At 65.2% G+C, this 115343-nt stretch carries 101 protein-coding genes and 2 tRNA genes (1 of these 103 running past the window's edge); 59 read left to right on the top strand and 44 right to left on the bottom strand.

Annotated elements, in window-relative coordinates; all coding sequences use genetic code 11:
- The 6 genes in view from BCY78_RS07930 to BCY78_RS07905 are tightly spaced (at most 14 nt apart) and all read left to right on the top strand, a layout consistent with a single transcriptional unit that may run on beyond the window.
- Positions 1-147 carry the 3' end of an FkbM family methyltransferase gene (locus BCY78_RS07930; RefSeq protein WP_068300141.1) on the top strand. The gene continues 672 nt to the left of window position 1, outside the view, so 147 of the gene's 819 nt are visible here — the last part of the coding sequence; its start codon lies beyond the left edge, outside the window; the stop codon is at positions 145-147.
- Between the two features lie 14 nt (positions 148-161).
- Positions 162-932, top strand: coding sequence for a Fe-S cluster assembly ATPase SufC (gene sufC / locus BCY78_RS07925; protein ID WP_068300139.1), 771 nt, complete (start codon positions 162-164; stop codon positions 930-932).
- Positions 929-2242 (top strand): SufD family Fe-S cluster assembly protein, encoded by a 1314-nt coding sequence (locus tag BCY78_RS07920; protein ID WP_068300138.1) that lies wholly within the window; start codon positions 929-931, stop codon positions 2240-2242. Before sufC ends, BCY78_RS07920 begins: the two co-directional genes overlap by 4 nt.
- Before the next feature lie 12 nt (positions 2243-2254).
- Positions 2255-2752, top strand: a complete 498-nt coding sequence (locus BCY78_RS07915) for a hypothetical protein (RefSeq protein WP_068300137.1) — start codon at positions 2255-2257, stop codon at positions 2750-2752.
- Positions 2749-3327, top strand: a complete 579-nt coding sequence (locus BCY78_RS07910) for a YIP1 family protein (RefSeq protein ID WP_068300136.1) — start codon at positions 2749-2751, stop codon at positions 3325-3327. The genes BCY78_RS07915 and BCY78_RS07910 overlap by 4 nt, the downstream gene beginning before the upstream one ends.
- A complete protein-coding gene (locus BCY78_RS07905; RefSeq protein WP_068300134.1) occupies positions 3320-4540 on the top strand; it encodes a cysteine desulfurase in 1221 nt (406 codons plus the stop codon). Before BCY78_RS07910 ends, BCY78_RS07905 begins: the two co-directional genes overlap by 8 nt.
- Positions 4541-5047: 507 nt before the next feature.
- On the opposite strand, the gene BCY78_RS07895 is transcribed toward BCY78_RS07905, so the two are convergent.
- From BCY78_RS07895 to BCY78_RS07870, 6 genes are all read right to left on the bottom strand, one after another.
- A tRNA-Glu gene (locus tag BCY78_RS07895) sits at positions 5048-5122 on the bottom strand.
- A gap of 191 nt (positions 5123-5313) precedes the next feature.
- Positions 5314-5388: transfer RNA gene (locus tag BCY78_RS07890), tRNA-Glu, on the bottom strand.
- Between the two features lie 139 nt (positions 5389-5527).
- Entirely contained in the window at positions 5528-7270 is a 1743-nt protein-coding gene (gene recJ / locus BCY78_RS07885) for a single-stranded-DNA-specific exonuclease RecJ (protein ID WP_068300129.1), read from the bottom strand.
- Positions 7267-8232, bottom strand: coding sequence for a class II fructose-bisphosphatase (glpX, locus tag BCY78_RS07880; RefSeq protein ID WP_068300127.1), 966 nt, complete (start codon positions 8230-8232; stop codon positions 7267-7269). The genes recJ and glpX overlap by 4 nt, the downstream gene beginning before the upstream one ends.
- 252 nt (positions 8233-8484) lie before the next feature.
- Positions 8485-9771, bottom strand: coding sequence for a homoserine dehydrogenase (locus BCY78_RS07875; RefSeq protein WP_068300125.1), 1287 nt, complete (start codon positions 9769-9771; stop codon positions 8485-8487).
- A 106-nt stretch (positions 9772-9877) separates the two neighbouring features.
- Entirely contained in the window at positions 9878-10165 is a 288-nt protein-coding gene (locus tag BCY78_RS07870; RefSeq protein ID WP_068300123.1) for a hypothetical protein, read from the bottom strand.
- A 122-nt stretch (positions 10166-10287) separates the two neighbouring features.
- Between BCY78_RS07870 and BCY78_RS07865 the strand changes: the two genes are divergently transcribed.
- The gene (locus BCY78_RS07865; protein WP_068300120.1) at positions 10288-10881 is read left to right on the top strand and encodes a TetR/AcrR family transcriptional regulator; all 594 of its coding nucleotides are present in this window, start codon (positions 10288-10290) and stop codon (positions 10879-10881) included.
- A 24-nt stretch (positions 10882-10905) separates the two neighbouring features.
- Here BCY78_RS07865 and BCY78_RS07860 read toward each other — a convergent pair whose 3' ends face one another.
- From BCY78_RS07860 to rsmA, 4 genes are all read right to left on the bottom strand, one after another.
- Positions 10906-12747 carry a hypothetical protein gene (locus BCY78_RS07860; protein ID WP_068300119.1) on the bottom strand — a complete coding sequence of 614 codons (1842 nt, stop codon included), beginning with the start codon at positions 12745-12747 and terminating at the stop codon, positions 10906-10908.
- Between the two features lie 8 nt (positions 12748-12755).
- Positions 12756-13292 carry a TadE/TadG family type IV pilus assembly protein gene (locus BCY78_RS07855; RefSeq protein ID WP_083194894.1) on the bottom strand — a complete coding sequence of 179 codons (537 nt, stop codon included), beginning with the start codon at positions 13290-13292 and terminating at the stop codon, positions 12756-12758.
- Positions 13289-14593: a Tad domain-containing protein gene (locus BCY78_RS07850; protein WP_083194893.1), complete on the bottom strand. Its 1305-nt coding sequence runs from the start codon at positions 14591-14593 to the stop codon at positions 13289-13291. Before BCY78_RS07850 ends, BCY78_RS07855 begins: the two co-directional genes overlap by 4 nt.
- A gap of 255 nt (positions 14594-14848) precedes the next feature.
- Positions 14849-15697 carry a 16S rRNA (adenine(1518)-N(6)/adenine(1519)-N(6))-dimethyltransferase RsmA gene (gene rsmA, locus BCY78_RS07845; RefSeq protein ID WP_068300115.1) on the bottom strand — a complete coding sequence of 283 codons (849 nt, stop codon included), beginning with the start codon at positions 15695-15697 and terminating at the stop codon, positions 14849-14851.
- A gap of 91 nt (positions 15698-15788) precedes the next feature.
- Between rsmA and BCY78_RS07840 the strand changes: the two genes are divergently transcribed.
- Positions 15789-16394, top strand: a complete 606-nt coding sequence (locus BCY78_RS07840; RefSeq protein ID WP_068300113.1) for an exonuclease — start codon at positions 15789-15791, stop codon at positions 16392-16394.
- 27 nt (positions 16395-16421) lie between these two features.
- Here the strand turns inward: BCY78_RS07840 and pdxA are convergent, their stop codons facing one another.
- The 5 genes from pdxA to lptF form a co-directional block, all read right to left on the bottom strand.
- A complete protein-coding gene (pdxA, locus tag BCY78_RS07835) occupies positions 16422-17390 on the bottom strand; it encodes a 4-hydroxythreonine-4-phosphate dehydrogenase PdxA (protein WP_068300111.1) in 969 nt (322 codons plus the stop codon).
- Positions 17390-18658 (bottom strand): peptidylprolyl isomerase, encoded by a 1269-nt coding sequence (locus BCY78_RS07830; RefSeq protein ID WP_068300109.1) that lies wholly within the window; start codon positions 18656-18658, stop codon positions 17390-17392. Before BCY78_RS07830 ends, pdxA begins: the two co-directional genes overlap by 1 nt.
- A gap of 90 nt (positions 18659-18748) precedes the next feature.
- Positions 18749-20944, bottom strand: a complete 2196-nt coding sequence (locus tag BCY78_RS07825; protein WP_068300107.1) for an LPS-assembly protein LptD — start codon at positions 20942-20944, stop codon at positions 18749-18751.
- Positions 20944-22044: an LPS export ABC transporter permease LptG gene (gene lptG / locus BCY78_RS07820; RefSeq protein ID WP_068300105.1), complete on the bottom strand. Its 1101-nt coding sequence runs from the start codon at positions 22042-22044 to the stop codon at positions 20944-20946. Before lptG ends, BCY78_RS07825 begins: the two co-directional genes overlap by 1 nt.
- The gene (gene lptF / locus BCY78_RS07815; protein WP_068300325.1) at positions 22041-23144 is read right to left on the bottom strand and encodes an LPS export ABC transporter permease LptF; all 1104 of its coding nucleotides are present in this window, start codon (positions 23142-23144) and stop codon (positions 22041-22043) included. Before lptF ends, lptG begins: the two co-directional genes overlap by 4 nt.
- 166 nt (positions 23145-23310) lie before the next feature.
- Here lptF and BCY78_RS07810 point away from each other — a divergent pair, with 166 nt between their 5' ends.
- From BCY78_RS07810 to BCY78_RS07800, 3 genes are read left to right on the top strand one after another with little or no spacing between them, the layout of a single operon-like run.
- Positions 23311-24762: a leucyl aminopeptidase gene (locus BCY78_RS07810; protein ID WP_068300103.1), complete on the top strand. Its 1452-nt coding sequence runs from the start codon at positions 23311-23313 to the stop codon at positions 24760-24762.
- Positions 24763-24765: 3 nt separating this feature from the next.
- On the top strand, positions 24766-25239 hold the full coding sequence (locus tag BCY78_RS07805; RefSeq protein WP_068300102.1) for a DNA polymerase III subunit chi: 474 nt from the start codon (positions 24766-24768) through the stop codon (positions 25237-25239).
- Positions 25240-25246: 7 nt separating this feature from the next.
- Positions 25247-25819 carry a histidine phosphatase family protein gene (locus BCY78_RS07800; RefSeq protein ID WP_068300100.1) on the top strand — a complete coding sequence of 191 codons (573 nt, stop codon included), beginning with the start codon at positions 25247-25249 and terminating at the stop codon, positions 25817-25819.
- A 146-nt stretch (positions 25820-25965) separates the two neighbouring features.
- On the opposite strand, the gene BCY78_RS07795 is transcribed toward BCY78_RS07800, so the two are convergent.
- Positions 25966-27876: an enoyl-CoA hydratase-related protein gene (locus tag BCY78_RS07795; RefSeq protein WP_068300098.1), complete on the bottom strand. Its 1911-nt coding sequence runs from the start codon at positions 27874-27876 to the stop codon at positions 25966-25968.
- 60 nt (positions 27877-27936) lie between these two features.
- The gene (locus BCY78_RS07790; protein ID WP_068300096.1) at positions 27937-28269 is read right to left on the bottom strand and encodes a TraR/DksA C4-type zinc finger protein; all 333 of its coding nucleotides are present in this window, start codon (positions 28267-28269) and stop codon (positions 27937-27939) included.
- 168 nt (positions 28270-28437) lie between these two features.
- Between BCY78_RS07790 and BCY78_RS07785 the strand changes: the two genes are divergently transcribed.
- From BCY78_RS07785 to BCY78_RS07770, 4 genes are all read left to right on the top strand, one after another.
- Positions 28438-29301 carry an MBL fold metallo-hydrolase gene (locus BCY78_RS07785; RefSeq protein WP_068300095.1) on the top strand — a complete coding sequence of 288 codons (864 nt, stop codon included), beginning with the start codon at positions 28438-28440 and terminating at the stop codon, positions 29299-29301.
- Positions 29302-29434: 133 nt separating this feature from the next.
- The gene (locus tag BCY78_RS07780) at positions 29435-29863 is read left to right on the top strand and encodes a YeeE/YedE family protein (protein ID WP_068300093.1); all 429 of its coding nucleotides are present in this window, start codon (positions 29435-29437) and stop codon (positions 29861-29863) included.
- A gap of 1 nt (position 29864) precedes the next feature.
- On the top strand, positions 29865-30305 hold the full coding sequence (locus BCY78_RS07775) for a DUF6691 family protein (protein WP_068300091.1): 441 nt from the start codon (positions 29865-29867) through the stop codon (positions 30303-30305).
- 24 nt (positions 30306-30329) lie between these two features.
- The gene (locus BCY78_RS07770) at positions 30330-30758 is read left to right on the top strand and encodes a TIGR01244 family sulfur transferase (protein WP_068300089.1); all 429 of its coding nucleotides are present in this window, start codon (positions 30330-30332) and stop codon (positions 30756-30758) included.
- A gap of 891 nt (positions 30759-31649) precedes the next feature.
- Here the strand turns inward: BCY78_RS07770 and BCY78_RS07765 are convergent.
- From BCY78_RS07765 to BCY78_RS07750, 4 genes are read right to left on the bottom strand one after another with little or no spacing between them, the layout of a single operon-like run.
- Positions 31650-33473, bottom strand: a complete 1824-nt coding sequence (locus BCY78_RS07765; protein ID WP_083194891.1) for a TniQ family protein — start codon at positions 33471-33473, stop codon at positions 31650-31652.
- Positions 33473-34450, bottom strand: coding sequence for a TniB family NTP-binding protein (locus BCY78_RS07760; protein WP_068300087.1), 978 nt, complete (start codon positions 34448-34450; stop codon positions 33473-33475). Before BCY78_RS07760 ends, BCY78_RS07765 begins: the two co-directional genes overlap by 1 nt.
- Positions 34447-36666, bottom strand: a complete 2220-nt coding sequence (locus BCY78_RS07755; protein WP_068300085.1) for a Mu transposase C-terminal domain-containing protein — start codon at positions 36664-36666, stop codon at positions 34447-34449. The genes BCY78_RS07760 and BCY78_RS07755 overlap by 4 nt, the downstream gene beginning before the upstream one ends.
- Positions 36663-37334 (bottom strand): hypothetical protein, encoded by a 672-nt coding sequence (locus BCY78_RS07750; RefSeq protein ID WP_139103110.1) that lies wholly within the window; start codon positions 37332-37334, stop codon positions 36663-36665. Before BCY78_RS07750 ends, BCY78_RS07755 begins: the two co-directional genes overlap by 4 nt.
- A 755-nt stretch (positions 37335-38089) precedes the next feature.
- On the opposite strand from BCY78_RS07750, the gene BCY78_RS07745 reads away from it, so the two are divergent.
- The 5 genes from BCY78_RS07745 to BCY78_RS25945 all read left to right on the top strand — a co-directional run bounded on the left by BCY78_RS07745 (position 38090) and on the right by BCY78_RS25945 (position 46280).
- Positions 38090-38920, top strand: a complete 831-nt coding sequence (locus tag BCY78_RS07745; RefSeq protein ID WP_068300080.1) for a DUF3883 domain-containing protein — start codon at positions 38090-38092, stop codon at positions 38918-38920.
- Entirely contained in the window at positions 38917-39786 is an 870-nt protein-coding gene (locus BCY78_RS07740; protein WP_199523128.1) for a hypothetical protein, read from the top strand. The genes BCY78_RS07745 and BCY78_RS07740 overlap by 4 nt, the downstream gene beginning before the upstream one ends.
- A gap of 1210 nt (positions 39787-40996) precedes the next feature.
- Entirely contained in the window at positions 40997-42274 is a 1278-nt protein-coding gene (locus tag BCY78_RS07735; RefSeq protein WP_139103109.1) for a hypothetical protein, read from the top strand.
- Positions 42271-42804, top strand: coding sequence for a gamma-glutamylcyclotransferase family protein (locus BCY78_RS07730; protein WP_068300075.1), 534 nt, complete (start codon positions 42271-42273; stop codon positions 42802-42804). Before BCY78_RS07735 ends, BCY78_RS07730 begins: the two co-directional genes overlap by 4 nt.
- Before the next feature lie 458 nt (positions 42805-43262).
- Entirely contained in the window at positions 43263-46280 is a 3018-nt protein-coding gene (locus BCY78_RS25945; RefSeq protein ID WP_233499366.1) for a TrlF family AAA-like ATPase, read from the top strand.
- A gap of 424 nt (positions 46281-46704) precedes the next feature.
- On the opposite strand, the gene BCY78_RS07720 is transcribed toward BCY78_RS25945, so the two are convergent.
- The gene (locus BCY78_RS07720) at positions 46705-49542 is read right to left on the bottom strand and encodes a UvrD-helicase domain-containing protein (protein WP_083194907.1); all 2838 of its coding nucleotides are present in this window, start codon (positions 49540-49542) and stop codon (positions 46705-46707) included.
- Between the two features lie 408 nt (positions 49543-49950).
- Here BCY78_RS07720 and BCY78_RS07715 point away from each other — a divergent pair, with 408 nt between their 5' ends.
- The gene (locus BCY78_RS07715) at positions 49951-50358 is read left to right on the top strand and encodes a hypothetical protein (RefSeq protein WP_068300073.1); all 408 of its coding nucleotides are present in this window, start codon (positions 49951-49953) and stop codon (positions 50356-50358) included.
- A 314-nt stretch (positions 50359-50672) separates the two neighbouring features.
- Positions 50673-51086, top strand: a complete 414-nt coding sequence (locus BCY78_RS25195; protein WP_139103108.1) for a hypothetical protein — start codon at positions 50673-50675, stop codon at positions 51084-51086.
- Positions 51087-51815: 729 nt separating this feature from the next.
- Here the strand turns inward: BCY78_RS25195 and BCY78_RS07705 are convergent.
- Positions 51816-54086 carry an adenosylcobalamin-dependent ribonucleoside-diphosphate reductase gene (locus BCY78_RS07705; RefSeq protein WP_068300069.1) on the bottom strand — a complete coding sequence of 757 codons (2271 nt, stop codon included), beginning with the start codon at positions 54084-54086 and terminating at the stop codon, positions 51816-51818.
- A 146-nt stretch (positions 54087-54232) separates the two neighbouring features.
- Between BCY78_RS07705 and BCY78_RS07700 the strand changes: the two genes are divergently transcribed.
- Positions 54233-54658 carry a DUF1489 family protein gene (locus BCY78_RS07700; protein ID WP_068300067.1) on the top strand — a complete coding sequence of 142 codons (426 nt, stop codon included), beginning with the start codon at positions 54233-54235 and terminating at the stop codon, positions 54656-54658.
- 47 nt (positions 54659-54705) lie between these two features.
- On the opposite strand, the gene BCY78_RS07695 is transcribed toward BCY78_RS07700, so the two are convergent.
- Positions 54706-54867 (bottom strand): DUF1328 family protein, encoded by a 162-nt coding sequence (locus tag BCY78_RS07695; RefSeq protein ID WP_068300065.1) that lies wholly within the window; start codon positions 54865-54867, stop codon positions 54706-54708.
- A 311-nt stretch (positions 54868-55178) separates the two neighbouring features.
- Between BCY78_RS07695 and BCY78_RS07690 the strand changes: the two genes are divergently transcribed.
- From BCY78_RS07690 to BCY78_RS07680, 3 genes are read left to right on the top strand one after another with little or no spacing between them, the layout of a single operon-like run.
- A complete protein-coding gene (locus BCY78_RS07690) occupies positions 55179-58265 on the top strand; it encodes a response regulator (protein ID WP_068300064.1) in 3087 nt (1028 codons plus the stop codon).
- Positions 58262-59125: a protein-glutamate O-methyltransferase CheR gene (locus tag BCY78_RS07685; protein WP_068300062.1), complete on the top strand. Its 864-nt coding sequence runs from the start codon at positions 58262-58264 to the stop codon at positions 59123-59125. The genes BCY78_RS07690 and BCY78_RS07685 overlap by 4 nt, the downstream gene beginning before the upstream one ends.
- Positions 59115-60938: a response regulator gene (locus BCY78_RS07680; RefSeq protein ID WP_068300060.1), complete on the top strand. Its 1824-nt coding sequence runs from the start codon at positions 59115-59117 to the stop codon at positions 60936-60938. The genes BCY78_RS07685 and BCY78_RS07680 overlap by 11 nt, the downstream gene beginning before the upstream one ends.
- Before the next feature lie 76 nt (positions 60939-61014).
- On the opposite strand, the gene BCY78_RS07675 is transcribed toward BCY78_RS07680, so the two are convergent.
- The 4 genes from BCY78_RS07675 to BCY78_RS07660 form a co-directional block, all read right to left on the bottom strand.
- Positions 61015-61965 (bottom strand): MBL fold metallo-hydrolase, encoded by a 951-nt coding sequence (locus BCY78_RS07675; protein ID WP_068300058.1) that lies wholly within the window; start codon positions 61963-61965, stop codon positions 61015-61017.
- 23 nt (positions 61966-61988) lie between these two features.
- Entirely contained in the window at positions 61989-63323 is a 1335-nt protein-coding gene (locus BCY78_RS07670) for a TRAP transporter large permease subunit (protein WP_068300056.1), read from the bottom strand.
- On the bottom strand, positions 63320-63883 hold the full coding sequence (locus BCY78_RS07665) for a TRAP transporter small permease subunit (RefSeq protein WP_068300054.1): 564 nt from the start codon (positions 63881-63883) through the stop codon (positions 63320-63322). The genes BCY78_RS07670 and BCY78_RS07665 overlap by 4 nt, the downstream gene beginning before the upstream one ends.
- Before the next feature lie 75 nt (positions 63884-63958).
- Positions 63959-65002, bottom strand: coding sequence for a TRAP transporter substrate-binding protein (locus tag BCY78_RS07660; RefSeq protein ID WP_233499365.1), 1044 nt, complete (start codon positions 65000-65002; stop codon positions 63959-63961).
- 184 nt (positions 65003-65186) lie between these two features.
- On the opposite strand from BCY78_RS07660, the gene BCY78_RS07655 reads away from it, so the two are divergent.
- Genes BCY78_RS07655 through BCY78_RS07640 form a run of 4 tightly spaced genes read left to right on the top strand, consistent with a single transcriptional unit; the run spans position 65187 to position 69431 of the window.
- Complete coding sequence (locus BCY78_RS07655; protein ID WP_068300052.1) at positions 65187-65939, top strand: SDR family NAD(P)-dependent oxidoreductase; 753 nt, start codon at positions 65187-65189, stop codon at positions 65937-65939.
- Between the two features lie 27 nt (positions 65940-65966).
- Positions 65967-67676, top strand: a complete 1710-nt coding sequence (locus BCY78_RS07650; protein WP_068300050.1) for an FAD-dependent oxidoreductase — start codon at positions 65967-65969, stop codon at positions 67674-67676.
- A complete protein-coding gene (locus tag BCY78_RS07645; protein WP_068300048.1) occupies positions 67669-68595 on the top strand; it encodes a DMT family transporter in 927 nt (308 codons plus the stop codon). The genes BCY78_RS07650 and BCY78_RS07645 overlap by 8 nt, the downstream gene beginning before the upstream one ends.
- 14 nt (positions 68596-68609) lie before the next feature.
- Positions 68610-69431 (top strand): IclR family transcriptional regulator, encoded by an 822-nt coding sequence (locus tag BCY78_RS07640; protein ID WP_083194889.1) that lies wholly within the window; start codon positions 68610-68612, stop codon positions 69429-69431.
- Here the strand turns inward: BCY78_RS07640 and BCY78_RS07635 are convergent.
- The 5 genes from BCY78_RS07635 to BCY78_RS07615 form a co-directional block, all read right to left on the bottom strand.
- Complete coding sequence (locus tag BCY78_RS07635) at positions 69404-70921, bottom strand: tripartite tricarboxylate transporter permease (RefSeq protein WP_068300045.1); 1518 nt, start codon at positions 70919-70921, stop codon at positions 69404-69406. The two genes, BCY78_RS07640 and BCY78_RS07635, sit on opposite strands and share 28 nt — an antisense overlap.
- A 7-nt stretch (positions 70922-70928) precedes the next feature.
- Positions 70929-71384: a tripartite tricarboxylate transporter TctB family protein gene (locus BCY78_RS07630; RefSeq protein WP_068300044.1), complete on the bottom strand. Its 456-nt coding sequence runs from the start codon at positions 71382-71384 to the stop codon at positions 70929-70931.
- Positions 71377-72309 (bottom strand): alpha/beta hydrolase fold domain-containing protein, encoded by a 933-nt coding sequence (locus BCY78_RS07625; protein ID WP_068300042.1) that lies wholly within the window; start codon positions 72307-72309, stop codon positions 71377-71379. The genes BCY78_RS07630 and BCY78_RS07625 overlap by 8 nt, the downstream gene beginning before the upstream one ends.
- A gap of 2 nt (positions 72310-72311) precedes the next feature.
- A complete protein-coding gene (locus tag BCY78_RS07620) occupies positions 72312-73286 on the bottom strand; it encodes a tripartite tricarboxylate transporter substrate binding protein (RefSeq protein ID WP_068300040.1) in 975 nt (324 codons plus the stop codon).
- 100 nt (positions 73287-73386) lie between these two features.
- Positions 73387-74430, bottom strand: a complete 1044-nt coding sequence (locus BCY78_RS07615) for an AraC family transcriptional regulator (protein ID WP_068300038.1) — start codon at positions 74428-74430, stop codon at positions 73387-73389.
- A 191-nt stretch (positions 74431-74621) separates the two neighbouring features.
- Between BCY78_RS07615 and BCY78_RS07610 the strand changes: the two genes are divergently transcribed.
- Positions 74622-76127, top strand: a complete 1506-nt coding sequence (locus BCY78_RS07610; protein ID WP_068300036.1) for an ABC transporter substrate-binding protein — start codon at positions 74622-74624, stop codon at positions 76125-76127.
- A 64-nt stretch (positions 76128-76191) separates the two neighbouring features.
- Here BCY78_RS07610 and BCY78_RS07605 read toward each other — a convergent pair whose 3' ends face one another.
- On the bottom strand, positions 76192-77118 hold the full coding sequence (locus tag BCY78_RS07605; RefSeq protein WP_068300034.1) for a LysR family transcriptional regulator: 927 nt from the start codon (positions 77116-77118) through the stop codon (positions 76192-76194).
- Positions 77119-77248: 130 nt separating this feature from the next.
- On the opposite strand from BCY78_RS07605, the gene BCY78_RS07600 reads away from it, so the two are divergent.
- The 7 genes from BCY78_RS07600 (at position 77249) to xylA (ending at position 87411) form a co-directional block, all read left to right on the top strand.
- Entirely contained in the window at positions 77249-78190 is a 942-nt protein-coding gene (locus tag BCY78_RS07600) for an ABC transporter permease (RefSeq protein WP_068300033.1), read from the top strand.
- A complete protein-coding gene (locus BCY78_RS07595) occupies positions 78187-79926 on the top strand; it encodes a dipeptide/oligopeptide/nickel ABC transporter permease/ATP-binding protein (protein ID WP_068300031.1) in 1740 nt (579 codons plus the stop codon). The genes BCY78_RS07600 and BCY78_RS07595 overlap by 4 nt, the downstream gene beginning before the upstream one ends.
- The gene (locus BCY78_RS07590; protein WP_068300029.1) at positions 79923-80735 is read left to right on the top strand and encodes an ABC transporter ATP-binding protein; all 813 of its coding nucleotides are present in this window, start codon (positions 79923-79925) and stop codon (positions 80733-80735) included. Before BCY78_RS07595 ends, BCY78_RS07590 begins: the two co-directional genes overlap by 4 nt.
- A 4-nt stretch (positions 80736-80739) precedes the next feature.
- Positions 80740-82518 carry a sulfatase gene (locus tag BCY78_RS07585; protein WP_068300027.1) on the top strand — a complete coding sequence of 593 codons (1779 nt, stop codon included), beginning with the start codon at positions 80740-80742 and terminating at the stop codon, positions 82516-82518.
- Positions 82515-84377, top strand: coding sequence for a sulfatase (locus BCY78_RS07580; RefSeq protein WP_068300025.1), 1863 nt, complete (start codon positions 82515-82517; stop codon positions 84375-84377). Before BCY78_RS07585 ends, BCY78_RS07580 begins: the two co-directional genes overlap by 4 nt.
- Complete coding sequence (locus BCY78_RS07575; protein WP_068300023.1) at positions 84374-86026, top strand: glycoside hydrolase family 3 protein; 1653 nt, start codon at positions 84374-84376, stop codon at positions 86024-86026. Before BCY78_RS07580 ends, BCY78_RS07575 begins: the two co-directional genes overlap by 4 nt.
- A gap of 77 nt (positions 86027-86103) precedes the next feature.
- Entirely contained in the window at positions 86104-87411 is a 1308-nt protein-coding gene (gene xylA, locus BCY78_RS07570; protein WP_068300021.1) for a xylose isomerase, read from the top strand.
- Between the two features lie 78 nt (positions 87412-87489).
- On the opposite strand, the gene BCY78_RS07565 is transcribed toward xylA, so the two are convergent.
- The 6 genes from BCY78_RS07565 to BCY78_RS07540 form a co-directional block, all read right to left on the bottom strand.
- Positions 87490-88179, bottom strand: coding sequence for an ABC transporter ATP-binding protein (locus BCY78_RS07565; protein WP_068300019.1), 690 nt, complete (start codon positions 88177-88179; stop codon positions 87490-87492).
- The gene (locus BCY78_RS07560; RefSeq protein WP_068300018.1) at positions 88176-88925 is read right to left on the bottom strand and encodes an ABC transporter ATP-binding protein; all 750 of its coding nucleotides are present in this window, start codon (positions 88923-88925) and stop codon (positions 88176-88178) included. The genes BCY78_RS07565 and BCY78_RS07560 overlap by 4 nt, the downstream gene beginning before the upstream one ends.
- Complete coding sequence (locus tag BCY78_RS07555; protein ID WP_068300316.1) at positions 88918-89886, bottom strand: branched-chain amino acid ABC transporter permease; 969 nt, start codon at positions 89884-89886, stop codon at positions 88918-88920. The genes BCY78_RS07560 and BCY78_RS07555 overlap by 8 nt, the downstream gene beginning before the upstream one ends.
- A gap of 1 nt (position 89887) precedes the next feature.
- Positions 89888-90805 carry a branched-chain amino acid ABC transporter permease gene (locus BCY78_RS07550; protein ID WP_068300016.1) on the bottom strand — a complete coding sequence of 306 codons (918 nt, stop codon included), beginning with the start codon at positions 90803-90805 and terminating at the stop codon, positions 89888-89890.
- Positions 90806-90872: 67 nt separating this feature from the next.
- The gene (locus BCY78_RS07545; protein ID WP_068300013.1) at positions 90873-92018 is read right to left on the bottom strand and encodes an ABC transporter substrate-binding protein; all 1146 of its coding nucleotides are present in this window, start codon (positions 92016-92018) and stop codon (positions 90873-90875) included.
- Positions 92019-92168: 150 nt separating this feature from the next.
- Positions 92169-92621, bottom strand: a complete 453-nt coding sequence (locus BCY78_RS07540) for a MarR family winged helix-turn-helix transcriptional regulator (RefSeq protein ID WP_068300012.1) — start codon at positions 92619-92621, stop codon at positions 92169-92171.
- A gap of 265 nt (positions 92622-92886) precedes the next feature.
- Here BCY78_RS07540 and BCY78_RS07535 point away from each other — a divergent pair, with 265 nt between their 5' ends.
- From BCY78_RS07535 to BCY78_RS07500, 8 genes are all read left to right on the top strand, one after another.
- Positions 92887-95184 carry a bifunctional salicylyl-CoA 5-hydroxylase/oxidoreductase gene (locus BCY78_RS07535; RefSeq protein WP_068300010.1) on the top strand — a complete coding sequence of 766 codons (2298 nt, stop codon included), beginning with the start codon at positions 92887-92889 and terminating at the stop codon, positions 95182-95184.
- Positions 95181-95900: an SDR family NAD(P)-dependent oxidoreductase gene (locus BCY78_RS07530; protein WP_068300009.1), complete on the top strand. Its 720-nt coding sequence runs from the start codon at positions 95181-95183 to the stop codon at positions 95898-95900. Before BCY78_RS07535 ends, BCY78_RS07530 begins: the two co-directional genes overlap by 4 nt.
- An 8-nt stretch (positions 95901-95908) precedes the next feature.
- Positions 95909-96700: an enoyl-CoA hydratase family protein gene (locus BCY78_RS07525; RefSeq protein WP_068300007.1), complete on the top strand. Its 792-nt coding sequence runs from the start codon at positions 95909-95911 to the stop codon at positions 96698-96700.
- Positions 96701-96750: 50 nt separating this feature from the next.
- Positions 96751-97896 (top strand): acyl-CoA dehydrogenase family protein, encoded by a 1146-nt coding sequence (locus BCY78_RS07520; protein ID WP_068300005.1) that lies wholly within the window; start codon positions 96751-96753, stop codon positions 97894-97896.
- Positions 97897-97941: 45 nt separating this feature from the next.
- Positions 97942-99561, top strand: coding sequence for an AMP-binding protein (locus BCY78_RS07515; RefSeq protein ID WP_068300003.1), 1620 nt, complete (start codon positions 97942-97944; stop codon positions 99559-99561).
- A 39-nt stretch (positions 99562-99600) separates the two neighbouring features.
- Positions 99601-100002, top strand: coding sequence for a RidA family protein (locus tag BCY78_RS07510; protein WP_068300001.1), 402 nt, complete (start codon positions 99601-99603; stop codon positions 100000-100002).
- Between the two features lie 73 nt (positions 100003-100075).
- Positions 100076-100300, top strand: coding sequence for a tautomerase family protein (locus tag BCY78_RS07505; RefSeq protein ID WP_068299999.1), 225 nt, complete (start codon positions 100076-100078; stop codon positions 100298-100300).
- A gap of 94 nt (positions 100301-100394) precedes the next feature.
- Positions 100395-101183 (top strand): hypothetical protein, encoded by a 789-nt coding sequence (locus BCY78_RS07500; protein ID WP_139103107.1) that lies wholly within the window; start codon positions 100395-100397, stop codon positions 101181-101183.
- 3 nt (positions 101184-101186) lie between these two features.
- Here the strand turns inward: BCY78_RS07500 and BCY78_RS07495 are convergent, their stop codons facing one another.
- Positions 101187-102482, bottom strand: a complete 1296-nt coding sequence (locus tag BCY78_RS07495) for a metallophosphoesterase (RefSeq protein WP_139103106.1) — start codon at positions 102480-102482, stop codon at positions 101187-101189.
- A gap of 82 nt (positions 102483-102564) precedes the next feature.
- Between BCY78_RS07495 and BCY78_RS07490 the strand changes: the two genes are divergently transcribed.
- Positions 102565-102960, top strand: coding sequence for a cupin domain-containing protein (locus BCY78_RS07490; RefSeq protein ID WP_068299997.1), 396 nt, complete (start codon positions 102565-102567; stop codon positions 102958-102960).
- A gap of 139 nt (positions 102961-103099) precedes the next feature.
- Positions 103100-103549, top strand: a complete 450-nt coding sequence (locus BCY78_RS07485) for a hypothetical protein (protein ID WP_068299996.1) — start codon at positions 103100-103102, stop codon at positions 103547-103549.
- A gap of 6 nt (positions 103550-103555) precedes the next feature.
- Here BCY78_RS07485 and BCY78_RS07480 read toward each other — a convergent pair whose 3' ends face one another.
- Both BCY78_RS07480 and BCY78_RS07475 read right to left on the bottom strand, forming a co-directional pair.
- Positions 103556-103882, bottom strand: coding sequence for an antibiotic biosynthesis monooxygenase (locus BCY78_RS07480; protein WP_068299994.1), 327 nt, complete (start codon positions 103880-103882; stop codon positions 103556-103558).
- Positions 103879-104193, bottom strand: coding sequence for an NIPSNAP family protein (locus BCY78_RS07475; RefSeq protein WP_068299992.1), 315 nt, complete (start codon positions 104191-104193; stop codon positions 103879-103881). Before BCY78_RS07475 ends, BCY78_RS07480 begins: the two co-directional genes overlap by 4 nt.
- 72 nt (positions 104194-104265) lie before the next feature.
- Here BCY78_RS07475 and BCY78_RS07470 point away from each other — a divergent pair, with 72 nt between their 5' ends.
- Positions 104266-104955 carry a helix-turn-helix transcriptional regulator gene (locus BCY78_RS07470; protein WP_068299990.1) on the top strand — a complete coding sequence of 230 codons (690 nt, stop codon included), beginning with the start codon at positions 104266-104268 and terminating at the stop codon, positions 104953-104955.
- A gap of 107 nt (positions 104956-105062) precedes the next feature.
- On the opposite strand, the gene BCY78_RS07465 is transcribed toward BCY78_RS07470, so the two are convergent.
- Positions 105063-105407: a hypothetical protein gene (locus tag BCY78_RS07465; protein ID WP_225295729.1), complete on the bottom strand. Its 345-nt coding sequence runs from the start codon at positions 105405-105407 to the stop codon at positions 105063-105065.
- Between the two features lie 258 nt (positions 105408-105665).
- Between BCY78_RS07465 and BCY78_RS07460 the strand changes: the two genes are divergently transcribed.
- The 10 genes from BCY78_RS07460 to BCY78_RS07415 all read left to right on the top strand — a co-directional run bounded on the left by BCY78_RS07460 (position 105666) and on the right by BCY78_RS07415 (position 115315).
- Positions 105666-106187 carry a hypothetical protein gene (locus BCY78_RS07460; protein WP_068299988.1) on the top strand — a complete coding sequence of 174 codons (522 nt, stop codon included), beginning with the start codon at positions 105666-105668 and terminating at the stop codon, positions 106185-106187.
- Complete coding sequence (locus BCY78_RS07455; protein WP_068300311.1) at positions 106184-107311, top strand: acetoin utilization protein AcuC; 1128 nt, start codon at positions 106184-106186, stop codon at positions 107309-107311. Before BCY78_RS07460 ends, BCY78_RS07455 begins: the two co-directional genes overlap by 4 nt.
- Before the next feature lie 565 nt (positions 107312-107876).
- The gene (locus BCY78_RS07450; RefSeq protein WP_068299986.1) at positions 107877-108479 is read left to right on the top strand and encodes a hypothetical protein; all 603 of its coding nucleotides are present in this window, start codon (positions 107877-107879) and stop codon (positions 108477-108479) included.
- Between the two features lie 73 nt (positions 108480-108552).
- Positions 108553-109944, top strand: coding sequence for a pyridoxal-dependent decarboxylase (locus BCY78_RS07445; RefSeq protein ID WP_068300310.1), 1392 nt, complete (start codon positions 108553-108555; stop codon positions 109942-109944).
- Between the two features lie 73 nt (positions 109945-110017).
- On the top strand, positions 110018-110782 hold the full coding sequence (locus BCY78_RS07440; protein ID WP_068299984.1) for an aldolase/citrate lyase family protein: 765 nt from the start codon (positions 110018-110020) through the stop codon (positions 110780-110782).
- A 4-nt stretch (positions 110783-110786) separates the two neighbouring features.
- Positions 110787-111686, top strand: a complete 900-nt coding sequence (locus BCY78_RS07435) for an endonuclease/exonuclease/phosphatase family protein (protein ID WP_068299982.1) — start codon at positions 110787-110789, stop codon at positions 111684-111686.
- A gap of 80 nt (positions 111687-111766) precedes the next feature.
- Positions 111767-112837, top strand: coding sequence for a cell wall metabolism sensor histidine kinase WalK (locus BCY78_RS07430; RefSeq protein ID WP_068299980.1), 1071 nt, complete (start codon positions 111767-111769; stop codon positions 112835-112837).
- A 108-nt stretch (positions 112838-112945) separates the two neighbouring features.
- The gene (phoU, locus tag BCY78_RS07425; protein WP_068299977.1) at positions 112946-113656 is read left to right on the top strand and encodes a phosphate signaling complex protein PhoU; all 711 of its coding nucleotides are present in this window, start codon (positions 112946-112948) and stop codon (positions 113654-113656) included.
- A gap of 4 nt (positions 113657-113660) precedes the next feature.
- Positions 113661-114353, top strand: a complete 693-nt coding sequence (gene phoB / locus BCY78_RS07420; RefSeq protein ID WP_068299976.1) for a phosphate regulon transcriptional regulator PhoB — start codon at positions 113661-113663, stop codon at positions 114351-114353.
- 50 nt (positions 114354-114403) lie between these two features.
- Positions 114404-115315, top strand: a complete 912-nt coding sequence (locus BCY78_RS07415; RefSeq protein WP_068299975.1) for an aminotransferase class IV — start codon at positions 114404-114406, stop codon at positions 115313-115315.
- Positions 115316-115343: the final 28 nt, after the last annotated feature.

Below are 115343 nucleotides of genomic sequence, written 5' to 3'. Positions count from 1 at the left end.
ATGATCGAGGTCCGTTCCGACCACGAGACTGAATTCACCCGCTGGGCGGCTGCGCGCGACTACGCGATCACGCCGCTGAGCAATGACCGAAACCACGCCAATTACCTGCTGCTGCCGAGCGCTGCGACCGCGCGGCCCGGCCTTTGAGACACGAGGAAAACATGCTCGAAATCAACAACCTGCACGTCAAGCTTGAAGACGAAGACAAGCAGATCCTGAAAGGGCTCTCGCTGACCGTCGAAGCCGGCAAGGTCCACGCGATCATGGGCCCGAACGGCTCGGGCAAGTCGACTCTGTCCTACGTCCTCGCCGGCCGTGACGGCTACGAGGTCACCGACGGCAGTGCCACGCTGGACGGCGACAGCCTGCTGGACATGGAGCCTGAAGAGCGCGCCGCGCATGGCCTGTTCCTTGCGTTCCAATACCCGGTCGAGATCCCGGGCGTCGGCAACATGACCTTCCTGCGCACCGCCGTGAACGCGCAGCGCAAGGCGCGCGGCGAAGAGGAGCTGTCCTCGGGCGACTTCCTGAAAGTCGTGCGCGCCAAGGCCAAGGAGCTGAAGATCGACGCCGAGATGCTGAAGCGTCCGGTCAATGTCGGCTTCTCGGGCGGTGAGAAGAAGCGTAACGAAATCCTGCAGATGGCGATGCTCGAGCCCCGCATGTGCATCCTCGATGAGACCGACTCGGGCCTCGACGTGGACGCGATGAAGCTGGTGGCCGAGGGTGTGAACGCCCTGCGTTCGGAAGGCCGTGCCTTCCTCGTCATCACCCACTACCAGCGCCTTCTGGACCACATCAAACCGGACGTCGTGCACATCATGGCCAACGGTCGCATCGTGAAGACCGGCGGCCCTGAGCTGGCGCTGGAAGTCGAGAATAACGGCTATGCCGACATCCTCGCTGAGGTGAATGCTGGGGTGAACGCATGACCACCGCACAAGCTCTCAGCCCTCGCGCGGCGCGCCGTGCAGCACGGCAGGAGTCGACGGCGGCCTTCATCGCCACGCTGACCCCGCCGCAGGGCCCGGCCTGGGCTGCGCCCTTGCGCAAGGCCGCGCTGGAGCGTCTGGCCGACCTGACGCTGCCGGATCGTCGCGACGAATACTGGGGTTACACCAACCCCGACCGTCTGATCGCTGCCGATATCCGCCCGGCCGAGGTGTTCAAGATCACCGACGAGCCGCCGATGTATCAAGGCATCGACCGGCTGAAGCTGGTCTTCGTCGATGGTGTCTTCTCGGCCGCTGACAGCGATGCGCTGGAAGGCGATGGGATCGAGATCTCGCGCCTCGCCGATTCCGGCGACATCCATTGGGCCAAGGATCTCTACGGCACGCTGGAGGCGAAGGGCCAGAAGCCTGTTGCCCGCCCGCTGGGCGCCCTGAACTCGGCGCTGGCGACGGATGGCGTGCTGATCCGCGTGACCGGCAAGGTCTCGCGTCCGGTCTCGCTGATCTATCGCCGTGGGTCCGAGGATGCCGCCGTCGTGTTGCACCACGTCATCCGCATGGAGCCGGGCAGCGAGCTGACCCTGCTGGAGAACGGCCCGGTCGCCGCGCGCGCCAATATGTGCCTTGAGGCCGATGTGGCTGATGGCGCGGCGCTGCACCATGTGCGCACCATGGGCCGCGATCACGAGCGCAAGGGCGTGACCCATGTCTTCGCCCGCCTCGGCGCGAAATCGCTGTTCAAGTCCTTCTCGCTGTCGATGAACGGCCGCCTGATGCGCAACGAAGCGCAGGTCTGGCTGGAAGGCGAGGGCGGTGTGGCCCATGTCGCCGGCGCGGCGCTGGGGGATGGCACGTTCCATCACGACGACACGGTGTTCATCACCCATTCGGCGCCGGGCTGCGAAAGCCGTCAGGTGTTCAAGAAGGTGCTGCGTGACGGGGCCGTGGGCGTGTTCCAGGGCAAGATCCTGGTGGAACAGCCCGCCCAGCTGACGGATGGCTACCAGCTGAGCCAGTCGCTGCTGCTCGATGAGAAGTGCCAGTTCCTTGCCAAGCCGGAGCTCGAGATCTATGCCGACGACGTGAAATGCTCGCACGGCTCGACCTCGGGCGAGATCAGTCCGGATCACCTCTTCTACCTGCGCGCCCGCGGCGTGCCCGAGGAAGAGGCGAAACTGCTGCTGGTCCTCGCCTTCCTGGCCGAAACGCTGGACGAGATCGACAGCGAAGACATCGCGAATGACATGCGCCTGCGGCTGCGTCGCTGGCTGGAGCGTCACGCGCACTAACGGGGCCGGGCCATGGCGCTGACTACCGATATCGTCGCCAGCTACCGCCGTCCGCGCGCGGTGTTGCGGCGCCAGCAGGGGGACCGCCGCGAGGCGCGCATCCTCGTGTATCTGATGATCGGCTGCGCGCTGATCTTTGTGGCGCAATGGCCCCGCCTCGCGCGGGAAGCGCATCTGTCGGACGAGATTCCGCTGGATGCGCTTCTGGCCGGCGCGCTGTTCGCCTGGATCTTCATCGCGCCGCTGGTGTTCTACGCGCTGGGGGGCATCCTTGGCCTGATCCTGCGCCTTGCCGGCCCCGTCGATGCCTTCGCGGTGCGGTTGGGCCTGTTCTGGGCCGTGCTCTGCGCCAGCCCGCTGATGCTGTTCCAGGGCCTTGCCGCCGGCATGATCGGCCCCGGCCCGCAAACCACGCTGGCCTTCCTGCCCGCTGCGGCGGCCTTCATCGCGATCCTCATCGCCGGGCTGCGCGTGGCACTGGAGCGTCCGGAACCCGTGGAGGCCGCATGATCACCCTGTCCGATCTTCTGACCATCCTGCGCCTGTCGATCCAGAACCCCGAGGAAGCCGGGCGCCAGCTCATTGCGCTGAACCCGCCGATGCCCTTGCGGTGGATGCTGCTGGGCGCGGCCGTGACGGCCTCGGTCGTGCTGCTGTACCTGCTCCCCGTCGCGATGGGCGAGCATGACGCTCTGCCCAGCCCCTTCGCTTTTGCCGCGACGCAGGGGGGGATGAACCTGGTTGTCGTTGCGCTGGTGACCTTCGTCGGCAGCGCGTTCGGCGGCAAGGGCCGCTTTGCCGATGTGCTCTGGCTGGTCGGCTGGATGCAGGTGGTCACTGCCGCGCTGCTGATCGTGCAGCTGGTGGTCATGCTGTTGCTGCCGATCCTGAACATCCCCGTCGGCGCGGCCGCCGTGGCCATCTCGATCTGGGTGCTGGTGGGCTTCATCTGCGCCGTGCATGGTTTCAAGTCCCGCGTCGCGGTGCTGGTCGCCGGCTTCATGACCTTCATGGTCTTCAGCTTCATCCTGTCGCTGATCTTGCTGTTCCTGGGCTTCGGGCCCGCGGAGATTGCCAATGTTTGACGTTCACGCCATCCGCCGCGACTTCCCGATCCTGTCGCGCACAGTGAACGGCAAGCCGTTGGTCTACCTGGACAATGGCGCCTCGGCCCAGAAGCCGCAGGTGGTCATCGACGCGATCACGCAGGCCTATTCGATGGAATACGCCAACGTCCATCGGGGCCTGCATTTCCTGTCGAACCTCGCCACTGACAAGTATGAGGCCGTGCGCGGCACCGTGCAGCGGTTCCTCAACGCGCGGCACGAGGATGAGATCCTGTTCAACTCAGGCACGACCGAGGGGATCAACCTTGTCTCCTATGGCTGGGCTGCGAACCGGATGCAGGCGGGCGACGAGATCGTCCTCTCGGTCATGGAGCACCACGCCAATATCGTTCCGTGGCACTTCCTGCGCGAACGGTTGGGCGTGAAGCTCGTCTGGGTCGAGACCGAGGCCGATGGCTCCCTCGATCCGGCGCGTGTGCTGGCGGCGATTACGCCGAAGACGAAGCTGGTCGCGGTCACGCATATGTCGAACGTGCTGGGCACGGTTGTCGACATCAAGACCATCGCCGCCGGTTGCCGCGAGAAGGGCGTGCCGATCCTCGCCGATGGCAGCCAAGCCGCGGTCCACATGCCGGTCGACGTGCAGGATCTGGGCGTCGATTTCTACCCGATCACCGGGCACAAGCTCTACGGCCCCTCGGGCTCGGGCGCGATCTACATCACACGCGAGCGGCAGGCCGAGATGCGGCCGTTCCTCGGCGGAGGCGACATGATCAAGGAGGTCACGCGCGACGACGTGATCTACAACGATCCGCCCCACAAGTTCGAGGCCGGCACCCCCGGTATCGTTCAGCAAATCGGGCTGGGCGTGGCACTGGACTACATGATGGGCCTCGGCATGGAGAATATCGCTGCGCATGAGCGCGCGCTGACCTCCTACGGGCGTGAGCGGCTGAAGGGGCTGAACTGGCTCAATGTGCAGGGCGATGCGCCGGGCAAGGGTGGGATCTTCAGCTTCACCATGAACAACGGCGCCCATGCCCATGATATCTCGACGGTTCTGGACAAGAAGGGCGTCGCCGTCCGCGCCGGCCAGCATTGCACCGGCCCGCTGATGGAGCATCTGGGGGTCAACGCCTCGTGCCGCGCCTCCTTCGCTTTGTACAACACCGAAGCGGATGTCGACGCCTTGGTCGAGGCGCTGGAATTCTGCCACGAGCTCTTTGGCTGATCGACAAGGGCGCTTCCGCGGCCTTCGGGTGCGCTGCGGGGGCGAACGATGACGCCTCTCCGCCGCCGAAACCTTGCTTGGCCTCGCTCAATCAGAGCGATGTGGGGCTCGTGCTTCGGCCGTCTCGGCTTCACCGTTACAATGGCTCCCAACATGGGATGCGTGGCGAGGGTATTGGCCGCGACTCTTAGCACGGCGAGCGGCGTAGCCGAGAGCAACATGTCGCGTCGTTCTACGAGGCTCTCACCAGCCTTTATGACGCATCCAGGATTCGCCCATCGACAAATGCAATGTGGCGATTGTCATGGTCTGTTCGGTATCGGCGGTCGAGGGGCAGCCTGTCGATGATGTGACCCGAGCCGAGGCGTCCACCGCCAGTCGACGGCGGCCTTTCAAGGGGGGCGATACCGTTCTCTACCTTAGCGGCACTGTCCCACTTCAGCTCTCGGACGAGAGGAAGGGCGACATCGTGGGTTCCGTGCCTGGCGCTTCTGGGAGAACTGAAAGTGGCAGCCCGTAGGGGAGTCGAACCCCTCTTTCCAGGTTGAAAACCTGGCGTCCTAACCGATAGACGAACGGGCCACCTTTGCGCCTTGGCGAGAGCGTTTCGGCTCGTTGCCCTTGGCGTGAGGCGGTATTTACGACAGGGAAATGACCGGCGCAAGAGGGAGAAACGCGGGATTTTCAATTCCTTCGACAAGTTCCGCGAAGGGCCCCGGAAACGAAAAAAGGCCCCGAAATCGGAGCCTTGGTGTATCTCTGCAGGGATAAAGTGGCAGCCCGTAGGGGAGTCGAACCCCTCTTTCCAGGTTGAAAACCTGGCGTCCTAACCGATAGACGAACGGGCCACCTTTGCGCCTTGGCGAGAGCGTTTCGGCCCGTTGCCCTTGGCGTGAGGCGGTATTTAGACAGGGGTGTGGGCGGGCGCAAGGGGATTTTTTCACCTTCGTGACAAGTTTTTTGCACCCGCCCGGGTGCATCGCCGGATCAGGCCGGCGCGGCGTCGTCCAGTCGCAATTGCGGCTTGGAGCGCCCGCCCCAGGTGTTGATCTCGACCTTGCCGGCAAGATGCCAGCGCCCCGGCGAACGGCTCTCCAGCGCCGGTCCCAGCGGGCCGTCGAAGGCACCGAAGGCCACGGCCTCCAGCGCGGGTCCGGCATGTTCGCCAAAGCGGATGCGCAGATGGTTGGTCCCGATACGGCGCGCGTCGAGAATCGCCATCGACGGGAAGGCGAATCGCGGGGCAGGGGCGGCTTGCCCGTAAGGGCCGGCCTGTTCCAGCGATTCGATCAGCTCGACCGTCGCCGCACCGGGCATAAGCAGCCCGTCGAGCCGCAGATCCCCCGCGCCGCCAGTGCCGGCGCCCTGACGTGCCAGAAGCTCGGCCAGACGCTCCATCGCGGCTTCCAGCTGGTCGCGCGCGACGGTCAGGCCCGCGGCCATGCGGTGGCCGCCGCCCTTCAGCAACAGCCCCTCCGACGCCAGCCGTTGCACCGAGGCGCCCAGATCGACGCCACCGACCGAGCGGCCAGATCCCTTGCCCTCATTGCCATCGAGCGCGATTACCACGGCAGGGCGGTTGGTCGCTTCCTTCAGCCGAGCGGCGACGATGCCGATGACGCCCGGGTGCCACCCCTCGGCGGCCGCCCAGACCAGCGGGCCATCGAGGCCCCGGCGCTCAGCTTGTGCCAAGGCTTCCTCACGCACGGCCTGTTCGATGGCCCGGCGGTCGTCGTTCAACTGGTCGAGCTTTTGCGCCAGCCTTTGTGCCTCGAACGGGTCCTCGGTCGAGAGCAGGCGCGCGCCCAGGTCCGCCGCGCCGATCCGTCCGCCGGCATTGACCCGTGGGCCCAGCACGAAGCCAAGATGGTAAGGCGTCGGTGCGGAATCGATGCGACCGACATCCGACAAGGCGACCAGACCCGGCCGCCCGCGTTGGGCCATGACCTTCAGGCCTTGGCGCACGAAGGCGCGGTTGACGCCGATCAGCGGCGCGACATCGGCCACCGTGGCCAGGGCCACGAGGTCCAGAAACCCCATCAGGTCAGGGCCTTGCACCCCGTCCTTGCGCAGCCGGCGGTTCGCATCCACCAGAAGCAGGAAGACCACGCCCGCAGCGCAGAGGTGGCCAAGATCGCCGCTTTCGTCCTGCCGGTTCGGGTTCACGACTGCCAGCGCGTCGGGTAGCGTCTCACCGCCGAGGTGGTGGTCGACGACGACGACATCCGCGCCCTTCGCCGCCGCGATCGGGCCATGCGATAGGGTGCCACAGTCGACGCAAATGATCAGGTCGTGGTCCGCGGCCAGCATCGCCATCGCGGGCTCGTTGGGGCCATAGCCCTCGTCGATGCGGTCAGGGATGTAGAGCGTCGCGTCATGACCCAACGCCCGCAGCCAGCACAGCAGCAGCGCGGCCGAGGTCCCGCCGTCGACATCGTAATCGGCGAAGACGGCGATCTTTTCGCGCTTTCTCAGGGCGGTGAGCAAGCGCTCGGCCGCCGTCTCCATGTCGCGCAGGCGCAGAGGATCGGGCAGCAGGGAGCGCAGCGAGGGGGCGAGGAAATCTGCAACACCCTCAGCCGGAATTTCGCGCGCGGCGAGGACCGAGCACAGCGCCGGCGGCAGGCGGGTGGCCTGTGCCAGCGCTTCAGCCTGCCGCTCGCGTTCCGTACCGGGGCCGACCCAACGGCGCCCGGTCAGTGAGTGTTCGACACCAAGATAGGCGGTCATTTCACCGGGTTGCGATACTGCATGCGGCGCATCGAGCCGGTTTTCGAGCGCATCAGGATGGTCTCGGTCTCGATCCAGCCGGGCTCGCGCTTGATGCCCTGCACGATGGAGCCATTGGTCACGCCGGTGGCCGAGAAGATGACGTCGGCGGTCACCAGCTCGTCGCGGGTGTAGACGCGGTTGAGGTCGGTGATGCCGGCCTTGGCAGCGCGGCCGCGCTCGTCATCGTTGCGGAACAGAAGGCGGCCGTAGATCTGGCCGCCCATGCACTTCAAAGCCGCCGCGGCCAGGACGCCCTCAGGCGCGCCGCCCGAGCCCATGTACATGTCGATGCCGGTCAGATGCGGCTCGGCGCAGTGGATCACGCCGGCGACGTCGCCATCGGTGATCAGGCGGATCGAAGCGCCGGTCGAGCGGACTTCGCGAATCAGATCCTCATGGCGCGGGCGCTCAAGGATGCAGCAGGTGATGTCGGTGGTCTCGCAGCCCTTGGCGGCGGCCAGCGCGCGGACACGCTCGGCCGGCTCCATGTCCAGCGTCACGGTGTCGGGCGCGAAGCCAGGGCCGATGGCCAGCTTGTCCATGTAGACGTCCGGCGCGTGCAGCAGGGTGCCGCGCGGGGCCATGGCGATCACGGTCAGGGCGTTGGGCATGTCCTTGGCGGTCAGCGTGGTGCCTTCCAGCGGGTCGAGTGCGATGTCCACGGCCGGGCCGTTGCCGGTGCCGACCTTCTCGCCGATGTAGAGCATCGGGGCTTCGTCGCGCTCCCCTTCACCGATCACCACGACGCCTTCGATATCCAGCATGTTCAGCTGGTTGCGCATGGCGTTCACGGCAGCCTGGTCGGCGGCCTTCTCGTCTCCGCGACCGATCCAGGCGGCGCTTTCCAGCGCGGCGGCTTCGGACACACGGGCGAGGCCGAGCGACAGCATGCGATCGTGAAACAGGGGAGAGTCGGACATGATATTTCCTTGGTTGGTACCGGGCGCGTCTGTTGCCTTCTGCATAGCGCGCCGGGTCCGGAGGGACAACGCTGGTGCCGCTAACGCCTGTCAAGGGCGCGCGTTAACCCTTCCTAAAGGGAGTCTTTGTCGTGATCGTGACCCTGAAGTGACGACTTGGGTTTGCTGTGGAGCCGTGGCGCAACGGTGGGGTGAAACCCCACCCTACACACGCGCGCAACCCGTAGGGTGGGGTTTCACCCCACCTGTCGCTCAGACTTCTTCGATGCGCATCGCCACAGGCTCGCCCACCACGACACCGGTCGCGGCGAATTTCTCCAGCGCGAAGGCGATGTCGTCGGACGAGGCCTTGTGCGTCACGATCAGCACCGGCGCATCCGTGCCATCATGCGAATATTGGCGCATGCGGGCGATGGAGATGCCGCTCTCGCCCAACAGCGTGGCGATCTTGGCCAGCGCGCCCGGCTTGTCGAGCAGCGTCATGCGCAGATACCACGGCGCCCCGGCGGAAACCACGGCGGGCGGAGCATCGGTCAGCCCCTCGGCCGGCTGGCCGAAGACCGGCAGGCGGAAGCCGCGCGCGATGTCCAGAACGTCGCCCATCACGGCGCTGGCGGTCGGGCCCTCGCCGGCACCGGCGCCGCGCAGGACGATCTGGCCGACCATGTCGCCCTCGATCACCACCATGTTCGTGCCGCCCTGAAGCTGCCCCAGCGGATGGGTTTCCGGCACAAGGCAAGGGGTCATGCGTTGTTCCAGCCCGCGGCCGGTCATCTGCGAGACGCCCAGCAGCTTGATCGAATAGCCCATGTCGCGAGCCAGCCGGATATCGTCGATCGAGATCGAACCGATGCCCTGCAGCACGACATTGTCGAAATCGACCTCGGTGCCGAAGGCGATGGCGGACAGCAGGCTCAGCTTGTGGCCTGCATCGATGCCGCCGACGTCGAGGTTCGGATCGGCCTCCAGATAGCCCAGCTTGCGGGCCTCTTCGAAGACCTCGTCATAGGGCAGGCCCGCCGATTCCATCCGCGTCAGGATGTAGTTGCAGGTGCCGTTCATCACGCCCATGACGCGCTTGATCTGGTTGCCGGCGAGGCCCTCGGTCAGGGCCTTGATCACCGGGATACCACCCGCGACGGCGGCTTCGAAGCGCAGCGAGCGGCCATTGGCCTCGGCCAGACGGGCCAGTTCCGTGCCGTGACGCGCCAGCAGCGCCTTGTTGGCAGTCACCACGTCCTTGCCGTTCTTCAGCGCGGTCTGCACCAGCGCCTTGGCCGCGCCGTTCTCTCCGCCCATCAGCTCCAGCACGACGTCGATATCGGTGCGCCGGCCCAGCTCGACAGGATCGTCCTCCCAATCGTAGGCCGACACATCTGCGCTGCGTTTCTTCGAGCGCGAGTTGGCGCTGACAGCGACGATCTCGATCGGGCGGCCGCCGCGTTTGGCGATCAGCTCGGCATGGGTCTGGACGATCTTGACCACACCGATGCCGACCGTCCCGAGACCGGCGATACCAAGACGAAGAGGCGAGGTCATAGAAAGCTCCGACATTCCCGGCCCCCGGCCTGTCGGGGGCGTCCGGCTTGGATTAGCTGACCGGTCGCGTCAGTGCAATGCGCGGATGTGTCCGGGGCGCGGCGCGTCAGCCTTGCTGGGCCTGAAGCGCGCGGGCGCGGCGCAGCAATTCCTCGTCCTCGGCCGTCGTCGTGGTGCCGGCCCGGCGCAGTTGGGCCGCGCGCGCGCGCAGGTTTTGGGCGCGCCACGCCAGCTCATCCGCCGCTTGCTGGCCCCGCGCGCTGTCGGCGGCACCGGCGGTGCGGGCCGCGATCTCGGGCCCGCTGAGAAGCGCCGGCGCATCCGAGGCCACCGTGCCACACGCGCTCAGCGCCAGAAGCGCGGCAAGGGTGAGGGGCAGGGCGATGGGGCGCATGGCAGAACTTCCGTTGGATGGCGGCAATTTAGCAAGCGCCCGGCAGGCTGTGAAGCGCGAATGCAAGGCGGGGCCCTGCGCATCCGGGGTTGAATTGAACGCCCGTTCAGTGACAATGCCCCATGGCTCGAAAACCCGGCTCTCGCTCTGACATCACCGGCCCGCGGCTGCGCGAGGCGGCGCTCAGGCTGTTCGCCCGGCAGGGCTATGCCGCGGTGTCGATGCGCCAGATCGCGGCCGAGATCGGGGTGCAGGCCGGGGCGCTGTATCTCTACACCGCGGACAAACAGAGCCTGCTGTGCGATCTGATGACCGATCATCTGGAGGCGTTGCTCATGGCGTGGGAGGCCGAGGCCCTGGCCGGCGACGCCCCGTCGCGGCTGGAGCAGTTTGCGCGGTTCCACATGCGCTTTCATGCCGAGCGGGCGGATGAAATCTTCATCGCCTACAACGAGTTGCGCAACCTCACGCCCGAGAATTTCGCCCGCGTCGAGGCCCTGCGCAAACGCTACGAGACCGCGTTGGAGACCATCCTGCGCGAGGGACGCGAAGCCGGCGCTCTGCAGCTGGAAGACCCGAAGCTGGCAGCCATGGCGATCATTGCCATGCTGACCGGCGTCAACACCTGGTTCCGCGAAGGCGGGCGCCTGTCGCGGGAGCGGGTCGAGGATCTTTATGCCGGGATGGTGCTCAGGACCGCCGGCGCGCGGGAATAAACCACGCGCCGGGTCCGATTAGCGTCAACGCTGGAACTGGTTGATGGTCAGGGTCGAGTCGCAGGTACCGTTGTTATAGGTGCCAAGGAACACCACCCACTGGCCCGTGGGCGCATTGGTGATCTGCAGGCCCGCGTTCCAGCCGGTGTAGTCGTCGTTGAAGTACCACTGGCCGTTGGGATCCCGCACCACCAGCACCGAGTCGCAGCTGTAGCCGTTGTTGCCGTCGTCCATGCGGAACTGCAGGCCCGAGGTCGTCGAACTGATGCTCTGGCTGTCGTAGTTCAGCACCATATGCGGCGCCGCGTTGAAGAAGCCCCAGCCACCGCCGCAGTTCCCGAGGTAGGTCGTGCCGCCGATCTGACGGCGCATGGTGACGCCGGTGGACAGGTCGCCGCGCGTCATCGTCATCCACGGCGCCGGGTTGCGGTATTCCGGGCAGCCCAGATAGCGCGGGAAGCGCGTTTGCGGATAGGTGCCGTTACGGGTCGCCGCGTTCGGGGTGAAAGGCGCGGCGGTGCCGCTGCCCGAGGCCGTCACGGTCAGGTTGTCGACGCCCCAGCTTTCATTCGTGAGAGATTCGTTCAGCGAGGCGGAGAGACCCAGCGTGAAGTTCTGCGGCGCATTGTTCAGCGTGACCACGACATGCCAGATCTGGTCGTTGTACCAGTCGCCCATGATGTTGCTGTCCGACTGCACCAGCGAGGTGGTCACACGGTATGTGCCGCCCTGATAATAGCCCGCCGCGACGCGGTTGTTGCCGAAGGGCGCGCGTTTCCAGACCTCGAAGGTCTCATGCGTGATTGGCGTGCCGCTCAACTGGATCTGGAAGCTGTCGCCCGGTTGCGCGGCCCAGCTGGCATCGTAGCCGTCCCAGCTGTCGATGACCAAGAGGTCGAAGGCGATGGTGACGTTCATGTTCGCCGCCGACAGGCTGACCGGAAGGGTAACCGGCGTGGCCCAGGTCTCGCCGCCGAACGGCCCGAGGTACGAGCCCGAGGGGCCACCGCTGGTCACGGTCGTCCGCGACAGGCCAGTCGTCACGCCGTCGTCGAAGGTGAAGGCACTGACCTGGCCCGAGGGCGTGGGGTCGGGGTCGGGTTCGGTGATGTCGGGCAGGGTGTCGTTGCCGGATCCGGTCCAGGCGACCTCGTAATCGGTTTCCGGGAAGACGGTCTCGATGCCATCGAAGTTGATCCAGGGGGCGAAGCGCGGGCGCACGACGACTACCGGGGCAAAGCGCAGCTGGCCGATGCCGACCGCGGCGAAAGGTTCCCAAAGCGAGAAGGCCTCGACGACCAGCAGCGCCTCGCCCGGCAGGACGGGCGGGATACGGTCGGCGAGGTCATCGACGGGCGCCTGCGCGGCGGCAGAGGCGAAGGAGAAGCTCTCATCCTCGCCGAACTCGGCCAACAGGCCTTCGTAATCGCCGTCGGCGAGGTATTGGAAGGTGGCCTCGGGCAGCTCGGTCAGGTTCCGTGTGCCGTAGGACCATTGCAGGCGGTTCCGCTCGTTGGTGGAATCCCAGATCACCGAGGAGACGCGCAGCCGGGTGTCGTAGTTCGAATCCGCGAGGAAATCGAAGACGTCGTTCAGCCCTTCCACGTAATTCGCGGTGAACAGGTTGGTTTCGCGCGACATGATGTCGGCGACGGTCTGCGCGGCCATCTGGGCGTGATAGCGCGCCTGATAGCCCTCATAGAAGATGACCGTGGCGACCAGCGCCCACAGCAGCAGCGGCAGGACCAGCACCAGCTCCAGCGAGACCGACCCCCGGCCATCGCGGCTGAAGTGACGGCCCAGAGCCCCCGCCGTGTGACGGGCGTGGGCGAGGCGGGTCTGCAGTTCGTCGCGGAGCGTTGCCATGGCGGGCCTCATGCGGGTTCGTTGGCGAAGGCGGCGCGGGAGACGAGGAAGAACCCGCCCGAGCCGTCGTCCGGCATGCCCAGCACGAGGCCGGTCATGGAAATGAAGGGATCGACCACCGCGCAGACGCGGATCAGCATCAGCTCCTGCGCGACGCCGCCGGGAACGAAGGCGGTCACGGGCGCGATGTCGGCCGAGCGGTTGACGCATTGCGCCGGGTCGTCGAGGCCGGACCAGGTGATCGTGTCGACGGGCCGCAGCTCGACGGCCATGGCATTCACGCAATCGGCGATCAGGAAGGTGTTGTCGCAGATCATCTGGCGGAAGGCGTCGTATTGCGTGGCATTCACGTTGCCCAGACGGACCTGCCGCACGGCGATGTCGACCGCCCGGTCGAGGAACACCTTTCGGATCATCACCATGCCGTAGTCGGCAGCCGAGAACAGGAAGGCCAGCACCAACGGAACGCAGATGACGAACTCGACCGTGACCGAGCCCGCCTGCGACTGCCGGAAGCGATGAAGGGCGCGCCGGATCAGGGTCATAGCGTCAGCCTCAGCGCCTGGGTCTGGATCGAGGCGGTGATGCCTTCGAAGACCGAGATGATCTCATCGGCCGAGGTGTTGTAAAAATGGTTGGCCGAGGAGGCGCAGCCCTGCATCAGCGCCGCACTGGCCGTCGGGGCCTGATAGGCGATGGCATAGATCAACACGCCCTGATCCTTCAGCGCCTGACAGACCGCGAGGGTGTTGGCGTCCTGGATCAGCGTGCCGAAACGCTCGCCGCAGCAATTGGTGCCGTCGGTCAGCAGGATCAGCGCGCGGACAACGTTGGGCTCGGTCCAGTCGTAGGGACGGCCTTCGAACGCGGGGTCGATGTCGCCATTGGCGATCAGCTGGCTGATGGCCGGTCGGATCGTCGGGTCGAAGAACAGCGCGCCATAGCGGATGCCAAGGTCGATCGAGGTCGTGCCGGCCGCGCGCAGGTCGTTGATATAGGTCTCGGCCAGAGTGGCGTCGCTGACGTAGGGGCGTACGGTCCGCCAGGTTGCGGTGTCGCAGTTGCGCCGGTTGGTCAGCAGGTTGAGCGAACTGGTGATCTGGGTCCACAGCAGCCAGTCGTTGCAGGCGCCATTGCCGGCCGCGTTGGAGAAGAAGTTCAGGAAGCCGGGAGGCGGCAGGACATAGGTGTCATAGGGCACCAGCGTGATGCCGACATCGCCGATCTCATCGGCGTCGTTCAGGAGCGTGCTGGTCAGGTTCACCGCCGCTGTCTGCATCGCACCGAGCTTCTGCTGACCGTTCATCGAGCCTGAGACGTCGAGCACCATCACCAGCTCCACATCCGGGCCGCCTTCGATGGTCTCGGCCGCTTGGGCGGGGGTGGTCATGGCGAAGCTGTCGATGCCCAGAAGCTGCATGAACAGCGAGGGCACGGTGGCCGCCGGATAGACGGTGATCACGCGCCCGTTCTCGTCGTCTTCCTCGATCCGGTAGTGGTCGCCCAGTTGGTCCGACAATCCCTCGGCCGCGAAATAGGCCTGCAGGATCTGCTCGGGCGTGGCGGAGCCTTCGTTGTCGCGCAGCATGGTCGCCGCCAGCACCGCGCGGTCGGCGGCGCTTTGCATGCGGATGCGCTCGTTCTCGTAGCGGATCATGTCGACGGCGAGGCCGCCGAACATCAGCATGGCCAGGAAGATGAACAGGCTGAACACGACCAGAGTGCCGTCCTCGTCCCGCGCGAAGCGGTGCAGATAGCGACGCCCGGCCCGTTTGGCCACGCCACTATCTACCGGCAGGCGCGGCATCTGGACGGTCTTGGTACGGGGCCGGAATGAGGGCAGCATCGGGTCACCTGTCAGCAGAGCCCGGACAAGAGGACTCGATTGTCAGGCTAATGCCACGGGGTGTCCTAAATGCGGCGCGAGTCCGGAGGAATGTGGCGCAGACAGGGCAAGAGGCGCAGTGTTTACACGTTATGCGCGATCGAAACCGCTCATCCCGCAACAATCGGGGAAGGTCGTTCAGGAAACGTTAAGAATTCCTTGCCATGGGCCAGTCATGTCAAGGATCAGAATCACGGGCTTACGGGCCTGTCGCCGTCAGGGGCGGTTCTGCTGCAGGTCGCGCGCCAGCGCGCAGAAGTCTTCCAGCCCGATTTCCTCGGCCCGTGCGGTCGGCGCGATGCCGAGGCGCTCCAGCCGCGCCTCGATGTTCTTGTCGAGGCCCTTCAGGGCCGCGCGCAGCATCTTGCGCCGTTGGTTGAAGGCGGCGGCGACCACGCGCTCCAGCTGCTTGGCAGGGGCGGGGAAGCGGGGTTCGGGCAGGGCCTTCAGATGCACCACGGCCGAGTCGATCTTCGGCGGCGGGGTGAAGGCGCCGGGCGGCAGGGTCAGCACGATCTTCGCCTCGCAGCGCCATTGTGCCAGCAGCGCGAGGCGTCCATAGGCCTTGGAGCCGGGCTTGGCGACGATGCGCTCGGCCACTTCTTTCTGGAACATCAGCGTCAGCGTGGACCAGACCGGCGGCCAGACCTCGGGCGTGAGCCAGCGCACCAGAAGCTCGGTGCCGACGTTGTAGGGCAGGTTGGCCACCACCTTGATCGGCGGCGTCAGGTGATCGAGCGGGTTGATCTCCAACGCGTCGGCATTGATGACCTCCAGCTTGCCGGGATAGGCGGCGGCGATCTCGGCCAAGGCGGGCAGGCAGCGCGCATCCTTCTCGATCGCCAGCACGCGGCGCGCACCCTCGGCCAGAAGGCCACGTGTCAGGCCCCCGGGGCCGGGGCCAACCTCCAGCACGTCCGAGCCGGGAAGATCGCCGGCAGCCCGCGCGATCCGGGCGGTGAGGTTCAGGTCCAGCAGGAAGTTCTGCCCCAGCGACTTCTTCGCTTGAAGGTCGTGGGTCGCGATCACCTCGCGCAGGGGGGGGAGATTGTCGATCTGGGCCATGTCCTGCGGATGCGGCAAAATCCGGCGCAAGGCAAGGGGAATGGCTGGGCAAGGCGGCGTGGCATGCTAGGTTTCCTGCAGGAGGTTCCCGATGTCCCCTTGTGTGATTTACGATTGCGAGTTCCTGACAGCGCCCGGCGCGCCCATGCGCTTCTGGAACGGCCCCACGGACCCCGACCCCGTCATCGCCCAGATCGGCGCGGTCCGCCTTTCGACCGAGAGTGGCGAGATCGAGGAGACGCTGCGGCTCTACGTCCTTCCGCGCGGGCGTCAGGGAGAACGGCTGGCGCTGGACCCGCTGTTCATCCGGCTGACCGGCATAACCGAAGACATCCTGCAGGCCGAAGGGCTGGAGCTATCAGAGGCCTTGGCCCGCCTCGATGCCTTCTCGGACGGGGCCAGCCTGTGGTCCTGGGGCAAGGACGAGCTGAACATGATCGCGGTGAGTTGCTGGATCGCCGGGCTCGCGCCGCCGATGGGGCCGGCACGGTTCCGAAACGCTTGCGATTTGCTGTTGGCAGCCGGGATGCCGCTGGAGGATGTGCACAAGACGCGGTCGAACACCTTGGCGGCGTATTTCGAGGTGGATCACCCGCCGTTGCGGGGCCACGACGGGCTCGATGATGCGCTCTGCGTGGCCTATACCCTGCAGCATCTCCTGCAGGCGGGGCGCCTGTCCGCGACGGATTTCACCTGACCCGAGGGGCGATGCGCCACATCGCGCTCAGGCGCGCGCCAAGGCCATGTCCCAGGCCATGGCCATCGCCGCCCGCATCGAGGTCACATCCGCTATTCCCTTACCGGCGATGTCATAGGCGGTGCCGTGGTCGGGCGAGGTGCGCACGAAAGGCAGGCCCAGCGTCACGTTCACGCCGCCGGCGAAGTCGATGGTCTTGATCGGGATCAGCGCCTGATCGTGGTACATGCAGACCGCCGCGTCATAGCGCGCGCGTGCCGCTGCATGGAACATCGTATCGGCGGGGAGGGGGCCGAGCAGGGTCATCCCCTCGACGCGGAGCGTCTCCAGCAAGGGGGCGATGAAGGTCAGTTCCTCACGCCCCATCGCGCCGCCTTCGCCCGCATGCGGGTTCAGCCCGGCGACGGCGATCCTCGGCTCGACGATGCCAAAGTCACGGATCAGCGCGTCGCGGGTGATCTCGATCGTGCGCTTCAGCCCGGCTTCGGTCAACGCGCCCGGAACCTCGGACAGGGCGATATGGATCGTCGCCGGAACCACGCGCAGCTCAGGGCAGGCCAGCATCATCACCACGTCGCAATCACCGCCGAGATGGGCGAGGAACTCGGTGTGACCGGGGAAGGCGAAACCGGCGCCGTCCTTGAGCGCCTTCTTGTTGATCGGCGCCGTCACCAAGGCCGAACAATCGCCGCCCTGAACCAAAGCCACGGCCTTCTCGATCGAAGCGATGGTGCCGGCGGCATTGGCGGGATCGGGCTGGCCGGGCTTGGCCTCGGCGGCGAAGGGCAGGGGCAGGACGGACAAGACCCCCGGTGCAATTGCGCGCGACGGATGGTCGACGGGTTGCCAGCGGGTGCCCTCGGGCAGATGGCGCGGGTCACCGATCCAGACGAAGGGCGGCGCGTCCCCGGCAGCGGCGATCTTCGCGGCCAGTTCCGGGCCGATGCCCGAGGGGTCGCCACAGCTGACCGCCAAAGGCGCGGGCGATACGGGCATCACGGGTACCGGATCTCGGCCTCGGCACGGAGGCGGTCGAGGTAAAGCGCCGCCTGACCTTCAAGCGCCCGGTTCAACAGGCCCATCCGCACGTTCTCACGCGAGGGGGCGGTCTCGCCGGAAACCGAGCGCGTGCACAGCATCAGCAGCACGAGGTTGCCATTGTCGACCATGTTGGCGCTGATCTCGCCGGGGTTCAGACGCTCCAATTCCGTGCGCAGGCCGGCGGCCATGGCGGTCTGACGCTCGGTGATTTCCTCGACGGCGCTGTCAGGCAAGCCGGGAACCGAGCGCAGCACCAAAGCCGGGAAATCGCTGCATTGATCGACGCCGGCGCGGATCTGCTGGAGATAGGCGAGGTTCGCCTCCGAACGGCCGCCCGGCAGAAGCGCTCGGCGGTAGGTCAGTTCCACGGCCTCGGCCGGGACCTGCCGGGAATCGCGACGCGCCCGCAGCTGGAAGAAGGCATAGGCGCCCGGCATATCCAACGGGCCAAGCACCGTGCCGATCGGCGCCGAGGCCATCGCCTCGGAAATTGCGGGCGGCATGGCCTGCACATTGATCCAACGGTCGACGCGACCCCCGGACGGACCCGAGGGCGCCGCCGAGACCTGACGGGCGGCGTTGGAGAACTCGGTCTCCGAGCGGATGCGCTGGATCTGCGGAATGATGCGCTGGACCTGCTCGGCGAATTGGGGATCCGCGGGGAGGAAGATCTCGGAGATCAGCACCTCGGTCGAGGGCTGGACGCCTTCCACCGACAGAGCCTGATTAATCTGCGCATCGGAAATGGAGATCTGCGAGCCATAACGCGAGCGGACCAGCTCGCGCCAGACGACGCCTGCGCGGATGAAGCTTTCAAAGGTCTCGCGGTCGATCCCGGCAGCCTGCATGCGGCCGATCAACTCATCCGCCGTCAGGTTGGCGCGGCTGGCAAATTCGGTCATGCCCGCCTGCACCTGATCGGGCGTTAGGCGACCGCCAAGACGGGCGACTTCCTGCGCCTGCAGACGATCCTCAATCAGGCGTTCGATCGCCAATTCGCGCGTAACGTTGCTGGCGCCGACGAATTCGAGGAACCGCATCTTCTGCGTGATCTCGTAATTGGTGATGGCTTCGTCGTTCACATAGAGCGCCGCCGCGAACATCGATTGCGCGCCCGCAGGCTGGGTCATCGGCGTGGTCAGCGTGACACTGCCGGCCAGAGCCACGGCGAGCGCCGCTTTCATCGACAGGCGTTTCACGGGGGCAAGAAGCGAAGCGAGCATGGCGGGGTCCGTTCTGTTCGTCCGACCGTCGGAAATACTGGGCCGTGTCCCCGGCCTAGCGGCTTGAGACCGGGAAGAAAAGGGGGGGCATCACGTCCGGCAGGTCCGGCTGTTCGAGCTGGGCGCCCGCCCGCCGATGCCCAGAAGGTCGACGCTGAGGTCGAAGCGCGTGTCGCCCGACGAGTTTGTCGGCGTCACGAAGACGCGCTCCACCGTCAGCTCGACGGCGAGGCATTCATTGGTGAAGGACAGACCGCCACGCGCGGCCGACCAAAGGTTCTGCCCGACGTCGTAATCCCAACCGAACGTCGTGGCCCAGCCATTGCTGTGGCGTCGGGTCAGATCGAACTGCCATTCGGACAGATCGAAGGCGCGGCTCTCGAAGCTGGAGGCCGGGAGATAGAGGTAGGTCGTCGAGACGTCCGTGCGCGCGGTGCTCCACGACAGGTTGGTTTCCGAGCGGCTGACCGAATTGTTCGGATCGACGAGGAAGCGCATCGACAGCGCGTAGCCATCCGTATTGCTGACGCGGCCCGCCAGCAGCCAATGCGATTCCGTGTCGCCGAGCGGCTGCGAATGGCCCGCGGGATAGCCTTGCAGCGGCGCGTCGCGCCAGATGCGGCCAACGAGGGCCTCGGCCGTCCAACCATCGGGGTCGTGGCGCGCCCAACGCATCCCGGCATTGATACGGCTGCCGTCGTCGCTGGCATCCTCGCCAGAATAGCGGCGGAAGGCGAAGAGGTTGCCCTCGTCCAGCTCGGGCATGGTGTGATCGTCATTGGGCAGGCCCGGGCCGCTGCGACGGCTCTCGATGACCTGAACGATCGGTTCCAGCACCTGACGCGCACCATCGGCACCGGCACGGGCCAGCGGCCAGCGGAACTCGACCATCGCCTGCGCAGCTTGCCGGTTCACCGGGTCCGGATAGGCGATGTCGTCATAGATCCGCACATGCTCGGCCCGGGCATCGAAGGCCACGGTTGTCAGAACGCCACCGGGCAGAACCTCACTACGGCGCCAGCCAAGGTCCACCGCCGAGCGCCCGACATCTCGGCCAGCCCCGAACGGGCCGTTCGACTCACGGTAATAGCCGTGTGCCGACATTCCCACCGTCAGCGCGCCGCCTGCGAGCGTATGGTGGTGTTCGGTTTCTCCCTGCACGGCGACGTTCGGCAGGCGGTCGTTCACATCGCCCGGCCGCATGGAATAGAAGCCCAACAGCCGAACGCGGGTCGCATGGTCGCGGCGGATCCGCTCTAGGGTGATGTGCCCGTGCAGGCGCGGATCGTCGTTGATGTTGTAGGTGTCGAGGTAGCTGGCCTCGGACGCGGCCAGAACGTCGGCCGTCAGCACCCAGTCATGGGACAGGTTGAACAAGGCCCGGACATAGCCGTAGCCGCGCAAGGACCGCCCGCCGGGCAACAGATCGTCTTGCGAGATCTGGCCGCCGACCTCGATCCCGCCATTCTCGCGGGCGAGGCGATAGCGCAGGCCCAAGGACGCCATGCCGTTCGACGAAAGGGAGGGCGTGATGGTCACGTCCTGCGTATCACCGATTGGGATGAAATACGGCAGGCCCACCGTCACGCCGAAGGTGCTGTCGGCGCTGACTTCGGGGCGCAGCAGGCCGCGCAGGCGGTTGTTGCCCGGCGCCGGGATGTCCAGACGGGGAGCGTAAAAGATCGGCACACCGGCCAGACGGAACTGGGTGCGGTAGAAGCGCAGCTGGCCGCGGTTCTCGTCGTGCTGCACACGCTCGGCCCGGATCTCCCACAGGGGCGTCGGGTTCGTGGCGCAGACCGGGCAGCTGGAGGCCACGACGCTGTCGAGCTGGCTGACACCGTTGGTGCCACGCTCCATCCGTGCCGCTGCGATCTGCAGCTGCTGATCCAACACCAACCGGGCCGAGGTCAGCACGCCGGCGCGCAGGGCCGGGGCCAATTGCGCCTGATCGGCCAGAACCACGACATCAGGACCATCCGAGATGGTCAACGGTCCTTCGAGGATCAGCGAATCATGGGATTGGTCGTAGCTCACGCGCTGCGCCGTCAGGCGGATCGAGCCATGCCAGATCTCGACCGCCCCTTGCGCCACCAGACGACCGGCGGGGTCGACGAAGACCTGATCAGCCATCAGCGTCGCGGGGATGGCGGTCTGAGCCTGTACAGGCGCGGCCAGGGCCAGTGCCGACATCAGCGCGAGGGCCGGCACAGAGGCGCGCAAGCGGCTGCGGGCCGCCAAGGCGACCCGGCTGATGGCCGTCGATTTGCGCGTCTTGTCCGCCACTACCCGTCCTCCAGGTGCAGAAGTACCCCAAGCGCCAGCAGCATGGAAGCTATCGGTGGTGTCCAGATCGCCAGCGCCAACGGTATCTGCCCGTTCTCGCCCAGAACTTGCGCGAAATTTCGCAAAAAGAACAGCGCAAATCCCGCCAGAACGGTCGTCAGGATGCGCGAACCCGCACCGCCTGCGCGGGTGTGCCTGAAACACAACACTGCCCCCACCATCAGCATCGCCGCCATCAGCATCGGCAGCGCCAATTCGGCCTGAAACTGCGCCTGATGCGGGCGCGAGGACAGGCCGGCGCGGTCCAGCGCGCGGATGAATTCGGGCAGATCCCAGACCGACATCGTGCCGGTGGCGGCAAAGCTCTCGCGGATACGCTCGCCGGTCAGGTCGCTTTGCAGCTCCAGCGACAGGAAGGTGCGGGCGTCGCGCTCGGGATTGTCGGCCATCAGGTCCCACCGCTTGGCATCGGTCAGCAGCCAGCGGCCCGGCAACAGGCGCGCGCCGGCGGCTTCGATGCGCACCAGAGGCAGGCCGCTGTCACGCTCGAAGATCAGGAAAGTGACATCGTGGAAGCCTAGGCCATCAGGCTCGACCCCTTGCGCGCGGATTACCGTCTGGCCGATCTCGTCGCCTTGCCGCATCCACAGTGCCGATCCCTCCAGCGAGATCTGGGCCAGCTGATCTGGCGCGTGCATCGCGGCGAGGCGGGATTGATAGGCGCGGCTGGCCCCGGCGACGACCGGGTTGAAGAAGGCCACCAGCACCGCGCCGAACAGCAGGGTGGCGATGAAGGGCTCGCGCAGCATCCGCATGGCGCTGCGCCCGGCCGAACGGATCACCACCAGCTCCGACGACCGCGCCAGACCGAGGAACATCGCCATCGAGGCGAGGATCATCAGAAGCGGCAGGATCTGGTAAAAGGTCGCCGGCACGCGCAGCAGGGCCAGCCAGACGATCTCGGACATGGGCGTGTCGCCGCCACCGAAGCGGCGCACCATCTCGACGGTCTCGAACAGCATCAACATGCCGAAGAACACCGAGCCGATCAGCGCGAAGCTGATCGCCAGCCGCCGCACGAGGTAAAGGCCCATCGTCATGCCCGCACCCGCCGTTTCCGCGTCGACCAGCCGACGAGTCCCAGCGCCGTGGCCACCGCCAGCAGCAGGGGCACCACCCCCAGCCACGACAGCGCAGGGTCGCGCATTGCCGTTCCGGCCAGCGCGTTGTTGAGGGTCTGCACCAGCGCCATCAGGACCACGGCCAGCACGATTTCCTTCCAGAAGCCCAACCGGCTGAAGCCCCCGGCCATCAGCGCGCCGAAACCGATCAGCGCAGCGGCGACGGCGGCGAAGCCGTCGACGAAGCGCGACACCAGCTCGAAGCGCATCTGCGCCGCGCTGGCCCCGGTTTCCGCCAGCAGTGCGGGCGAGGGCGAGAACAGCGAGGTCGTCGGCAATTCCTGCACCGAGCGGCCACGCCCGGCCGGACCGGCCAACGCGCTGAGGTCATAGGTGAAATCGCCAAAGCCGGTGACCGAAAGGCGCCCGGTGCGGCGGTCATGGATTTGCGCCTGCCCGTCGATCATCACCAGCTTGGGGCCGGTGTCCTCAGGGACGATCAGGGCCGTACGCGCGGTATAGTCAATGCGCTGCAACTGGCTGCGGGCGTCGGACAGGTAGATGCCGCGCATCGCGCCCTCGGGCGTGATTTCGGTGATGAAGAAGGTGATGCCGTCGGCCGGATGCTGGAACACGCCGTCCTGCAGCAGGCCGGCCGTCAGGTTCTGTGCGACTTCCGACTGGCGGCGCGACAATTCGGCCCGCGCCTCGGGGATCAGGAAGTTCATCAGCACGGTCAGGAAGGCCGCGACGATCAGGCCGAAGACCACGATCGGGCGCGCGATACGGAAGGGCGAGATCCCGGCTGCCTGCAGCACGGCGATCTCGGAATTGCGCACCAATTGGTAGGTCACATAGGTCGCGGCCACGAAGGCCGAGATCGGCAACACGGTGCGGATCAGCATCGGCAGCGACAGCGCGGTGAATTCGAGGAACACGGACATCGGCTGCCCGTCCGAGATCAGCTGATCGAACAAGCGGACAGCCCGGTTCACCCAGTAGACCGAGACCAGCACCAGGGAAAAGAAGCCGAACACCCAGAGGAGCTGCGCCAGAATATAGCGATCCAGCCGCGTCACGTTCACCCAACCCGTTCCAAACTGGCGGCAATCTAGACGCAATCGGAGGCATTAGAAACCGCCTTTTCATCACCGCGTGCCGCAAGGTCAGGAACCGGCCCACCCCCTCTGGCCATTGCCGGAAACCGGCGCTACGGTCGGCGCGAAACCATCCGAGGATCCCCGCATGGCCCTTCCCGACATCCAGTTCACCGCCCCCGACGCTGCCGCCCCCGCCGCGCATCCGGGCCTTGTCGCGGTGTTCGCCGACCTCGCCCTCGATACCGAGGCGCGCCGGGTCAACCGCTTGGCCAAGGGGGCGCTGACCCGTGCCCTGGCGTCGGACGCCTGGGACAAGCTGAAGCCGGGCGATGCGCTGACGCTGGCCTTTCCGGCAGGGATGGAGGCGCAATCGCTGCTCATGGTGAAGCTGCCGCGTCGGGCCGATGACGCCACCCTGCGCAAGGCGGGTGCCAGCATCGGCAAGGCCCTGAAACCCGCGGGCGGTCTGGTGCTGGCCAAGGCCGTGAAACAGCTCGGGCCGCTGGTCGAGGGTGCCGCGCTGCGGGCCTATGCCTATGCCCGCCGGGCCGAGGCGCCGAAGGCTCCGGGCGCCTTGGTCTTCGCCGTGACCGATCCGGCCGAGGCGCAGGCCGCCGCCGCCGAGCCCCTCGCGCTGGCCGAGGCCGTGCATTTCACCCGCGATCTGGTGAACGATCCGGCGAACATCCTGACCACCACCGAATTCGCGGACCGGCTGGAGGCCATGCGCGAGCTGGGCCTCGAGGTCGAGGTGCTGGACGAACCGGCGCTGGAGAAGCTGGGGATGCGCGCGCTTCTGGGCGTGGGGCAGGGGTCCGAGAGCCCGTCCAAGGTTGTCGTCATGCAGTGGAAGGGCTCTGAGGGCGCGCCGCTGGCGCTGATCGGCAAAGGGGTCGTCTTTGATACCGGGGGTATCTCGATCAAGCCCGCGGCGGGCATGGAAGAGATGATCATGGACATGGGCGGCGCGGGCACCGTCGCCGGCGCGATGCGCGCGCTGGCCGCCCGTAAGGCCAAGGCGCATGTCGTGGGTCTGGTGGGGCTGGTCGAGAACATGCCCGACGGCAAGGCGCAGCGGCCGGGCGATGTGGTCACCTCGATGAAGGGCGACACGATCGAGATCATCAACACCGATGCCGAAGGCCGCCTCGTGCTGGCCGACGTGCTTTGGTACGCGCAGGAACGCTTCGCGCCCTCGGCGATGATCGATCTTGCCACGCTGACCGGCGCCTGCATGGTCGCGCTGGGGTACGAGAACGCGGGGGTCTTTTCGAACGACGATGCCTTCTGCAATGCGCTGCTGTCCGCGGCCCAATCGCAAGAAGAAGGCGCCTGGCGCCTGCCGCTGTCGCCCGCCTATGATGCGCTGATCAAGTCGCGCATGGCGGATATGAAGAACACCGGCGGCCGCTGGGGCGGGGCGATCACCGCCGCGCAATTCCTGCAGCGCTTCGTCAAGCCGAACACGCCGTGGATCCATATCGACATCGCGGGTGTGGCCTATCCGGCCTCGGATATCGACTATGCGCCGCGCGGGGCCTCGGGCTGGGGGGTGCGGACCCTGAATGCGTTGGTGAAGGCGAAGTTCGAGAGCTGATCCATGGCCACCGCCCGTTTCTACCACCTCACGCGCGACCCCGTCGAAGCCCTGCTGCCCACGCTGATCGGCAAGGCGAACGAGATCGGGCTGGCGGTGGCCCTGCGCGGGGCAGCGCAGGAGCGGATGGAGGCGCTGGACCGCGTGTTGTGGCTGGGCGAGGGCTTTCTGCCGCATGGTCTGGCGGGCGGGCCGCATGACGCCGATCAACCCTGTCTTCTGACCTGGGACCAGCGGGCGCCGGCGGAGCTGCCGAATGCGCCGGGCTGTCTGGTGACGGTGGACGGGGCCGAGATCTCGGCCGAGGAAGCGCAGGCGGTCGAAAGGCTGTGCGTGGTATTCGACGGAATGGATGAAGCCGCGGTGGCGCGGGCGCGGGACCAGTGGCGGCAGCTCACGGGCGCGGGCGTGGCGGCGGAATATTGGAGCCGGGAATCGGGACGCTGGGAATGCAAGGCCAAACACCCCAAGGAGTGACCGCCCCATGGCGCGGCTGATCGTGATCACCCATCCCGAGGTGCATGTCGAACCTGGCCTGCCGGTGCCCGACTGGCCCCTGACGCGCCATGGCCGCCAGCAGATGAAGGCCTTCGCGGAAGGGCCGATCTGCGCCGGGGTCACGGCGATCTGGACCAGCCCCGAGGTGAAGGCGCAGGAAGCGGCATCAATCCTGTCGAAGGCCCGCGATGTCGCGCCACGCACCGACCGGATGCTGGCCGAGAATGACCGCTCGGCGACGGGCTACCTGCCGGCCGAGGAGTTCGAGAGCACGGCGAACCAGTTCTTTGCCTTCCCCGAGGATTCGATCCGGGGATGGGAGCGCGCAGTCGATGCGCAGGCCCGCATCCGGCTGGCGGTGACGGCGATCACGCTGGCGCATCCGGGCGGCGGCGATATTGCGGTGGTGACGCATGGAGCGGTCGGGACGCTGCTCTATTGTGCGTTCCGCAACCTGCCGATCTCGCGTCGTTGGGACCAGCCGAAGCAGGGGCATTACTGGGTCGCGGATCTGACGGATCTGATGCCGCAGCATCATTGGTTGCCGCTGTCGGTCTGACGGGGGGAGGGGTTTCTCCCTCACCCGGCATGCCTCCGGCAGGCAGGTCTCGGGCGACGGAAGAAGGGGGGCTCTGCCCCCCTCGGCCTGCGGCCTCACCCCCCGGGATATTTCTGGCACAAAGAGGGGCGCAGAGACGGGCGGGGCTAGCCGGCGTTGAGGTCTTCGAAGCGCCAGCCGCGGCGGATCATCTCGTCGAGGATCGGGGCGGGGCCCCAGAGCTCGGCATCGAGCGTCGCGGCGAGGCGCAGTTCATGGCGCAGCACCATCGGGCCGAGGCTGTCGGCTTCAGCCATCGGGCCGCCGCGCCAATGGGGCCAGCCGGCCCCCATCACCATCGCGAGGTCGAGGTCCGAGGGGCGGGCGACGCGGCCATCGGCCAGAAGGCGCAGGCCCTCGGCGACGACGGCGAGCAGGATCAGCCGATCCACGGACAAAGGTAGCGTTGGCGCCGGGCCAGGATCGGGATCGCCGAGGCCCTCGGGCAGCAGGCCCGTCGCCGCGAGGGCGGGGCCTGAGACGCCGGCGGCGCCCAGCCAGCCCGCCGCACGGGCCGAGGCGCGGATCAGCGCGGTCAGGACCGGGGCCTTGTGCGTGACCAGCGGCGAGAGGCGCATTTGCAGGACCAATGCCGCGACGGCGTCGACCATCGGGCGCGGGGTGTCCGGCGTGCTGACCACCTCGCACAGGCGCGCCGGACGGGTGGCGGCGGGGACCAGTCGCAGCGCGTTGTGGCGCGCGAGGCCGGCGATCTGCTCCCGCGAGCCATCCGGAGCCCAGAGCGCCAACGGCGCGAGCGCGGGGAGTTGAGGGGCGAGCCAGTCCAGATGCGCGGCATCGGCAAGGCCCACTCCCGGCGGCTGGCCGGGGTCGAGCGACAATCGCCCGCCGAGGCGCGCCCAGTCGGCCGAGGCCTGCTCTTGTGTCAGGCGGCCGGCGCGTACCAGCGCCATCTGTGCGCCCGCTATCGCTTCGAGCGTGCCGGAGAGGGCCGCGCGGTCGTCGCCGAGCAGGATCACCCGCGCGCCTTCGCGCAGCAGGACCGGCACCTGTCGCGCCGCATTCTCACGCGTCAGGGCGACGGCGATGGGGCCCTGCGCGGGCCGCGGCGCGGGTTCGAAAGCGCGGCGGCTGGCACGGGCCTGATGCGCGAGGGCACGGGCGACAGGGAGGCGGGCGGCATCTTCGGCGCGGACCAGATCGAAGGCCAGCGCCTGATCGGGGGCCAGCAATTGCGCGGCTTCCATCGCCTCGATCAACCAGGCCTCGGCCTGACGGTGCGGGGGCAGGGGCTTCGGCAGGCTTTGGCGCGCAAGGCGGAGGGCCTGCGCGTAGGCGGGACCATCGGAGAGGCCGGGTTGAGCAGCGGGCTTCGGCGTCAGGTTGCGCGCGCGGGTGAGGGCGGCGGTGACCGTCTCGGCCTCGATCCCGTCAATGAGGCCTGCCGTCAGGGCCTTCTCGGCCGGGATCGGCTGGCCACGGAGAAAATCGAGCGTGGGTTGCGCCCCGAGGAGCCAGCCGAGGCGGATGGCGGCGCCGCCCGCGGGAAGCCGGCCCCGGCCCAGTTCGGGGGACAGGAAGACGGTGTCGGGGGCGGCGATACGGTCGCGGGCTGCCAGTGCTACGGCCAGACCGCCCGCCGCAACCCGCCCGCGCAGCGCGCAGGCGATGGGCTTGGGGCTGTCGGCGATCAGCGTGCACAGGCTGGCGAGCTGGCTGGCGAGCTTCGGCGCGGGCAAGGGATCGGGGCCGGGCGGCGGCAGGTCATCATAGGCCCCGGCGCAGAAGTCGCGGCCGAGGGTGGCGAGGGTGATGGCCGAGACCGTCGGGTCGGCAAGGGCTGTCTGCAACGCCTCTGATAGCGCGGCGATCAGGGCCGGCCCCATGCGGTTGCCGTCAGGAGCGGCCAGCAGCAACAGTGCGACATCGTCTCGATCCTCGCGCCGGACCAGCGGGGCCACGGATTGGCCCTCGGCCAGAGGATCGAGGGATCGGGTCTGCTGGTTCACGCGCTCTCCGCCTTGGTTCTGCCCGCCGAACGGCGGGTGTTTCGTCATTTAACGAAACAGGCGGGGGCGGGGCAAGAATTTCCGGAAAACCCGCAGAATTGGGCCTTATCAGGGCGCGTGATGGCGGCAGAAAGGGGTGGCGGGCAGGATCTCCAGCCGCTCGGCGCTGATGGCCTCGCCGCAGGTGACGCAATAGCCGTATTCGCCATCGGTCAGCCGCTTCAGGGCGGCGAAGATGCCGCGCAGCTCCTCGCGGCCCTCGGTGCCCATCGAGGTCAGCACCTCGTCCTGCTCGCGCTCGGTCGCCAGTTCCTCCCAATCCTTCGATTGGTGCGACATCAGCTCGTCTTCGATGCCGTGCAGGCGGTCGTCCAGCTCGGCCAGACGGGCGAGAAGGCGGGCCTTGTAGCCCTGAAGCTCCGCAGCGGTGAAATCAGCCATGTGACTGCTCCTGTAACGCGGGCCGGGACTGTTCCCGACCCTGTTGTGATGTATCTTAGGACGTGGCGTCAATTGCGGCATGATCCATGTCAATTTCTCACATTCAAAACTTGCAATGTGAAATCGGACGTGTATATTACATGCAGCAAACGGAATATGGAGAGAGCCATGCAACCGGAAGTCTACGGCTTCTTCGACGAAGCGACCTTCACCATCACCTATGTGGTGCGCGACCCCTCCAGCAGCAAATGCGCCATCGTCGATTCCGTTCTGGATTTCGACTATGCCTCGGGCCGGACTGACACCCGCTCGGCCGATGCCGTGATCAACTTCGTGCGCGAGAAGGGGTTCGAGGTCGAATGGCTGCTTGAAAGCCATGTCCATGCCGACCACCTCTCGGCCGCGCCCTATATCCAGCAGCAGCTGGGCGGCAAGATCGGCATCGGCGAGAATATCCGCGTCGTGCAGGACACCTTCGGCAAGGTCTTCAACGAGGGCACAGAGTTCCAGCGCGATGGCTCGCAGTTCGATCAGCTGTTCAAGGAAGGCGACAGCTTCCACATCGGCCAGATGCGCGGCGATGTGCTGCACACGCCGGGCCATACGCCGGCCTGCCTGACCTATGTGATTGGCGACGCGGCCTTCGTCGGTGACACGCTGTTCATGCCGGATTTCGGCACCGCGCGCTGCGACTTCCCCGGCGGTTCGGCCGAGACGCTCTATGCCTCGATCCAGAAGATCCTGGCGCTGCCCGATGAGACCCGAATCTTCGTCGGCCACGACTACAAGGCTCCGGGTCGCGATGAATACGCGTGGGAAACCTCGGTGGCCGAGCAGAAGGCGTTCAACATCCATGTCGGCGCCGGCAAACCGGCCGAGGATTTCGTTTCGATGCGCACCCAGCGCGACTCGACGCTGGCGATGCCGCGGCTGATCATCCCCTCGCTGCAGGTGAACATGCGCGCAGGCCAGATGCCGCCGCCGGAAGACAATGGCGTGAGCTACCTGAAGGTTCCGGTCAACGGGATCTGACACCCTCGGCCCCAAGCGGCATCGCATCGGGGGCAGGGACCAAAACAACCCCGGGCTGCGTTTTCCCTGTGATGACGCGGCCCTCCTTCGCAGACCCGGCCGAAAAGAGCCAGGCGGAAACGGGAATAGACACATGCAGATCGATTGGATTTGGGGCCTCGTCGGGGGCCTCATGATCGGCAGCGCGGCTGCCTTCTACCTTCTGGTGAACGGGCGCATCATGGGCGCCTCGGGCATCGTCGGCGGCCTCGTCGACCGCTCGGGCTGGTCCACTTGGGCCGAGCGCCTGAGCTTCGTCGCCGGGCTGATGCTGGTCCCGGCGGTGCTGATGCGCTTCTTTGACACGCCGGTTGCCACCAATATCACCGACAACATGCCCGCCGTCGTGCTGGCCGGCCTGCTTGTCGGCGTGGGCACGCGTCTGGCCAATGGCTGCACCTCAGGCCATGGCGTCTGCGGCATCTCGCGCTTCTCGGCGCGGGGCATTGCGGCCACCATCTTTTACCTCGTCGCCGGTGGCCTCGCCGTCATCGTCTTCCGCCACCTGTTCGGGTCGATCTGACATGAAACGCAACATCACTTCCTTCATCGCCGGCAGCTTGTTCGGCACGGGGCTGCTGATCTCGGGCATGACCGACACCACCAAGGTGCAGGGCTGGCTCGACATTTTCGGCGACTGGGACCCGACCCTGGCCTTCGTCCTCGGTGGCGCGATCCTGCCGATGATGATCGCCTGGAACGTGGCCTCGCGCCGGGCTCGCGCGGTTCTGGGCAATGAGCTGCCCGGCAAGCCTTCGACCGAGATCGACCGCAACCTGATGATCGGCTCCTTGATGTTCGGCGCGGGCTGGGGCCTTGTGGGCCTGTGCCCGGGACCGGCCATGGCCTCGATCAGCTGGGGCGGGATTGGCGGCGCGGTCTTCCTCGTGTCGATGTTTGCCGGTATGTATGTGGCACCGGCCTTCCGCATCCGTTTCAACCAGATGGCCGCCGCCCTTAGTTGACCCGACCCGCAGGAGCCCCCCGGCATGGATATCCGCCCGCTCGACGCCACCTACAGCGTGACGCCCCAGATCACCCAAGAAGACATCCCCGCGATCAAGGCGGCGGGCTTCACCACGGTGATCTGCAACCGCCCGGATCGCGAGATCCCTGACGCGCTGCACGCGTCGGCGATGCAGCAGGCGGTCGAGGCGGCGGGTCTGGCCTTCGTGGTAAACCCGGTCACCGGCGGCGCGCTGACCATGGAAAACGTGGATCTCCAGCGCGAAGCCATCGATGGCGCGACGGGTCCGGTGCTGGCCTATTGCGCCTCGGGCAACCGCTCGTCGATCGTCTGGGCGCTGGCGCTGGCCGGCCGCCAGCCGACCGACGCGCTGATCGAGGCCGGTGCGCAGTATGGCTATCAGGCGGGCCAGTTCCGTGAGCTGATCGACCGGTTGGCCCAGCAGGGCTGATCGGAGATTAGAGCCTCCTGCGCGACCCCTCGAAATTCGGACGCTGACATAAGCGAAGTGAATAGCCCCGCGATTCTGAGACGCTTTTGCGTGTCAGTTTCTGCTGCTGCTCGAAGTCGACAGGGACCGCTTTCCCTTCCAAGCTTGCTTGTCCAAGCCTTCGAGAGAAGTGACGCTGGGCTGTCCCATCGTCGATCAACGCATTAAAATGACGGGTTCCTTGGAAAAGGGCGGCGCAAGCCGCCCTTTTTTGCGTGAACGCCGCATCTCCGCCCAAGCGCCTCCGTCGCGCGGCTACTTCAACCTGCTCCTTGAAGCGGGCGATGATCCGGTCCCAGCGGGAAACGCGGGTATTGAGGCCGGATCCTTTCGCGTGATCGGGCCGCGGGCGCCAATCAACCACCGCAACCAAACAGCGACGGGGCCAAAGGCCGCTTTTGTCGGCCATTCACGGTGCCTAAGTCCCTCAGGACGACGCCGAAGCCTCGTTCACGCAAGAATTGGGCCGACAAATGGAAAATCGGGCGCTTGCGCCCGATTGACCTTATTCGCTTGGCAAGTTGACATTTGAAGCCCGCCGATTGCCACTAATTGGTGGTAGCGACACTTTTGTCGGGGCAACCATTACTTGGCAATCGCAACAAGATAAGTACTTGATTTTTATATAATCACTCGCAAGTTCGGCCGACATTTTGTCAATTACGCATGCGTATGAAGTCAATTTTCGACAAGCATATGACGCCAATTTCGAAAGCCAAGCCAACTGATTGACGACAGCCAAACTCGAATGCTATCGGTGCAATTATGCATGAATGCGCCAAATGGAAAAGGCCGCCCTAATGGGCGGCCATCGGCATTCTTTACCAAGAGAGACCGGCAAGGCCTCTTATGTCACGTGAACAGATCCGGCTTCAGATCGCACAATCGGTAGAAATACGCACCGACTTCAGCGTCTGTAAGCACAGGCCGAACTCTCTGCTGTTTCAACCGATTAACCACCTTTCCGGTCTGCTGATCATACTGCGCGGCGATCCGCGATGGATGGGCGAAGCGTTCGTTGAAGTCAGCCACGACCGTCGGGTCGAAGCGCGGGATCCCGTGCTGCGTATCACTGCCAACGATCCACTTAACGGTGAGGCTCACCTCTTCCGGGGACCGGTCCACCAGGCGCCAGAGGATGCTCGGCGAGATCTTCAAAGAAGCGGCCGTTTCCTCGGTCGACATTCCCACCGAGCAGAATGCGCGATGCCGCTTGATTTCCTCCGGATTCACACGAAGAGCAGAGATCCCGTCCTGACCAGCCAGGCGAAACACGCGCTCGAGGAAGCCGCCGAGGATCATGTGAACCACGGTGACCGCCGGCACCTTGGCCTTTTCCGCAGCTTTCGCTACCGGAACCAGCCCGTCAGTTTCGGCATCCAGTTCGATCGCCTTCGCGTGCAGCTTGCCAACCAGCTTGGCAAGCTCTTCGCTATCGACGCCTTTCTGGGTCCGCCCCTTTATGCCCGGCCTCCCGTAGTAGATGGGCGTGAGAAGTCGATCGTCAAAAAGCTGATCCACCAAGGGACGCGTGCAAGCCAACGCATCGGGTAGCGAGGTGACCGTTACCATCCGTTTCACTCGCGCGCTGACTTCTCGCCCTCGCTGAACAGGGATCGGGTAATGAGACGGTGCCTTTTCAGGTATCACCGCTGCCGCAATCAGCACGTCGCGCAGCGTCCGGGGGTCGAGGTCTTGCTCTTTTGCCAAAGACGCGACGGTGTGGAGGTGGCGCTCTGGAAGTTCCCGGTGGAGCACCTTGGTTCCTGCGGGCATCGGAATGTTCTCCGTGATGACCTCGCGAAGGATGCGCGCGATATCTCCGGGATCCTTGAGTGATTTCGAATGAGCCAGTGCATCGTAGATTTTCCCGAAGATCTTGCGCGCACCCGGCGTGCCAGAGGCATCGTCGAACTTCCGAAACTGCGCCACCAGGGCTTCCCGGATGCCTGCCTCGCCCCGCGACGTGAAGCCGAAGCCAATGCGGCCAGCGTCATCCCAGTCATCCGCAGTTAGGTCTGTCAAGTTCTGGTCCGGACCCCGCCCGACAAGAACGCCCAGAAGCTCCGTTGCTCGAACTGCCTGCTCAAGCGACTGGTTATCCAACCATTCGGGACCAGCTTTCCCGTTTAGACGGCGGATGACGTAGTCTTGATGCGGAGAGACCGTGCGCGGCACTGCTGTTGCGATCAGTGCCTGGAGGTCTTCCCCCCGCTCTGACACGATGTATTCGAGTTCACGGAACGCGTCATCCCAAGGACCTTTGGCCCGACGCAGTAATGGAACGCCGTGGCGAGAGCACGTCCGCACGACAGCCAACGACCATTCCCACCGACCGCGGCGCGTGCCTTTCTGATCGTCCTCTGCCAGGCACGCCGGGCAGAACACGGTGTAAGGATTGGACAAGAACTCAGCGGTGACCAGCTCACCACGGAGATCATACTTCCGCTCTCCGAGCGGGACGGCAGCATTTGCTCGAAGGTCGCAAAGGGGCGTGCCTGACAGCTCAGCCAACCGGCTCAGCGCCTCCTCCTTATTGGCAGCCATATCCAGAGGGTGAAACTCAGTATCCTTCAGGAACTGGAGCAAGCGATCACCGGTGTGGACCGCGGCGAGACGCGCCGCGTAAGACAGGGGGCTTTCCGCCGGGTCGAAGGGGATGTGGGGCGCAAGCATCAGCGCGCGCCTTCCCAGATCAGCTTCGTCTCACCCAGATCGATCTTGGCCCAGTGACGGGCAAGAAAGACGTTCTGACCGATGCCACAGCCCTCCTGCATACCCCAGCTTTCGGCGAAATGATTGATTGTCAGCTCATCGGCATCGGCGAGTGCCGCCGCCTCGAGTGCTGCGAGGATATTCTCGATGCAACGACCGAAACGGTTGCGGCTCGCATGAACGAGTCGATCCACCAAATCCTCGTCCGAGGGGGACCGCACCCCGGCTGCTGCGCTGAAACTGGTGATGACCTTGGTCAGCGCCTTCCGATCCGAATGCGGGGAGACGTCCGCAAGCGGCAGCCGCCAGTAGCGACGCGTGACTTGGGCGTCACAGGAAGCGATCTGCCACAGGCTCTCGACACCGCTCAGCACGACACTCACTGCACCGTCGCCTTGCATCAGGTTACGAACGGTCTTCAGGAAGACATCGACCTTGAACTTGCTGCCGGCACCGAACAGATCGTGCGCCTCATCGATCCAGAGGATCGCCGTACCCCGGAGTTTGAAATGGTGCCGCACCTTGCGCATGATTTCGTCCTCGGTTTGTCTTGACCGGGAAATCGACGGATATCCACTTGCATTGAGAATTTCGATGCCGAGACTCTTGGCGGTGGGCGGGCTCGGGACGCGGACCCCTACCCAAGGCTGATGCGCCGCATCACGCGGTTGCAGCGCCGGATGGGTCTTGAGGCCGTGCAGGACCAGCGAGGTCTTGCCTCCCCCGGCGGGCTCCACCACCGCAATGCCGCGTGTATCGCCGGCCTTGTTGAAAAGGCGGGGCTTCGGAAGAAAATTGCCGTGATCATCGCGCTGCAGTAGCCGGTCCAGGTAGCTCCGGAACTGAGCGTCCCGCGGGGTCGAGAGATACTTGTCTCGCAGCCGGTCCACGGCTGCGAGCTTTGCGTTGATGGTGGTATCTGATGTGCTCGTGGTCATTCGTCCTCCAGGGTCCAATCGTCGCCGTCATCAGCCGCATCGGCACCAGTGCCATGTTTATGATCAGGAAATTGGATCGAGCCGAATTTGCCGGAAGCAGATTCTTCGGTACGGGCCTGATTAACATCGGCAGTGTCGTTCAAAGACGCTGAACCCGCCGTGGGAAGGCTTGTCCCCCATCCATCCCGGTGCCCGTCATAGGGGTTCTCGGGCTCGGTCTCCGAGACGTTGAACCCGACGAACAGACGGTCTTCCTCGTAGTCGAAACGCTTCTCGGGCCAGTCCTCCATGATGAGCCCGACACGGGTCATGGCTGCGCTGTTGGTTGACTTGATGTAGTCGAGCGCCTTGCGGACAACTGCGAAGTTCACCTCGTCGTTGCGCGCGTTCTGTGCCCGGATTTCCGCCGCGGCATCTACCCACTCCTGGGCCGAGACACCCTGATACCGGTCGAACACGGCGGGGATCTCGAACCAGCGCCCATTCAGCTCCGCCCAGATGGCACCGATATCCTCGGAGTACCACCGGATCGAGACCTTGCGCTCCTGCGCTCTCGTCATAAATTGGGCAAGGACTTTCGAGTGATACCGGATTCCCAGGATCGTGATCCCATGCCGGGTCACAGTCCGTTCCCGCTCATGGCCGAAAAGCAGGCGCCGGCGACCGAGGTCCGGGGGAGGCTGGACTCCGAACTTCATGACCAGCCGGTTCCAGCAGTCCTGCGGTGTCTCGCCGTTGAGCCCCCTATGCGGCGTGCGGTGGTAGACGTCGACGATGTAACGCACCAGCACCGAGCAGAATTCTTCCGGGTTGAGCGCTGCGCGTTTCACAGAGTCGTAGTCCCCACGTTCGACGACGTTGCTGAAGGTCCGCCCGCTCAGCCGAGGCATGAGTTGGGTCGCGAAGGTGCCGAATACGCGCTCGATCGTGCCCTTGGCCTCCGGATTTGCGGCAGCGCAATACTGCAGAGTAATGCCGAGGTCGGACACGCGTGCCTGCACAAGGCTTGAGATGTTATAGCTCGCGCAATCCGTTACGATGACCGAGGGCCACCCAAACTGGTTCCAAGGCGTGAGCGCGCCACATGCATCACTCCAAACGCCCTTGTCGCGCATCATCATCTCGATGACCCGGAGCGCGCTCTGCGAGTTGGGTTGCCTCGACACGACGAGCCCGACGATGCAGCGCGTTGCGCAGCAGATGGCCACGGTAATCCACCAGCGCGCCTTCTTCTTGTCCAGGCCGAGGGCCTTCTTTTCCTCGTCAGTCAGGTAATGATACAGGCCGCCTTCGGCCATGAGGGTGATGGCATCAACCTCCCATTCGTCGAACTCTACACGCTGCATCGGGCGCCCAATTTCCAGTCCCATCCCGACGGGAGCGAACTTCCTGTTCGCAGCTTCTCGGCCCTTCCGGGTCAGCGTCACGTCGAAAGGGTTCAGCTTGCGGATCGCCTGCCGGACCGTTTCGCGTGAGGGGCAGATAATTTCGGGCTCACAGGATGCACGACGGCGTTCGTTCTCTTCGAGGAACGCAGACTGGACCTCTTCGAAGATGAAATTCTGCGACGGCTGCTGGTCATTGAGATACTTGCCCACGACCTTACCCAAGATCATGAGTTCATCGGCAGTCATCCGGCGGTCACGATTGCCACGTTCGGATGTCCGGTCGTATAGCCCCGCCAAGCCGAAACGACGTTCCTTGCGTTCCCAGTCCAAGACGGTTTTTGCGCCAAGCTTCTTCGGCACCGGGAGAGTATCGCTGTCCTTGTCGGGCTCGATTTCATCAAGGATTTCCCCGGCACGAAACTTGATGGCGCGCAGATACGGCTTAATCGACGTTTCAGTTCGGCAAACGGTGTTAGACGCGTCGTCCAAGAATTCGCGAGCCGCGCGGCAAACCGCGAGGCGCATCGCCGCTTTCTTCTGGGCATTTTCGTCCTTCAGCGATAGCAGCTCACCTTCCGGCAGAGTCCGCCTACGCAAGTGCTCGGGCTGAAACCGGTTTGGAATGCACTTAAACTTTCCAACCGAAAGGTAGCGGCTGATCTCCGCATTGGTCATGATCTGAGGAACGCCATCGCCCTCGGCGCGGACGAACATATGACCGTTCTCACGGGTCTGGAAATAACGGAATGACTGCCCACCGATTGTGATGTCATCGTATTCCGAGAAGGCAAAGTTGGGCTGAACGGGGCTGGGCTTTGCAGCGATCATTTGAACATCCTCCGGCGGACATATGCTTCGTGATTGATGCGAACGTTGAGCGTGAGTTCGAGTTCGTGAGAGCGGAGAAGGCGGACCGCGGCCCGGAAGCCGCGCGCGCCGAGGCCAATGGCATCGACCAGATTTTGGACCCTGACCGCCCCGACGATGTCGCCGAGCAGCCTCCGGGCTGCGGCATCTGCATCGGGATCGGGACGACGCATCTCGTGCATCAGCTCGGCATTGAAGTATTCAACAGGGTCAATGTCGCGCTCAGTCATCACGACGACTTGGTCCGCGAAACTTTGAGGGACTCGAGCGGCAATACCTGCAAGCTCGGCCTGAACCTTTGGCTGACGGCGTCGATATTCCGACTTCACCATGATCGCGACGCGTTGGCCGTTGGCCTTCAAAGCACGGAAGTCGAAGAAGTGCTTCCCCGTTTTCCCGTCGGCGTCGAGCCACTGGAAGAGGACCTGGCTTTCGAGGTCCACCACATCCGGACGGGCACGTAGAACAAGCATGCACTTCATTTCAGTGTTGCTGTCGTAGCCCACAGTATACCCTTCATCAGAGTATTCCGTGACTTGGCCGGTTTGGTGCTCGCGGGCGCCGACCGCTGTCTTTCGTGCAGTTTGCACGCGCACCGGCAGGGTGACCCCGCCGTCTGGCATCGTCATCATGTGCTCATTCCTTTCGGCATGAGGGTATCGTTCGCCGGAATGTGCTCCGACGCTGCCCATGGGCTGCGATACTGATTTCTGGTTTCTCTTAGGGTGCCCGATGCGTTCTGGTGCTGCGGGTGCAGGCATCACATCGGACGGTCCTGCGTCTAAACTGGTCCGTGGACCGCGGTAGCTTGTCTCTTCATCGTCTTGACCTTTCGATCATCCACACGGCGCCGACGTTGCCGAATGGGACGTTGGCCGCTTGCCTGTCTCACGAAGGAAATTTCTCTTCCCGGTCGATGGGTTGACCGTTCAGCCTTCGCTTGAGGCCGAGAAACTACCCATCTCGGCGCATCCAACAACAGCTCATTTCGGGCGAAAAAAATTTTCCGGAATCGTTTCCGTCCCGAAATCGACGAACCAATACGCTTCCGGATGCCCCTTTAACCCATTGATAAATTTATATAACTTAGATTGCCTGCGCGTGGGGACTTTGGTGTTCCCGGGGGAATATTTTTTCCTGCCGTGACCTTCCTCCTGAAACGACACCAATTCGGAACAGGCGCTGTGGCGAAATTGCAACGATTTGTCGAAAAAGAAACTCCGGCCAGAGTTTGGATCCGTCGAGAAGCAGTGCTGCCGTCTCGACTACAGGCGAATCGCCGGGCATGGCACGCAAGTTGTGGCTGCGGCCAATCGCGATATGGACCTCTTCTCGCTTCACCTTTCGGAATGACAACGCGTGCGCCACCTCCTACCGTAGGCCAATGGAAACAAGCGTTTGGTCCGATTTCGAAAACGACGCTGTGGTGGCGGCTTATTTTTCGATGCTCAGCGACGAGCTGTCGGGGCGGCACTACAACAAGGCTGCCCAGAACCGAGACTTGCAGGACCAAGTAAACCGCAGTCGGGGTTCCATTGAGTTCAAGATGTGCAACCTCTCTGCCGCGATGCGCTGCCTCGGCTTGCCGATCATCAAAGGCTATGCGCCCCGGGTCATTTTTCAGATGGCACTGGCCGAGGCCGTAGCCCGTTGGCTGGCGCGACACTCGGAGTGGGAGATCGCGCTGCATCGAAGGGAGCAGCGCCAGATGGCCGAACCCACACCGATTTTTGTCGGGGTAGCGCCGACCCTGCGGAATACGCCACCACCGGACGAGCTGGAGGAGATGCAGCGTATCGCCCGCCGCTTTGATGTCGCAGGGCGCGATGAGCGCAACCGCGCTCTTGGCTATGCTGGCGAAGAACGCGTGTTTCACCATGAACGTGCGACCTTGACTTCAAACGGCAGGGCCGACCTCGCTCGGCGTGTCCGCTGGGTATCGAAGGAAGATGGCGACGGTCTGGGCTACGACATCGCCAGCTTCACACCGGACGGGCAGGATCGTCTGATCGAGGTGAAGACAACCAACGGCTGGGAACGCACACCCTTCCATATCTCGCGCAACGAGTTGGACGTGGCGGAAGAAAGGCGCGACCATTGGCACCTGTTCCGCCTCCACGACTTTGCGCGGGATCCCAAGGCGTTCGAATTGCGGCCGCCGCTCGACGCGCACGTCTCGCTGACCGCCACAAGTTTTCGAGCGAGTTTCCTATGACAGACAGCGGACGCAGATTTCGCCGGACGATCGGCATCGACTACTCAGGGGCTCAAACAGCAGAAGCCAGCCTGAGCGGTCTCAGAGTCTATGAAACTCAAGGCGATGGCGCTCCGACCGAGATCCAGCCGCCGCCCAGCCCGAGGAAATACTGGACGCGCAGAGGCTTGGCCGAGTGGCTGATCGAAACGCTCGATCCCGGTGTACCAACGATTGTCGGCATTGATCACGGCTTCTCTTTCCCAATGCGCTATTTCGAGAAGCATAGGCTCGCACCCAACTGGGACGAGTTCCTGGAGGATTTCTGTGCACACTGGCCGACAGACGAGCGGCACACCTATGTTGATTTCGTCAGGTGCGGCAGCGTCGGAAACGGTGCCGAGCGCAGTGGTGACAGGGTATGGCGTCGGCTGACGGAAGAAGCGACCGGCTCTGCGAAATCAGTGTTTCACTTCGACGTTCAGGGTTCTGTCGCGAAGTCCACACATGCCGGGATCCCTTGGCTGAGGAGGATCCGCGCCGCGCACCCGGGACTGCATTTCTGGCCGTTCGATGGATGGGAGCCGGCCACAGGACAATCTGTGATCGTCGAGGCCTATCCGCGGCTCTGGAGCGCCAAGTACCCGCGCGAAGATCGTACCGATGATCAGCACGATGCCTATTCCATTGCGCGCTGGTTACAAACCGCCGACAGCACCGGAGAGCTCATGATAGCTTTGCAACCGCCGCGACCTCAACCCATCGCAAGCTATGCCGCAGTCGAGGGGTGGATCTTGGGGCAAGCTGGCCACCGCAACACCAACCCAAGCGACGTCGTGCCGCTACTGCAAGCGACAAGGCAAAAACCACCATACCCGGCTATGTGAACAGAAACGGGCAACAAGTTCTCCACGGGACGGGCCTGCCTGGCAATGATCACAATCAAGTCGTCTACTTGTTGCTGTGCGGCGACTGTGGTCACCGTTACGGTGCCAACGGATCCGACATTTTTCAACGCAAATGTCCTGCTTGCGGAGGTGGGCGCCCTGGCCTGTAGGGGCGGTTTCCCGGCCTTCTCTGCGCGTGCGAATGCGACCTCGGCCGCAGGGGTAAACTGACACTCAGAGCAGACCAAGATCGGGGATTGTTCTACATCGCCGCAAGGCGGCACTGAGCCCACTTGCTCCCATTCGCGTCACTCCGGCATGGAACTCGACATCGCGGCGACGTTGCGGCAACCTCCCTGCTTAGGCCAAATTCATTGGGGGAAACGTGAGGGCGCTATCAGAGGAAGCAGAGAACCTTTTCTTGGGCTTTGGTCGTCGGTTCAACTTGTTGGCCAAGAGGAAGTCTTTAGGTGATGGGGGGGTCTACGTCCTCTATGATCGGCAAGCTGGATTGGATGAAAGCATTTGGATGTGCTTTGATAACGTTGATGAAATATCCTATCGTGTTGGTGACTTTTACGGGGGCAGTGCGTTTCCGTGTCCAGAAGCTTTCGGCGATTTCAAAGAGTTGGTCGATGGCATAATTTCGGGAGAATACCGTATTCGCTACGGATGGTTCGGATCGGTTCTGGAGGAAGAGTTGGATGGGCAGTGGCGAGTGAAGTCACGCTACTCTGGTCCAAGGTGGAACGGCTTTCGATTTCAAACCTTTGTTAATCGCTCTCATTGATGGCTACGCCCTACGTCCGGTTCGTCCGCGTTGCTGACATCGCCTGCAAGGCAATGCTGCGCAATACCTCGAATGGCCGGCCTGTTGACGTTGCACCGCAGCGGTGGCCTGCCCGGCGAACGACAGCAACGGACCGAGAGCGAATCTCGGACCTTTGCAAACGTGGCTGTGCTGCTTGAAGCGCCGCCACTTGACCGCTTGGTGCTCTTTCTGCCGTCGAGGGACGATAGCTATTGAACGCGTGCCGATGGACGCATGTGTCACGATCGGCCCATAGCCGAAGTTTAGCACTGTCTCCCAATACTGCGCCCGCAGCCCTCTATCCGGACATTCGCTGCCAGTGTGAAGTCTCGAAGACTAAGGGCGTGTGCCGCTTACAAGTGCATTGTCGTTACCCAGTTCCCTGATTAGTTAACGAAGGTGAAGGAACCTGATTGGCGAGAGATGAAAGTATTTTGGTCCTGGCAAAACGACTATAACCCTGAATCCAACCGACACTTCATCCGCGGCGCTCTCGGTGAAGCAGTGAAGCAGGCCAGTGAAGAACTCGGCCTTGAATCCGCAGAGCGACCGGAGCTTGACCACGACACAAAGAATACGCCGGGCATGGCAGAGATCACCAATACAATCCTGAAGAAGATCAACGAGGCAGCCGTGTTCGTGGCCGACCTCACCCCGATCGGCGAGACGGACAACGGCAAAGCGCTGCCGAACCCGAATGTTATGATCGAATTGGGCTGGGCGCTGAAGGCACTCGGCCCTGACCGCATCATCGGCATCATGAACACCAATAGTGGCTACACGCCAGACGATCTGCCATTCGACGTCCGACATCGGAGGGCGATGACCTATGAACTTGCCCCAATTGCATCCAAAGCCGATCGCGCCAAGGTCAGAAAGAGACTGACGACCGAGCTCACCGAAGCTTTGAAGACCAATCTCGGCCAGTACGTCGAAGCACAGGCTGCCGAAGTCGCCTATGACGGGGCCGCCGAAAAAGACGGTGATCCGTCAATCTGGGCGAGTTGCGAGGGGACGTTCGAATATATTGACACGAGTGATCGCAACAGCTCGGTAGTCGTACCGCCACCACCACGTGCCTACATCCGCATCATTCCTTCCGGCTGGAAAACAGGAGTGCCGAGTGTCCATGACATCCAATATGCTGGTGGTGGATTGGACGTCTGGCCGGCATCGGAAGGCACATCGAGCGGCGACTTTGGCGCGTGCGAAGAGGGCTTCGCACGACTTTGGTACACCGGATACCGAGAAAACAAACGGGAGAGCGCGAATATTGTTCTGTGGTTTGACGAGACCGGCGAATTTTGGGCTGTCCACGGGACGGTAGTCGCTGAGTGGAAGCAGAGTAAGAAAATGCTTCGCGTGGATAGCCTGATCAAGGGATGGCGCAGAACCCTTAGTGACGCAATGCGCGTTCTCGACCATTTCGGAGCACATCCAGCCCGCAAGGTCGAAGTGGGTATCGTCGGCATCAAAGGCGTGATGTGGCCTGCCAACTATATGCTTGAGTCCTCCCTCGCCAGAAAGAAACAGACGATTTTTGTTAGGCAGCAAAGGAATTGGAGCGATAGCGCCCAGCTTGAATTTCTGACTGAGGCGTACAACAAGGTAAGGGACAACTTCGCCCTCCCGCATGAAGATCAGATTGCCTTGAAAAAGATCATCGGAGACAAATGAGTTTTCTATATTTCGCATACGGCTCTAACATGCTGAGCAGCCGCCTGATCGCCCGTTGTCCGAGTGCCAGAGTGATCGGCAAGGCAAGCGCCACCAATCATGCACTGGAATTCACGAAGAACAGCATTGACGGTTCAGGCAAGGCGACCTTGGTGTCTCAGAGCAACGCGATCCACACACCGGGCGTCCTGTTCGAGATCGACGCAGGCGAACGCGGCGCGCTCGACAAATTCGAAGGTGCGGGTAAGGGCTATGACCGTGTCGATGAATTCAGCGTTGCGACGAACGGAGAGACCGTCAACGCAATTACATACCTCGCCTCTGCAAGGCAGAGCGACCTGCGCCCGTTCGATTGGTATCTTGCGGTCGTGATCGCAGGTGCCCTCGAACACGAACTCGGCGGCGACCACCTCAACCTGCTTCGTGCCATCCCGTACAGCATCGATGAAGACGTGACGCGCAAGACTCGTGCCGCGGCACTCAAGGCCCTTGCCGATCATGGTCACTTCGACCACACTACCTTGCTGTAAGGCGGATTATCGCTACCGCGATGTCCGCAATCGCGAGCGATCGGGCGAATGTGCAGGACGCGTTTCAAGTTCGGCCAACTGGGACATGAGCGAGCAAAACTTTTCGCGCATTTTGAAGGCGTAAGTGCCAATTTTAAGGAGCGACAAATCCGCTGTCTTTTGCCCTGATCTTCCGGCCCATACCTGCCGCTAATTCACCCCGAAATGGCGTATCGAAGCTGTCCGTCAGGCATGCAGCGGCGAGCGGAGCGAGCAGCCGCTTAGGGCTCTTCGATCTGGGTGTAGCCCAAGGCTGGTTGCAAGCCTGCGCGGAGAGAGGTGGACGTTCGCTTGCAGTAGCAAGACTCAACGCCCTAACCAACTTGCCATCGATCATCGTGCAACTCTGCTTAGCAGCCTTTGCGCCTTGACCGCTCCAGCGTGTGTCGCGCAATAATCGTGGAATTACTGAAGAATTCATGGGTATTTGGGTGGAGTTGGGATTGCAGAATTCGATGAATTTGAACCGTGGATCGGAATGGCGGCGTTGGGAGCCGCATATTCATGCGCCCGGCACCACGATGAACAACCAGTTCACAGGCCCGACCGCTTGGGAAGACTATCTTACCGCTTTGGAGAAGGCGACGCCGACAATCGAGGCGATTGCCGTGACCGACTACTATGTCACAGACACCTACGAGGAGGTGTTGCGCTACAAGGCTGCCGGGCGACTGGCTGACGCTCAGCTGATCTTTCCGAATGTCGAGTTGAGGCTTGATGTTGCGACCACCAGAAATGGCTTCGTGAACCTGCATCTGTTCGTCAGCCCCGAAGATCCGAAACACGTCGAGGAGTTGCAACGCCTGCTTTCCCGCCTTCAATTCAACGTCATGCAGGATCGATTTGACTGTACAAGGGCCGACCTAATCAGGCTTGGCAAGGCGGCAGATCCAAAGATTACCGACGATGGTGCGGCGCTCGCATATGGTGCCAATCAGTTCAAGGTGAATTTTCAAAAACTGCGCGAAGTGTTCGGCGAAAGCAGTTGGGCCAAGAAAAACATTCTAATCGGGGTGGCCGGCGGTGCGAACGACGGCACGTCCGGAGTCCGTGAAGCTGCGGATCAGACTATCCGCCGTGAGATAGAGAGTTTCGCCCATGTCATCTTCGCGAGCAGCATTGCTCAGCGCGAGTTTTGGCTGGGCCAGCGTCAGTTAAACCCTTCCCAAATTCGCTCGCTCTACGGTGGGCTAAAGCCTTGCCTGCATGGAAGTGATGCCCATAAGCTTGAGGATGTCGCGAGTCCGTTCGGTGACCGCTATTCCTGGATCAAAGGCGGGCTCGAATTCGATGCGCTTCGCCAAGCATGTATCGATCCGCAGGGACGCGCTCATGTCGGTGCTGAGCCACCTGCTTCGGCCACGCCCTCGCAAGTCATTTCACAGGTGGAAATTCAAAACGCGGAATGGGCCGAGACGCCGGTCATTCCCCTCAATCCCGGATTGGTCGCCATCATCGGTGCTCGCGGATCAGGCAAGACGGCTCTGGCAGACATGATCGCTGCCGGGTGCGACGCGATCACGGATGATGCGTGGAACGCGGACGAGTGGGCAAACCCATCATTCTTAGTGCGTGCGCGACCGTTGCTCGGAGACGCTAAGGTCAAGGTGTCTTGGTCAGCAGGCGAGCCGGTCGAGCGCTCGCTGGATGGCTCCGACGCCAACGGGCCATTTGCTTATGAGCGGGTCCGCTATCTGTCGCAGCAGTTCGTCGAGGAGCTTTGCTCGTCGAGCGGACTGACCGACGGTCTTCTGCGAGAAATCGAGCGCGTAATCTTCGAGGCTCACCCCGACCACCAACGCGATGGCGCACTCGATTTCGAGGAGCTATTGGAACACCGCGCTACTCGGTATCGACTGGCGCGTGAGCGAGAGGCCGAAGCTGTCGCCCAGATATCTGATCGTATTAGCACCGAGCTGGAAAAGGAGAAGATGGCGGCTACATACGAAGCGCAAGTCGCTCAGAAGATGAAGCTGGTCGATGCTTACACCGCAGATCGTGCCAAGCTGGTCTCAGCCGGGAGCGAGAAGCGCGCTGAGCGGCACACCGAATTGGCCGGCGCGGCGAACACCCTTCGCGCGACACTCCGACGCTACACAGCGCAGCGCCAGACGTTCTCGGCTCTGCAAGATGAGGTCAGGGATCAGCGTCGCAACAAAGCGCCCGAAACACTCCGGCAGGCTCAAGCCCGACATTCCAACAGTGGCATGTCGGAGGACCAATGGTCCGCTTTCCTCCTCGACTACAAGGGCTCTGTCGACGATGACCTTGACTCCTACGTCAAGTGGGCTGACGGCAGGATTGCCGAATTGAAGGGAGTGCCCCCCATTCCCGGCGATCCTAACACGCCCTATTTTCCAGACGACACCGACCTTAGCTTACTGTCCCAAGCCATGCTCGACGCGGAAATGTCGCGACTGGAAACGCTCGTCAGCGTCGATAGGGACATTCAGCGGCGTTACACCGCGTTGTCCGGCAACATTGCGACTGAAACGGCGGCGCTACAGACGCTTACGGATAAACTGAAGGATGCCAAAGGTGCGAAGGGTCGCGCGAAAGAATTGCAGACGCAACGTGAGGAGGCATACGGGCGTGCATTCGATGCCTTGGTATCCGAGCAATCAGTCTTAGAGGCCCTCTATGCACCGCTGATGGCGCGGCTCGCAGCGGCTTCAGGCACGCTGAAGAAACTGTCATTCTCTGTCGTCCGGGTGGCGGATGTAGAAAAGTGGGCATGCGAAGCTGAGGATGGCCTGATCGACCTCCGTAAAATGGGCGCGTTTCGCGGCAAAGGCAAACTGCTTCAGAAGGCGAATGAGGTGCTCAAGACGGCGTGGGAGACCGGTGACTCGGCAGCGGTGCGCGAGGCGATGGGGGAGTTCCGCAGTCGCTATCAGAAAGATTTACTCGAGCATTCGCCAATTGCGCATACCGAGCAATTCGAGTTTCGCGCTTGGTCGAAGCGGTTCGCCAAGTGGCTATTCAGTACTGACCACATATCGATCCACTATGGGATCGACTATGACGGCGTGGATATTCGAAAACTGTCACCGGGCACGCGCGGGATAGTGCTTCTGCTCCTTTATTTGGCGCTCGACGATAGTGACAATCGCCCCTTGGTGATTGATCAACCCGAAGAGAACCTCGATCCTAAATCGGTGTTCGATGAACTGGTGCATTTGTTCATCGAAGCAAAGGCGCATCGCCAAGTCATCATGGTGACACACAACGCCAACCTCGTCATAAACACCGATGCTGACCAGATAATCATCGCAGAGGCGGGGCCGCACCCTCATGGCAAGTTGCCATTGATCTCCTATCGCTCCGGGGGCCTTGAGAGCGCTGAAATACGGAAGGCAGTTTGTGATATTTTAGAAGGAGGCGAAGGCGCGTTCCAAGAGCGTGCCAGGCGACTGCGGGTGCGATTGGAGCGCTAACGACTCGGCGCCTATAGAGAGTTACATGACAAAAACGAGCGCGAACGACGATTTGGGCCAGGTGCATCGCTCGCAGACGGTGTGCCTGCTTTGGCGCAAATTCCGCTATAGGCGCATAACGCTGGGTCGGGCTCTCCGCTTTAGTGGCCGATTTTGCAGGATGCTGCGGATGCTATGCCGCAGGTGCGCCAGACCGCTCACCACCCTCCCAGAACGTCAGCCAGGGTTCCGCTGCGTGAACTTGGCTGAGCGTCCGCTTATATGATCTGAAAAGGTGGCGTTCGCACGTGCAGAGAAAGTCAGGATTCCGCCCTTTCGATCGACCTGATCTGACGGCGTCTTACAGGAAGAGCGACGAGGCTCAGCCAGCCGGCCTCCGTCGCGCATTCCATCTATGGCGTTGGGAACAAATGATCCCAGTATGCTATGCGCTTTTCCGAAGCTTTGCTTTTCCATCGCAGTCTGGGAAGCGGACACAACTGAGAAATGCTCCATAGCGGCCGCGTCGCTCGACCAACCATCCTGCTTCGCAACTCGGACAGGCCTTTTGGCTCTCGCCGCAATCGCCACAGACGAGATCTCCACCTGGTTCAGAGCGGATCGGAAGCCCAACACCGCAGGCGGGGCACGCCGGCATACGGCTGCCGCATAGTTTCACATGTTCGCAGCGATACCAGTCTCGTCCGTCCAAGCCCGGCATGTGCAGAAAGCGACCTCCGCAAGTCGGGCAGGTGTGCGTGTGCTGCTGGGCCTCCTCAGGCAAGACGACGCCGAACTCGGGGTCGTTCGTCAGCTCTTCGACGAACACGGAGGGGCGCGCCTCGGAGGCAAGGATGGTCACTGACCGTCGCGCTCGGGTGATGGCCACATACATGACGCGCCGCTCTTCTGCATTCGGATAGGGCTCGGCCTCTGGCGACACCAGGCTGAGCAATGGATCATCGGCGATCATTGACGGGAAACCCATCTTGGCGTTGTCGGCGCCAAGAATGATCACGTGATCGGCCTCCAGGCCTTTTGAGGCGTGGATGGTCTTGAAGGTGATCGTCGCCCCGGGGTTCTGATGCTGCAGGCGTGCGATATCGGGTTTCAAGAAACGGTATCGACCCAAGATAAGGATGGATGGCTTCCCACCATTCCTGCCTTCGGTGGCCGCGAGGGTAGCCACGGCATCACTTAAAGTCTTCTCGCCCGTGTCGCGGCGCGTCCAAGCGATCTCGATCGACGGTTTGTCCGTCTCGCCTGCCGGTATCACCGTCTTGGTGATCTGTGCCGGGTTTCGCAGAACGAAGCGACGGGCGGCCAAGGCGATCTTGTCGACGGATCTGAAGGTCCGGCCAAGGTCGACGGTGCGATGGACGCCAGTGGCCCCCGCATAGGTGCCCCCAAACTCCGTCCCAAAGTTGCGCATGATGTGGATGTCCGACCCGGCAAAGCGGTAGATCGACTGCCAGTCATCGCCGACGGCAAACACCTTGGCATCGGAATGCTGGCGCTTGAGGGCCTGGATCAGCTTGGCCCGCCCGGTAGAGATATCCTGAAACTCATCGACGAGGATATGTCGGAACGGGCTCTGATAGCGCCCGCTTTCGACGAGTGCCGTCGCGCGGTTCACCATGTCTTCGAAGTCGATCCGGTCACCCAGTCGCGATTGATACTCGCGGAAGACCGCCCCAAAGATCTTGAGAAAGGCTTCGGCCCGTTTTCCCATCTTCAGTTTCTGCGCCTTGCCAGAGCAATCTTCGAGCTGGTAGCCACCATTCTTGAAGTGACGCAGGAAGGTGGCCATTAGCGAGGTAAAGCTGTCGACCACGCCGACCTCGGCCACTCTGTCGTATATCTGGATGTCAGGGATCGGCCGCAGCGTAACGTATGGTTCGAGCTTTTCGGCAAGAGCCTCGAGCAGCCGGCCTTCTTCTCGTTCCCAGCTATAGGTTTCCACCAGGATTGTTCCGTGCTCGGCATGGACCTGCCGCTTCCAGTGCATGCCCTCGAGATACGCCTCGCGGTCGATATAAGGCGCTGTGGTCAGCTCCTCCTCTCCGTTCACTCCGCGCATCTTGCGCACGCCGAAATGCTCGATGTAGACGCCGCTTTCTTTCAGACGGAAATCAGGCATATAGACCCGGCGCCCAGTCTTCTCGAGCTTGTGTTCGTAGGTCGGCTCGTATTCGTAGGCGATGCCATTTCGAAATAGCCAATTGGCGATCAGCAGCTCTTCAAAGCTGTTTACCGTCTCGCCTTGCAGCGTCCGCAGGTTGCGACTTTCGACCTGCGCATACCATTCATGCTTTGTCTTAAAATCCCACTCGGACGGGAAATCGTCGAAGAAGCCGGCGAACCAGCCAATCACCGTCTGCGCGATCTCGCTGGCCGTCGCCACGACATGCCGCATGATCTCCTTCATAAGAGACAGGAACGCCTTGTCGTCTGTCGCGGTGGGGGCGAGGGGAGGTTTCTCCCCCTCCACCTCACCGATGATTTCGTAAGCCAGCGCGTGGAAAGTGCGTGCCGCCACAGGGACTCCACAGCGCGCCTCGATCCGCTCGGACATTTCGGTGGCGGCATCTTTGGCAAATGCCAGGAGTAAGAGCTCGCTTGGCTTCCGGATGCCGGCCTTGACGAGATAGGCGGCTTTGGCGGTGATCACACTTGTCTTGCCGGACCCGGCGCCGGCCAGAACCAAGGTCGCATCTTCGTCGACGACAACTGATAGCCGCTGTTCTGGTGTTAGGGGCATCGACTCTACGGTGTCGAAGAAGTCCTTCCACCGGGCAAGCTGTACCTCGACAAACACTGCGATGGACGTGTTACGGGCGGCAGCTGGATCGGACGCAAAGGCCATGATTGGAGCAATTCGGGACATCACCTCGCCGCCCACCGCCGCGGCATTCAGCTTGGACAGGATGCGGTGGTTGAGATCGACGGCATCGCGTGCCAGAGGGGCGATGTGGCACGCTGAGGGATAGGTATCCGGTGCTTTCAGCCCAGTCAGCCCATGCAGGATGTGCCGGACCTTGGCATCCTCTTGCTCCAACTCCGCCAAATTGAATTTGGACCAAGCACTGGTGGCGGCTTCTGCGAATTCCACAGCCGCAGCCGTATTCACCGCTGGCAGGGACAGGCTTTTGCCTCCCTCCAGTTCAAGGCAAAAGCAAGAGGAGAACAGGCCCTTCCGCACCGACGGGCGCGATACAATGCGTTCGAACCCTATCCACGGTGATCCCGCCCCATGAGCTGAAATACCCGTGCCTTGCAGCATCAGGGACCTTGGATGTCGGCCGAAAGGGTCAGCGACAAACCCCAGGATGAACTTTGAAGAGAGGTTCATGTGCACCAAATTCCCGGTCTTTCCTGATCATTAGCAGAAATCAGACAGCACGGAACCGTGTCCGACTTAATTGCGGGAGAGTTGGCAGCCACTTTTTTCCTTATCACTTCGCGTTGAATGCGGGTTTTTCGAATTGACGGGGGAGAATTCGGCTTTTTTTGCCCAACTGTGGTGCTTTTCTTCTTCGCCTGTTCGGCCATTGGCCAATCTCTGGATTGAATGCTGATGACGACACGCAGTCAGCCCGCGCAAAGACAAGGAAGGATCACCCAACCAACGACATTCGGACAGGCTTGATGCTGCCACGAACGGCAGGCACGCAACCAAAGGAAGAACGCTATGCTGAGCAAGTTCACGACGAAGACCCTGTCCGCAGACCTGCAACTCGCTGCCGTGCGCACGCATTTCGATATGCACGGAGCTGCTCTGTGCAATGCCGCGGGGCTGATCGACGGCGAGGCCGGAACGGCTCATGTTCTGAGGCTCATGTCCGCGTTGCGTGAAGCCAGCCGGCTCGACCGCACCACGCGGCACAAGCTGGTCGATTTGCACCGCCTGTTGTCTCTCGATCCCGTCATCGACGTGTTCGAGCCTGACCTCTCTTCTTGGGTTCTGCTGGATCCCGGGAGCCGTGAAGTGGAAGAGCTGTGCCTTCTCACCGACCAGCTCTTTGACCTTCTGGTCGCGATTGGGGAGCTCGACGAAGAGCGGGACGCGTTCGCACTTTCTGCGCCGGAGGCTGCCTGATCCTTGGGGCCGGCCGTGCGTAGCTTGCAGGGGCCGGCCCGCAGAATCGGAGAAACAGCGGATCGCTGCGCGGCCTGTTACAACCATAGGCCCCCGTCAGCACGGCGGCCGGCCGAAAAAAACCTGTGCGCAGCAGATTTCTTCTTTGGTGTCTGAAAGAACGACCAATGTTCTCATCACCAGCACAGAAGACCAGCCCCCTGAAACCTACGACAAGGAGCCTACCGACACCCACCATCCCACGCGACGGAAAATGACGCCGATGAATCAGGCGAACCAGCAACGTTTCCGTACCGCATGAAAGGGAGATCCTCATGCTCAACACCAAGGCCATCGATCAAGCCGAGTCGCGCTTTGCCGCCGCCCGCGCCGTGGAACGGCACCTGCACCGCCACGGCGCAGGTCTCTGCAATCTGCTTGATGTCATCAATGATCCGAACGGCTTGGCTGCGTTCTATAATCTTCACGACGCCATCAACGCGCCGCTTCCTGATACGGATGCCATAGAGGCTGCTCTCAAAGACATATGCCGCGTTCTTGCCGATCAGCCCCCGTCGTCGCTCGACCAGCTCGGCGTTGATTGGTGCTTGCCAGTCTCCGACATGACCCGCTGGCATGGGGCGCGTGCCAGCGAGCTTCTTGCGCGTTTCTCTGGGACCGAATGTGATCCTGTCACGCCTTGTTTTGCAGGGGTCTTGCCTTCTGCGCTCAAGCGTGCACCCGTCTGAGTTCAGATTGGACGAGCGCAGCAGTAACGGGATCCGGAAATTTCCCGAGAGCCTCAGAATTCCGTGGTCGCACGAGTGGGCGATCTCTGCATGGGCATTCCAAATGTGAGACTGCGGTGTTGACCTTCTTCAGAGTTCAGTGCGCATCCTGGGGAATAGGTAGGCGTTGCACACGAACTGTTCGCAGCGGTTGGCCAGCCGGAAAAGGACGGGGCCGGTGTAGCACGAACCGTTATCCAATGTCAGGCGCTGTCCAAGCCTTCGATAGAAGTGACGCTGGGGTGTCCCATCGTCGATCATCCCATGAGAATGAAAGGTTCCTTGAAAAAGGGCGGCGCAAGCCGCCCTTTTTTGCGTGAACGCCGCATCTCGGCCCAAGCGCCTCTGTCGCGCGGCGACTTCAACCCGCTCCTTGAAGCAGGCGATGATCCGGTCCCAGCGAGAAACGCGGGGCCTGAGCCCGGATCCTTTCGCGCGATCGGGCCGCGGGCGCCAATCACCCTCCGTAACCAAACAGCGACGTGGTCAAAGGCCGCTTTTGTCGGCCATTCACGGTGCCTAAGTCCCTCTGGACGAGGTCGAAGCCTCATTCACGCAAAAAAGGGCGGACAAATGAAGAATCGGTCGCATGCGCCCGATTGACCTTATTCGCTTGGCAAATTGACATTTGAAGCCCGCCGATTGCCACTAATTGGTGGTGACAATACAATAACTTTGCCTGTCAACGCCTCAGCCGCATTTCGAATGACCACAGGCGCGGCAGGTCATGCAGCCCTCGATCATCACCAGTTCATAGGCGCCGCAGCTCGGGCAGGACTTGGGCTTTGCGCCACCGGCCACCGCGACCGCTGCGCCGGCCTTGGGGTCGGACTTCAGCCCAAGACCCGCGCCCTCGATGAAGCCGATGGCCACGAGGTGCTCCTCGATCACGCCGCCGATCGCAGCGAGGATCGACGGGACGTATTTGCCCTGCATCCAGGCGCCGCCGCGCGGGTCGAACACGGCCTTCAGCTCCTCGACGACGAAGGAGATGTCGCCCCCGCGCCGGAACACCGCCGAGATCATCCGCGTCAGCGCCACGGTCCAGGCGTAATGCTCCATGTTCTTCGAGTTGATAAACACTTCGAACGGACGCCGATGGCCACCGACGACGATGTCGTTGACGGTGATGTAGATCGCATGCTCGCTCACCGGCCATTTCAGCTTGTAGGTCGAGCCTTCCAGCGCCTCGGGACGATCCAGCGGCTCCGACAGGTAGATCACCTCGCCACCCGTTTCCGCCGGTTGCGGCGCGGCGTCCAAGCTTTCGCTCACGGTCAGGACCGAGCCGGTGACCGCGTTCGGACGGTAGGTGGTGCAGCCTTTGCAGCCCATGTCCCAGGCCGCCATGTAGACGTCCTTGAAACCCTCGAAGCTGATGTCTTCCGGGCAGTTGATGGTCTTGGAAATGGAGCTGTCGATCCATTTCTGCGCCGCCGCCTGCATTTTCACATGGTCCATCGGCGCCAGCGTCTGGGCCGAGACGAAATGCTCCGGCAATTCCTTGTCACCGAATTTCTCGCGCCAGAGGCTGACGGCGTAGTCGACGACCTCTTCCTCGGTGCGCGAGCCGTCCTTTTGCAGGACCTTGCGCTTGTAGGCATAGGCGAAGACGGGCTCGATCCCCGAGGAGACATTGCCGGCATAGAGGCTGATCGTGCCGGTTGGCGCGATCGAGGTCAGCAAGGCGTTGCGGATGCCGTGGGTGCGGATCGCCTCGCGCACATCGTCATCCATCTGCATCATGTTGCCCGAGGCGAGGTATTTCTCGGCATCGAACAGCGGGAAGGCGCCTTTTTCCTTCGCCAGATCGACCGAGGCCAGATAGGACGCACGGGCAATGGCTTTCATCCAGGCCTCGGTCTGGGCGACCGCCTCGTCCGAGCCATAGCGCAGGCCCATCATCAACAGCGCATCGGCAAGGCCGGTTACGCCGAGACCGATCCGGCGCTTGGCTGCGGCCTCCTGTGCCTGCTGCTCCAGCGGGAAGCGCGAGGCGTCGACGACATTGTCCATCATGCGCACAGCGGTGCGGACCAGTTCGTCCAGCTCGGCCTCGTCGATGCCGGCATCCGCGTCATAGGGCGCGCGGACCAGACGGGCGAGGTTGATCGAGCCGAGGAGGCAGGCGCCATAGGGGGGCAGGGGCTGCTCGCCGCAGGGGTTGGTGGCGGCAATGGTCTCGACGTAGTTGAGGTTGTTGGCCTTGTTGATGCGGTCGATGAAGATCACGCCCGGCTCGGCGAAATCATAAGTCGCGCGCATGATCTTGTTCCACAGATCGCGCGCCTGCACGGTGCGGAACACGCGGCCATTGTAGACCAGATCCCACGGGCCGTCGGCCTTGACCGCTTCCATGAACGGGTCGGTGACCAGAACCGAGAGGTTGAACATGCGCAGACGGGCCGAATCCTGCTTGGCCTCGATGAACTGCTCCACATCCGGGTGGTCGCAACGCATCGTTGCCATCATCGCCCCGCGGCGCGAGCCGGCGGACATGATGGTGCGGCACATCGCGTCCCAGACATCCATGAACGACAGCGGACCCGAGGCATCGGCGGCCACGCCCGCGACCGGCGCGCCCTTGGGGCGGATGGTCGAGAAGTCATAGCCGATGCCGCCGCCCTGCTGCATGGTCAGCGCGGCTTCCTTCAGCATGTCGAAGATGCCGCCCATGCTGTCGGGGATCGTGCCCATGACAAAGCAGTTGAACAGGGTGACGGTACGGCCGGTGCCGGCGCCGGCAAGGATGCGGCCGGCGGGCAGGAAGCGGAAGTCTTCCAGCGCGGTATAGAATCGGTCTTCCCAGACCGTGGGCTCTTTTTCAACGCGGGCGAGGTCACGAGCGACACGGCGCCAGCTGTCCTCCAGATTCGTATCGAGCGGTTTCCCGTCGCCGTCCTTTAGACGGTATTTCATGTCCCAGATCTGCTCGGCGATGGGGGCAGCGAAACGGCTCATGGAAGGGGTCCTGAGGGCAAGGGTCGGTCATGGATGGAAGGTGCGAAACATAGTCCCGACCGCCCGGAGGGTCAACGCCGCGAGAGCGAGAAACTGCCTGTTTCGACCTCTTGCCTTTTGCGTCTAGCCAACCACATATGGGGGCCATGACCCTGCACATCCTAAAACTTAGTGTCGGCACGGAATCCGTGGACGACCTTCAGGGCTGGCAAGACCAGCATCGGTTGACCCGTCCGGACGGGTTGCCGCGGCATGTCACGCGGATGTGGCCCAAGCGGGCGGACGAGGTGCTGGACGGCGGCTCGATCTACTGGGTGATCAAGGGGGTGATCCTTGCGCGGCAACGAATCCTGCGGTTCGACCCGGTCGAGGGGCAGGACGGCATTCAACGCTGTGCGATGATCTTCGAGCCCGAGTTGATCCGAACGGAACCGGCGCCGCGCCGCCCGTTTCAGGGCTGGCGCTATCTCAAACCGGAAGAGGCGCCGCGGGATCTTCCGGCGTATCGCGCGGGCGACGATGAACTGCCGCCCGAGCTGGCCGAGGCCTTGGCCGAATTCGGCCTGCGCTGATCTCCGCTGAGGGCCGGCATCATGGGTGCGGGCCCGCAGCGGCAGGGTCAGGCGATGGCAAAGACGCCAAGCAGCATCAGCAGGAACAGCACCAGCGCCACGACGATCAGCACCTTCGCACCGGTCAGGGCCACGCCCGAAATACGGCCGAAGCCGAGAAGCGCCGCAATGGCCGCGACGACGAGCAGGATCAGGATCCACGAGAGCATAGTTCAGCCTCCGATTTTCGACGGACGCCGACCGCCCGTACCTTCAGGATAAAAACGTCTCAACGGCGCGTGAGGTTCCCTTGGGCGTTGCTTTCTTGGGGAATTTTCCCGCGCGGGCAGGGGGCGGAACCCGCCATCGCCAGAAATGTCACTTTTTTGTCGATCCGGGCGGAACCAGAACGCGGTTCGAAGACTTAATCCCGCAAGGCTCGCGCGCGCGGCGCACCAACGTCTGATTTGTCGGACACCTTCGCCCTTGCTGAGACAAGGGGACAACGCGCAGCGCGGGTGGTTGGGAAACTGGAGACACCGTGAAGTCCGCCAATGAATTTGTCCTGATAGCCCTGGCCTTGGTCGGGGTTGTTGCCGTCTTCACCGTCGACATGGTGTCCCCCCTCGGCTTCACTTTCTGGATCCTGTATTTCGTGCCCATCGGCCTGATGTGGCAGGCCAACAACCCGGCGCTGCCCCTCGTTGCGGCGGCGGCGGTGCTGACGGCGGTGACCATCGGCTTCTTCTACAGCGCCGACGGGCTGGAGCCTTCCGTGGCCGCGGTGAACCGGATCATGGCCAGTCTCATGCTGTCCGGGGTGGCCGTCGCCGGGCGCTATTTCATCCTTGGCCGGCATGCCGTGAACGACGCCAATTGGGTGCAGCAGGGCCAAGTGGCCATCGCCCGCTCGGTCCAAGGGGAGCTGTCGCCCGAGCGTCTGGCCCAGCAAACGCTGGAGGTTCTGGGCAATCACACCGGCGCCAAGGCTGCGGTCTTCTACCTGCGCCAGCCGCAGGGCCTGACCCGGATCGGCGCTTGGGGTGCCGACACCAGCGCCCTGCCGCGTGAGATGCCGGCGGACGAGGGTCACATCGGCCGGGCGATCCGCGAAAAGGACGTGCTGGAGGTCATCGCCGGGCACAACACGACGCTGAAATGGGCCTCGGGCCTGATGAGCGGCAAGGTCGCCTCCAGCGCCCTGGTGCCCTTGTCCGAGGGCGGGCACGTGAACGGTGTGATCGAGATCGGCTTCGACCATTCGCTGACCCCGGCGGCCCGTCTGCTGATGGAGCGAGTGGGCGAGAAGGTGGCGATCGCCCTGCGCTCGGCCCAGTACCGCCAGCGCGCGGCGGAGCTTCTGGAGGAAACCCAGCGTCAGGCCGAAGAGCTCCGCAATCAGGCGGATGAGCTGACCTCGACCAACACCGAGCTGGAGGAACAGACGCAGGCCCTGTTGGAAAGCCAGCGCAAGCTGGAAGAGCAGCAGGCCGAGCTGGAAGAGCAGAACACCCAGCTGGAGAGCCAGACGCAGCAGCTGGAGGAGCAGCGCGATGCGCTGGCCCGCTCGCGTCGTCAGCTGGAAGAACAATCCGATACGCTGGCGCGCGAGAGCCAGTACAAATCCGAATTCGTCGCGAACATGTCGCATGAGCTGCGCACGCCGTTGAACGCCCTGCTGATCATGTCGCGCCTGCTGGCCGAGAACCGCGCGCAGACGATGACCGACGAGCAGATCCGCTGGGCCTCGACCATCGAAAGCTCGGGGCAGGACCTGCTGGCGCTGATCAACGACATCCTTGATCTGTCGAAGATCGAAAGCGGCAAGCTGAATCTGGAAACGGCCGAGACCGACCCGCAGGTCGTCGCCCGCAAACTGGTGCGCGGCTTCGAGGCGCAGGCGCGGGCCAAGGGGTTGGCGCTGAAGGCGGAGGTCGCGAAAAGCGCCGGCGTCCTCGACACTGACGTGACGCGGCTGGAGCAGATCCTGCGCAACTTCCTGTCCAACGCGCTGAAATTCACCGAGAAGGGCAGCGTCACGCTCAAGGTCTCGGGCACGGCGGACAGCGTGAAATTCGCCGTACGCGACACGGGTATCGGCATCGACCAGACCCAGCAGGACGCGGTGTTCGAGGCCTTCCGCCAAGCCGACGGCACAATCTCGCGCCGTTATGGCGGGACCGGGCTGGGTCTGTCGATCTCGCGCGAATTGGCGGATCTTTTGGGCGGCGAGATCACCTTGGAGAGCGAGCCGGGCAAGGGCTCGACCTTCGCGGTCACCCTGCCGCGCCGGATGGAGGACCAACCCGCACCGACCGAGGCGCCGCGCGTCCCCACCGCCGCCCGTCCGGCCGAGGCCCCGTCGCTGGCGGTCGCCGGTGGCCCGTTGGCGCCGGCCCTGGACGGTGTGGTCGACGACCGGGACAGCATCCAGCCCGGTGACCGCGTGATGCTGGTGGTCGAGGACGACGCGGCCTTCGCGCAGATCCTGTCCGAGTTGGCGCGCGAGCTGGGCTTCCGCTCGGTCTGCGTGTCGCGGGCCGAGGACGCGATCCGCGCCGCCCGCCACTATACGCCGCATGCCGTGGTGCTGGACGTAGGCCTGCCGGACCATTCGGGGCTCACGGTGCTGGATCAGCTCAAGCGCGATGTCAGCACGCGCCACATCCCCGTGCACATGGTCTCGGCCGAGGATTACACCCGCGAGGCGCTGGCGCAGGGGGCGATCAGCTACATGATGAAGCCCGTCCAGCGCGAGGATTTGGCGCAAGCCTTCCAGCAGCTGGAAGCCCGGCTGGAACAGCGCATGCGCCGCGTCCTGATCGTCGAGGATGATCCCGTTCAGCTGGACGGCCTGCAATCGCTTCTGGGCTCGGACGAGGTGGAAACCGTCGGCGCGGCCTCGGCTGCCGAAGCGGTGGCCGAGTATCGCAAGGGCCGTTTCGACTGCATCGTGCTGGACATGACGTTGCCGGATGCCTCGGGCTTCGACGTGCTGGAGACGCTCGACAGCGACGAGGGGGCAGGGTTCCCGCCGGTCATCATCTATACCGCCCGATCGCTGTCCGAGGCCGAGGAACAGCGGCTGCGCCGCTACTCGAAGTCGATCATCATCAAGGGCGCGAAATCGCCCGAACGTCTGATCGACGAGGTGACGCTGTTCCTGCATCAGGTGGTTTCGGACCTGCCCGACAAGCAGCGCAAGATGCTGGCCGCGTCGCTCAACCGCGATGCGCTGCTGGAAGGCCGCCGGATCCTCGTGGTCGAGGACGACATCCGCAACGTCTATGCCCTGACCGGCATCTTCGAACCGCATGGCGCGACGGTGCAGATCGCCCGCAACGGGCGCGAGGCCTTGGACACGCTGGGCCGCATCGCCGATGGCGCGCAGCCCAAGGTGGACCTTGTGCTGATGGACGTGATGATGCCCGAGATGGACGGTCTGACCGCCACGCGTGAGATCCGCAAGATCGACCGCTGGAAGTCGTTGCCGATCATCATGCTGACCGCCAAGGCCATGGCCGGGGATCAGAACGACTGCATCGAAGCCGGCGCGAACGACTACCTCGCCAAGCCGATCGATGTCGACAAGCTGCTGTCGCTGGCCCGGGTGTGGATGCCGCGATGAGTGTCTCTCCCGTCCAGACGCAAAGCCTTGAAACGGTGGAGCTTCAGCTCTTCCTCGAGGCGCTGTATCGGCGCTATCACTATGATTTCCGGTCCTATTCTGCCTCGTCTCTGCAACGCCGGGCTGAGCTGGCCTGCGAACGTCTGAACTGCGCGACGATCTCGGATCTGCAGCGCCGGCTGCTGCACGAGCCGGATCTGCTGCCCGATATCATCGATGCGATGACGGTGCAGGTGAGCGAACTCTACCGTGACCCCAGCTATTATGCCGCGATCCGCCGCGACGTGATCCCGCATCTGAAGACCTTCCCTTCGCTCAAGGTCTGGGTGGCCGGCTGTGCGGACGGCGAGGAGCTTTATTCGCTGGCCATCCTGTTCAAAGAAGAAGGCCTGTTTGACCGCACCCTGTTCTACGCGACCGAGATCAACCGTCGCGCCTTGGCCAAGGCCGAGGCCGGGGTCTATGACATCGACCGCATGGGCGCCTTCACTCGGAACTATCAGGCGGCGGGCGGCCGGGCGTCCCTGTCCGACTATTACACCGCCGGCTATGGTCGCGCCGTCTTCGACCGGGCCCTGCGCACCCGGACCGTCTTTACCGAGCACAACCTGGCGTCAGACCAGGTGTTTTCCGAAGTGCATCTCGTGTCGTGCCGCAACGTGCTGATCTATTTCGACGGCGCCTTGCAGGACCGGGCCGTCGGCCTGTTCCGCGAAAGCCTGGCACGGGGCGGTTTCCTGGGCCTTGGCGCCCATGAGACCCTGCGCTTCTCCGACCACGCCAGCGCCTTCCAGCCCTTCGACGAGGGCCAGAGGATCTGGCGTCGCACTGCCCTGAGCGAGGTTACGCATGGCCGATGACCCGATCCGCTTCCTGATCGTCGACGACAAGCCCGAGAACCTGATGGCGCTGGAGGCCCTGCTCCGACGCGACGGGCTGGAGGTGCACCGCGCTGGCTCGGCCGCCGAGGCGTTGGAGTTGATGCTGGTCCACGATTATGCCTTGGCGCTGCTTGATGTGCATATGCCTAAGATCGACGGCTATGAGCTGGCCGAACTCATGCGCGGGGCCGAACGGACGCGCCGCCTGCCGATTATCTTCGTCACCGCCTCCGAGCAGGACGACACCCGCCGGTTTCGCGGCTACGAGGCCGGGGCGGTCGATTTCATCTTCAAGCCCATCGATCCGGTGATCCTGAAATCCAAGGCCGAGGTGTTTTTCCGCATCGGCCAGCAGGCACGCGATTTGGCCCGCCAGCGCGACGAGATGCGCGCCATGGCCGCCCATCGCGATCAGGCCTTGGCGCAACTGAAGGCCCATGCCGACAATTCGCCATTGGGGATGGTGGAACTGGACGGCGATCTGGTGATCCGCAACTGGTCCAAGGGCGCCGAGCGGATCTTTGGCCGTCCGGCCTCGCAGATGGTGGGGCATCGTCCCGATCAGGCCGGCTGGCTTACACCCGAGGCCGTGGCGACCCTGCGCGGCTGGCTGGCGACCCCGCTGGCCGAGGCCCCGCCGCGCCATACGCTGGAAACCGAGGCCATGGCCGCCGACGGTCGCAGCGTCGATGTCGAGCTTTATGGCTCGGTCCTCAATGGCGGGCGGCAGTCGCTGGCGGTGCAGGGGCAAGATGTCACCGAGCGTCGGCAGGCCGAGAACACGCGCTCGCTGCTGATCGGTGAGCTGAACCACCGGATCAAGAACACCCTCGCCAATGTGCAGGCCATCGCGCGCCAGACCCTGCGCCAATCCGCGACGCTACCGGAGTTCGACAAGGGCTTCTCGGGTCGTCTGCAAGCCTTGGCCCGTGCGCATTCGATCCTGTCGGATGCCACCTGGGCCTCGGCGCCGCTGGAGCGTTTGATCGAGGATCAGGTCAAGGCCGGCACCTTGGATTGCCAGCGCCTGCACCGCGCGGGTCCGGCGGTCGAGATCAGCCCCGAGAACATGCTGCGCCTCGCGCTGACCCTGCACGAGCTGGGCACAAACGCGCAGAAATACGGCGCGCTCTCGGTGCCGGGCGGCGAGGTCTGGCTGGACTGGCGGGTCGAAGGGGCCGGGCTGGTCCTGACATGGCGCGAGACGGGCGGGCCTGCCGTGGCCGCCCCGGCGCGAACGGGGTTCGGCACGACGCTGATCGAAAGCACCGGCGGGTCCGAGCCCGGCATGGCGCAGGCCGATTGGCAACCGGGCGGTGTTATCTGGACAATCCGGCTCCCATCGGGCGTAACCGCGCTCCGGGCGCCCACAACGGAGGTGGTACCTATGGCTGCGAACTCTGTACCCGGTGAGGACGATCTGGCGGGCCGGCGTGTCTTGCTGATCGAGGACGAACCCTTGGTGGTGTTGGATCTGTCGTGCGAAATCGAGGAAGCCGGCGCTGAAATCGTCGCCGTCGCCCGGACCTTGCCGGACGCCTTGCGGGTGGCGGGCGAAGTGGCCGCGGATGTCGCGGTGCTGGACGGGAACCTGAACGGCGAGAGCGTCGTCAGCGTGGCCGAGCTTCTGGCCAAACGGGGCATCCCGTTCTGCTTCGTCTCGGGCTATGGGCGCGAGCATCTGCCGCGCGCGTTCCGCGATGTGCCTTTGGTGCAAAAACCTTTCGACCCCGATGCGTTGCGGCACACGTTGCGGGGCATCCTGCAGACCGATACCGCGATGTCGGCCTGACGATTTCGAAGTCTTGCGAAAAACGCCCGCCAAGATTGGCGGGCGTTTCGGTTTTTCCGGCAGAAGGGAAGGGGCCTCAGCCCTGCAGATCGGCCCACATCTGTTGATCGCGCTCGGCGGTCCAGATGCGGGGGGTGTCGATACCGCGGGCCTCGTCATAGGCGCGGCCTACGTTGAACGGCAGGCAATGCTCGTAGATCGCGTAATCCTTGAACTTCGGATCGCATTCCGCGCGGACGGCGTCCCAGGCCTCTTTCAGCGTTCCGCCACGGGCCACGACCCGCGCCACCGGCTTGTAGGTCGAGCGGACGAAGTCGGCGGTGTTCTCGATGGCGGCGGCGACCATGTCCTCGCCGACCAGCGCGTCGCCGCGACCGGGCGCGATGGCCTTGGGCTCGAAGGCCGCGATGTTGGCGAGCGTGTCTTCCCAATCCGAGAAATGCCCGTCGCCGCAATAGCAGGCCGAGTGGTATTCGACGATGTCGCCGGTGAACATGACCTCTTGATCCGGCACCCAGACCACCGCGTCCCCGGCCGTGTGCGCGCGGCCCAGATGCATGATGTCGACGCGGCGGTTGCCGAGATAGACGGTCATGGAATCGCTGAAAGTGGTGGTCGGCCAAGTCAGGCCGGGGATTTCCTCGTGCCCCTGGAACAGGCGGGGGAAGCGGCCGAACTCGCTGTCCCAGTCCTCCTGCCCACGTTCCACCACCATCGCGCGGGCGGTGTCGGACATGATGATCTCGCGTGCGCCATAGGCCGAGGCGCCCAGAACGCGGACGGCGTGATAATGGGTCAGCACGAGGTGCGAGATCGGCTTGTCGGTGACCGAACGGACGCATTCCATCACCTTGCGCGCCAGACGGGGCGTCGCCTGCGCCTCGACGATCATCACGCTGTCGTCGCCGATGATCACACCGGTGTTCGGATCGCCCTCGGCGGTGAAGGCATAGAGCCCCTCGCCGACTTGGGTGAAGGACGTCTTCTTCTCGGTCATGTCGCCTTGCGACGCGAAGGCCTTGGCCATGGTGTACTCCAGTCTTGTCAGTCTCAGCGCAGGGTCACGGGGAGCCACAGCGCAACGGCGGGGAGGAAGATCACCAACAACAGCGCGGTGATCTGGATCAGCACGAAGGGAATGACCCCGCGATAGATGGTCCGGATCGGCAAGTCCGGCGCGATGCCGCGTAGATAGAACAACGCATAGCCGAAGGGTGGCGTCAGGAACGAGGTCTGCAAGTTCACCGCCAGCGCGATGGCGAACCAGATCATCACCTGATCCCCCGGCAGGCCGAAGTCCAGCTGTGCGACGATGGGGGCGACGATCGGCACCACAACGGCAGTGATCTCCACCCAATCGAGGAAGAAGCCCAGCAGGAACACCAGCGCCATGATGATGAACAGCACGGTATAGGGGCTGGTCTCGTGGATGTTGAACAGATCGAGGATCATCGCATCCCCGCCCAGCCGCCGGAACACGACCGAGAAGATCGAGGCGCCGATCATCACGAAGACGATCATCGCCGTGGTCTTGGTCGTTTCATGCAACGCGCCGCGCAGGGCCGTCATCGTCAGCTTGCGCGACAGGATGGCGAGGATCAGCGCGCCGGTCGCGCCGATGGCGGCGCTTTCGGTCGGCGTGGCGATGCCGGCAATGATCGTGCCCAGAACCGAAAGGATCAGCAGCATCGGCGCCAGCAGGTCGCGGATCAGGGACCACGCGGTCTCACGCAGGCTGCGACGCTCGATCACCTCAGGGGCCGGGACGCGGTGCGGCTGGAGGAACGCCACGGCGCCGAGATAGAGGAAATAGAGCCCCGACAGCACCAGACCCGGCACGATCGCGGCCATGAACAGGTCGCCCACGGAGACGCGCAGCTGGTCGCCGAGGATGATCAGCATGATCGACGGCGGCAGCAGGATCCCCAGCGTTCCGGATGAGGCAATGAGGCCAGACGCCAGCTGCATGTCATATTTCGCCTCGCGCATCGCGGGCAGGGACATCATGCCCATCATCACCACTGAGGCGCCGATGATGCCGGTCGAGGCCGCCATGATCACCCCGATGATCATCACCGAGAAGGCATAGCCGCCGGGCGTGCGCTGGAACAGGGACGCGAGCGAGCGCATCAGCCGTTCCGCGATGCCCGAGCGTTCCAGCATCAGGCCCATGAAAACGAAAAGCGGGATCGCGACCAGCAGCCAGTTGGTCAGCGTGCCGGAATAGATCCGCTGCACGCCCATCGACAGGAACAGCATCGGGATGCCGTTCGCCACGGCAAACAGGATGCCGATCCCGGCCAGCACGAAGGCGACGGGATAGCCCGAGAAGATCCCGGCGATGAGGCCGAGGAGCATGAGTTCGGGGCCGAGGTGGTCGATCATTGGATGTCCTCGGTCAGATCGCCGCGGGTCAGCTGGATCGCGGTGCCGATGGCCCGGATCAGGCCCAGAAGGCCCAGAAGCGCGAAGGAAAGGGGCAGCATGGCCTTGATCAGCCAGCGCGCGTTAAGCCCGCCCTGGGTCGAGCCCTCGGCGGTGCGGAAGGCCACTTCGGTGAAGCTCCAGCCATACCAGGCGATTATGCCGCAGAAGGGCAACAGGAAGATCAGATCGCCGATCATCCGCACCCAGAGCCGTTGGCGCGGGCTCATCATCAACGACAGGAAATCGACCGAGACATGGCGGTCATCGCGCAGGGCCCAGACCCCGCCGAACAGCACCAGCAGGGCGAAGATGTACCATTGGATGTCGAACAGGCTGTTCACCGTCAGCGCCCGGCCAAGAACCGGCACTTGTCCCTCCCAGCCGATCAGGGTGTTCATTCCCATCTTGGCCCAGAGGATCGACAAAAGGATCGTGGCGATCAGCGGCAGAGTGAGCCAGCTCACCCAGGCACCCGGCAGGCACAGCCACGCCATCACGCGTTTCAGGATTGTCGGCATGGTCCCCTCCCAGGCCTTGCAGGATACCGGAAGGCGGGCAGGCCGCCTCCCGGTCGGGTCTTCAGATCATGGAACTCAGCGGGCGGGAAGGGCCTGCAGGGCGCTCCACTCGCCGACGCTGTCCATGTAGCTGCGCAGCGATTCCAGCGCCTCGGCGAAGATCGGGTCCTGCGCCGCCTGTTCGTCCAGCACCGCGTCCGAGGCTTCGCGCAGGGCCAGCAGCACCTCGTCCGGGAAGCGGCGCACATCGGTGCCGGCTTCGCGGATCTCGGCAATCGCCGCCGCTTGGCTGTTGATCTGGTCACCGAGGTTGAAGGCGATGTTCGCCTGGCAGGCCTCGGTCATGATGCTCTGCGTGCGCTCGTCGAAGCTGTTCCAGACATCCATGTTGATGATGATGCTGTCCCAGCTCGACGGCTGGTGCCAGCCCGGGAAGTAGTAATAGTCGGTCACGCGCTGGAAGCCGAAGCCCACGTCAAGCTGCGGCGCCGAGAATTCGGCCGCGTCGATGCGCCCGGTTTCGAGGCTGAGGAAGATCTCGCCCGCGGGCACCAGCTGGGTGTTGGCCCCAAGACGCGCCATCGCCATGCCGCCGAGGCCGGCGATCCGCATGTTCAGGCCCTGCAGGTCCTCGACCGAGTTGATCTCGCGGTTGAACCAGCCGCCGGCTTCCGCGCCGACCAGATGGCAGGGCAGGACCTTGACGTTGAACGGGTCATAGGCGCGCTGGATGATCTCCAGACCGCCGCCCTCGAACATCCAGCCGAGCGCCACGTCGGGCGAGGGGCCGAAGGGCATCGAGCCCACGAGGTTCGCGACCGGGATCTGCTGCGCCCAGTAGCCGATCCAGTCGAAGCCCATCTGCAACGCGCCCGAGCTGACGGCGCCGAAGACCTCGAAGCCGGGGACGAAATCGCCCGCGCCATGCACGTTGATGGTCACCGCGCCGTCCGTCATCTCGTTCACGCGGTCGGCCCAAAGCTGCGGGCTCGGGCCGATCGAGGGCACGTTGAGGCCGAAAACGCTTTGCAGGTCAAAGGTCTGCGCCTGTGCGGCACCCGTGGCGCCCAACACCAGCGCAAGCGCGGTCATGGCGCGCAACTTGTTGAAGTTGCTCATCATATTTCCTCCCAAATGGCATGCCGCAGGCTGCGGCGCCTCCCCTTGAGCGCCAAAAGATCCATCGGCGCCTCCCATTTTGTTAGTCATCAACAAATCTATTTGCAACAGACAAATTTTGTGCCAGACGAAAAAAGGAGGCGGCGCCGGGGACGGGCCGCGACGGGAATTGAGGGAGGTTCCGATGCAAGGAGTCATGGGCGCCGTGGCCGTGGTCACGGGGGCTGCGCAGGGCAACGGACGTGCGATTGCGCTGGGGTTGGCAAAGGCCGGGGCCAAGGTCGCCTGCTGCGATCTGCAGGGCGAACAGGTGGCCGCGCTGGCCGCCGAGATCACCGAATCGGGGGGAGAGGCGATCGGGCTCAAGCTCGATGTGACGGACAGCGCAGGCTGTGCCGCCGTCGCCGCCGAGGTGGCCGCGCGGTTGGGCGCGGCCGCCATTCTGGTCAACAACGCCGGCATCATCCGCCGCACGCTGCCGGATGCCGAGACCTTCGCGCAGGATTGGGACGCGGTCCTGCGGGTCAATGCGACCGGCACGATGCAGATGATCCGCGCCTTCCTGCCGCAACTGCGTCGGACGCAGGGCCGGATCATCAACCTCGGTTCGATCATGTCGGTGACGGCAGGGCCGGGGCTTGCGGCCTATGCCGCGTCGAAAGGGGCCGTGCTGCAGCTGACCAAAGTGCTGGCGCATGACCTTGCGCCCGACGGCATCCGGGTCAACGCCATCGCGCCGGGCGTGATCGAGACGCCGATGACCGAGGTGACCCGCGCCGATCCGGACGCCATCGGCCGCTTCATGGCCCATACGCCGCTGCGCCGCCCCGGTCGGCCCGAGGAGTTGGTCGGCCCCGTGCTGTTCCTCGCCTCCGAGGCCTCGAGCTACATGACGGGCGCGCTGTTGCCCGTCGACGGCGGCTATCTGGCCGCCTGACGAAGACGCGTGATAGGGAAGAATATCATGGAACGACAAGAAGTTGATGTCCTGGTCGTCGGATCGGGCGCAGGCGGTCTGTCCAGCGCCGTCGCAGCCGCGCATCGTCGCCTCAAGGTGCTGGTGGTGGAGAAGGAGCCGGTGTTCGGCGGCACCACCGCGCGCTCGGGCGGCTGGATGTGGATCCCCGGCAACGGGCCGGAGCTGCGCGCCGGAATCGACGACAATGCCGAGAAGGCGCGGATCTATCTGCAGCACGAAGCGGGCGAACATTTCGATGCCGAGCGCGTCGACAGCTTCCTCGAGGCCGGCCCCAAGGCGGTGAAGTTCTTCGAGGACAACACATCGCTGCAATTCGACCTCGGGCCGTTCTTCGCCGATTACCACCCGGACGCGCCGGGCGGCATGGACGGCGGGCGTTCGATCGTTGCACGGCCCTTCGACGGGCGGGAACTGGGGCCAGAGATCAAGCGGCTGCGCCCGCCTTTGCAGGAGATCACCTTCCTCGGCATGATGATCGGCTCGGGCAAGGAATTGCTGCATTTCTTCAACGTGCTGCGCTCGCCGGTCTCGGCCTTCTACGTCGGCAAGCTGTTCCTCAAGTTCCTCCGCGACATGGCGTTCCATGGCCGGCCCATGCGCCTGATGAACGGCAATGCGCTGGCCGGGCGGCTGGCGAAATCGGCCTTCGACAAGGGCGTGCCGATCTGGACCCATGCCCCGGTGCGCGAACTTCTGCGCGACGACGCAGGCCGCGTGATCGGCGCGCGGATCGACCGGCGTGACGGCCCGGTCGAGGTCATCGTCAAGAAGGGCGTGGTGCTGGCTGCCGGCGGCTTCCCGCAGGACATGGCCCGGCGCAAGGCGCTAATGCCTCATGCGCCGACCGGCTATGAGCATGTGACGCCCGCCCCTCCGGGCAATACCGGCGACGGGCTGCGCATGGGCGAGGCCGTCGGCGCGGTGGTCGATACCTCGCTGCCCCATGCCGCCGCCTGGGTGCCGATCTCGCGCCCGGTGAAGGCGGATGGCACGCTGGGCACCTTCCCGCATTTCGTCGACCGCTCGAAACCCGGGGTGATCGCCGTCACGCGCTCGGGCCGCCGCTTCGTGAACGAGGCGCAGTCCTATCACGATTTCTGTCAGGCCATGGTCGCGCGCAACCGCGAGGAAGCGGGCGAGGGGGCCGAGCCGGCGGCGTGGTTCATCACCGACCACCGGGCCTTCCGCAAATACGGGCTGGGCTATGCGAAACCCGCGCCGGTGCCCTACAAGGCGCTGATCCAGAACGGCTATCTGCTGCGCGGCAACACGCTGAAGGAACTCGCCGCCCAGTTCGGTGCCGATGGCGAGCAGCTGGAAGCGACGGTGGCCGAGTTCAACCGCCACGCGCCCCGGGGCGAGGATCCGGCCTTCGGCAAGGGCACGACCAGCTACAACCGCTCGCTGGGCGATCCCGAGAACACGCCAAACCCTTGCCTCGCGCCGATCAAGGACGGGCCGTTCTATGCCGTGCGCCTCTATGTCGGCGACCTCGGCACCTTCGCGGGGCTGAAGACCAACGGCAATGCGCAGGTGCTGGACGAGGAGGGCCGCCCACTGGAGGGGCTCTATTCGGTCGGCAACGATGCGGCCTCGATCATGGGGGGGAATTACCCCGGCGGCGGCATCACGCTGGGGCCGGCGATCACCTTCGGCTACATCGCCGCGCGGCACATGGCCGGCGGCAATGACTGACCGCACCACGCAGGGCGTCGCGCTGGGGTTCCTCGCGGCGCTCAGCTGGGGGGTCTACAATGTCGGCGCCGAGATCGGGCAGCAGAGCGGCTTCCGGCCCGCCGACCTGACCCTCCTGCGCTATGGCGGCGCGGCGCTGTTGATGGCGCCGCTGCTGGTCTTCGCCCGCCACCGCCTGCCGCCCCTTCGTAAGGTGGCGGTGCTGGCGCTGCTGATCGGGCCGTTGTTTGCGCTGGCGTTCAACGAGGGCTTCCAGCGCGCGCCCCTGTCGCATGCGGTGGTGATCGGGCCGGGGATGTCGATGCTGGTGGCGAACCTCTTGGACCGTTGGGCCAGCGGCCAGCGCCTCAGCTGGAACCGGCGGATCGGTATCACGGTGCTGATTGTCGGGCTGTTGATCATCGCCTCGGACGCACCGGCCCCCCGGCATTCGGGCGGATCGGTGCTGGCGGGGGATCTGTTCTTCGTGACCTCGGGCTCGCTCTGGGGGATCTACGTCTTCATCATGGGCCGCTGGAAGCTACCGGCGATCGAGACGACGGCTGCCATCGCCGCCTTGGCGAGCCTGACCTACCTGCCGGTCTATCTGTGGGTCTGGGGCTGGCCGCAAATGGCGCCGGGCCTGTGGGCACAACAATTCTTCTATCAGGGCGTCGTCGGCGGATGCCTCGCCTTCGTGATCTTCGCCGCGGTCGTTCTGCGGCTGGGTGGGGGCCGCGCAGCGCTGTTCTCGGCCCTCGTGCCGTCGACCGCGGTGCTGCTGGCGATCCCGCTGACGGGCCAATGGCCCAACGGGGTGCAATGGGCGGGTGTTGCCGTGACCACCTTGGGCTTGGTGATCTCGCTCGACCTCAAACGCCGCTCAGGCGGATTGCCGGACGCGCGCCAAGCGGCTAACGGGGGAGGGGGCACGGCTTGAGACGAGGGCGCGGCGTGGACGGAAACGACGAGAACGGCATCGAGAAACCGGCCAAGGCCCAGCGTGGCATCCGCTCGCTTGAGACGGCGGGCGCCATCCTGCAGGCCATGGCCGAGGCCGGCGGGCCGATGAAGCTGCGCGATCTGGCCGAGGCCGTCGAGGTCGCACCGGCGCAGCTGCATCCCTATCTCGTGAGCCTGCGCGCCATGCGCATGGTGGAACAGACGGGCTCGGGCCTCTATGGCCTCGGGCCCTTCGCGCTGGAGGTGGGGCTGGCCCGTCTGCGTGCGCAAGATGCCTATCACGAAGCCATCCTGCGCATCGACCAGCTGGCCGAGGAGACGCATCTGATGGTCGCCCTCAGCGTCTGGGGGCCGCATGGCGCGACGATTGTGCATGTGCGCGAGACCATCGCCCGCATCCATGCCAACGTGCGGGCGGGCGGCGGTTTCGCCCTGACCTCGACCGCGACGGGGCGGCTGTTCGTGGCCTATCTGCCCGAGGCCATGACCGAGCCGCAGATCCGCGCCGAACTGGCCGAGCAGGCCTCGACCGATCCGCGCTTTGCCTTCGACGAGGCGGCCTATCGTACCCAGGTCGCGCAGATCCGCGAGCGCGGCTGGGAAACCACCACCGATCTGCCGATCCCCGGCGTCTCGGCCGTGGCGGCGCCGGTTTGCGACTATACCGGCACGATGAAGCTTGCGGTGACGGTGATCGGGCCGACGCAGCAGATCGATCTTGGCTGCGACGGCCCGGCGGTGCGGGCCACGCTGGATTTCACCCGGCGGCTGTCTGCGGACCTCGGCTACCGCTCAGCCCGCGCGAGGGGCTGAGCCGGCCGCCATTGCCGCCAGATCGCTGCCACGCCTAGGGCGGCAACCACCGTCAAGGCCGCGAGGCTGATCGGGCGGGTCAGGAACACACTGAAATCCCCGTCCGACAGCAGCAGCGAGCGGCGCAGGTTTTCCTCGAACGGCTGGCCGAGGATCACGCCCAGAACAAGGGGCACCACGTCGATCCGCAGCAGGTGCAGCGCATAGCCGACCAGACCGAAGATCAGAACAAGGTACAGATCGAAGGTCGCATGCGCGGTCGAGTAGACGCCGATACAGGTGAACAGAACGATGCCGGGGAACAGCATCGGGTAGGGGATGCGCAAGAGCCGCACCCACAGGCCGATCAGCGGGATGTTGAGGATCAACAGGAACGCCGTGCCGATCCAGAAGCTTACGATCAGGCCCCAGAACAGCTCGGGTTGCAGGACCATCACCAAGGGGCCGGGCTGGATGCCGTGCAGCATCATCGCCGCCAGAAGCAGCGCCATCACCGCGTCGCCCGGAATGCCCAAGGTCAGCGAGGGGATCATCGCCGTGCCGATGCCGGCGTTGTTGCAGGCCTCGGGGGCGGCGAGGCCCTCAATCGCGCCCTCACCGAACTCCTCGGGCGTTTTCGAGACCTTCTTCTCGATGGCGTAGGACAGGAAGGTCGCCATGCCGCCGCTGGTGCCGGGCAGGGCGCCGAACACCGCACCAAGACCCGAGCCGCGCAGCATCGCCGGCCAGGCGCGGCGCCATTCGGCCTTCGTGGGCAGCTGGTCCCGCAACTTCAGCGACCCCCGCACCGGACTCACGCTCTTCTGCCCGGCGCTGAGGATCACTTCGGTGACAGCAAACAGGCCCATGGCCAGCGCGATCAGGCTGATCCCGTCGGACAGGTTCGGCAGCCCGAAGGTGAAGCGCTGGAAGCCCGTGTTCACATCCGTGCCGACGGTGGCGATCATCAACCCGATCACCATCGCCGCCAGCCCCTTGAGCAGTGACCCCCGGCCCACGGTGGCGGCGGCCATCAACCCAAGCGCCATCAGCGCGGTGTATTCGACCGGGCTGAACTGGCGGGCAAAGGCGGCCAGCAGGGGGGCGAAGAGCATCAGCAGCAAGATGCCGAAGCTCGATCCCCAGCCCGAGGCCACGGCCTTGGTGAACAGCGCCACGCCGCCGCGGCCCTTCTTGGCCATCGGGTAGCCGTCCAGCACATCCACCGCCGCCGCGGGGTGCCCCGGCACGCCCAGCAGGATCGAGCAGGTGCCGCCGCCGAAATCCGCGCCGAAATAGACCCCGGCCAGCATGATCAGCGCGCCGTCCACGGGCAGGTGATAGGTGAAGGGCAGAAGCAATGAGATGGTGATCAGCGCGCCCAGCCCCGGCAGCACGCCGACCAGCGTGCCAAGGAAGACCCCGGCGAAGCAATAGAGCAGGTTCGCAGGCAACAGGGCCGTGCCCAGACCCAGCGACAGGTGATCGGCAAAGGAAGTCAGCAGGTCCATCGCGGCCTCAGAGGTTGAAGGCGGGCAGCGGCATGCCCAGCCCGGCGATGAAGATCACCCAAGCCAGCCCGGTCAGCGCCACCGCCAAAAGCACCGCCGTGACCGGGCGGGTCGAGGGGTCCGCCTGTGCGGCGATCACCACCAGCAGGAACGAGGCGGGGACGAAGCCAAGGGGCCGGATTGCCAGCGCGAAAGCCAGCACCGCGGAGGCGATGGCGATCAGCGCGCGCAGCTTGGGACGGGGGAAGGGGCTCTCGGCCGTCCGACGCCACGCCGCTAGCGCGATGCCGAGGCCCAAGAGGGTCAATGCGCCGCCCAGTACCGCCGGGAAGAAGCCCGGCCCCATCGCCGCCGGTGTCCCGAGGCGGTAATGCGTGCCGGCATAGATCCCGACGCCCAACCCCAGCACGCACAGCAAGGCGCCCGTGGCAAGGTCGGTGCTATCGCGTCGTGTCTCAGCCATCGGCGTTCTCCAATTGCAGGATCAGCCAGTTCGACAGGCGGGCAATCGCCGTTCTCGCGGCGCTCAGGCGGTATTTGGAGAACCCATGCGGCATCCCCTCCAACACATCGAGCGTCACGGCAACCCCGGCGCGGTCGGCGGCCTCGGCCAAGGCGAGCGCTTCCGAGTAGAGCCCCTCGTGGCTGCCCAGTGACAGATGCAGGGGCGGAAGACCGGCGGGGTCGCCGAACAGGGGGGACGCCCGCCAGTCGCGCCGATCCGCGGTTTGCATGTAGAGAGCGATCATGTCTTCGCCCATCTCGCGTGTGGCCATGTCGTTGTCTGCGTTGAAGTCCCAGCTCTCGCCGGTCAGGGTCAGGTCCAGAAACGGGCTGATGCCGCTGACCGCGAACGGGGGGCGGGCGCCGTCGTCCCGCAGCCCCATCGCCGCCGCGATCGACAAGCCACCACCCGCAGACTCGCCGATCAGCGCATAGGGGGCAGGTGCCTCGGCCAGCGCGCGGGCCAAGGCGATGGTGTCGTCATAGGCGGCGGGGAACGGATCTTCGGGGCCTTGCCGATAGGCGGGGGCGAAGACGCGGCATCCGGTCTGCGCGGCGATCTCGCTGGCGTTCGAGCGTCCAAGTGCGAGGTTGCCCCGAACATAGCCGCCGCCATGCAGGAAGATGAGGACGGCGTCCCGAGACACCCCGGCTGGCGTCAGCCACTCGCCGGACAGCCCGGCCAAGGTGGCGGGGGTGACCGTGACGCTCTCATTGGCGGGGGCGATGATCGGCAGGGACAGGAAACGCTCGGTCGCGGCGCGCATGGCGGCAGCGTCGCCGGTGACGCGGTAGGCTGTGCCGGAGCGGGCAGCGGCGAGGAGCTGGTCCACCACCGCCCGGTCCTGCGCCTCGACCGGCAGGTCGGTGCGGGTAAGGGTCATCGTCACTGTTCCAGATGAATGTCTAGATCGGCGATCAGCTGCTGCATCCGCGGACGCTGCTCGGCGATCATCGCCTGAAACTCGGCGGGGGAGGAGGCCACGACCTCGTAGCCATTGGGCCCGACGACTTCCTGCACGAAGGCAGGATCGTTGATCACCTCGGCAAAGGCTTGCTGGATCTCGGCCTGCACGGCCTCGGGCGTGCCGGCGGGCACGGCGAGGCCGATGATCGGGCGGATGTGCAAGTCGGGGAAGCCTGCTTCGGCGAAGGTCGGCACATCGGGCAGGATCGGCTGGCGGTTGTCGCCGTCGATCATCAGCATCCGCATCTGCCCGGTCGGCCCGAAGCGCACCGCCATGATCGAGCTGGACACCACGGCGTCAATGGTGCCGCCGAACATGTCCTGCATCAGCTGACCGGCCACGCGGTAAGGCACATGGCGCATCTCGATGCCGGCGGCCTGCAGGAATTGCTCCATGCCGACATTCATGATGTTGCCGACACCGAACGAGCCATAGCTGCGGCTCGGACCCTCCTGCTGCATCAGCGCGACGAATTCGGCCACGTTCTGCACCGGCAGATCGCCCCGGATCAGCAAGCCGAAGGGGATGTCGAACAGCTGCGAGACCGGGATCAGGTCGTGATCCGGATCATAGGGCAGGCTGTCGTAGAGATAGGGGTTGTAGATGAAGCTCGATTCCGAGCCGACGAAGATCGTCTGGCCATCGGGGTCGGCTTTCGCGACGGTGTCGGCGGCAATGATCTCGTTCGCGCCGGGCCGGGTGTCGATAACGACGGGCTGGCCCCAACGGTCGGAGAGATGCTCGGCGACGACATGCATCACCGCGTCCATCGGCCCGCCCGGATAGGCGTGGATCAGGGTGACGGGGCCGCTGGGATAGTCCTGCGCCATAACGGGCGCGGCGAAGGCGGCCGCCATTGCCAGCGGGGCAAGGCGGGTGATGGGGTTGCGCATGTCGGTCTCCTCCCTTGGGCGCGATCGGCGCCCTCCCGGTGCGCCGCAGGAGGTTGACCATAGAGACCGCGTTGCGCGGCGTTTGACATTTTGGGACAGATCAGCCCGCGCGCTGGGCCCGCCAGTCGCGCGGCGCTTGGCCATAGGCCGTTCGGAACCATCGGCTGAAGGCGCTGAGGCTGTCGAAACCCAGAAGCGGCGCGATCTCGGTGAAGGGCTGGTCGCTGTCGGTGACATATTGCATCGCCAGCTCGCGCCGCACCCGGTCCCGCAGTTGCGAGAAGTTCACCTCGGCCCCCGCCAGCCGCCGGTTCAGCGTCCGCCGGTTGGTGCCGAGCAGGGCGGCGACGGTATCGGCCCGCGCCTCGCCGCGCGGCAGGGTCAGGACGAGGAGCTGCTGCACGCGGTACAGATAGAGGCCGGACCGGTCCTCAAGATCGGTGAGCATCGCGCTGGCCTGCGCCTCGATCCGCCCGCCGACCGGGTCCATCCGACGCGCAAGATCGGCGTTGTCCAAGACCACGCCGTTGAACTCCTGCCGAAAGTCCGGCCGGCAACCGAGGTATCGACGATAGACCCGATCCGGTAGTTTGGGGCCATGGCGAAACCCGACCGCCGCCGGTTGCCAGCCGGGACCGACCATCCAGCCGACCATGTGGACGATCGCCCGCACCACCATCTCGGCGCATTGACGCGAGAACCCGCCTTCGCCGGTCATCACATCCATCGCCAGAACCGCGCTGTCCTCGCCTTCCTCGAACGTCAGGTAGAGCGCGTTGGAATGCAGGTGCAGCGCCTTCACCAAGGTGCGCAACGCACCGCGCAAGGTGGTCTCGCGGCGCAGCAGCAGCACGATGGGCCCAAGGTCCGGCATCCCGCGCCATTCAGCGATGCGCAGGCCGAAATCCTCCTGACCGGTCAGCTCGGCACAGTGATCGAGCAGCGCCATCAGCTTGCCCACGGGAATGCGCAGATCGGGTTGGGTCAGAACGCTCGGGTCGAAATCCAACTGGGCCAGCACGCTGTCCAGCGATTGCCCCTGCAGCGCGAGATAGGCGGCAACATCGCTGAGCAGGCTGCCGCGAATATTGTGGCGCGGCAGCGGGGCAGTGGTGGCAAGAGGCGGCGAAGAGGGCACGATCATGTCCGGGGCGGGAATGCCGTCAGTTTAGAACCGGCCTCGGGCGCGGTCGAGGGCACGGCGTGCGTGCGCGTGAGTGAGAAGTTTGCGTTATCGCTGGGATCATTAATTGCATTTCTCGTAATGCCTCGGCATTGCTAGGTTGCGCCGCATCCGCCGACCCCGTGTCCGGCGAACCTTGGGAGGACTACCGAATGCGCAAGACCCTCGCCGCGGCCGCTCTGGCCGCGCTGTCGACCACCGCCTTGAGCCCGCTTCACGCGGAAGTGCCGAACGATGCCCAGACGCTGGCCCTGGCCGCGCGCATCGACAACAACAGCTTCGACCGCGCGCAGCTGATGATCGCCAACCAGGTGCAGTTCTGGCAGCCGGTGATCGAGACCCTGCTGACCGACGATCCCAACGAAGGCATCCTGCCGAACCTGGCGACGGAATGGTCCTATAACGACGACAACACCGTCCTGACCCTGACCCTGCGCGACGGCATCAGCTTCACCGATGGCACGCCCTTCGACGCGGCCGCCGTGCAAGCGAACCTTGAATACCTCGCCGCCGGTTCGGGCCAGAACGGCTATATGGCGCGCTCGATCGAGAGCTACGAGATCCTGTCGCCCACGCAGATCGCCCTGCACCTGAACGCCCCCGATCCCGCGCTGGTGTTCAACCTCTCGACCGTCGGCGGCGCCATGAGCAGCCCGGCGGCGCTGGGCCAGCCGGGTTCCGACGTGCTGCCGATCGGCACCGGCCCCTATGTCTATGACGTCGAGGATTCGATCCCGAACAGCCAGTATGTCTACCGTCGCAACGCCGACTACTGGAACCCTGAGGCCTATCCGTTCGAGGTGATCACCGTCGCCCCGATGACCGACACCGTGGCGCGGATGAACGCGCTGTTCGCGGGTCAGGTCGATGGCACCGTCGCCGATGTCCGCGCCATCGCGCAGGCCGAGGCCTCGGGCCTGTCGGTCTACGAGGCTGACGTGAACTGGGCGGGCGTGATCATTGCCGACCGTGATGGCACTGTCGCGGCACCGCTGGCCGATGTCCGGGTGCGTCAGGCGCTGAACATGGCCTTCGACGACGCCTCGATCCTGCAATATGTCGATCTGGGCCACGGCCTGCTGTCGGACCAGATCTTCCCGCCGTCGAGCCCGGCCTATGTGCCCGAGCTGGACGATTACTACCCCTACGACCCTGAGCGTGCGCGCGAGCTGCTGGCCGAAGCCGGTTATGCCGATGGGTTCGAGATCATCTTCCCGGACATCCGCCCCTTCGCCTCGTTCTATCCGATCGTGCAGCAGCAGCTGGCCGAGATCGGCATCACCGCAACCTTCGAAGCCCTGCCGCCGGGCAGCGCCATCCCGGTGATCCGCTCGGGCCGCTATGCCGCCTATGTGTTCACCTTCTCGTCGAACGACCCGTGGACCGACATCCAGCAGCACCTGACCCCGGATGCCGGCTGGAACGCCTTCCACTACAGCGACGACACGCTGAACGGGCTGATCCACGACGCGCAGATGGCCACCGGTGACGCACAGGTCGCGGCCTTCCAGGCGGTCAACCGCTACATTGTCGAGAACGCCTTCTTCGTGCCGTGGTATCGCCAGTACGGCATCTACCTGAGCGGCTCGGACGTTCATGTGGAGATGCAGCCGGGCAACCAGGCGCCGTATATCCGCAACTACAGCCCGGCTGAATAAGCCTCTGCGGTTGCAGGGAAAAACCGGCGGCCCGTCCCTGTCAGGGGGCGGGCCGTCTGTCGTTTCAGCCCCGGCCCAGCTGGGCAAAGCGGGCGCGGCTGAGGGACAGGAAGTCCTGCATCAACTCCCAGTCCGCCAGTTCCTCTCGGTGGATCAGGCCCAGCGGGATCAGCTTGCGCCGAAGGTCCAGCGGCAGGGCCACCAGCCGTGGCTCGCGCATGGAGCCGACCATCAGGTCCGACAGGATGCACAGGGAATCCGTGCGCTGGACGGTGGTCAGCACGGTCAGCAGGTTCGAGCTTTTCATCCAGAAATCCGGCTCACGCCCCAGCCGGTCCGAGATCGAATAATCCCCGGTGTCGGCATAAAGCGCCATCTCGGTATAGGCGATCCACGGGTAGTCCAGCAGCGCGGCCTCGGAATCGCGGTCGCCAGGTTTCAGCTGGCCGAAGACCGGATGCCCCTCGCGCGCGGTGATCTGCACGGTGATGTCGGTCAGCCGGTGGCGCATCAGATGCGGATGCTCGCGCCGGTCGACCCGCGTGCCGCCCAGCACCGCGTCGAGCCGCCCTTCGTCAAGATCGGAGAGCGCGCTGCCCTCGCGCAGGGCCGAGATCTCCAGCAGCAGGTTCGGATGACGGCGCCGCATTTCCTCATAGACCGGAGTCAGCACGCCCGAGCGCCAGATCGGCCCGACGCCCAGCCGCAAGGCGACGCGCTGTTCGGCCGGGTCCTGCCGCAGCTCGCCCTGCGCGATGTCCCATTGGCGGTTCATCCGGCGCGCCGTGGCCAGCACGCGTTCGCCGAACGGGGTCGGGCGCACGCCGCGCGCATGGCGCTCCAGCAATTGGCGGCCGAACGAGGCCTCCAGCAGCGCCAGCGAGCGCGACAGGGCCGGCTGCGTCAGGTTCAACTGCTCGCCCGCGCGGCGCAGGCTGCCTTGCTCGACGATCGCCTGAAAGCGGAAAAGATGGGTAAACTGGTCCAGCATGAGTGAAAAGATTCCCTTATACCTCATGGGTGTTTTTTCATTTTTTCTTTCAACTGGCAACTGCTAGATCCGCAAACGGAATGACCGGGAGACCGCAAGGCGGCACCGGGGGAGCGGGAGGGCTCAAGACATGATCGGCTATTTGCTGAAGCGTGCTGGCTTCGGGCTGGCCCTGTTGATCGTCATGTCGACGATCACGTTTTTCCTCGTGTTCAGCGGGACAGAGCGGGTCGCCGCCAACATCCTGGGCGACAACGCCTCGGATGCGGATATCGCGGCGCTGACCACGGAACTGGGCATCGACCGCCCGATGCTGGTGCAATACGGCGAATGGATGGGGGGCGCCCTGACGGGGGACCTCGGCCGCGCCTGGACCACGCCGGGCAGCGTGACCGAGATCCTGGCCCGCCGCCTGCCGGTGACCCTGTCGATCGTCGGCACCGCCGTCGTCGTCATGGCGCTGGTCTCGGCCGTGCTGGGGATCACCGCAGCCGTCAGGGGCGGCTGGGCCGACCGGCTGATCCAGCTGGTCAGCGTCATCGGTTTCGCGATCCCGAACTTCTGGCTGGGACTGATGCTGGTGGTGCTTTTCGCGCTGAACCTGCGCCTGTTGCCGGCCACCGGCTATGTCAGCTTCAGCACCTCACCGCTGGGATGGCTGGCCGCCGTGACGCTGCCCGTCACCGCGCTGGTCCTTGGCGGCATCGCCTCGGCCAGCCAGCAGGTGCGGGGCGCCGTGATCGACGCGCTGTCGCAAGACTACGTGCGAACGCTTCGGGCGCGCGGCGTGCGCTCGGCCTCGATCCTCTACCGTCACGCTTTGCGCAACGCGATGCCCGCCGCGCTGACCGTGCTGTCGGTGCAGTTCATCGCCCTCCTCGGCGGCGCCGCGATCATCGAGCGCGTCTTCGCCATTCCCGGCCTCGGCGAGCTGACCGTGCGCTCGGCCATCGTCGGCGACGTGCCGGTGCTGATGGGCGTGGTGGTCGCGATGATCATCGTCGTCATTCTCGTCAACATGGTCATCGACGTCGTCAATGCCTGGGTCAACCCGAAGGTCCGCCTGAAATGAGCGCTCCCGCAAACACCCGCGAGCGGACCTCGTTCCTGCTCTCCGTCCTGTCGAATCCGATGGGCCTGATCGCCGCGCTGATCCTGCTGGCCATGGTGCTGGTGGCGATCTTCGCTCCGCTGATCGCCCCGTTCGAGCCCAATGCCGTGCAGATCTTCAAGGTCAACGCAGCGCCCGGAAACGGCTACCTGCTGGGCGGCGACGGCTCGGGCCGGGATATCTTCTCGCGCCTCGTTTACGGCGCGCGCAACACCTTCCTCGGCGCGCTGGTCGCCGTGACGGTCGCGGGCGTGCTGGGTGTGACCGGCGGTCTGTTCGCCGGCTATTACGGCAAGACTTTCGACACCGTCTCGGGCTGGATTGCCGATGGCCTGATGGCGCTGCCCGCGATCATCGTGCTGCTGGCGCTGTTCCAGGCGCTGGGGTCGTCGATCTACCTGTCGATGGCGGTGTTCGGCGTAATGCTCTCGCCCGGCTTCTTCCGCCTGACGCGCAACCTCGTGCGCGGCGTGAAGCATGAGCTCTACATCGACGCCGCCCGCGTCGCCGGCCTCAGCGATATCCGCATCATCCTGCGCCATATCCTGCTGGTGATCCGCGCGCCCGTGGTCATTCAGGTGTCGATCGTGGCCGGTATCGCCATCGTCATTCAGGCGGGGCTTGAGTTCCTCGGCCTCGGCGACAGCAATGTTCCGACCTGGGGCGGGATGCTGCAGGACGCCTTCGCCAACCTCTATGTCGCACCGAAATCGGTCTATTGGCCGGGTCTGGCGATCAGCTTCACCGTGGCCTCGCTGGTGCTGCTGGCCAACGCGATCCGCGACCGCATGCAGCGGGGCGATGCCGCGCCGCGTGCCGCCAAGCTGCCGCCCGCGCCGACCTCGGTCACGGCGCCGCTGCCGGCCGACAAGGACGCGCTGCTGCAGGTGCAGGACCTCGTCGTCGGCTATCCTGACCGCGCGGGCTGGAAGCCGGTGGTGAAGGGCGTGTCGCTGACGCTGAAGCGTGGCGAGATCTTCGGTCTGGTCGGTGAATCCGGTTCGGGCAAGACGCAGACGGCGTTTTCGGTGCTGGGCCTACTGTCGACAGGCGGGCGCGTGCTTTCGGGCTCGATCCGCTTCGACGGGGACGAGATCACCGGCCTGTCCGAGGCCCAGCGTCACGCGCTGCGCGGCAAGCGCATCGCCTATGTGCCGCAAGAGCCGATGTCGAACCTCGATCCCTCGTTCAAGATCGGCTTCCAGCTGGTCGAGCCGATGGTGACCGTGCTGGGCATCTCCAAAGCCGAGGCCAAGGCGCGCGCGCTGCAACTCCTTGCCCGCGTCGGCCTGCCGGACCCGGAGCGCGTGTTCCGTTCCTATCCGCATGAAATCTCGGGCGGGATGGCGCAGCGCGTGCTGATCGCCGGGGCGGTGTCCTGCAACCCCGATCTGCTGATCGCCGACGAGCCGACCACGGCGCTCGACGTGACGGTGCAGATGGAGGTGCTGGAACTCATGCGCGACCTGCAGGCCGAGTTCGGCATGTCGATCATCCTCGTCACCCACAATTTCGGCGTCGTCGCCGACATGTGCGACACGGTCGCGGTGATGAAGGACGGCCAGATCGTCGAGACCGCCTCGGCTGACGCCCTCTTTGCCGATCCGCAGCACGATTACACCAAGATGCTGCTGGGTTCGGTGCTGGAAGACCCCGAAACGCGCAGCTACCGCGCGCCTGAGGAGAGTGCCGCATGACCGCTCCTGTCCTTCTCGACGTCAGAGGCGTCAACACGATCTTCGGCGCGCATCATGTCCTGAAGGACGTGAGCTTCACCATCCGCCCCGGCGAGACCGTGGGTCTGGTGGGGGAATCCGGCTCGGGCAAGACGACCATCGGCCGTGCGATCCTCGGGATCGGGCCGGTGAGCTCGGGCAGCCTGATGTTCCAGGGCCAGGAGATCGCAGGCCTCGCGCCCCGCGAGCGCAAGGGCGATGCCGCCCGCATTCAGGCCGTGTTCCAGGACCCATACACCTCGCTCAACCCGTCGATGACGATCGAGGACATCCTCGCCGAGCCGGTGGTGGCGCGAGGCATCCAGTCGGTGTCCGAGGCCCGGGCGCGCGTGCGCGAACTCCTCGATGCCGTGAACCTGCCGGCCGATGCCGCGCACCGCTTCCCGCGTGAATTCTCGGGTGGCCAGCGGCAGCGCGTCGCCATCGCCCGTGCGCTGGCGCTGCAGCCGAAGCTCATCGTCTGTGACGAGCCGGTCTCGGCCCTCGATCTGTCGACGCAGGCCCGCGTGCTGGACCTCTTCGTCGAGCTGCAGGAGCGCACCGGCGTCGCCTATCTGTTCGTGAGCCACGATCTTGCGGTCGTCCGCCACATCTCGCACCGCGTGGCGGTGATGCGGGGCGGCGAGATCGTCGAGTTCGGCGAGTGCGATCAGGTCACCGCCCGGCCGGAGCATCCCTATACGCAGCGCCTGCTGCTGGCGGCTCCGGTCGCCAACCCGGCCCGTCAGGCCGAGCGCCGCGCGGCCTTCCGCGCCCTTCAGAAGGCCTGAGCCCATGCGCGCCATCGTCGTCATGTTCGACAGCCTCAACCGCGCGATGCTGCCCCCCTATGGCGGCACCGAAGCCCATGCGCGCAATTTCGCGCGGCTGGCTGAACGCTCGGTGACCTTCGACCGTTGCTATGCGGGCTCGATGCCCTGCATGCCGGCGCGGCGCGAGATGCACACGGGGCGCTACAACTTCCTTCACCGGTCCTGGAGCCCGCTGGAGCCCTTCGACGACAGCGTTCCGCAGATGCTGAAGAAGGCGGGCGTCTATACCCATCTGATCACCGATCACCAGCACTACTGGGAAGACGGCGGCGCGACCTATCACAACCGCTTTGCCTCGTATGAGTTCATCCGGGGGCAGGAGGGCGATCTGTGGAAGGCCGATGTGGCCGGCACCGATCCGGCACGGCTGACGGACATCGGCTACCGGATGCGTGCGCAGGACCGCGTGAACCGCCGTTACATGGAGACCGAGGATCTGCATCCGCAGACCTTGGTGTTCAACGCGGGGCTGGAGTTCATCGCGGACAACGCAGGCGCCGACAATTGGCTGGTGCAGATCGAGACCTTCGATCCGCATGAGCCCTTCTATTCCACCCCGCGCCATGTCGCGCTGCATGGCGATCCGCAGGGGGGCGATGCCGGGTTCGACTGGCCGCCCTATGCCCGCGTGACCGAGGAAGAAGCGACCGAGGAGGTCGCGCGCAACCGCTATCTCTCGCTTCTGGCGATGTGTGACGAGAGCCTCGGCCGTGTCTTGGACCTGATGGACGCTCAGGACATGTGGGGCGACACCGCCCTCATCGTCTGCACCGATCACGGTTACATGCTGGGCGAAAAGGGCTGGTGGGGCAAGAACATCCAGCCTTGGTACAGTGAGACGATCAACACGCCGCTGTTCATCTGGGATCCGCGCGCGGGTGTGGCGGGCGAGCGTCGCGAGGCGCTGGTGCAGACCATCGACTTCGGCCCGACGATGCTCGATCTGTTCGGGCAGGCGGCGACGAAGGACATGCAGGGCCGCGCGCTGGCCCCGGTGATCGCCTCGGATACGCCTTTGCGTGAAGGGGGCCTGTTCGGCACCCACGGCGGCCATGTGAACGTGACGGACGGCCGCTATGTCTACATGCGCGCGCCGGCCGCGGCGGCGAATGCGCCTTTGTTCGACTACACACTGATGCCGATGACCATGCGGGCGATGCTGTCGCCGGTGGAATTGGCCAAGGCCGAGCTGATACCGGGTTTCGCCTTCACCAAGGGCGCGCCGGTGCTGAAATTGCCCGCGACGCCGGTTGGAAATGCCTTCAGCTACGGCAGCTTGCTGTTCGATCTTGAGACCGATCCTGAACAGGAAAACCCGCTGATCGACGACGCGCTGGAGCTGCGGATGGCCGATCTGCTGGTCCGCCTGATGCGCGAGAGCGAGGCGCCCTCGGAGCAATACCAACGCCTCGGCCTGCCTGCCGAGGGTGCGGTGACCGAGGCGCATCTGCTGTGCGCCGCCCAAGCCGCGCAGGCCGAGAAGGCCCGCCGTCCTGCCGTCCGCCGCGATGCCTTCCCGCCCGACGCGTTGGTGCGGACCGAGCCGGTCGGGCGTCTGATGACCGACCCCAAGGCCGCCGACCTCTTGGCCGCCGAGCTGCCGGTGCTGAAGAACCAAGCCGCGCGCGCCTATGTCGGCCACAAGACCGTGCTCGAGATCGCGGCAATGCAGGCGGGCGTGGGCCTCGACGTCCTGACCCGGCTGGAAGCGCAATTGCAGGCGCTGGGAGAGACGGCATGACGCGTCCCAACATCCTCTGCCTCGTCTCCGAGGATTGCCCGCCGCGCCTCGGCAGCTACGGCGACAAACTCGCGCGCACCCCGAACCTCGACCGCCTGGCGGCAGAAGGCGTCAGCTGGGACGCCGCGATGTGCACCTCGCCGGTCTGCGCGCCCTCGCGTTTCGCGATCCTGACCGGGCGCTATGGCGAGAGCGTGCCGCCCGCGCAGCAGATGACCGCTTGGGGTGATCTGCCCGAGGGGATCACGACCTATCCGCAGATGATGCGCGCCGCCGGCTATTACTGCACCAACAATTCGAAGACCCATTATAACGTCGATCTCGCCGATCCGACCGCGCTGTGGGACGAATGCTCGGGCCAAGCGCATTGGAAGAACCGGGCCGAGGGCCAGCCCTTCCTCGCGGTGTTCAACTGCATGTTCACGCATGAATCCTGCGTGTTCGAGCCGAAGCCGGGTGCCGTGAGCCCCGAGGACGTGACGCTGCCCGGCCATCTGCCGGACCTGCCTGAATTGCGGCAGGACCTCGCCAGCTATTACAACCGCATCGCCGATATGGACGCCTGGATGGGCGCGCGTCTGGCGGAGTTGGAGGCGGCGGGGCTCATGGAGGATACGATCATCCTCTATCATTCCGACCACGCCTCGCCGCTCGCCCGTTCGAAGCGGTTCTGCTACGATGACGGCCTTCGCGTGCCGCTGATTGCCCGCGTGCCCGAGAAGTGGCGGCATCTGCTGCCGGACGCGCCCGGTGCGCGGATCGCCACACCCGTCTCGCTGGTCGATCTGCCGCAGACCCTCGCCGCGGTTGCCGGCATCGAGGCGCCGGAGGGGATGCAGGGCGTGCCTTTCATGGGGCCGGAGCGTCCGGCCCGGACCTATGCCGCCTCCAGCCGCGACCGGATGGATTCGCGCTATGACCTGACGAGGACCCTGCGGTCGGAACGCTTCCGCTACATCCGCAACTACGCGCCGCATCGTCCTTGGGGGCAGTATTACTCCTACGCCTGGCTGGCCGAGGGTTATCGCGCCTATGAGGCCGCCTTCCTCGCCGGGCAGCTGACCGAGGTTCAGGCGCGCTTCTGGCAGCCGAAACCGGTCGAGGAACTCTATGACATGGCGGCCGATCCGGACGCGCTGGTCAACCTCGCCACTGATCCCGCCCATACCGCGACCCTCGCCGAGATGAGCGCCGCCATGGACGCGCATATGCTGGCGATCCACGATTGCGGGCTGATCCCGGAACGCTCGCCCGCCGAGGTGCTGCCGGAGCGCAACGATCCCGCCGTCTACCCGCTGCCCCGCGTGCTGGAGCTGGCCAATCTGGCGATCCGGCGTGACCCTGCGAACCTGCCGCGTTTCCTCACCGCGCTCACCGATCCCTCGGCCGTCATCCGCTACTGGGCCGCACAGGGGCTCCTGATCCTCGCCGCCGCAGGCCAGCGCCTGCCGCATGCGGTGATGCTGGCAACCGAGGCCGAGGAGGATGCGGACGTGCTCGTGGCGCTCTGGGAGGCGATCGGCCATTCCCATGACGCGGCCACGGCGGCGCTGCATCTGACGGCGCTCGCCGACAAGTCGAACCCGCGCCACATCCGCATCAAGGCGCTGGCAGCCCTGACCGCGCTGCCGCCCTATCCGGCGATCTCGCGCGCCACGGTGGCCGAGGCCGCCGAGGAAGACAGCCAGGACGTGATCGGCGCCGCCGGCTACCTGCTGCACCTTCTGGACGGCAGCTACACGCCGCAGACCCGCATCTTCAATTACGACAAGTTTCTCAAGCACATGGAAGGGCATTCGGGCATCGGTCCGCAGTCCTTCCCCGACCCAGACACCCTACGCCCGAGGAGGATCGCATGACGCTGGACCTTTCCCATCTGACCAAGCCGCCGTTCTCGCTGGACCGCGAGGCGCTGGCCTGGGTCGAGGCGACCTTCCACGCTCTGTCCGAGACCGAGAAGGTCGGCCAGCTGTTCAACATGCTCTCACGCGGGCATGAACCTGACGAGCGCGAGATCTTCCAGAAGTTCCGGCCGGGCGGCATCACCCGCTATTTCAACGCCGATGCCCAGACCGAGCGCGAGCGGCTGGCGACACTGCAGGCGGATGCCTCGGTGCCGCTGCTGGTGTCGTGCGACCTCGAAGGCTCGCGCATGAGCCTGCCCTTCGGCACGCAGGTGCCGAACCCGCTGGCACTCTCGGCCATCGACGATCTGGCCGTGACCGAGGAAGTCAGCCGCATCATGGCCGCCGAGGCCCGCGCCGTGGGCATCAACTGGTCCTTCACGCCGGTTCTGGACATCAACGCCAAGACCCGCTCTTCCATCGTCGCGACCCGCGGTTTCGGCAACGATCCCGAGCGCATCGCGCGTCATGCGATGACGCAGATCCGCGTGTTCCAGGAGATGGGCATCGCCGCCACCGCCAAGCATTGGCCGGGCGAGGGGCATGACGACCGCGACCAGCATCTGGTGACGACGATCAACCCCTTGTCGATGGACGAGTGGAACGAGACGCATGGCCGGCTCTATCGGCAGGCGATCGATCTCAACGTGCTGGCGGTGATGTCGGCGCATATCGCGCTGCCGTCCTTTGCCGCGGCGCAGGGCGTCACGGGCGTCGATCTGTACCGCCCGGCCTCGCTGAGCCATCTTTTGAACGTGCAGCTTCTGCGGCAGGAGCTGGGCTTCAACGGCATCATCGTGTCGGATGCCAGCGAGATGGGCGGGGTGTCCTCGTTCATGGGCGTGACCGACGCGAAGGTCGAGATCATCCGCGCCGGCAACGACATGATCCTGTTCTCGAACAATGCCGAAAAGCATTTCGGCGCGGTGCTGGAAGCGGTGCAGAGCGGCCTCATTCCGGCCGCTCGCTTTGCCGAGGCCGTGACCCGCGTGCTGGCCCTCAAGGCCGCGCTGGGTCTGCACCGGGGCGAGGCGCTGCCGCCGCTGCCCGAGCGTCAGGATTCGGTGATCAAGCCCTTGCTGCGCCGCGCGCCGGTGTTGGAGAAGGACGTGAACGACCTGCTGCCGATCTCGCCCGAGACGCATCGCCGCGTCCTCGTGATCGCGCCCGGCATCGTCGAGCCCTTGTGGAACACCACGCTGCCGGTGGTCTTCCCGGACCTGCTGGCCAAGGAGGGATTCGAGGTCACCGTGCATCCGATCGGCACGCCCTTCGTCGCCACGGATTTCGACCTCGTGATCTATGCCTTCTCGGAAGAGACGCTGCTGACCCGCGGGCGGATCTTCCTCGATTGGGCCAAGCTCGGCGGGGGCATGCGCGGCGCGATGCAGCGGTCTTGGCACGAGGTGCCGACGCTGATGATCTCGTTTGGCTATCCGTACTACCTCTATGACGCGCCGCGCGTGCCGACCTACATCAACGCCTTCGCCACGATGGACGGCATGCAGGAGGCGGTCGTCGACCTGCTGCTCGGCCGCGGCGGCGAATGGAACGACAACAGCCCGGTCGACGCCTTCGACGGCGTGCCCGACGCGCGGTTCTGAGACCCGTTTTCCCCCTGAAAAAACCGGGCGGTGCCGCCGCCCGGCTGACCTTCCATGTCCAACCTCCTGAGGACCCCATGAGCACTGGCTTCTTCGACGGCATCGCGCCGATCCGCTACGCCGGCCCCGACGCCGATGGCGATCTGGCCTTCCGCCACTACAACCCGGACGAGATCGTCCTTGGCAAGCGAATGGAGGATCACCTCCGTTTCGCCGTCGCCTATTGGCATTCCTTTGCCTGGGAAGGCGGCGATCCCTTCGGCGGCTCGACGCTGGAACGCCCGTGGTATCCGCAGGATTCGATGGAGCGCGCCAAGGCCAAGGCCGACGCCGCCTTCGAGATGTTCGCAATCCTCGGCCAACCCTATTACTGCTGGCACGACGCCGACATCCGCCCGGATCAGGGCGATTTCGCCGCGAACCTGAAGACCCTGAACGAGATCACCGATTACCTCGGCGAGAAGGCGGAAAAGCAGGGCACGAAGCTCCTCTGGGGCACGGCCAACATGTTCAGCCATCGCCGCTGGATGTCGGGCGCCTCGACCAATCCCGATCCCGAGGTCTTCGCCTTTGCCGCGGCGACGGTGAAATCCTGCATGGACGCGACCCACAAGCTCGGTGGCGAGAACTACGTCCTCTGGGGCGGTCGTGAGGGCTATGAGACGCTGCTCAACACCGACCTTTCGCAGGAGCTGGACCACATGGGCCGCTTCCTCAACATGGTCGTCGAGTACAAGCACAAGATCGGCTTCAAGGGCACGATCCTCGTCGAGCCGAAGCCGCAGGAGCCGTCGAAGCACCAGTATGATTTCGACGCCGCCACCTGCATCGGCTTCCTGCGCAAATACGGTCTGGAGGGCGAGGTGAAGCTGAACCTCGAACAGGGTCACGCGATCCTCGCCGGCCATTCCTTCGAGCATGAGATCGCCGTGGCCTGCGCCGAGGGCATGCTGGGGTCGATCGACATGAACCGCAACGACTACCAATCGGGCTGGGACACGGACCAGTTCCCCAACAACGTGCCGGAAGTCGCGCTGGCCTATTACCACATCCTGAAATCGGGTGGTCTGGGCACCGGCGGCACCAATTTCGACGCCAAGATCCGCCGTCAGTCGCTGGACGCCGAAGACCTGATCGCCGGCCATGTCGGCGCGATGGACATCTGCGCCCGCGGCCTGAAAGCCGCCGCCGCGATGATCGAGGATGGTGGGCTGGAGGCCAATCTGAAGGCCCGTTATTCGGGTTGGGAAACCCCCGAGGCGCAGGCGATGCTGAGCTCGGATCTGGACACGATCACCGCGCAGGTTCTGGCCAAGGGCACCAACCCGCGTCCGGTCTCGGGCCGCCAGGAACGTCTGGAAAACTACGTCAACCGCTTCGTCTGAAACGCGGCCTGACGTTTGCAAGGAAACGCCCCCGGGGTTGGCCGGGGGCGTTTTTCGTTGGTCAGTCGGCGCGCGGCGTCAGAGACCCAGATACTGGCTTTCGATCTCGGGCGTGATCTGGTCGGCGGTGCCGGTCCAGGCGGTGCGGCCGCGCTCGAGGATCACGCAATGATCGGCGATGGGTTTCAGCTCCTTCAGCGTCTTGTCGACGATCAGGATCGACTGGCCCTGCGCCTTCAACCGTTTGATCGAGGCCCAGATCTCGGCGCGGATCACCGGGGCCAGCCCCTCGGTCGCCTCGTCGAGGATCAGAAGCCGCGGGTTCGTCATCAGCGCGCGCCCGATCGCCAGCATCTGCTGCTCGCCACCCGAAAGCGTCGAGGCCTGCTGGTCCGCCCGCTCGCCCAGTCGCGGGAAGAAGTCGCGTACGGTTTTCAGCGTCCAGGGGCCGGGGCGGGCGGCGGCGATCAGGTTCTCGTCGACCGTGAGCGTGGCAAAGCAGCGCCGGCCCTCAGGCACGAGGCCGATGCCGAGCCGGGCGGCCTTGTACGAGGGCAGGGCGGTGATCTCGCGCCCGTCGAAGAAGACCTTGCCCTTGGCCACGCCATGCATCCGGCTCAAGGCCTTGATGGTGGTCGATTTCCCCATGCCGTTGCGGCCCATCAGCGCCACGGCCTGACCGGGCTCGATGGTCAGATCGACGCCGAACAGGGCCTGCGAGGCGCCGTAGAACACCTCCAGCCCCTCGATCTTGGCGAGAGCGGTCATGCTTCCTCTCCCAGATAGGCTTCGCGCACGCGCGGGTCGTTGCGGATCTCGTCGACGGTGCCGGTGGCGATCACCTGCCCGTAGACCAGCACGCTGAGGCGGTCGGCCAGGGCGAAGACCGCGTCCATGTCGTGCTCCACCAGCAAAATCGGCGCCTCGGTCTTCAGGTCTCGCAAGAAGGTGACCAGCGCGCCGACGCCCTCGGCGCCCATGCCGGCCATGGGTTCGTCCAGCAGGAAGCACGCAGGCTCAAGGGCCAGCGCAACGGCGATCTCCAGCAAGCGGCGCTCGCCATGCGACAGCTCCGCCGACGGGACCGAGGCACGGCCGCGTAGGCCCACCCGGTCAAGGATCGCATCGGCCCGGTCCCGAAGGCCCCGGTCGCGCATCACCGGCATCAGGAACCGGAAGGAGTGGCCCTGCCGTGCCTGCAACGCCAACATCACGTTGCGCCGGGCGGAATAATCCGGGATCAGCGACGAGATCTGAAAGCTGCGCCCCAGCCCCAGCCGTGCGCGTTGCGCCACGTCGAGGCGGGTGATGTCGTGTCCGCGGAAGGTGATCGTCCCCGCATCCGGCAGGACCCGGCCCGAGATCTGTCCGATCAGCGTGGATTTCCCCGCGCCGTTGGGGCCGATCAGGGCATGGATCTCGCCGGGGTTCAGGGTCAGCGAGACGCCGTCGGTGGCCTTCAGCGCGCCGAAGCTCTTGTGCAGGTCGGTGAGGGTGAGGACAGGCTCAGCCAAGGCGTTCCCTCCCGGCGATCAGGGCGACGATGCCGCCGCGGTTGAACAGGACGGCCGCCAGCAGCACGAGGCCCAGCCAGAGCTTCCAATGCTCGGTCAGCCCGCCGAAGAAGACCTCGAACCCGACGAGGAAGGCCGCACCGGCCACCGGTCCGAACAGCCGCCCGGTGCCGCCGAGGATGATGATGACGATAAGCTCGCCCGACATGGTCCAGGCCATGGCCGCCGGGCTGGCAAAACGCGACAGATCGGCCATCAGCGCGCCGGCGAGGCCGGTGATCATGCCCGAGATGACGAAGGCCGCCAGTTTCACGCCGAAGGGATTGATCCCCAGTGAGGCGACGCGGTCCGGGTTCTGCCGGATCGCCATCAGTGCCGCGCCGAAGCGCGAGGCGCGGATCAGGGCGAAGACCCCCAGCGCCAGCATCAGCACGCCCCAGCAGACGATGAACAGCTCGAATGGCCGCATGGTGTTGAGGCCCGGAAACTGGTTGCGCACATAGATCGGCAGGCCGTCCTCGCCGCCATAGGCGGGCCAGGAGACGGCGAAGTAATAGACCATCTGCGCGAAGGCGAGGGTGATCATGATGAAGAAGATGCCCGAGGTGCGCAGGCTGAACGCCCCGATCACCGCGGCCAAGAGCCCCGACAGCACCATCGCCACCGGCCAGATGATCAGCATCTGATTGGTGCCCGGCAGGCCGAGGATCGGCGCGCCGTTGAAGGCATGTTGGGCCAAGATCCCCGCCACATAGCCGCCGAGGCCGAAGTACACGGCATGCCCGAAGGACACCATGCCGCCCAGCCCCAGCGCGATGTTCAGCCCGATGCCGGCCAGCGCGAGGATGGCGATCCGGGTGAACAGCGTGATGGTGAAGGGCGCGCCGTTGTACAGCGCCCAGATCGGCACCAGCAGAAGGCCGAGGGCCAGAAGCGCGTTCAGCGCATATTCGCGTTTGATATCAGCCATGGATCGGGAACAGTCCCTTGGGCTTGATCACGAGGACCAGCGCCATCAGAAGATAGATCAGCATCGAGGCCAGCGCGGCGCCGACGCCGCTCGCCTGGTTCACCTCCATGAAGGTGGCGAAGATGCGCGGCAGCAGGAAACGGCCCATCGTGTCGATGATGCCCACCATGAGCGCCCCGACCATCGCCCCCCGGATCGAGCCGATGCCGCCGATGACGATGACCACGAAGGCGAGGATCAGCACCGGCTCGCCCATGCCCACCTGCACCGATTGCACGGCGCCGACCAGCGCGCCCGCCATGCCCGCAAGCCCCGCACCCAGTGCGAAGACCACGGTGTACAGCGCGCGGATGTTGACGCCGAGGGCGGCGATCATCTCCCGGTCGTTCTCGCCGGCGCGGATGCGGACACCCAACCGGGTGCGCGCGATCAGGAACCACAGACCCACCGCGACCAGAAGGCCGAAGCCGATCAGCGCGAGGCGATAGAGCGGATATTCCGTGAGCCCGAGGTTCACCGTCCCCGTCAGCAGCGGCGGCACATCGAGATACAGCGGGAACGGCCCGAACAGGATCTTGGTGCCCTCGCTCAGGATCAGGATCAGCGCATAGGTCGCCAGCACCTGATCGAGGTGGTCGCGGCTGTAGAGCCGGCGCAGCACCGTCATCTCGATCAGCGCGCCCGCGGCGGCGGCGGCGGCCATGCCGGCGGCGAGGCCCAGCCAGAAATTGCCGGTCAGCCCGGCGGCGGCGGCGCAGAAGAAGGCGCCGATCATGAACAGCGAGCCATGCGCGAGGTTGATCAGCCCCATCACGCCGAACACCAGCGTCAGGCCGGCGGACATGAGGAACAGCATCAGCCCGAATTGCAGGCCGTTGAGGAATTGTTCGAAGAGGAGAGCGGCGGTCACGGTACCCCCAGGGCGGGCCGTTGAAGGACGAGGGGTGCGGGCTCGTAGCCTGCACCCCTCAAGCGGATCATTCCATGCCGCAATCGGCGGCGTAGACGTCCTGATGGTTCTCGAAGGCGGTACCGACGATCCGGTTGGTCAGCACGCCGTCGACCGACACGACCTCGCGGGCATAGTAGTTCTGGATCGGGTGCTGGTTGTTGCCGAAGGCGAACTCACCGCGCACGGCGTCGAAGTCAGCCGCCCGAAGCGCCGCCCGGAACGCGTCCAGATCCGAGATATCGGCGGCATTCAGGGCCGAGAGGATCAGGTTCGCCGTGTCGAAGGCCTGCGCGGCATAGACCGAGGGCAGGCGGTCATAGGCTTCCTGGAAACCGGCGACGAAGGCGGTGTTCGCCTCGTTGTCCATGTCCGGCGACCATTCGGCGGTGTTGATCACGCCCAAAGCCGCATCGCCCACGGCCGGCAGCACGTCCTGGCTGAAGGTGAAGGCCGCCGAGATGATCGGCAGGTCGACGCCCGATTGCGCGTATTGGCGCATGAAGCTGATGCCCATACCGCCCGGCTCGAAGATGAAGATCGAATCGGCGCCCGAGGCCCGGATCTGCGCGATCTCGGCGGCGAAATCGGTCTGGCCCAGCTGGGTATACACCTCACCGGCCAGCTCGCCCTGGAAGAAGCGCTTGAAGCCGGTCAGCGCGTCAACGCCTGCCGGGTAGTTCGGCGCCATGATAAAGGCGTTCTGATAGCCGAGCGTGTTGGCGTATTCGCCCGCGGCCTCGTGCATGGTGTCGTTCTGATAGGCCGCGTTGAAGTAGTTGGGCGTGCAGCCCGCGCCGGCCAGTGCCGAGGGACCGGCGTTCGGCGAGATATAGATCACGTCCTGCGCGGTCACGGCGGGCACCACGGCCATGGCGAGGTTCGACCAGACGATGCCGGTCAGGATCTGCGCGCCTTCCGACTGGATCATGCGATCGGCGATCTGCACGGCGGCCTCGGGGCGCTGGCCGTCATCCTCGACGACGAGATGGATGGCATCGGTGCCGGCCATGTCCAGCGCCAGCTGGAAGCCGTCGCGGATATCGACGCCGAGGCCCGCGCCGCCGCCTGACAGCGTGGTGATCAGGCCCACGGTCACCGGATCGGCCATCGCCGCACCGGTCGAGAGCGCCAGGGCCGAGGCGCCGGCCAGAAGGGTCTTGTGAAGGGTCATCAGGATATCTCCCCAGAGGTTGAGGGCCGTTCTGTCGCGGCCTGATGGGGGGAGCGTAGCAGTCTCGATCAACCTTGCAAGAATTATTTCAAGTCCAAAATGTTGCTTTGACAGCCTGCCTGTTCGCGCGGCAAACCGCCTCGCGCGCAGTCAATCCTCGCGTGCGAGGGCCTTTTGCAAAATGGCGCGCAACTGGTCGAGGTCATCGGCGTCCAGACGCTCGAACAGCGTGTTCACCTCGCGCTCATGGGCCGAGGCCATCGATTCGAAGGCGACCATCCCGGCCTCCGTCAGGGTGGCGCGGACCGTTCGGCGGTCGTTGGCCACGGGGGTGCGCAGGACGAATCCCTCACGCTCCAGCCGGTCGACCACGGCGGTGGCGTTGCCGTTCGAGACCAGCAAGGCGCGGCTCAGTTCGGACATGGTCAACCCGTCACGCCGCCGCCACAGCGCGGCCATGACGTCGAAGCGGGGCAGGGTGGTTTCGTGGTTCACCCGCAGGAACTCGCGCAACTGATTCTCGGCCTGACGGGTCACGTTCAACAGGCGAATCCAGGCTTTCAGTCGCCGCTTGCTGAGGGGGTCTTGCACGCTCTCGGTCATCCTGCGGCTCCGGGTTCAGGGGCTGTTTTCGGGGTCTGTGTTCGGGTCTGTCGCGAGGGCAGGGCAAACAGGCGCCGCGCGGAAATTTCAAGTCTGAAAGTTTAAGCTTGAGATTTCGCGGATCAAGCATGGTCTTCATCTGCCGGCCAACCCGCTAAAGTTTCAAGTTTAAAACTTTAATGTTGAAACGTCTCCGGTTTGGTGCTTTCCTGAGTCGTGACGGGGCCCTCCGAACGGCCCGATCGAAGCATTGCAAGGGATGATCATGCGGATTGCCTGTCTTGGCGGCGGACCTGCCGGCCTCTATTTCGCCATCTCGATGAAGCTGCGTGACCCCTCGCACGAGGTCGTGGTGATCGAGCGTAACCGCGCCAACGACACCTTCGGCTGGGGCGTGGTGCTCTCGGATGACGCGCTCTCGAACCTCGCCGAGAACGATCCGATCAGCGCCGAGGCGATCCGCTCGCATTTCGCCTATTGGGACGACATCGCCGTGGTGCATGACGGCGTGCGCACGGTCTCGGGCGGGCATGGCTTCGCCGGTATCGGCCGCAAGCAGATGCTGATCCTCCTGCAGCAGCGCGCCCGCGAACTGGGCGTCGATCTGCGCTTCGAGACCGAGTTCAAATCGGCCGAGGACTACCGGAAGGAATACGACCTCGTGGTCGGTGCGGATGGCATCAATTCCCGCGTGCGTCAGGAATACGCCGAGGTGTTCAAACCCGACGTCGAGATGCGCGCCTGCAAGTTCATCTGGCTGGGCACGCATCAGAAATTCGACGACGCCTTCACCTTCATCTTCGAGAAGACCGAGCACGGCTGGATCTGGGCGCATGTCTACCAGTTCGACGCCGATACCGCGACGTTCATTGTCGAATGCTCGCAGGAGACCTGGGAGAAGTTCGGCTTCGAAGGCATGACGAAGGAAGAGATCGTCGAGAAATGCCGCGAGGTCTTCGCCTCCCATCTCGGCGGGCATGAGTTGATGTCCAACGCCGCCCATCTGCGCGGCTCGGCCGTCTGGATGAACTTCCCGCGCGTGCTGTGCGAGAAATGGCACCATGAGAATGTCGTTCTGCTGGGAGATGCCTCGGCGACCGCGCATTTCTCGATCGGCTCGGGCTCGCGGCTGGCCTTCGATTCTGCCATCGCGCTGGCCGATTACCTGCATTCCGAACCCACGATGGAAGCCGCCTTCGAGCGGTATCAGGACGAGCGCCGCGTCGAAGTGCTGCGCCTGCAATCCGCGGCCCGCAACTCGCTGGAATGGTTCGAGGAAGTCGAGCGGTATCTCGATCTCGATCCGGTGCAGTTCAACTATTCGCTGCTGACCCGCTCGCAGCGCATCAGCCATGAGAACCTGCGCCTGCGCGACAAGGCCTGGCTCGAGGGCGCCGAGCGTTGGTTCATGGATCAGGCCGGTGCCGCGCCGGACGCGCCGCTGCGCGCGCCGATGTTCGCGCCGTTCCAGCTGCGCGACATGGCGCTGAAGAACCGCATCGTCGTCTCGCCGATGGCGCAATACAAGGCCGTCGATGGCTGCCCGACCGACTGGCACCTGATCCATTATGGCGAGCGCGCCAAGGGTGGCGCGGGGCTGGTCTATACCGAGATGACCTGCGTCTCGCCCGAGGGCCGCATCACCCCGGGCTGCCCCGGCCTCTATGCGCCCGAGCACGAGGCCGCGTGGACGCGCCTGACCGCGTTCGTCCATGCCGAGACCGATGCCAAGATCTGCTGCCAGATCGGTCATTCGGGCCGCAAGGGCTCGACCAATATCGGCTGGGAAGGCATGGATCTGCCGCTGAAGGACGGTAACTGGGATCTCGTCTCGGCCTCGGCCCTGCCGTGGTCCAAGCGCAACGCCACGCCGCGCGAGATCACCAAGTCGGAGATGGATCAGATTAAGGCCGAGTTCGTGGCCTCGACGGAAATGGCCGTCCGCGCGGGCTTCGACATGATCGAGCTGCACGCGGCGCATGGGTATCTGGTGTCGTCCTTCATCTCGCCGATGTCGAACCAAAGAACGGACCAATACGGCGGCTCGCTGGAGAACCGGATGCGCTGGCCGCTCGAAGTCTTCGCCGCCATGCGCGCGGTGGTACCACAGGGCACGCCGATGTCAGTGCGGATCTCGGCCAACGACTGGGTCGGCGACGCGGGCGTGACCCCCTCGGAAGCCGTTGAAATCGCCAAGATGTTCACCGAGGCGGGTGCCGATCTGATCGACGTCTCGGCGGGCCAGACCTCGGTCGAGGCGCGCCCGGTCTACGGCCGGATGTTCCAGACCCCGTTCTCGGACCGCATCCGCAACGAGGCGGGCATCCGCACCATGGCGGTTGGCAATATCTCGGAAGCGGACCATGCGAACTCGATCCTGATCGCCGGTCGCGCGGATCTGGTCGCCGTGGGCCGCCCGCATCTCTCCGATCCCTATTGGACCCTGCACGAGGCGACCCGCCTCGGCGACCGCGCCGCGCCGGATTGGCCGCTGCCGTATCTGGCGGGTCGTGATCAATCGTGGCGGCTGGCCGACCGCGAAGCGGAAACCCTGCGGGCATGAGGCGCGTCTTGGTCACCGGGGGCGGGTCGGGCATCGGCCGCGCCATCGCCCGCGCCTTCGCCGAGGCGGGGGATGCCGTCACCATCTGCGGCCGCCGCCTCGACGCGCTGCAGGAGACGGCCGAGGGCTATGCCATGACCCTCGCCCAAGCGGATGTGACGGATGAGGCGCAGGTCGCGGCGCTGTTCGAGCTGCCCTTCGATGTGGTCGTCGCCAATGCCGGCGGCGGCCCCGCCGCGAAGCTGCGCGACACGACGCTCGATCAGTGGAACGACATGCTGGCCGTGACGCTGACGGGCACCTTCCTGACCTTCCGTGCGGCGCTGAACGGCATGACACCGGGCGGGCGGCTCATTGCGATCGCCTCGACCGCGAGCCTCAAAGGGGGGGCCACGATCGCCGCCTATGCCTCGGCAAAGCACGGGGTTCTGGGACTGGTGCGCTCCGTCGCGCAAGAGGTGGCCAAGCAGGGCATCACCTGCAACGCGATCTGCCCGGGCTTCGTTGACACGCCTCTGGCCCAGACGGCAATCGAAGGGCTGATGGCGAAGAAGGGCTATGATCGCGCCAAGGCCGAGGCCCTGGTCGCCAGCGGCAATCCCATCGGCGGGCTGATCCGCCCCGACGAGGTGGCCAGCGCCGCCCTCTACCTCGCCTCGCCCGAGGCGCGGATGATCAACGGCCATGCGCTGAGCCTGTCGGGCGGCGAGATCTAGGAGTTCCCATGCCTCAACACTTCCTTCTGAGCGTCGAGAACGGCATCGCGACGGTCTCGCTCGACCGGCCCGAGCGCAAGAACCCGCTGACCTTCGACAGCTATGCCGAGCTGCGCGACTGGTTCCGGAGCCTCGTCTATGACGACGAGATCAAGGCGGTGATCTTCGCGCCGAACGGCGGGAATTTCAGCTCCGGCGGCGATGTGCATGACATTATCGGGCCGCTGACGCGCATGAGCATGAAGGAGCTTCTGGCCTTCACCCGCATGACCGGCGATCTGGTGAAGGCCATGATCGGCTGCGGCAAACCTATCATCGCGGCGGTGGACGGGGTCTGCGCCGGCGCGGGGGCGATCATCGCGATGGCTTCGGACCTGCGGGTGGCGACGCCCTCGGCGAAGACCGCCTTCCTGTTCAACCGCGTGGGCCTTGCCGGCTGCGACATGGGCGCCTGCGCGATCCTGCCGCGCATCATCGGTCAGGGTCGGGCGGCGGAGCTCTTGTATCTCGGGCGGTCGATGTCGGCCGAAGAGGGCTACAACTGGGGCTTCTTCAACCGCGTGGTCGAGCCCGATCAGCTGTTGGCGACGGCCGGCGAGTTTGCGGCGCGCATCGCCGAGGGGCCGGGCTTCGCCAATATGATGACCAAGACCATGCTGGCGCAGGAATGGTCGATGGGTCTGGAGCAGGCCATCGAGGCCGAAGCGCAGGCGCAGGCGATCTGCATGCAGGGGCAGGATTTCACGCGGGCCTATGAGGCTTTCGTGAAGAAGGAAAAGCCGGTTTTCGAGGGTGACTAAGCCGGGGGCTGCCGCCCCCGGACCCCCGCGAGTATTGAGGACAAGGTGATATGGCAGATCGCAGCTTTCTGGACTGGCCGTTTTTCGAGGATCGGCATCGGGCCCTGGCCGCGCAGGTCGAGGATTTCGCGGCCGGGCTGGACATCGACCACAGCGATACCGATGCGGCCTGCCGCGCGTTGGTGAGCGCGATGGGTGAGGCGGGCGTGGCACTGCATTCGGGGGCGCCGGATGGGCGGCTCGATGTGCGCAGCCTGTGCCTCATTCGCGAGACCTTGGCTCGGCATGACGGTTTGGCGGATTTCGCCTTTGCCATGCAGGGGCTGGGGACGGGGGCGATTTCGCTCTTCGGCAGTCCTGAGCAACGCGCGCATTGGTTGCCGCTGACGCGCGGCGGCAAGGCGATTTCGGCCTTCGCGCTGACCGAGCCGCAATCGGGCTCGGATGTGGCGAATTCCACCATGACCGCCACCCGGGACGGCGACGACTACGTTCTGAACGGCGAGAAGACGTGGATTTCCAATGGTGGCATCGCCGATGTCTACACGCTGTTCGCCCGCACCGGCGAGGCGCCGGGCGCGAAGGGGCTGTCCTGCTTCATCGTCACCCCCGATCTGCCGGGCTTCGAGGTGGTCGAGCGGTTGCACACCATCGCGCCGCATCCGTTGGCGCGTCTGCGCTTCACGGATTGCCGGGTGCCGGCCTCGGCGATGATCGGCGGGCCGGGGCAGGGGTTCCGCATCGCCATGTCGGTCCTCGATGTGTTCCGCTCCTCGGTCGCGGCGGCCGCGCTTGGCTTCGCCCGCCGCGCGCTGGACGAGGCCCTGGACCGGGTGACCAGCCGTCAGGTGCAGGGTGCGCCCCTGTTCGATCTGCAGATGGTGCAGGGGCATATCGCGGACATGGCGATGGATGTCGATGCCTCGGCCCTGCTGGTCTACCGCGCCGCCTGGACCAAGGATTCCGGGGCGCCTCGTGTGACCCGAGAGGCGGCGATGGCGAAGCTGTTTGCCACCGATCAGGCGCAAAAGGTCATTGACCGCGCCGTGCAGCTGCATGGCGGCGATGGTGTGCGCTCGGGCGAGATCGTCGAGAGCCTTTACCGCGAGATCCGGGCGCTCAGAATTTACGAGGGGGCTTCTGACGTGCAGCGCGTCGTGATCGCGCGCCAGACCCTCGCTGCCCACCAAAGCTAACCCAAGACCGGGACAACCCGGCGTTCCCCCAACAGGAGATGTGAGATGCTGAGACCTTCCTCCCATGTCGACAGCTTCACCCGCGACAACCTTCCCGCGCCCGAGACTTGGCCGGAATTGCGCCTGGACGGCTTCGACTATCCCGATGTGCTGAACGCGGGTGTCGAGTTGACCGATGCGATGGTCGCCAAGGGCTTCGGCGACCACACCGCGCTGATCGGCAATGGCCGGCGGCGGACCTACAAGGAGCTGTCGGACTGGACCAACCGTCTGGCCCGCGCGCTGGTTGAGGATCTGGGCGTGAAGCCGGGCAATCGGGTGCTGATCCGCTCGGCCAACAACCCGGCGATGGTGGCCTGCTGGCTGGCGGCGACCAAGGCGGGGGCGGTGGTGATCAACACCATGCCGATGCTGCGGGCGGGCGAGTTGGCCAAATACGTCGAGAGCGCGCAGATCACCCATGCGCTGTGCGACACGCGGCTGATGGACGAGCTGACCGCCTGCGCCAAGGACAGCCCCTATTTGAAGACGGTAGTGGGTTTCGACGGCACCTCGAACCACGATGCGGAACTGGACCGACTGGCGCTGGAAAAGCCCGTGACGTTTGAGGCCGTGCCGACCTCGCAAGACGATGTGGCGCTCATCGGCTTCACCTCAGGGTCGACCGGCAAGCCCAAGGCGACGCTGCATTTCCACCGCGATCTGCTGATCATCGCCGATGGTTACGCGAAGGAAGTGTTGGGCGTGGTGCCTGAGGATATCTTCGTCGGCTCGCCGCCTCTGGCCTTCACCTTCGGGCTGGGGGGCCTCGCGATCTTCCCGCTGCGGTTCGGCGCGGCCGCGACGCTCTTGGAGAACGCGACGCCGCCGAACATGATCGAGATCATCCAGAAATACCGCGCGACCGTTTGCTTCACCGCGCCCACCGCCTACCGCGCAATGATGCGGGCGATGGACGAGGGGGCGGATCTGACCTCGCTGCGCGCTGCCGTCTCGGCCGGTGAGACGCTGCCGGGGCCGGTCTATGACGAATGGAGGCAGAAGACCGGGAAGCCCATGCTCGACGGGATCGGCGCGACCGAGATGCTGCATATCTTCGTCACCAACCGCTTCACCGACCATCGCCCGGCCTGCACAGGCAAGCCCGTCACCGGCTACGAGGCGCGGGTTGTCGGCCCCGATGGGGTGGAGCTGCCGGCGGGCGAGCCGGGGCGTCTGGCCGTACGCGGGCCGACCGGTTGCCGCTATCTCTATGGCGACCGGCAGGGCGAATATGTCCAGAACGGCTGGAACATCACCGGCGACACCTTCGTCATGGACAAGGACGGCTATTTCCACTTCGCCGCCCGCAATGACGACATGATCGTCTCGGCCGGCTACAACATCGCCGGGCCCGAGGTCGAGGCGGCGCTGCTGGCGCATCCCGCCGTGGCCGAATGCGCGGTGATCGGCGCGCCGGATGAGCAGCGCGGCACCATCGTCGAGGCGCATGTCGTGCTCGGCGCCGGCGAGACGCCTTCCGATGCACTGGCCAAGCTGTTGCAGGACCACGTCAAATCCACCATCGCCCCTTATAAATACCCGCGCTCGATCGTCTTCACCCGGGCCCTGCCCAAGACCGAGACCGGCAAGATCCAGCGTTTCCGCCTGCGCGAGACGGGCTGACGCCCCTTCGCCCCGCGGCCCCAGTTGAGAGGACAGACAATGCCCCATTCCATCATCCATCCCGAGGGTTGGGCCCCGGCCAAGGGCTATGCCAATGGCGTGCTCACGGCCTCCGGAATCCTGCATATCGGCGGCCAGATCGGCTGGGACGAGAACAAGGACTTCGTGGGCGACGATTTCATCGCCCAGATGGAGCAGGCGCTGAAGAATATCCGCGCCATCACCGAGGCCGCCGGCGGACAGGTCGAGGATATCGCTCGTCTGACGTGGTTCGTGACCGACAAGGCCGAGTACATGGCCCGTCAGCGCGAGGTGGGCGAGGCATATCGGCGCGTGATGGGCAAGCATTTCCCGGCCATGTCGATGCTGGTCGTCTCGGCTTTGGTCGAGGATCGCGCCAAGGTCGAGATCGAAGCGACGGCGGAGATCGCCAAGGCTTGACCTTGCGTTCCAGTCGGACATCTTCACGGGCGGCGCCTCTCGGGGTGCCGCCCTTTTTCCAACGGAGCGCCCCATGCCGCATGTCATCGTCAAACTCTACACCGGCGCCACGGAGGCGCAGAAACAGGCACTGACCGAGGCCCTGACGCGCGACATCATGCAGCATCTGGGCAAGTCCGAAGCCTCGGTCTCGGTCGCCTTGGAGGAAGTCGAGCCGAAGGACTGGAAGCAGGTCTACGACGCCGACATCGCGCCGCTCGCCGGGACCTTGGCCAAGGAGCCGGGCTACTCGCTCTGACCGGTCAGTATTAACGCGGTCGATAGCGACAAGACAAAGCTTCGATTGGACCTGACGGGCGCAGGCTGGCAGGCTGGGATGCATGGAGGATGCCATGCCGATTTCAGCCCGTTTCCCCGCTCTTGCGACGGCCTTGTCGCTGATCTTGATCCCCGTCGCCCCAGTGGCCGACGCGCAATCCGCCCGTTGCCGCGCCGCACAGGGTTGCCGAACGCAGATGCCCGCAACGCAGCGCCGGGCCGAGGGACGGCGGGTCGCGACCACAGCCGACGGTAGTCCCGAGGCCGTTCGGGATCGTAGCGGCGGTGAGCGGCCCCGGTTGCGCGCCCGCGAGGGGGTGTCATCGGTGGCCGGGGGCAATCCGGAGGGGATCGCCAGCACCGCCAGCGGCACGCCCGAAGGACGGCGGGTCCAGACCACGGCCAGCGGCAGTCCCGAGGCTGTCCGGGATCGTCGCGGCGACGATCGGCCTCGGCTTCGCGCCGGCGAGGGTGTCTCGACGGTGGCCAGCGGGACGCCAGAAGGTGTGGCCACGACCACAGGTGGGACACCCGAGGGCTTCGTCTCCGTCTCGACCTCTGCCTCTGGCAATCCGGAAGGCATCGCGACTACGGCGGGTGGCAATCCCGAGGGGTTCCGACTGGGCGTGCAGACCACCGCTTCGGGCAACCCGGAAGGGATACAGACCTCCGCAGGCGGCACGCCGGAGGGCTTTGTCGCGGTACAGACCTCGGCGGGCGGGAACCCCGAAGGGTTGCGCTTGGGCGTGCAAACCTCGGCAGGCGGCAGTCCTGAGGGCGTGCGGTCGCGTCGGGGCGAGGGCCGGTTGGGGCGCCGTCCGGGGCGGCGGGTAGACGCCTCGACGCCGGACATTGCGCCCTGAGGTTCAGGGGCGGACCGGATCTATCGCGAGGGCCTCGATGGTGACCGACAGGTCTCGACCCACGAAGGCCTCGCTGCCATCCGGTCGTGCGCCGACCTGCCAGCGCAATGGCGTGGGGAAGCGCTCCAACCCCCAAGGCGCGGTATGCTCCAGCGAAGTCCAGGCACCGTCCCGTCGCCATAGCAGCCCGCCCGGGCCCATGCCGGGGTGCAGCAACAGCTCCAGCCCGTCTCCAAGCGCCGGCCCGCGCCACAAATGGGGACTGCGACCGACTTGAGGTTGCAGCAACACCGTCAGGCGTTGATCTGGCCCGGAGAGGCCGATCCAGATTGGCACCACGCCGGTGTCGGGCTCCACCGCACAGGCCAGTGTCTGCCGCTGCGCGACGCCGGGCTCGGGCTGGCCGGCCACGGACAACAGACAGGCCTGCTCCGGGTCCGAAGGCCGCCAGAGGCCGGACAACGGCTTGCGTTGATCGCCCGGCGGCCAAGCCAGTGCCTCGCGCCGCTGTGCCTTGTCGTCCAAGACCTGCAAGCGAAGGCCCTCGGCATCCAGCGCCATCTGCACGGCATGTAGGTATTCGACCCCTTCGGGCATCCGATGCGCTGTGCCGGCGCCGCCAGAGCAGATCTGCAGCACGCCCTCATGAACCTGCACATCAAAGGCGAGGATATGGCTGCACAGATAGGCCGTGACGCCATGGGCTTTCAACAGCGCCCAGACGGCCTCGGGTTGGGCAAGGTTGCGCTGGCACGGGCCGTGGAAGCCGTTCACCGCGAAGGCCGGATGGTGGCCCATCACCAGAAGGTGCCGCGCATCGCGGGCCTCGGTCAGCAGCGCGTCGAGCCGTGCCAGATCCACCCAGCCCTCGCCGCCCAGCCGGCCATAAAGCGTGTCGATGATCACCAAGGCGAGGTCCCCATGGCGGATCAAGGTGTTCAGATCGTCGGGCGCGGGGAAGTCGGTGCGGCCCCGCATGACCTGATGGAACACCCGCGCGCTCATCGCGTCCCAGGCGGTGTGATTGCCGGTGCAATGATGCATCGGCATTGTCGCCCACGCCATCTCATGGTCCAGCCAATGCGCCCATTGCGCCCGTAGCGCGGCCTCGTCCGTCAGGCCGATCACCTCGTCGCCCGGATAGGCGATGAACGCGGGGGGAGGCGCAAGCCGCTGCACCACCCGGTTGACGGTGGCATGCGTTACCGCGTGCGGCGCGCCGGGCACGCCCGAGCAGCTGTCGCCGTAGAACACGAACTGATGGCCGGGGCCGCGCGGCAGAAGGGCTGGGATCGTCATGGCCGGTATCCTCGGGCCAAGCTGCGGGCGTTGCAAGCCTGTCCCGCCGCCGTCTATGGTCAGGGCCAACAGGGAGCATGCCATGAAGATCATCCGCGCCGGCGCCACGGATTCCGCCACCGGGAACCCCGAGTATTTCACCGGCAAGGTCCGTCTGGATCCGGTCATCGCCTCCGAGCTGACGGGGCGGGTCAGTGCGGCCTCGGTCACGTTCGAGCCCGGCGCGCGTACCGCGTGGCACACCCATCCGGCGGGGCAGACGCTGATCGTCACCGCCGGCGTCGGGCGCGTCCAGCGCGACGGCGGCCCGGTCGAGGAAATCCGCCCCGGTGACGTAATCTGGTTCGAACCCGGCGAGCGTCACTGGCACGGCGCCGGTCCAACCACCGGCATGACCCATCTGGCGATTCACGAGGTGGTCGACGGATCGGCGGTCACATGGCTGGAACCGGTCAGCGACACCGACTACGCCGGCTGATAGCGTTCACGAAGTGACCGTTTCTTCACCTCTGTCGCGGAGAATGGGGGCAGTTGCTGCGTTGCGGCGTGTGAATCCTTGACCTCTCTCTGCCGCGATGCAGCATCGTCATATGATCAAATGACGGGAGTGCATCGGCATGGATCAGCGTCTTTCTGCCATTGTCGCCCGGGGTCCGGGCAATCCGGGCGTCGCCGCGCGGCTCGGTCTCAGCCTCGTTGAGGCCGGGGAATTCGTCATCGTTCCGCTCGACCGGTCCCGCGTGCCCCACTGGGCCGAGGATCTGGGCATCACCGACCGCCAATTGTCCGAGATGGAGCCTGATTGCGCCGTCACGCTTCAGGTGGCCAAGGCCTTGGGGTTCAACCGTTTCGCCTTGATCGAGACCTCGCTTGGCGAAGGGGGCGACGATCAATGCGCCACCTTCTACCACGGCGCCATGCGGACGATGCCGCTGCGGGCCGGCGCGGCGTCCGTCAACGACGCGCTGGAGCGGGTGGGCGTGGTGCCCGACGGCGGCTGGGATGCCTTCGCCACCCTCGGGCTGGGCGGCATGCGCCATGCCGAGTTGTTCGCCCGGGCGTCGTAAGCGCGATCAGGGCTGGGGCGCTTCGGCCCGGTCGTTCAGACCGTAGTCGCGGATCACCCCGGCGACGCGCAAGCGATAGTCCTTGAACACCCCGCCACGTCCGCGCCCCTGTGCCGACTGGTGGGCGGAGACCTCGCGCCAGCGGGCCACGGCGGCTTCGTCGCGGAAGAACGACAGCGACAGCATCTTGCCGGGGTTGGTCAGGCTTTGGAACCGCTCGACCGAGATGAACCCGTCGATCTGCGCCAATTGCGGGCGCAGGGCGGCTGCGAGGTCCAGATAGACCTCGTGCTGACCCTCGGCCGGCTCGACTTCGAAGATCACGGCGATCATGCGTTCTCCCCCGTGACGCGCTTCAGAAATGTTCGGTCCTCACGCTGCAGGAACCGGTGTTGTTGCGCGAAGGCGTAGTTCTCGCGCCCCAGCGGATCCTCCGCCAGACGGGCGCGGTAAGCCTCGTAGGCGGCGAGGTTCTCGATGTTGTAGATACCATAAGCCAGCGTCGACGAGCCCTCATGGGGCGCAAAATAGCCCAGCAACTGCGCGCCATTACGCGGAATGGCGGTGTTCCAGTTGCGGGCGTAGGTCTCGAACGCGGCTTTCTGCGTGGGGTCGATCTGGTAGCGGATGATGCAGGTCAGCATGGTCTGTCTCCTTTGGTGCTGACCTGGTGATAGGCGATTGCGCGCTGTGAATGCTTCGATTAGCGTCGAAGCATGAAAGAAGGTCCCGACATCGCCCGCATCGCCATGCTGATCGGCGATCCCGCCCGCGCCAACATGCTGACCGCGCTGATGGCCGGCAAGGCGCTGACCGCCACCGAACTGGCGGCCGAGGCCGGGATCACGGCGCAGACGGCCTCGTCGCATCTGGCGCGGTTGGAGGACGGTGGGCTGATCGCGCAACGTCGGCAGGGGCGGCACAAATACGTGACGCTGGCGGGCGAGGAAGTCGCGCATGTGCTGGAGGCTCTGATGGGCCTTGCCGCCGGATCGGGCCATCTGCGGACCCGCACCGGGCCGAGGGACGCGGCGCTGCGCAAGGCGCGGGTGTGCTACAACCATCTGGCGGGCGATCTGGGTATCCGACTGTTCGACAGTCTGACCGCACGCGGGATGATCGTGGTGACGGACGAGGATGTCCGGCTGACCGCCGAGGGCGCCGCGCTGATGGAGGGGTTCGGCATCGATCTGGCGGCGCTGCGCAAGGGCAGGGCGGTGATGTGCCGCTGTTGCCTCGACTGGTCCGAGCGTCGCAGCCATCTGGCCGGCAGCCTTGGCCGGGCGCTGCTGTCACGGATCGAGGCCTTGGGCTGGGCCAGACGCGACCCCGGCACGCGGGCGGTTTTGTTCACCAAGACCGGCGAGGCCGCGTTCCTGCGCGAGCTGGCGCCGCTGCCCGCCTGAACGCAACAAAAAGCCCGGACCTTGGGGGGAGGCCCGGGGGAATACTCGTTACCCAACCACTCGCAGCGGCGGGGCGCCCGGAGGGATCCGCACGCCCCTGAAGCAGATTACTCGACGGTGATGACCTGCATCACCAGATTGCCGTCGACGCGGATCGGGCCGTCCTCGGCCGCGCCGAGCGTGTATTCGAACAGGCCGGTATGCATGCCGCCGGTCTCGCCATGGACCATCAGCATCAGCATGTCGCCGGGGGCCACGTCCTCGGTCAGGATGGCGGCGACATCGGTGGTCTCACCCTCGCGGATCGGCGCATGGCCAACGACCGGGCCGGGGGCCATGTCGGCATCGGTGCGGTGCACGACCAGCCAGCCATTGGCGGGCGCCACGACTGAGCCGGCGCTCACGACGCCGTTGGAGACGGATTGATTGGCGGCTTCGACCATCGGCATCATGTGGTCATCGGCCAGAACGGGCGCGGCGGTGAGGGTCAGGGCGAAGGCAAGAAGGGGAAGGCGTGTCATGGTCTCTCCTGGTTGCGGGCCCCCGGGGCGTGAGTGCATCGGGACCGTGGCGCTGCGGCAAAAGCGCCGCATCTGCCTCAGGTACGAAGCCCTTGCCGCGAAAGTTTCACGTCCGGCGCATTTTATTTGTCCCCTATGTCCGCGCGGCTTTTTCCCGTACCCTTGGGCCTTGCAACCAGGGAGGACGCCATGCGCATCCTGACGATCCTTCTGGCCGCCCTGCTGGTCATCGGCTTGGCCCCGACGGCGCGGGCCTTCACCTTTCTGGCGATCGACGGCGGCAGCTACGATCTGGAGGGATGGCGCGGGCAGCCGGTTCTGGTGGTGAACACGCCCCCCCTGTGCGACCCGGTCCCGCAATATGCCGCAATGGAAGCGTTGAACGGCACCTATGCCCCGCGCGGGCTGGTGGTTGTCGCGGTGCCCAGCGACGATTTCGCCGAAGAGGTCAACGATGACGCGGCGGGTGTGGACGATTGTCACCGGCGCCTCGGGGTCGATGTCGCCTGGACACGGGTGACCTCGGTACTGGGCGAGGACGCGCATCCGTTCTACCTTTGGCTGGCCGAGGAATACGGGGTCGAACCGACGTGGAATTTCAACAAGGTGCTGATCGGACCGGAGGGGGAGTTTCTGGCTTTCTGGACCTCGACGACGCGGCTGGACAGCCCCGAGATCACGGGCATGATCGAGGCGCATCTGCCCCGCTGACCCGGTTCATCGGCTCTGAAATCTATCGCGCCGCCCCCTTCGGCGCGCATCACCCGCTGGCGATCCCGCGCGTGTCGACGGTGATGGACCTGTGCCGCAGTCTGGGCTGGTTCGCGCAGGGGCACTATGTGCCGTCGCCCCGGGCCCGGCCCGCCGCGCTGGCTGCCTTTCACACGCCGGACTACATCGCGGCCCTGTTGGAGGCCGAAGCCTCGGGCACAGTCTCCGACGATGTGCGAGCGCGGCACGGCTTGGGCACGCTGTCGAACCCGGTGCATGGGCTGATGTACCGGCGTCCCGCCACCTCGGCCGGTGGGGCGCTGTTGGCCGCCGAGATGGTGGCGCAGGGCGGCATCGTTCAGGTGCCGGGGGCGGGCACCCATCATGCCATGGCCGACCGCGCCGGCGGGTTCTGCTATCTCAACGACCCGGTTCTGGCGATCCTGCACCTGCGGCGGCTAGGTCTGAAGCGCGTCGCCTATGTCGATATCGACGCGCATCATTGCGACGGGGTGGAAGCCGGGTTGGCCGGGGCCGAGGGGGTGATGCTGCTTTCGGTGCATGAGGACAAGCGCTGGCCCTTCACCGGCGCGCTGACCGACGACGGCGGGGGCAATTGCCTGAATCTGCCGGTGCCGCGTGGGTTCAACGACAGCGAGATGGCGCATGTGCGCGAGGCGCTGATCCTCCCGGCGCTCGAGGCGTTCCGCCCCGATGCGGTGGTGCTGCAATGCGGGGCCGATGCGGTCGAGGAAGATCCGCTCTCGCGGCTGTCGCTGTCGAACAACGCTCATGTCGCGGTGCTGCGGGCGGTGCGCTCGATGACGGATCGGCTGATCGTCACCGGCGGCGGCGGCTACAACCCGTGGTCGGTCGCGCGCTGCTGGACACGGCTCTGGACCGAGATCGCCGGGCATGAGCTGCCCGACCGCCTGCCGCCCGAGGCCGTGGCGCTGATGGAGGGGTTGCACTGGCCCCGTCGCGCGGCCGGGCGCAACCCGCCGCGCGTCTGGTTCGAGACCTTGGCCGACCCCGCGCGCCCCGGTCCTCTGCGCGAGGCGGTGACGGGCGGGGTGGCGCTGTTGCGAAACCGGCTGCCGGATCTGCGCGCGTGGCCCGGCTAAGGGCCCGCGGCAGAGGGTGGTCAGACGGGGTGGATGATCATGCTGGTGATCGCATAGACCATGAAGGCCGCAATCAGGATCAGGAAGATCATGAGGGTCGGGTAACGGAACATGCTGTCCTCGCAAGTTGAATGATGTCAACGGGTTGCGGGGATGTAGAAGGGGGTGCGCGGGGGCGGTGCGTCGATGGTCGGCGGGTGCGGCGGCGGGTATCAGGCCGGCGCAGGGACAGGCGACCAGCGCGCATCGGCGGCAGCGGCAGACGCAGGGGACCGGCCGGCAGGGCTTGGGTCGGCAGGGGCGCGGGCGGATCGGGGCGCGGCGTGTTGTCGGTGAGCGTCGCGGCCTGTACCGGCGCCGAGATCAGCGCCTCGACCTGTCCGCGGCTTGTGACGCTGCCGGGCGCTGCCAGCAGCAGCACCAGAAGTGTCAGCGGGACAAGTCGCAGAAGATGCGCCAGCATGGCCGGGTCGTTTCCGTGAGTCGGACCCGCGATCTCAACGCCTTTCCGGGGCGCGGATCAAGGGGCCTCGTGGGGCCGATCACGCGCGCTTGAGGGGGAGCTATGCTGCAGAACCGCGTCGATCCTGACGGCCAGCTCCATGCCGTGCCCGAGCGTATGGGCTGGTACGGCAACAAGGGCTGCCTGCATGACGAGGCGGGCCGCATCCGCCGGTTCCACCAAGGCCGGCGCTGGATCACCTGCGTGCTCTCGTTCAAGGGGCGCAGGCGGTCGCTGCTGCAGCCGGGGCGCTACACCGAGCTGTTCTTCCTTGACGAGGCGACGGCCTATGCCGCCGGTCACCGGCCCTGCGCCGAATGCCGGCGCGCGGCGTTCAACCAGTTCCGCGACCTGTGGCAGGCGCGTTTCGGCGAGGGGGATGTCACGGCCATCGACGCGCGGCTTCACACCGCGCGATGGGACGGGAAAGGGCGTCGGCTGCATGGCGTTGATGCCCGTGAGGTTCCTGTCGGGGCGATGATCCGCAGGGGCGGGGATACGCTGTTGCATGGGGCAAATGGCTGGCATCGCTGGTCTTTCTCAGGCTACACAGAGATCGCACCGCCACAGGGGACGGTGGCGATGTTGACACCTTTGCCGTTGGCACAACTGATGGCCGAGGGTCTGGCTGTGCAGAACCTCGTAGATGGCGGTGCGAGTAATTGATTGCCTTGTTCAGTAATATCGGGTTACCTGCGCGCCGAATGATCGCTCACGGGGAGAACGGACAATGAAGCGCTTGGATTGGGACGCCTTCGCAAAGCTGGGCGCGCAGATGGCGGAATGGGGCGCGGATTATCACCGTACGCTGGCGGATCGCCCGGTGCGCGCGCCGCTGACCCCCGGTGCCGTCGCCGCGAAATTCCCGGCCACCCCGCCTGAGAAGGGCGAGGGCATGGACGGCATCCTCGCGGAACTCGACGAGAAGGTTGTGCCGGGCCTGACCCATTGGCAGCACCCGCGCTTCTTCGCCTATTTCCCCTCGAACGCGACGCCGCCCTCGATGCTGGCGGATTTCGCGGCCTCGATCCTCGCGCAGCAATGCATGCTCTGGCAGACCTCGCCCGCCGGGACCGAGATCGAGACGCTGATGATGGATTGGCTGCGGCAGGGGCTGGGGCTGAGCGAGGGCTTCAAGGGGGTGATCCAGGATTCGGCCTCGTCGGCGACGTTGGCGGCCGTCTTAGTGATGCGCGAGCGGGCGCTCGAGTGGCAGGGCAACAAGCAGGGTCTCAGCGGCCAGCAGCGGCTGCGGATCTATGCTTCGGACGAGGTCCATACCTCGGTCGACCGGGCGATCTGGATCGCCGGCGTGGGGGCCGAGAACCTCGTACGGATCCCCACGCAGGGGCCGACACGAGGGATGGACCCGGTGGCGCTGAAGGCCGCCATCGCCGCCGACCGCGCGGCGGGCTATTTGCCGGCGGGTGTCGTCGCCTGCATCGGCGGCACCGGGACGGGCGCTTGCGACGACCTGACGGCGGTGCTGCAAGTGGCGCAGGACGAGGGGCTCTATTCCCATGTCGACGCCGCCTGGGCGGGTGCGGCGATGATCTGCCCCGAGTTCCGCAGCCTCTGGACCGGCATCGAGATGGCGGATTCCTTGGTGCTGAACCCGCATAAATGGATGGGGGTGCAATTCGACTTCTCGGCGCATTTCCTCAAGGATCCCGAGCCCTTGGTGAAGACCCTCGCGATCCAGCCGGAATATCTGCGCACCCATGGCAAGGACGGCTTCGTCAATTACTCGGAATGGTCGATCCCGCTGGGCCGCCGTTTCCGCGCGCTGAAAATGTGGTTCGTGCTGCGTGCCTATGGTCTGGAAGGCCTGCGCGAGGTGATGCGCGACCATGTGCGCTGGTGTCAGGAGCTGGCGGCGGAACTGGGGGCGGATCCGCGCTTCGAGATCGTCACCGAGCCGGTGCTGGCGCTGTTCACCGTCGCCTTGAAGGGCGCGGATGATGCGGCGATGATCGACTATGTGAACCGCGTGAACGAGGACGGGCGGATCTATGTCACGCAGGGGCGGACGAAGGGGCGGATCGTCATGCGCTTTACGGTGGGGAGTTTTGCCTGCACGGCCGAGGATGTCCGGCTGGGGGGCGATGTGTTGAAGGAAATGGCGGGCTGAGGCGCGGGTGGAGAGGCTGGGGGCGCTGCCCCCAGACCCCCGGAGTATTTGAGACAAAGTGAAAGGGCGGGTCGTGGAGATCGAGACCAACAAGTTCAAGGCCGCGCTGGCGGCAGGCGAGACGCAGATCGGCTGCTGGGTGGGACTGGCGGATGATTATGCGGCCGAAATCGCCGGGGAGGCCGGATTCGACTGGCTGCTCATCGATGGCGAGCATGCGCCCAATGATATGCGCTCGATGCGGCGGCAATTGTCGGCGCTGGGGCGGTCCTCGGCGCATCCGGTGATCCGCCTGCCGCAGGGCGAGGTCTGGATGGTCAAGCAGGCGCTCGATATCGGGGCGCAGTCGATCCTCGTGCCGATGGTGGAGTCTGGTGAGCAGGCAGCGCTGTTGTCGCGCGCCATGCGCTATCCGCCGGAGGGCCTGCGCGGCGTGGGGGCGGCTTTGGCCCGGGCGTCGCGCTTCTCGGGGATCGTGGACTATGTGAACAAGGCCGATGCCGAGGTCTGCCTGCTGGTGCAGGTGGAGAACAAGGCCGGGCTCGCGGCCTTGGACGACATCCTCGCGGTCGAGGGCGTCGATGGTGTGTTCATCGGCCCGGCGGATCTGTCGGCGGATATGGGCTTCCGCGGCAAGGCCGACGCGCCCGAGGTGCTGGCGGCCATCGCCGACGCGATCCGGCGCATCCGGGCGGCGGGCAAGGCGGCGGGGATCTTGACCTCGAACGAGGCTCAGGCGCGCGAGTGGATGGACATGGGCGTCAACTTCTGCGCCGTGGGCATCGACGTGCTGGTGCTGGCGAACGGGCTGCGCGCGCTGGCCGCGAAATACAAGTGAGGCGATGCGGGTCCTGACCTTCAACGTGCAGAACCTTCGGCTGCGGCGCCCCGAGGGGCGCGAGCGGCTGGATGGGGCGCGCGACGGTGTTGAGGGGGCGGACCCGCTCGATTACGCGGACCGGCGCCTGACGGCGGCGGTTCTGGCGCAGGCCAAGGCCGATGTCTGCGCCCTGCAGGAGGTCTTCGATCGCGAGACACTGGACTACTTCCACGACCATCTGCTGCGGGCGACGGGGACCGAGCCCTGGCCCTGGCGTGCCTGTCTGGAAGGCAATGACGGCGGGGGCAGGGATCTTGCGGTGATGGCGCGCCAGCCCTTCGCGGCAGAGAGCCATGCGCGCCTGTTACCCGCCGATCTGGGGATGGAGGGCTATCCGGGCACCCGCGCCGACCTGCCGCTGTTCAGCCGGGATCTGCTGGTGGCCGATCTGGGCGGGCTGACCCTGTTCGTCGTGCATCTGAAAGCGCCTTGGCCCGACAGGGATGCCGCCTGGACCCGACGCCGTGTCGAGGCCGAGGCGATCCGCCGCCTGATCGCCCGCCGCTTTCCCGATCCCGCGACGGCGTCTTGGCTGGTGCTCGGCGACCTCAACGACCCGCGCAGGGATGCCGACCGTGCCGTGGCCCCGTTGCTGGCCCCCTTCGGCGTCGATCTGATCGAGCACATGCCCGAGGATCAGCGCTGGACCTGGTGGCACGAGGAAGGCGAGCGCGGCTGCCCGGATGGCATGATCGCTTCGCCCGCTCTGGCCGCGGCCTTCCCCGAGGCCGTGCCCCAGGCGATCCGGGCCGGGCTGTCGCGTGAAGCGGGCGGCCAGCAGCCGCGGCTGGAAGATGTGGGCGAGGAGCGGCCCCGCGCCTCGGATCACGCGGCGCTTGTGCTGGACCTTCCGGGGATTTGACCGCAGGTTGTGGCGGACTGTCACCCTCCCGTTACAATCGGCTGCGACAAGCCCGTAACGCTTCGGAATCCCGACCTCCCATGACCCAAGATCTTGCCGCCTGTGGCGCCCTGATTGACGCGCTGCCCGACCCCGCCCTGCTGGTGGGGGCCGATCGTCGGATCCTGCTGGCCAACCCGGCCGCGCGTGACCTGTTCGCGGCGCCCATGGTGGGGGCCTCGGCACTCAGCTACATCCGCCAGCCGGAACCGGCCGCCGCGCTGGAAAAGGGGCTGGCAATGCTGGCCGACCCGTCCGCGCCGCAAGACCCGGTCGAGGCTCGCATGATCCAGACCGCGCCCACGCGCGAGACGATCCTGCGCGTGCATGTCGCTGCCCTCTCGCCCGAGTCGCAATTGCCTGCGATCCTCGTGACGCTGCGCGACATCAGCCATGTCGAGGAAGCCGAACAGCAGCGGCGCGACTTCGTGGCCAATGTCAGCCACGAGATGCGCTCGCCGCTGACCGTGCTGGCCGGTTTCATCGAGACGCTGAAGGGCCCGGCGCGGAATGACCCGGCCGCGACGCTGAATTTCCTCGATATCATGGACCGCGAGGCGCAGCGGATGTCGCGCCTTGTCAGCGACCTTCTGTCCCTCAGCCGCGTCGAATCCGAGGAACGGGTCCGCCCGCGTGCAACGGTGTCGATGTCTGACGTGCTGCGCGCAACCTTGGCCGCGCTGCGCCCGCAATTCGAGGATGCGGGCATCGTCGTCGATTTCCGGGATCTTCCCGATGCGCCGATGATCGCAGGCGATCGCGACCAGCTGGTGCAAGTGTTCCACAACCTCGTCGAGAATGCGCTGAAATACGGTGGCTCAGGCGGGAAAGTGGCATTGTCGCTGGAGAAGCTGGAGCAGATGCCCGGCTTCACCGGCCCTGTCCTGCGCGTCTGTGTGCGCGACTTCGGTGACGGGATCGATGCCATCCACCTGCCGCGCCTGACCGAACGTTTCTACCGCGTGGACGGCCACCGCTCGCGCAATATGGGGGGCACCGGTCTGGGCCTCGCCATCGTCAAACACATCATCAACCGCCATCGCGGGCGGCTCTCCATCCGCTCCACTCGGGGCGAGGGGAGCACTTTCGCGGTGGTCCTGCCGATCTCCTGAGGGGTGTTCGGGCGGGCTTTCCGGGGCCAAGGCGCCAATCACTGGCCTCGGCGTAACAGAACTGTCACACTGCGCCCCTAAGGTGCGCGCGAAACGAATGAGATTGCCATGACCCGCCTTCATATCGACCAAGCCTTCGACGAAGATCTCGAGCGTATCCGCGAGCTGATGCTGGCCATGGGTGGCCGCGTCGAGGAAGCGATCACGCTGGCCGCGCGTTCGCTGGAAGACCGCGACGAGGATCTGGCCCTTCAGGTGATCGAGGGCGACCATGCCGTCGACCAGCTGGAAGAGGATATCGACCAGCAGGTCGTTCGCCTTCTGGCCCTGCGCCAGCCGCAGGCCGGCGATCTGCGCGCCGTCATCGCGGTGATGAAGATGGCCGCCGATATCGAGCGTCTGGGCGATTATGCCAAGAACATGGCCAAGCGCGTGTCGGTCCTCTCGGCCGGTCCGCAGGTCGAAGGCGCCGGCGCTGCGATCCGCCGTCAGGCCCGTCAGGTCGGCCAGATGCTGAAGGACATGCTCGACGCCTTCGCCCGTCTCGACGTGGCACTGGCCGAGGACGTGATCCAGCGCGATGTCGAGGTCGATCACATGACCAACGCGCTGTTCCGCGAGTTCATCACCCATATGATGGAAGACCCGCGCAACATCTCGGCCTGCCTGCACTACACCTTCATCGCCAAGAACGTCGAACGGATGGGCGATCTGGTGACCGGCGGGGCCGAGCAGGTGATCTTCCTCGCCACCGGCGAGCGTCCGGGCGACCGCCCGAAAGGCGACTCGACCGCGCATATCGATATCAAGCCCGAGTAAGCGAATGACCCGTAACGATACCCCGCTCGTCCTCGTAGTCGATGACGAGCCGGCGCAGCGTGCGCTCTTGTCCTATAACCTCGAGGCCGCGGGTTTCCGCGTGGCCACGGCCTCGGACGGCGAAGAGGCGCTGCTGGTCGTGTCGGAAGAGGCGCCGGATGTGATCCTTCTGGACTGGATGCTGCCGCGGGTCTCGGGGATCGAGGTCTGCCGCCAGCTGAAGGCGCAGAAGGGCGGCGCGGATGCGGCGATCATCATGGTCTCGGCCCGCTCGGACGAAAGCGACCGCGTGCGGGGGCTGGAGACCGGCGCCGACGATTACATCACCAAACCCTATTCGGTGAACGAGCTTCTGGCCCGTGTGCGCGCCAACCTGCGCCGCGTGCGCCCGGCCCGCGCCGGTCAGGTGCTGGCGGTGAAGGAGCTGACGCTGGACCCCGAGGCGCACCGCGTCCATCGCGACGGGGCCGAGCTGCATCTGGGCCCGACCGAGTTCCGCCTGCTCTCGGCGCTGATGGAAAAGCCGGGCCGCGTCTGGACGCGCGAGGCGCTGCTGGACCGGGTCTGGGGCCGTGACATCTATGTCGACACCCGCACGGTCGACGTGCATATCGGCCGGCTGCGCAAGGCGCTGATGGCCAAGGGCGGCGATGATCCCATCCGCACGGTGCGCGGCGCAGGCTATTCGCTGGATTGACTTTTCCGCCCGCGGGCGTTCGGATCGGGCCGCAACCTAAGAGGCCCGCCATGACCACCAACACCGCCGCCCAGGGCTATGTGCCCGATCCCCGCAACGACGACGTGCTCGTCTGGGTGAATGGCGATCTCGTGCCGAAGAAGGAGGCCGTGGTCTCGGTCTTCGACGCGGGTTTCGGCTTTGGCGACGGCGTCTGGGAGGGCCTGCGTCTGGTGCGCGGCAAGGTTCTGCAGCGCGAGGCTCATCTCGACCGGCTGTTCGAGGGCGCGAACTCCATCGCGCTGGAGATCCCGCAAGGGCGTGACGGCATCAACGCGGCGATCGACGGGGTGCTGGCTGCGAATGGCATGACGGATGGCGCGCATCTGCGGCTGATGGTGACGCGCGGGGTCAAATCCACCGCCAATCAGGACCCGCGTTTCATCCTGTCCGGGCCGACGGTGGTGATCACCGCCGAATACAAGACGCCGCGGCCGGAATCGAAGGCCAAGGGGATGACGCTGTTCACCTCGACCTTCCGCACCTCGCAGCCCGATGTCTTCGACCTTCATCTGAACTCGCATTCGCGCCTGAACCTGATCCAGGCGCTGATCCAGGCAATCAATGCGGGAGCTGATGAAGCGTTGATGCTGGACCCGCGGGGCTTCGTGGCGTCCTGCAACTCGACGAATTTCTTCATCGTGCGGAAGGGCGAGGTCTGGACCTCGACCTCCAACTATTCCTTCAAAGGCATCACGCAGGCCGCGGTGATCGACGCCTGCCGGGCGGCCGGGATCACGGTCCGCGAATGCGATTTTACCCTAGCACAGGTCTATTCGGCGGATGAAAGCTTCGTCACCGGGACCTTGGGCGGCGTGACGCCGGTCACGAAGATCGACGGCCGGCTGGTGGCGTCCGGGCTGCCGGGCGAGATGACGGCGCGGATCCGGGGGCTTTACGAGGCGGCGGTTTATCCGGCCTGATGCGGCCAAGCCGCACTCCCGCCCACCC

The sequence above is a fragment of the Pararhodobacter sp. CCB-MM2 genome (assembly GCF_001691415.1).
Classification (GTDB): Bacteria; Pseudomonadota; Alphaproteobacteria; order Rhodobacterales; family Rhodobacteraceae; genus Pararhodobacter.
The sequence above is the reverse complement of the archived record's forward strand: the minus strand, read 5'-3'. Positions and strand labels throughout refer to the sequence as shown.

Bases quoted from the DNA above. Each gene is read 5' to 3' on its own strand.
- BCY78_RS07850 (WP_083194893.1), bottom strand. From the start codon at position 14,593: ATGCTGCCCTCATTCCGGCCCCGTACCAAGACCGTCCAGATGCCGCGC.
- BCY78_RS07500 (WP_139103107.1), top strand. From the start codon at position 100,395: ATGCCGATTTCAGCCCGTTTCCCCGCTCTTGCGACGGCCTTGTCGCTG.
- BCY78_RS07750 (WP_139103110.1), bottom strand. From the start codon at position 37,334: ATGACGATGCCAGACGGCGGGGTCACCCTGCCGGTGCGCGTGCAAACT.
- BCY78_RS07675 (WP_068300058.1), bottom strand. From the start codon at position 61,965: ATGGCCAAGGCCTTCGCGTCGCAAGGCGACATGACCGAGAAGAAGACG.
- BCY78_RS07480 (WP_068299994.1), bottom strand. From the start codon at position 103,882: ATGATCGCCGTGATCTTCGAAGTCGAGCCGGCCGAGGGTCAGCACGAG.
- BCY78_RS07525 (WP_068300007.1), top strand. From the start codon at position 95,909: ATGCCTCAACACTTCCTTCTGAGCGTCGAGAACGGCATCGCGACGGTC.
- BCY78_RS07510 (WP_068300001.1), top strand. From the start codon at position 99,601: ATGCCCCATTCCATCATCCATCCCGAGGGTTGGGCCCCGGCCAAGGGC.
- BCY78_RS07680 (WP_068300060.1), top strand. From the start codon at position 59,115: ATGGCCGATGACCCGATCCGCTTCCTGATCGTCGACGACAAGCCCGAG.
- BCY78_RS07615 (WP_068300038.1), bottom strand. From the start codon at position 74,430: ATGATCGTGCCCTCTTCGCCGCCTCTTGCCACCACTGCCCCGCTGCCG.
- BCY78_RS07520 (WP_068300005.1), top strand. From the start codon at position 96,751: ATGGCAGATCGCAGCTTTCTGGACTGGCCGTTTTTCGAGGATCGGCAT.
- BCY78_RS07830 (WP_068300109.1), bottom strand. From the start codon at position 18,658: ATGCTCGCTTCGCTTCTTGCCCCCGTGAAACGCCTGTCGATGAAAGCG.
- BCY78_RS07590 (WP_068300029.1), top strand. From the start codon at position 79,923: ATGACCGCTCCTGTCCTTCTCGACGTCAGAGGCGTCAACACGATCTTC.
- BCY78_RS07490 (WP_068299997.1), top strand. From the start codon at position 102,565: ATGAAGATCATCCGCGCCGGCGCCACGGATTCCGCCACCGGGAACCCC.
- glpX (WP_068300127.1), bottom strand. From the start codon at position 8,232: ATGTCCGACTCTCCCCTGTTTCACGATCGCATGCTGTCGCTCGGCCTC.
- BCY78_RS07635 (WP_068300045.1), bottom strand. From the start codon at position 70,921: ATGGACCTGCTGACTTCCTTTGCCGATCACCTGTCGCTGGGTCTGGGC.
- BCY78_RS07535 (WP_068300010.1), top strand. From the start codon at position 92,887: ATGCGGATTGCCTGTCTTGGCGGCGGACCTGCCGGCCTCTATTTCGCC.
- BCY78_RS07495 (WP_139103106.1), bottom strand. From the start codon at position 102,482: ATGACGATCCCAGCCCTTCTGCCGCGCGGCCCCGGCCATCAGTTCGTG.
- BCY78_RS07580 (WP_068300025.1), top strand. From the start codon at position 82,515: ATGACGCGTCCCAACATCCTCTGCCTCGTCTCCGAGGATTGCCCGCCG.
- phoU (WP_068299977.1), top strand. From the start codon at position 112,946: ATGACCCGCCTTCATATCGACCAAGCCTTCGACGAAGATCTCGAGCGT.
- BCY78_RS07435 (WP_068299982.1), top strand. From the start codon at position 110,787: ATGCGGGTCCTGACCTTCAACGTGCAGAACCTTCGGCTGCGGCGCCCC.
- BCY78_RS07645 (WP_068300048.1), top strand. From the start codon at position 67,669: ATGACTGACCGCACCACGCAGGGCGTCGCGCTGGGGTTCCTCGCGGCG.
- BCY78_RS07745 (WP_068300080.1), top strand. From the start codon at position 38,090: ATGGAAACAAGCGTTTGGTCCGATTTCGAAAACGACGCTGTGGTGGCG.
- BCY78_RS07695 (WP_068300065.1), bottom strand. From the start codon at position 54,867: ATGCTCTCGTGGATCCTGATCCTGCTCGTCGTCGCGGCCATTGCGGCG.
- lptG (WP_068300105.1), bottom strand. From the start codon at position 22,044: ATGACGATGGGCCTTTACCTCGTGCGGCGGCTGGCGATCAGCTTCGCG.
- BCY78_RS07450 (WP_068299986.1), top strand. From the start codon at position 107,877: ATGCTGCAGAACCGCGTCGATCCTGACGGCCAGCTCCATGCCGTGCCC.
- BCY78_RS07920 (WP_068300138.1), top strand. From the start codon at position 929: ATGACCACCGCACAAGCTCTCAGCCCTCGCGCGGCGCGCCGTGCAGCA.
- BCY78_RS07505 (WP_068299999.1), top strand. From the start codon at position 100,076: ATGCCGCATGTCATCGTCAAACTCTACACCGGCGCCACGGAGGCGCAG.
- BCY78_RS07685 (WP_068300062.1), top strand. From the start codon at position 58,262: ATGAGTGTCTCTCCCGTCCAGACGCAAAGCCTTGAAACGGTGGAGCTT.
- BCY78_RS07910 (WP_068300136.1), top strand. From the start codon at position 2,749: ATGATCACCCTGTCCGATCTTCTGACCATCCTGCGCCTGTCGATCCAG.
- BCY78_RS07540 (WP_068300012.1), bottom strand. From the start codon at position 92,621: ATGACCGAGAGCGTGCAAGACCCCCTCAGCAAGCGGCGACTGAAAGCC.
- BCY78_RS07905 (WP_068300134.1), top strand. From the start codon at position 3,320: ATGTTTGACGTTCACGCCATCCGCCGCGACTTCCCGATCCTGTCGCGC.
- BCY78_RS07775 (WP_068300091.1), top strand. From the start codon at position 29,865: ATGAAACGCAACATCACTTCCTTCATCGCCGGCAGCTTGTTCGGCACG.
- BCY78_RS07485 (WP_068299996.1), top strand. From the start codon at position 103,100: ATGGATCAGCGTCTTTCTGCCATTGTCGCCCGGGGTCCGGGCAATCCG.
- BCY78_RS07865 (WP_068300120.1), top strand. From the start codon at position 10,288: ATGGCTCGAAAACCCGGCTCTCGCTCTGACATCACCGGCCCGCGGCTG.
- BCY78_RS07870 (WP_068300123.1), bottom strand. From the start codon at position 10,165: ATGCGCCCCATCGCCCTGCCCCTCACCCTTGCCGCGCTTCTGGCGCTG.
- xylA (WP_068300021.1), top strand. From the start codon at position 86,104: ATGAGCACTGGCTTCTTCGACGGCATCGCGCCGATCCGCTACGCCGGC.
- BCY78_RS07810 (WP_068300103.1), top strand. From the start codon at position 23,311: ATGGCCCTTCCCGACATCCAGTTCACCGCCCCCGACGCTGCCGCCCCC.
- BCY78_RS07605 (WP_068300034.1), bottom strand. From the start codon at position 77,118: ATGCTGGACCAGTTTACCCATCTTTTCCGCTTTCAGGCGATCGTCGAG.
- BCY78_RS07530 (WP_068300009.1), top strand. From the start codon at position 95,181: ATGAGGCGCGTCTTGGTCACCGGGGGCGGGTCGGGCATCGGCCGCGCC.
- BCY78_RS07700 (WP_068300067.1), top strand. From the start codon at position 54,233: ATGACCCTGCACATCCTAAAACTTAGTGTCGGCACGGAATCCGTGGAC.
- BCY78_RS07465 (WP_225295729.1), bottom strand. From the start codon at position 105,407: ATGATGCCGATGGTCGAAGCCGCCAATCAATCCGTCTCCAACGGCGTC.
- BCY78_RS07755 (WP_068300085.1), bottom strand. From the start codon at position 36,666: ATGATCGCTGCAAAGCCCAGCCCCGTTCAGCCCAACTTTGCCTTCTCG.
- BCY78_RS07595 (WP_068300031.1), top strand. From the start codon at position 78,187: ATGAGCGCTCCCGCAAACACCCGCGAGCGGACCTCGTTCCTGCTCTCC.
- BCY78_RS07630 (WP_068300044.1), bottom strand. From the start codon at position 71,384: ATGGCTGAGACACGACGCGATAGCACCGACCTTGCCACGGGCGCCTTG.
- BCY78_RS07770 (WP_068300089.1), top strand. From the start codon at position 30,330: ATGGATATCCGCCCGCTCGACGCCACCTACAGCGTGACGCCCCAGATC.
- BCY78_RS07655 (WP_068300052.1), top strand. From the start codon at position 65,187: ATGCAAGGAGTCATGGGCGCCGTGGCCGTGGTCACGGGGGCTGCGCAG.
- BCY78_RS07600 (WP_068300033.1), top strand. From the start codon at position 77,249: ATGATCGGCTATTTGCTGAAGCGTGCTGGCTTCGGGCTGGCCCTGTTG.
- phoB (WP_068299976.1), top strand. From the start codon at position 113,661: ATGACCCGTAACGATACCCCGCTCGTCCTCGTAGTCGATGACGAGCCG.
- BCY78_RS07475 (WP_068299992.1), bottom strand. From the start codon at position 104,193: ATGCTGACCTGCATCATCCGCTACCAGATCGACCCCACGCAGAAAGCC.
- BCY78_RS07565 (WP_068300019.1), bottom strand. From the start codon at position 88,179: ATGACCGCTCTCGCCAAGATCGAGGGGCTGGAGGTGTTCTACGGCGCC.
- BCY78_RS07585 (WP_068300027.1), top strand. From the start codon at position 80,740: ATGCGCGCCATCGTCGTCATGTTCGACAGCCTCAACCGCGCGATGCTG.
- rsmA (WP_068300115.1), bottom strand. From the start codon at position 15,697: ATGGCCCAGATCGACAATCTCCCCCCCCTGCGCGAGGTGATCGCGACC.
- BCY78_RS07915 (WP_068300137.1), top strand. From the start codon at position 2,255: ATGGCGCTGACTACCGATATCGTCGCCAGCTACCGCCGTCCGCGCGCG.
- BCY78_RS07415 (WP_068299975.1), top strand. From the start codon at position 114,404: ATGACCACCAACACCGCCGCCCAGGGCTATGTGCCCGATCCCCGCAAC.
- BCY78_RS07665 (WP_068300054.1), bottom strand. From the start codon at position 63,883: ATGCCGACAATCCTGAAACGCGTGATGGCGTGGCTGTGCCTGCCGGGT.
- BCY78_RS07620 (WP_068300040.1), bottom strand. From the start codon at position 73,286: ATGCGCAACCCCATCACCCGCCTTGCCCCGCTGGCAATGGCGGCCGCC.
- BCY78_RS07860 (WP_068300119.1), bottom strand. From the start codon at position 12,747: ATGGCAACGCTCCGCGACGAACTGCAGACCCGCCTCGCCCACGCCCGT.
- BCY78_RS07805 (WP_068300102.1), top strand. From the start codon at position 24,766: ATGGCCACCGCCCGTTTCTACCACCTCACGCGCGACCCCGTCGAAGCC.
- BCY78_RS07470 (WP_068299990.1), top strand. From the start codon at position 104,266: ATGAAAGAAGGTCCCGACATCGCCCGCATCGCCATGCTGATCGGCGAT.
- BCY78_RS07625 (WP_068300042.1), bottom strand. From the start codon at position 72,309: ATGACCCTTACCCGCACCGACCTGCCGGTCGAGGCGCAGGACCGGGCG.
- recJ (WP_068300129.1), bottom strand. From the start codon at position 7,270: ATGACCGCCTATCTTGGTGTCGAACACTCACTGACCGGGCGCCGTTGG.
- BCY78_RS07795 (WP_068300098.1), bottom strand. From the start codon at position 27,876: ATGACGAAACACCCGCCGTTCGGCGGGCAGAACCAAGGCGGAGAGCGC.
- BCY78_RS07785 (WP_068300095.1), top strand. From the start codon at position 28,438: ATGCAACCGGAAGTCTACGGCTTCTTCGACGAAGCGACCTTCACCATC.
- BCY78_RS07720 (WP_083194907.1), bottom strand. From the start codon at position 49,542: ATGCTGCAAGGCACGGGTATTTCAGCTCATGGGGCGGGATCACCGTGG.
- BCY78_RS07430 (WP_068299980.1), top strand. From the start codon at position 111,767: ATGACCCAAGATCTTGCCGCCTGTGGCGCCCTGATTGACGCGCTGCCC.
- BCY78_RS07730 (WP_068300075.1), top strand. From the start codon at position 42,271: ATGAGTTTTCTATATTTCGCATACGGCTCTAACATGCTGAGCAGCCGC.
- BCY78_RS07840 (WP_068300113.1), top strand. From the start codon at position 15,789: ATGTCCCCTTGTGTGATTTACGATTGCGAGTTCCTGACAGCGCCCGGC.
- BCY78_RS07575 (WP_068300023.1), top strand. From the start codon at position 84,374: ATGACGCTGGACCTTTCCCATCTGACCAAGCCGCCGTTCTCGCTGGAC.
- BCY78_RS07800 (WP_068300100.1), top strand. From the start codon at position 25,247: ATGGCGCGGCTGATCGTGATCACCCATCCCGAGGTGCATGTCGAACCT.
- BCY78_RS25945 (WP_233499366.1), top strand. From the start codon at position 43,263: ATGGGTATTTGGGTGGAGTTGGGATTGCAGAATTCGATGAATTTGAAC.
- BCY78_RS07760 (WP_068300087.1), bottom strand. From the start codon at position 34,450: ATGACCACGAGCACATCAGATACCACCATCAACGCAAAGCTCGCAGCC.
- BCY78_RS07610 (WP_068300036.1), top strand. From the start codon at position 74,622: ATGCGCAAGACCCTCGCCGCGGCCGCTCTGGCCGCGCTGTCGACCACC.
- BCY78_RS07670 (WP_068300056.1), bottom strand. From the start codon at position 63,323: ATGATCGACCACCTCGGCCCCGAACTCATGCTCCTCGGCCTCATCGCC.
- BCY78_RS07660 (WP_233499365.1), bottom strand. From the start codon at position 65,002: ATGAGCAACTTCAACAAGTTGCGCGCCATGACCGCGCTTGCGCTGGTG.
- pdxA (WP_068300111.1), bottom strand. From the start codon at position 17,390: ATGCCCGTATCGCCCGCGCCTTTGGCGGTCAGCTGTGGCGACCCCTCG.
- BCY78_RS07650 (WP_068300050.1), top strand. From the start codon at position 65,967: ATGGAACGACAAGAAGTTGATGTCCTGGTCGTCGGATCGGGCGCAGGC.
- BCY78_RS07780 (WP_068300093.1), top strand. From the start codon at position 29,435: ATGCAGATCGATTGGATTTGGGGCCTCGTCGGGGGCCTCATGATCGGC.
- BCY78_RS07515 (WP_068300003.1), top strand. From the start codon at position 97,942: ATGCTGAGACCTTCCTCCCATGTCGACAGCTTCACCCGCGACAACCTT.
- BCY78_RS07740 (WP_199523128.1), top strand. From the start codon at position 38,917: ATGACAGACAGCGGACGCAGATTTCGCCGGACGATCGGCATCGACTAC.
- BCY78_RS07855 (WP_083194894.1), bottom strand. From the start codon at position 13,292: ATGACCCTGATCCGGCGCGCCCTTCATCGCTTCCGGCAGTCGCAGGCG.
- BCY78_RS07705 (WP_068300069.1), bottom strand. From the start codon at position 54,086: ATGAGCCGTTTCGCTGCCCCCATCGCCGAGCAGATCTGGGACATGAAA.
- BCY78_RS07875 (WP_068300125.1), bottom strand. From the start codon at position 9,771: ATGACCTCGCCTCTTCGTCTTGGTATCGCCGGTCTCGGGACGGTCGGC.
- BCY78_RS07715 (WP_068300073.1), top strand. From the start codon at position 49,951: ATGCTGAGCAAGTTCACGACGAAGACCCTGTCCGCAGACCTGCAACTC.
- BCY78_RS07765 (WP_083194891.1), bottom strand. From the start codon at position 33,473: ATGCTTGCGCCCCACATCCCCTTCGACCCGGCGGAAAGCCCCCTGTCT.
- BCY78_RS07790 (WP_068300096.1), bottom strand. From the start codon at position 28,269: ATGGCTGATTTCACCGCTGCGGAGCTTCAGGGCTACAAGGCCCGCCTT.
- BCY78_RS25195 (WP_139103108.1), top strand. From the start codon at position 50,673: ATGCTCAACACCAAGGCCATCGATCAAGCCGAGTCGCGCTTTGCCGCC.
- sufC (WP_068300139.1), top strand. From the start codon at position 162: ATGCTCGAAATCAACAACCTGCACGTCAAGCTTGAAGACGAAGACAAG.
- BCY78_RS07460 (WP_068299988.1), top strand. From the start codon at position 105,666: ATGCGCATCCTGACGATCCTTCTGGCCGCCCTGCTGGTCATCGGCTTG.
- BCY78_RS07545 (WP_068300013.1), bottom strand. From the start codon at position 92,018: ATGACCCTTCACAAGACCCTTCTGGCCGGCGCCTCGGCCCTGGCGCTC.